Annotated in this window: 102 protein-coding genes, 7 tRNA genes and 1 other RNA gene (2 of these 110 cut by a window edge); 67 read left to right on the top strand and 43 right to left on the bottom strand. The window is 69.5% G+C overall.

The annotated features are described in order from the left end of the window. The 3 genes in view from BKA10_RS04390 to BKA10_RS04400 are tightly spaced (each overlapping or abutting the next) and all read left to right on the top strand, a layout consistent with a single transcriptional unit that may run on beyond the window. A protein-coding gene (locus tag BKA10_RS04390; RefSeq protein WP_183498770.1) for a hemolysin family protein crosses the window boundary here: on the top strand, positions 1-510 show its end. It extends 846 nt beyond the left edge of the window; 510 of the gene's 1,356 nt are visible here — the last part of the coding sequence; its start codon lies beyond the left edge, outside the window; the stop codon is at positions 508-510. After that, positions 507-1,400 (top strand): GTPase Era, encoded by an 894-nt coding sequence (gene era / locus BKA10_RS04395; RefSeq protein WP_183498771.1) that lies wholly within the window; start codon positions 507-509, stop codon positions 1,398-1,400. The genes BKA10_RS04390 and era overlap by 4 nt, the downstream gene beginning before the upstream one ends. Then, a complete protein-coding gene (locus BKA10_RS04400) occupies positions 1,400-2,335 on the top strand; it encodes a quinone oxidoreductase family protein (protein WP_183498772.1) in 936 nt (311 codons plus the stop codon). The genes era and BKA10_RS04400 overlap by 1 nt, the downstream gene beginning before the upstream one ends. A gap of 78 nt (positions 2,336-2,413) precedes the next feature. Here BKA10_RS04400 and BKA10_RS04405 read toward each other — a convergent pair whose 3' ends face one another. Further along, the gene (locus tag BKA10_RS04405) at positions 2,414-3,565 is read right to left on the bottom strand and encodes a carbohydrate-binding domain-containing protein (protein WP_183498773.1); all 1,152 of its coding nucleotides are present in this window, start codon (positions 3,563-3,565) and stop codon (positions 2,414-2,416) included. 108 nt (positions 3,566-3,673) lie between these two features. Continuing rightward, positions 3,674-4,318, bottom strand: coding sequence for a hypothetical protein (locus BKA10_RS04410; RefSeq protein ID WP_183498774.1), 645 nt, complete (start codon positions 4,316-4,318; stop codon positions 3,674-3,676). A 185-nt stretch (positions 4,319-4,503) separates the two neighbouring features. On the opposite strand from BKA10_RS04410, the gene leuA reads away from it, so the two are divergent. Further along, positions 4,504-6,270, top strand: a complete 1,767-nt coding sequence (gene leuA, locus BKA10_RS04415) for a 2-isopropylmalate synthase (protein ID WP_183498775.1) — start codon at positions 4,504-4,506, stop codon at positions 6,268-6,270. 138 nt (positions 6,271-6,408) lie between these two features. Here the strand turns inward: leuA and BKA10_RS04420 are convergent, their stop codons facing one another. Continuing rightward, entirely contained in the window at positions 6,409-7,095 is a 687-nt protein-coding gene (locus tag BKA10_RS04420) for a trimeric intracellular cation channel family protein (RefSeq protein WP_183498776.1), read from the bottom strand. A gap of 36 nt (positions 7,096-7,131) precedes the next feature. Between BKA10_RS04420 and recO the strand changes: the two genes are divergently transcribed. Genes recO through BKA10_RS04435 form a run of 3 tightly spaced genes read left to right on the top strand, consistent with a single transcriptional unit; the run spans position 7,132 to position 9,393 of the window. Continuing rightward, positions 7,132-7,860: a DNA repair protein RecO gene (gene recO / locus BKA10_RS04425; protein WP_183498777.1), complete on the top strand. Its 729-nt coding sequence runs from the start codon at positions 7,132-7,134 to the stop codon at positions 7,858-7,860. Beyond that, a complete protein-coding gene (locus tag BKA10_RS04430) occupies positions 7,857-8,660 on the top strand; it encodes an isoprenyl transferase (protein WP_183498778.1) in 804 nt (267 codons plus the stop codon). Before recO ends, BKA10_RS04430 begins: the two co-directional genes overlap by 4 nt. 40 nt (positions 8,661-8,700) lie before the next feature. Continuing rightward, positions 8,701-9,393, top strand: coding sequence for a DsbA family protein (locus tag BKA10_RS04435; protein ID WP_183498779.1), 693 nt, complete (start codon positions 8,701-8,703; stop codon positions 9,391-9,393). Here BKA10_RS04435 and BKA10_RS04440 read toward each other — a convergent pair. Next, positions 9,377-9,880, bottom strand: coding sequence for a glutathione peroxidase (locus BKA10_RS04440; RefSeq protein WP_183498780.1), 504 nt, complete (start codon positions 9,878-9,880; stop codon positions 9,377-9,379). The two genes, BKA10_RS04435 and BKA10_RS04440, sit on opposite strands and share 17 nt — an antisense overlap. Positions 9,881-9,944: 64 nt before the next feature. Between BKA10_RS04440 and dusB the strand changes: the two genes are divergently transcribed. The 5 genes from dusB to BKA10_RS04465 all read left to right on the top strand — a co-directional run bounded on the left by dusB (position 9,945) and on the right by BKA10_RS04465 (position 15,286). Beyond that, positions 9,945-11,102 (top strand): tRNA dihydrouridine synthase DusB, encoded by a 1,158-nt coding sequence (gene dusB, locus BKA10_RS04445; protein WP_183498781.1) that lies wholly within the window; start codon positions 9,945-9,947, stop codon positions 11,100-11,102. Continuing rightward, positions 11,092-12,465 (top strand): deoxyguanosinetriphosphate triphosphohydrolase, encoded by a 1,374-nt coding sequence (locus BKA10_RS04450; protein ID WP_183498782.1) that lies wholly within the window; start codon positions 11,092-11,094, stop codon positions 12,463-12,465. Before dusB ends, BKA10_RS04450 begins: the two co-directional genes overlap by 11 nt. Positions 12,466-12,484: 19 nt before the next feature. Beyond that, positions 12,485-14,326 carry a DNA primase gene (gene dnaG, locus BKA10_RS04455; protein ID WP_183498783.1) on the top strand — a complete coding sequence of 614 codons (1,842 nt, stop codon included), beginning with the start codon at positions 12,485-12,487 and terminating at the stop codon, positions 14,324-14,326. A gap of 64 nt (positions 14,327-14,390) precedes the next feature. After that, positions 14,391-15,152: an ATP-binding cassette domain-containing protein gene (locus BKA10_RS04460; protein ID WP_183498784.1), complete on the top strand. Its 762-nt coding sequence runs from the start codon at positions 14,391-14,393 to the stop codon at positions 15,150-15,152. Positions 15,153-15,213: 61 nt separating this feature from the next. Next, a tRNA-Asn gene (locus BKA10_RS04465) sits at positions 15,214-15,286 on the top strand. Positions 15,287-15,320: 34 nt separating this feature from the next. Here the strand turns inward: BKA10_RS04465 and BKA10_RS04470 are convergent. From BKA10_RS04470 to def, 6 genes are read right to left on the bottom strand one after another with little or no spacing between them, the layout of a single operon-like run. Further along, on the bottom strand, positions 15,321-15,875 hold the full coding sequence (locus BKA10_RS04470) for a hypothetical protein (protein WP_183498785.1): 555 nt from the start codon (positions 15,873-15,875) through the stop codon (positions 15,321-15,323). Next, the gene (locus BKA10_RS04475; protein WP_183498786.1) at positions 15,872-17,170 is read right to left on the bottom strand and encodes a DUF58 domain-containing protein; all 1,299 of its coding nucleotides are present in this window, start codon (positions 17,168-17,170) and stop codon (positions 15,872-15,874) included. The genes BKA10_RS04470 and BKA10_RS04475 overlap by 4 nt, the downstream gene beginning before the upstream one ends. After that, positions 17,170-18,141 carry an AAA family ATPase gene (locus tag BKA10_RS04480; protein ID WP_183498787.1) on the bottom strand — a complete coding sequence of 324 codons (972 nt, stop codon included), beginning with the start codon at positions 18,139-18,141 and terminating at the stop codon, positions 17,170-17,172. The genes BKA10_RS04475 and BKA10_RS04480 overlap by 1 nt, the downstream gene beginning before the upstream one ends. An 11-nt stretch (positions 18,142-18,152) precedes the next feature. Then, entirely contained in the window at positions 18,153-18,602 is a 450-nt protein-coding gene (locus BKA10_RS04485; protein WP_183498788.1) for a hypothetical protein, read from the bottom strand. Then, the gene (locus tag BKA10_RS04490) at positions 18,599-19,297 is read right to left on the bottom strand and encodes a DUF4129 domain-containing protein (protein ID WP_183498789.1); all 699 of its coding nucleotides are present in this window, start codon (positions 19,295-19,297) and stop codon (positions 18,599-18,601) included. Before BKA10_RS04490 ends, BKA10_RS04485 begins: the two co-directional genes overlap by 4 nt. A 4-nt stretch (positions 19,298-19,301) precedes the next feature. Next, positions 19,302-19,868: a peptide deformylase gene (gene def / locus BKA10_RS04495; protein ID WP_183498790.1), complete on the bottom strand. Its 567-nt coding sequence runs from the start codon at positions 19,866-19,868 to the stop codon at positions 19,302-19,304. Between the two features lie 42 nt (positions 19,869-19,910). On the opposite strand from def, the gene BKA10_RS04500 reads away from it, so the two are divergent. The 4 genes from BKA10_RS04500 to BKA10_RS04515 all read left to right on the top strand — a co-directional run bounded on the left by BKA10_RS04500 (position 19,911) and on the right by BKA10_RS04515 (position 22,727). After that, positions 19,911-21,005: a DMT family transporter gene (locus BKA10_RS04500; protein ID WP_248198966.1), complete on the top strand. Its 1,095-nt coding sequence runs from the start codon at positions 19,911-19,913 to the stop codon at positions 21,003-21,005. A 40-nt stretch (positions 21,006-21,045) separates the two neighbouring features. Further along, positions 21,046-21,119: transfer RNA gene (locus tag BKA10_RS04505), tRNA-Ile, on the top strand. Positions 21,120-21,227: 108 nt separating this feature from the next. Next, positions 21,228-22,121, top strand: a complete 894-nt coding sequence (locus tag BKA10_RS04510; RefSeq protein ID WP_183498791.1) for a M23 family metallopeptidase — start codon at positions 21,228-21,230, stop codon at positions 22,119-22,121. Positions 22,122-22,223: 102 nt separating this feature from the next. Continuing rightward, positions 22,224-22,727 (top strand): DUF3145 domain-containing protein, encoded by a 504-nt coding sequence (locus BKA10_RS04515; RefSeq protein ID WP_183498792.1) that lies wholly within the window; start codon positions 22,224-22,226, stop codon positions 22,725-22,727. A 205-nt stretch (positions 22,728-22,932) separates the two neighbouring features. On the opposite strand, the gene BKA10_RS04520 is transcribed toward BKA10_RS04515, so the two are convergent. The 7 genes from BKA10_RS04520 to BKA10_RS04550 all read right to left on the bottom strand — a co-directional run bounded on the left by BKA10_RS04520 (position 22,933) and on the right by BKA10_RS04550 (position 30,691). Further along, entirely contained in the window at positions 22,933-24,171 is a 1,239-nt protein-coding gene (locus tag BKA10_RS04520) for a beta-ketoacyl-[acyl-carrier-protein] synthase family protein (RefSeq protein WP_183498793.1), read from the bottom strand. 52 nt (positions 24,172-24,223) lie between these two features. Continuing rightward, positions 24,224-24,472 carry an acyl carrier protein gene (locus tag BKA10_RS04525; RefSeq protein ID WP_183498794.1) on the bottom strand — a complete coding sequence of 83 codons (249 nt, stop codon included), beginning with the start codon at positions 24,470-24,472 and terminating at the stop codon, positions 24,224-24,226. Between the two features lie 81 nt (positions 24,473-24,553). Continuing rightward, a complete protein-coding gene (locus BKA10_RS04530; protein WP_183498795.1) occupies positions 24,554-25,555 on the bottom strand; it encodes a beta-ketoacyl-ACP synthase 3 in 1,002 nt (333 codons plus the stop codon). Beyond that, a complete protein-coding gene (locus tag BKA10_RS04535; protein ID WP_183498796.1) occupies positions 25,552-26,472 on the bottom strand; it encodes an acyltransferase domain-containing protein in 921 nt (306 codons plus the stop codon). Before BKA10_RS04535 ends, BKA10_RS04530 begins: the two co-directional genes overlap by 4 nt. Positions 26,473-26,566: 94 nt before the next feature. Continuing rightward, positions 26,567-27,772: a PucR family transcriptional regulator gene (locus tag BKA10_RS04540; RefSeq protein ID WP_183498797.1), complete on the bottom strand. Its 1,206-nt coding sequence runs from the start codon at positions 27,770-27,772 to the stop codon at positions 26,567-26,569. Between the two features lie 8 nt (positions 27,773-27,780). After that, complete coding sequence (gene aceE / locus BKA10_RS04545; protein WP_183498798.1) at positions 27,781-30,510, bottom strand: pyruvate dehydrogenase (acetyl-transferring), homodimeric type; 2,730 nt, start codon at positions 30,508-30,510, stop codon at positions 27,781-27,783. Between the two features lie 108 nt (positions 30,511-30,618). Next, positions 30,619-30,691 (bottom strand) — tRNA-Val (locus tag BKA10_RS04550). A 44-nt stretch (positions 30,692-30,735) separates the two neighbouring features. Here BKA10_RS04550 and BKA10_RS04555 point away from each other — a divergent pair. Next, positions 30,736-31,467, top strand: coding sequence for a zinc ribbon domain-containing protein (locus tag BKA10_RS04555; protein ID WP_183498799.1), 732 nt, complete (start codon positions 30,736-30,738; stop codon positions 31,465-31,467). Positions 31,468-31,488: 21 nt separating this feature from the next. After that, complete coding sequence (locus BKA10_RS04560) at positions 31,489-33,222, top strand: bifunctional 3'-5' exonuclease/DNA polymerase (protein WP_248198963.1); 1,734 nt, start codon at positions 31,489-31,491, stop codon at positions 33,220-33,222. Here the strand turns inward: BKA10_RS04560 and BKA10_RS04565 are convergent. Together BKA10_RS04565 and BKA10_RS04570 are read right to left on the bottom strand one after the other, a co-directional pair. Beyond that, entirely contained in the window at positions 33,212-34,966 is a 1,755-nt protein-coding gene (locus BKA10_RS04565) for a DUF4012 domain-containing protein (protein ID WP_183498800.1), read from the bottom strand. The two genes, BKA10_RS04560 and BKA10_RS04565, sit on opposite strands and share 11 nt — an antisense overlap. A gap of 7 nt (positions 34,967-34,973) precedes the next feature. Further along, on the bottom strand, positions 34,974-35,642 hold the full coding sequence (locus BKA10_RS04570; protein ID WP_183498801.1) for an LPXTG cell wall anchor domain-containing protein: 669 nt from the start codon (positions 35,640-35,642) through the stop codon (positions 34,974-34,976). 157 nt (positions 35,643-35,799) lie between these two features. Here BKA10_RS04570 and rnpB point away from each other — a divergent pair. Next, positions 35,800-36,155, top strand: an RNA gene (rnpB, locus tag BKA10_RS04575) — RNase P RNA component class A. 38 nt (positions 36,156-36,193) lie between these two features. Here the strand turns inward: rnpB and ppgK are convergent. Next, on the bottom strand, positions 36,194-36,955 hold the full coding sequence (ppgK, locus tag BKA10_RS04580; protein WP_183498802.1) for a polyphosphate--glucose phosphotransferase: 762 nt from the start codon (positions 36,953-36,955) through the stop codon (positions 36,194-36,196). Between the two features lie 81 nt (positions 36,956-37,036). Here ppgK and BKA10_RS04585 point away from each other — a divergent pair, with 81 nt between their 5' ends. Genes BKA10_RS04585 through BKA10_RS04595 form a run of 3 tightly spaced genes read left to right on the top strand, consistent with a single transcriptional unit; the run spans position 37,037 to position 41,679 of the window. Continuing rightward, a complete protein-coding gene (locus BKA10_RS04585) occupies positions 37,037-37,291 on the top strand; it encodes an SPOR domain-containing protein (protein ID WP_183498803.1) in 255 nt (84 codons plus the stop codon). A 44-nt stretch (positions 37,292-37,335) separates the two neighbouring features. Continuing rightward, the gene (gene glnA / locus BKA10_RS04590; RefSeq protein WP_183498804.1) at positions 37,336-38,673 is read left to right on the top strand and encodes a type I glutamate--ammonia ligase; all 1,338 of its coding nucleotides are present in this window, start codon (positions 37,336-37,338) and stop codon (positions 38,671-38,673) included. Positions 38,674-38,679: 6 nt separating this feature from the next. Then, a complete protein-coding gene (locus tag BKA10_RS04595) occupies positions 38,680-41,679 on the top strand; it encodes a bifunctional [glutamine synthetase] adenylyltransferase/[glutamine synthetase]-adenylyl-L-tyrosine phosphorylase (protein ID WP_183498805.1) in 3,000 nt (999 codons plus the stop codon). A 58-nt stretch (positions 41,680-41,737) separates the two neighbouring features. Here the strand turns inward: BKA10_RS04595 and glnA (BKA10_RS04600) are convergent, their stop codons facing one another. Further along, complete coding sequence (gene glnA, locus BKA10_RS04600; RefSeq protein WP_183498806.1) at positions 41,738-43,162, bottom strand: type I glutamate--ammonia ligase; 1,425 nt, start codon at positions 43,160-43,162, stop codon at positions 41,738-41,740. Positions 43,163-43,288: 126 nt separating this feature from the next. On the opposite strand from glnA (BKA10_RS04600), the gene BKA10_RS04605 reads away from it, so the two are divergent. Next, positions 43,289-43,723: an RDD family protein gene (locus BKA10_RS04605; protein WP_183498807.1), complete on the top strand. Its 435-nt coding sequence runs from the start codon at positions 43,289-43,291 to the stop codon at positions 43,721-43,723. Positions 43,724-43,735: 12 nt separating this feature from the next. On the opposite strand, the gene BKA10_RS04610 is transcribed toward BKA10_RS04605, so the two are convergent. Next, a complete protein-coding gene (locus BKA10_RS04610) occupies positions 43,736-44,446 on the bottom strand; it encodes a DUF4191 domain-containing protein (RefSeq protein WP_183498808.1) in 711 nt (236 codons plus the stop codon). 117 nt (positions 44,447-44,563) lie between these two features. Here BKA10_RS04610 and BKA10_RS04615 point away from each other — a divergent pair, with 117 nt between their 5' ends. Continuing rightward, positions 44,564-45,919 (top strand): hypothetical protein, encoded by a 1,356-nt coding sequence (locus BKA10_RS04615; protein ID WP_183501266.1) that lies wholly within the window; start codon positions 44,564-44,566, stop codon positions 45,917-45,919. A gap of 1 nt (position 45,920) precedes the next feature. Here the strand turns inward: BKA10_RS04615 and sucB are convergent, their stop codons facing one another. Genes sucB through BKA10_RS04630 form a run of 3 tightly spaced genes read right to left on the bottom strand, consistent with a single transcriptional unit; the run spans position 45,921 to position 50,576 of the window. Then, complete coding sequence (sucB, locus tag BKA10_RS04620) at positions 45,921-47,687, bottom strand: 2-oxoglutarate dehydrogenase, E2 component, dihydrolipoamide succinyltransferase (protein WP_183498809.1); 1,767 nt, start codon at positions 47,685-47,687, stop codon at positions 45,921-45,923. Positions 47,688-47,742: 55 nt separating this feature from the next. Next, entirely contained in the window at positions 47,743-49,113 is a 1,371-nt protein-coding gene (gene lpdA, locus BKA10_RS04625) for a dihydrolipoyl dehydrogenase (RefSeq protein ID WP_183498810.1), read from the bottom strand. Further along, positions 49,110-50,576, bottom strand: a complete 1,467-nt coding sequence (locus tag BKA10_RS04630; protein WP_183498811.1) for a leucyl aminopeptidase — start codon at positions 50,574-50,576, stop codon at positions 49,110-49,112. The genes lpdA and BKA10_RS04630 overlap by 4 nt, the downstream gene beginning before the upstream one ends. A gap of 91 nt (positions 50,577-50,667) precedes the next feature. On the opposite strand from BKA10_RS04630, the gene BKA10_RS04635 reads away from it, so the two are divergent. The 5 genes from BKA10_RS04635 to BKA10_RS04655 all read left to right on the top strand — a co-directional run bounded on the left by BKA10_RS04635 (position 50,668) and on the right by BKA10_RS04655 (position 55,924). Next, positions 50,668-51,594 (top strand): proteasome assembly chaperone family protein, encoded by a 927-nt coding sequence (locus tag BKA10_RS04635; protein ID WP_183498812.1) that lies wholly within the window; start codon positions 50,668-50,670, stop codon positions 51,592-51,594. 239 nt (positions 51,595-51,833) lie between these two features. Then, positions 51,834-53,180 carry an RNA polymerase sigma factor gene (locus tag BKA10_RS04640; RefSeq protein WP_308221558.1) on the top strand — a complete coding sequence of 449 codons (1,347 nt, stop codon included), beginning with the start codon at positions 51,834-51,836 and terminating at the stop codon, positions 53,178-53,180. After that, a complete protein-coding gene (locus BKA10_RS04645) occupies positions 53,177-53,869 on the top strand; it encodes a coenzyme F420-0:L-glutamate ligase (RefSeq protein ID WP_183498814.1) in 693 nt (230 codons plus the stop codon). The genes BKA10_RS04640 and BKA10_RS04645 overlap by 4 nt, the downstream gene beginning before the upstream one ends. Before the next feature lie 11 nt (positions 53,870-53,880). Continuing rightward, positions 53,881-54,894 carry a sugar-transfer associated ATP-grasp domain-containing protein gene (locus tag BKA10_RS04650; RefSeq protein ID WP_248198960.1) on the top strand — a complete coding sequence of 338 codons (1,014 nt, stop codon included), beginning with the start codon at positions 53,881-53,883 and terminating at the stop codon, positions 54,892-54,894. 16 nt (positions 54,895-54,910) lie between these two features. After that, entirely contained in the window at positions 54,911-55,924 is a 1,014-nt protein-coding gene (locus BKA10_RS04655; protein ID WP_183498816.1) for a sugar-transfer associated ATP-grasp domain-containing protein, read from the top strand. A gap of 13 nt (positions 55,925-55,937) precedes the next feature. Here the strand turns inward: BKA10_RS04655 and BKA10_RS04660 are convergent, their stop codons facing one another. After that, positions 55,938-56,159, bottom strand: a complete 222-nt coding sequence (locus BKA10_RS04660) for a DUF7455 domain-containing protein (protein WP_183498817.1) — start codon at positions 56,157-56,159, stop codon at positions 55,938-55,940. A 216-nt stretch (positions 56,160-56,375) separates the two neighbouring features. On the opposite strand from BKA10_RS04660, the gene BKA10_RS04665 reads away from it, so the two are divergent. Next, entirely contained in the window at positions 56,376-58,460 is a 2,085-nt protein-coding gene (locus BKA10_RS04665; protein WP_183501059.1) for a DNA gyrase/topoisomerase IV subunit B, read from the top strand. Between the two features lie 272 nt (positions 58,461-58,732). Here BKA10_RS04665 and BKA10_RS04670 read toward each other — a convergent pair whose 3' ends face one another. Beyond that, positions 58,733-59,905: a sensor histidine kinase gene (locus BKA10_RS04670; protein WP_248198958.1), complete on the bottom strand. Its 1,173-nt coding sequence runs from the start codon at positions 59,903-59,905 to the stop codon at positions 58,733-58,735. A gap of 214 nt (positions 59,906-60,119) precedes the next feature. Here BKA10_RS04670 and BKA10_RS04675 point away from each other — a divergent pair, with 214 nt between their 5' ends. Beyond that, positions 60,120-60,782: a response regulator gene (locus BKA10_RS04675; RefSeq protein ID WP_183498819.1), complete on the top strand. Its 663-nt coding sequence runs from the start codon at positions 60,120-60,122 to the stop codon at positions 60,780-60,782. 51 nt (positions 60,783-60,833) lie between these two features. On the opposite strand, the gene BKA10_RS04680 is transcribed toward BKA10_RS04675, so the two are convergent. Continuing rightward, positions 60,834-63,284 carry a DNA gyrase/topoisomerase IV subunit A gene (locus tag BKA10_RS04680; protein WP_183498820.1) on the bottom strand — a complete coding sequence of 817 codons (2,451 nt, stop codon included), beginning with the start codon at positions 63,282-63,284 and terminating at the stop codon, positions 60,834-60,836. A 64-nt stretch (positions 63,285-63,348) separates the two neighbouring features. Between BKA10_RS04680 and BKA10_RS04685 the strand changes: the two genes are divergently transcribed. Beyond that, entirely contained in the window at positions 63,349-64,488 is a 1,140-nt protein-coding gene (locus BKA10_RS04685; RefSeq protein ID WP_183498821.1) for an alkaline phosphatase family protein, read from the top strand. A 61-nt stretch (positions 64,489-64,549) separates the two neighbouring features. Here BKA10_RS04685 and sepH read toward each other — a convergent pair whose 3' ends face one another. After that, positions 64,550-65,587 carry a septation protein SepH gene (gene sepH / locus BKA10_RS04690; protein WP_183498822.1) on the bottom strand — a complete coding sequence of 346 codons (1,038 nt, stop codon included), beginning with the start codon at positions 65,585-65,587 and terminating at the stop codon, positions 64,550-64,552. A gap of 217 nt (positions 65,588-65,804) precedes the next feature. Here sepH and BKA10_RS04695 point away from each other — a divergent pair, with 217 nt between their 5' ends. Beyond that, complete coding sequence (locus BKA10_RS04695) at positions 65,805-66,095, top strand: DUF4193 domain-containing protein (RefSeq protein ID WP_183498823.1); 291 nt, start codon at positions 65,805-65,807, stop codon at positions 66,093-66,095. A gap of 7 nt (positions 66,096-66,102) precedes the next feature. Here the strand turns inward: BKA10_RS04695 and BKA10_RS04700 are convergent, their stop codons facing one another. Then, positions 66,103-66,582, bottom strand: coding sequence for a DUF3093 domain-containing protein (locus tag BKA10_RS04700; protein ID WP_183498824.1), 480 nt, complete (start codon positions 66,580-66,582; stop codon positions 66,103-66,105). Positions 66,583-66,594: 12 nt separating this feature from the next. On the opposite strand from BKA10_RS04700, the gene dut reads away from it, so the two are divergent. From dut to pepN, 6 genes are all read left to right on the top strand, one after another. Continuing rightward, on the top strand, positions 66,595-67,044 hold the full coding sequence (gene dut, locus BKA10_RS04705; protein ID WP_183498825.1) for a dUTP diphosphatase: 450 nt from the start codon (positions 66,595-66,597) through the stop codon (positions 67,042-67,044). Beyond that, on the top strand, positions 67,041-67,628 hold the full coding sequence (locus BKA10_RS04710) for a DUF3710 domain-containing protein (protein ID WP_183498826.1): 588 nt from the start codon (positions 67,041-67,043) through the stop codon (positions 67,626-67,628). The genes dut and BKA10_RS04710 overlap by 4 nt, the downstream gene beginning before the upstream one ends. Further along, a complete protein-coding gene (locus tag BKA10_RS04715) occupies positions 67,625-68,413 on the top strand; it encodes a DUF3159 domain-containing protein (protein ID WP_183498827.1) in 789 nt (262 codons plus the stop codon). The genes BKA10_RS04710 and BKA10_RS04715 overlap by 4 nt, the downstream gene beginning before the upstream one ends. Before the next feature lie 133 nt (positions 68,414-68,546). After that, positions 68,547-71,381 (top strand): aconitate hydratase AcnA, encoded by a 2,835-nt coding sequence (gene acnA, locus BKA10_RS04720; protein ID WP_183498828.1) that lies wholly within the window; start codon positions 68,547-68,549, stop codon positions 71,379-71,381. 108 nt (positions 71,382-71,489) lie between these two features. Further along, complete coding sequence (gene dxs / locus BKA10_RS04725) at positions 71,490-73,463, top strand: 1-deoxy-D-xylulose-5-phosphate synthase (protein WP_183498829.1); 1,974 nt, start codon at positions 71,490-71,492, stop codon at positions 73,461-73,463. A gap of 21 nt (positions 73,464-73,484) precedes the next feature. Continuing rightward, entirely contained in the window at positions 73,485-76,007 is a 2,523-nt protein-coding gene (pepN, locus tag BKA10_RS04730; RefSeq protein ID WP_183498830.1) for an aminopeptidase N, read from the top strand. Here the strand turns inward: pepN and BKA10_RS04735 are convergent. From BKA10_RS04735 to BKA10_RS04760, 6 genes are all read right to left on the bottom strand, one after another. Next, positions 75,996-76,535 (bottom strand): hypothetical protein, encoded by a 540-nt coding sequence (locus BKA10_RS04735; protein WP_183498831.1) that lies wholly within the window; start codon positions 76,533-76,535, stop codon positions 75,996-75,998. The two genes, pepN and BKA10_RS04735, sit on opposite strands and share 12 nt — an antisense overlap. Next, positions 76,532-77,212 (bottom strand): TetR/AcrR family transcriptional regulator, encoded by a 681-nt coding sequence (locus BKA10_RS04740; protein ID WP_183498832.1) that lies wholly within the window; start codon positions 77,210-77,212, stop codon positions 76,532-76,534. Before BKA10_RS04740 ends, BKA10_RS04735 begins: the two co-directional genes overlap by 4 nt. Positions 77,213-77,399: 187 nt before the next feature. Continuing rightward, entirely contained in the window at positions 77,400-79,544 is a 2,145-nt protein-coding gene (locus BKA10_RS04745; protein ID WP_183498833.1) for a 3-hydroxyacyl-CoA dehydrogenase NAD-binding domain-containing protein, read from the bottom strand. A 7-nt stretch (positions 79,545-79,551) separates the two neighbouring features. After that, positions 79,552-80,757, bottom strand: coding sequence for a thiolase family protein (locus BKA10_RS04750; RefSeq protein ID WP_183498834.1), 1,206 nt, complete (start codon positions 80,755-80,757; stop codon positions 79,552-79,554). 73 nt (positions 80,758-80,830) lie between these two features. Then, positions 80,831-82,027 carry an HRDC domain-containing protein gene (locus BKA10_RS04755; RefSeq protein WP_183498835.1) on the bottom strand — a complete coding sequence of 399 codons (1,197 nt, stop codon included), beginning with the start codon at positions 82,025-82,027 and terminating at the stop codon, positions 80,831-80,833. Continuing rightward, positions 82,020-82,601: a DUF3000 domain-containing protein gene (locus tag BKA10_RS04760; RefSeq protein ID WP_183498836.1), complete on the bottom strand. Its 582-nt coding sequence runs from the start codon at positions 82,599-82,601 to the stop codon at positions 82,020-82,022. The genes BKA10_RS04755 and BKA10_RS04760 overlap by 8 nt, the downstream gene beginning before the upstream one ends. A 25-nt stretch (positions 82,602-82,626) precedes the next feature. On the opposite strand from BKA10_RS04760, the gene BKA10_RS04765 reads away from it, so the two are divergent. The 4 genes from BKA10_RS04765 to BKA10_RS04780 all read left to right on the top strand — a co-directional run bounded on the left by BKA10_RS04765 (position 82,627) and on the right by BKA10_RS04780 (position 86,925). Continuing rightward, a complete protein-coding gene (locus BKA10_RS04765) occupies positions 82,627-83,841 on the top strand; it encodes an alpha/beta hydrolase family protein (protein ID WP_183498837.1) in 1,215 nt (404 codons plus the stop codon). A 9-nt stretch (positions 83,842-83,850) separates the two neighbouring features. Beyond that, positions 83,851-84,879: a cell division protein ZapE gene (gene zapE, locus BKA10_RS04770; RefSeq protein WP_183498838.1), complete on the top strand. Its 1,029-nt coding sequence runs from the start codon at positions 83,851-83,853 to the stop codon at positions 84,877-84,879. A 193-nt stretch (positions 84,880-85,072) separates the two neighbouring features. Next, the gene (locus BKA10_RS04775) at positions 85,073-86,299 is read left to right on the top strand and encodes an ammonium transporter (protein WP_183498839.1); all 1,227 of its coding nucleotides are present in this window, start codon (positions 85,073-85,075) and stop codon (positions 86,297-86,299) included. 95 nt (positions 86,300-86,394) lie between these two features. Continuing rightward, positions 86,395-86,925 carry a type II toxin-antitoxin system PemK/MazF family toxin gene (locus BKA10_RS04780; protein ID WP_183498840.1) on the top strand — a complete coding sequence of 177 codons (531 nt, stop codon included), beginning with the start codon at positions 86,395-86,397 and terminating at the stop codon, positions 86,923-86,925. A 5-nt stretch (positions 86,926-86,930) separates the two neighbouring features. Here BKA10_RS04780 and BKA10_RS04785 read toward each other — a convergent pair. Beyond that, positions 86,931-87,006, bottom strand: a tRNA-Val gene (locus tag BKA10_RS04785). 150 nt (positions 87,007-87,156) lie between these two features. Between BKA10_RS04785 and BKA10_RS04790 the strand changes: the two genes are divergently transcribed. From BKA10_RS04790 to BKA10_RS04820, 7 genes are all read left to right on the top strand, one after another. After that, positions 87,157-87,229, top strand: a tRNA-Gly gene (locus tag BKA10_RS04790). A 56-nt stretch (positions 87,230-87,285) separates the two neighbouring features. Continuing rightward, positions 87,286-87,356 (top strand) — tRNA-Cys (locus BKA10_RS04795). 28 nt (positions 87,357-87,384) lie between these two features. Then, positions 87,385-87,456 (top strand) — tRNA-Val (locus BKA10_RS04800). Between the two features lie 145 nt (positions 87,457-87,601). Then, positions 87,602-87,772, top strand: a complete 171-nt coding sequence (locus BKA10_RS04805) for a hypothetical protein (RefSeq protein WP_183498841.1) — start codon at positions 87,602-87,604, stop codon at positions 87,770-87,772. Positions 87,773-87,784: 12 nt separating this feature from the next. Further along, positions 87,785-88,294 carry a glycine cleavage system transcriptional repressor gene (locus tag BKA10_RS04810; RefSeq protein WP_183498842.1) on the top strand — a complete coding sequence of 170 codons (510 nt, stop codon included), beginning with the start codon at positions 87,785-87,787 and terminating at the stop codon, positions 88,292-88,294. 186 nt (positions 88,295-88,480) lie between these two features. After that, the gene (gene thrS / locus BKA10_RS04815) at positions 88,481-90,490 is read left to right on the top strand and encodes a threonine--tRNA ligase (RefSeq protein WP_183498843.1); all 2,010 of its coding nucleotides are present in this window, start codon (positions 88,481-88,483) and stop codon (positions 90,488-90,490) included. Then, positions 90,487-91,041, top strand: coding sequence for an HIT domain-containing protein (locus tag BKA10_RS04820; RefSeq protein ID WP_183498844.1), 555 nt, complete (start codon positions 90,487-90,489; stop codon positions 91,039-91,041). The genes thrS and BKA10_RS04820 overlap by 4 nt, the downstream gene beginning before the upstream one ends. Positions 91,042-91,236: 195 nt before the next feature. Here the strand turns inward: BKA10_RS04820 and pdxY are convergent, their stop codons facing one another. Further along, positions 91,237-92,088, bottom strand: a complete 852-nt coding sequence (gene pdxY / locus BKA10_RS04825) for a pyridoxal kinase PdxY (RefSeq protein WP_183498845.1) — start codon at positions 92,086-92,088, stop codon at positions 91,237-91,239. A gap of 7 nt (positions 92,089-92,095) precedes the next feature. After that, positions 92,096-93,454 carry an aminotransferase class I/II-fold pyridoxal phosphate-dependent enzyme gene (locus BKA10_RS04830; protein WP_248198954.1) on the bottom strand — a complete coding sequence of 453 codons (1,359 nt, stop codon included), beginning with the start codon at positions 93,452-93,454 and terminating at the stop codon, positions 92,096-92,098. A gap of 127 nt (positions 93,455-93,581) precedes the next feature. Here BKA10_RS04830 and pdxS point away from each other — a divergent pair, with 127 nt between their 5' ends. Continuing rightward, positions 93,582-94,472 (top strand): pyridoxal 5'-phosphate synthase lyase subunit PdxS, encoded by an 891-nt coding sequence (gene pdxS, locus BKA10_RS04835; RefSeq protein WP_183498846.1) that lies wholly within the window; start codon positions 93,582-93,584, stop codon positions 94,470-94,472. Continuing rightward, positions 94,469-95,062 (top strand): pyridoxal 5'-phosphate synthase glutaminase subunit PdxT, encoded by a 594-nt coding sequence (gene pdxT / locus BKA10_RS04840; protein ID WP_372491414.1) that lies wholly within the window; start codon positions 94,469-94,471, stop codon positions 95,060-95,062. Before pdxS ends, pdxT begins: the two co-directional genes overlap by 4 nt. A gap of 9 nt (positions 95,063-95,071) precedes the next feature. Here pdxT and BKA10_RS04845 read toward each other — a convergent pair whose 3' ends face one another. Then, positions 95,072-96,454: a pyridoxal phosphate-dependent decarboxylase family protein gene (locus BKA10_RS04845; RefSeq protein WP_183498847.1), complete on the bottom strand. Its 1,383-nt coding sequence runs from the start codon at positions 96,452-96,454 to the stop codon at positions 95,072-95,074. Positions 96,455-96,563: 109 nt separating this feature from the next. Between BKA10_RS04845 and BKA10_RS04850 the strand changes: the two genes are divergently transcribed. From BKA10_RS04850 to BKA10_RS04885, 8 genes are all read left to right on the top strand, one after another. Further along, on the top strand, positions 96,564-97,322 hold the full coding sequence (locus tag BKA10_RS04850; RefSeq protein ID WP_183498848.1) for a YebC/PmpR family DNA-binding transcriptional regulator: 759 nt from the start codon (positions 96,564-96,566) through the stop codon (positions 97,320-97,322). Between the two features lie 49 nt (positions 97,323-97,371). Continuing rightward, positions 97,372-97,935 (top strand): crossover junction endodeoxyribonuclease RuvC, encoded by a 564-nt coding sequence (gene ruvC, locus BKA10_RS04855; RefSeq protein ID WP_183498849.1) that lies wholly within the window; start codon positions 97,372-97,374, stop codon positions 97,933-97,935. Positions 97,936-97,993: 58 nt separating this feature from the next. Beyond that, on the top strand, positions 97,994-98,626 hold the full coding sequence (gene ruvA / locus BKA10_RS04860) for a Holliday junction branch migration protein RuvA (RefSeq protein ID WP_183498850.1): 633 nt from the start codon (positions 97,994-97,996) through the stop codon (positions 98,624-98,626). A 13-nt stretch (positions 98,627-98,639) separates the two neighbouring features. Continuing rightward, positions 98,640-99,662: a Holliday junction branch migration DNA helicase RuvB gene (gene ruvB, locus BKA10_RS04865; RefSeq protein ID WP_183501062.1), complete on the top strand. Its 1,023-nt coding sequence runs from the start codon at positions 98,640-98,642 to the stop codon at positions 99,660-99,662. 79 nt (positions 99,663-99,741) lie between these two features. Next, entirely contained in the window at positions 99,742-100,185 is a 444-nt protein-coding gene (locus tag BKA10_RS04870; protein ID WP_183498851.1) for a preprotein translocase subunit YajC, read from the top strand. A gap of 41 nt (positions 100,186-100,226) precedes the next feature. Beyond that, positions 100,227-101,945 (top strand): protein translocase subunit SecD, encoded by a 1,719-nt coding sequence (gene secD / locus BKA10_RS04875; protein ID WP_183498852.1) that lies wholly within the window; start codon positions 100,227-100,229, stop codon positions 101,943-101,945. Further along, positions 101,945-102,934: a protein translocase subunit SecF gene (secF, locus tag BKA10_RS04880; RefSeq protein ID WP_183498853.1), complete on the top strand. Its 990-nt coding sequence runs from the start codon at positions 101,945-101,947 to the stop codon at positions 102,932-102,934. The genes secD and secF overlap by 1 nt, the downstream gene beginning before the upstream one ends. A gap of 60 nt (positions 102,935-102,994) precedes the next feature. Then, a complete protein-coding gene (locus BKA10_RS04885; protein ID WP_183498854.1) occupies positions 102,995-105,259 on the top strand; it encodes a RelA/SpoT family protein in 2,265 nt (754 codons plus the stop codon). On the opposite strand, the gene BKA10_RS04890 is transcribed toward BKA10_RS04885, so the two are convergent. From BKA10_RS04890 to BKA10_RS04900, 3 genes are all read right to left on the bottom strand, one after another. Beyond that, complete coding sequence (locus BKA10_RS04890) at positions 105,238-105,792, bottom strand: type IV toxin-antitoxin system AbiEi family antitoxin (RefSeq protein WP_183498855.1); 555 nt, start codon at positions 105,790-105,792, stop codon at positions 105,238-105,240. The two genes, BKA10_RS04885 and BKA10_RS04890, sit on opposite strands and share 22 nt — an antisense overlap. 96 nt (positions 105,793-105,888) lie before the next feature. Beyond that, a complete protein-coding gene (locus tag BKA10_RS04895) occupies positions 105,889-107,274 on the bottom strand; it encodes a DUF349 domain-containing protein (RefSeq protein ID WP_183501063.1) in 1,386 nt (461 codons plus the stop codon). 235 nt (positions 107,275-107,509) lie between these two features. Further along, positions 107,510-107,863: a dioxygenase gene (locus tag BKA10_RS04900; RefSeq protein ID WP_183498856.1), complete on the bottom strand. Its 354-nt coding sequence runs from the start codon at positions 107,861-107,863 to the stop codon at positions 107,510-107,512. Positions 107,864-107,969: 106 nt separating this feature from the next. Between BKA10_RS04900 and BKA10_RS04905 the strand changes: the two genes are divergently transcribed. The 7 genes from BKA10_RS04905 to BKA10_RS04935 form a co-directional block, all read left to right on the top strand. Then, entirely contained in the window at positions 107,970-109,283 is a 1,314-nt protein-coding gene (locus tag BKA10_RS04905) for an AAA family ATPase (protein ID WP_183498857.1), read from the top strand. Positions 109,284-109,460: 177 nt separating this feature from the next. Further along, positions 109,461-110,090 (top strand): 30S ribosomal protein S4, encoded by a 630-nt coding sequence (gene rpsD, locus BKA10_RS04910; RefSeq protein ID WP_183498858.1) that lies wholly within the window; start codon positions 109,461-109,463, stop codon positions 110,088-110,090. A 75-nt stretch (positions 110,091-110,165) separates the two neighbouring features. Further along, a complete protein-coding gene (locus BKA10_RS04915; RefSeq protein ID WP_241739910.1) occupies positions 110,166-110,516 on the top strand; it encodes an ATPase in 351 nt (116 codons plus the stop codon). 67 nt (positions 110,517-110,583) lie between these two features. Continuing rightward, positions 110,584-113,250, top strand: a complete 2,667-nt coding sequence (alaS, locus tag BKA10_RS04920) for an alanine--tRNA ligase (RefSeq protein WP_183498859.1) — start codon at positions 110,584-110,586, stop codon at positions 113,248-113,250. Then, the gene (ruvX, locus tag BKA10_RS04925; protein ID WP_183498860.1) at positions 113,247-113,720 is read left to right on the top strand and encodes a Holliday junction resolvase RuvX; all 474 of its coding nucleotides are present in this window, start codon (positions 113,247-113,249) and stop codon (positions 113,718-113,720) included. The genes alaS and ruvX overlap by 4 nt, the downstream gene beginning before the upstream one ends. Next, the gene (gene mltG / locus BKA10_RS04930) at positions 113,720-115,240 is read left to right on the top strand and encodes an endolytic transglycosylase MltG (RefSeq protein WP_183498861.1); all 1,521 of its coding nucleotides are present in this window, start codon (positions 113,720-113,722) and stop codon (positions 115,238-115,240) included. Before ruvX ends, mltG begins: the two co-directional genes overlap by 1 nt. A gap of 3 nt (positions 115,241-115,243) precedes the next feature. Beyond that, positions 115,244-115,343 carry the start of a shikimate dehydrogenase family protein gene (locus BKA10_RS04935; protein ID WP_183498862.1) on the top strand. It continues 734 nt past the right edge of the window, so 100 of the gene's 834 nt are visible here — the first part of the coding sequence; the start codon lies at positions 115,244-115,246; the stop codon falls past the right edge of the window.

Below are 115,343 nucleotides of genomic sequence, written 5' to 3' on the forward strand. Positions count from 1 at the left end.
AAGGCCGAGACCCTGCTGCAGCAGATGAAGCGGGATGCCGTGCATGTCTGCCTCGTCGTCGACGAGTACGGCGGAGTGGCGGGCCTGGTGACCCTCGAGGACCTCATCGAAGAGCTCGTGGGCGAGATCGCCGACGAATACGACCCGCGCTCCACCGAGGTCGTCGAGCTCGGCGAGGGACGCTACCGCGTGAGCGCCCGTCTGGGGCTCGACGAGGTCGGCGATCTGTACGGCATCGAACTCGAAGACGACGAGGTCGACTCGGTGGGCGGGCTGCTCGGCAAGCTGCTGGGCCGGGTCCCGCTTCCGGGCGCGACGGCCGAGTACGGCGGGCTCGTGCTCACCGGCGGCGCGTCGCGCGGCCGTGGCCGGGGTCTTGCGACCGTGTTCGTCGAGCAGAAGCCCGAGCTCGAGGCCTGGCGACGCGCGTCCGCCGCGCCGCGCACCGGAGAGATCCGGCTTCCGACCACAGGCGAGACACGCGTCCGCCGCAGAGGAGAGTCCGCATGACCGAGAACCGATCCGGGTTCGTCACCTTCGTGGGGCGTCCCAACGTCGGCAAGTCCACGCTGACCAACGCCCTCGTGGGCGAGAAGGTGGCCATCACCAGCGACAAGCCGCAGACGACCAGGCGCGCGATCCGCGGCATCCTGAACCGGCCCGCAGGGCAGCTGGTCATCGTGGACACCCCCGGCATCCACAAGCCCCGCACCCTCCTCGGTGAGCGCCTCAACAGCCTCGTCGAGCAGGTGCTGGGCGATGTCGATGCGATCGGGTTCCTCGTGCCGGCGACCGAGAAGGTCGGTCCCGGAGATCGCCGGATCGCCGCGTCGCTCGACGGCTACCGGCGGGCGAAGAAGGTCGCGATCGTGACGAAGACCGACATCGCCACGCGCGAGCAGATCACCGAGCGACTCATGGAGGTCGACAGCCTGCGTGAGGACTGGGATGCCGTCATTCCGCTGTCGGCGATCGCCGGCGAGCAGCTGGATGTCCTCACCGACGAGCTGCTGAGCCTGATGCCGACCGGGCCCGCGCTGTACCCCGACGACGTCGTCACCGATGAATCGCTCGAGGACCGCATCGCCGAGATCATCCGCGAAGCCGCGCTCGAAGGCGTGCGCGACGAGCTGCCGCACTCGATCGCCGTGACGATCGAGGACATCGCGCCGCGCGAGGACTCGGACCTCACCGACATCTACGCGAACATCGTCGTCGAGCGCGACAGCCAGAAGGCGATCATCATCGGCCACAAGGGTTCGCGGCTCAAGGACGTGGGGTCGCGGGCGCGGGCCGGCATCGAACCGCTCGTGGGGAGCAGGGTGTTCTTGTCGCTGCGCGTGCGCGTGGCGAAGGAATGGCAGCGCGACCCGAAGCAGCTCGGCCGGCTGGGGTTCTGATGGCGAAGCGGTGGATCGCGCGACAGGCCGGCGCTCCAGAGAGCTGGGACTTCGTCGACCACGACGTGCCCGAACCCGGGCCCGGTGAGGTGACGATCCGCGTGCGCGCGGCCGGCATGAACCCCGCCGACCACAAGCATGTCGCCGCGGACAGCGGTCAGACCTGGCCGGTTGCGATCGGATACGAGGTGTCCGGTGAGCTGTCGGCGATCGGCGCCGACACCCAGATCGGCTCGGGCTCTGCGGCCTTGGGCGATGAGGTGATCGCCTTCCGCGTGGTGGGCGGGTATGCGACCGAGCTGACGGTTCCGGCCTCGAAGGTGTTCGCGAAGCCGGCGACGCTCACGCACCCCGAGGCGGCGAACCTGCTGCTGGCGGCGACGACGGCGGCGGAGATGCTGGCGGTCACGAACGCGCAACCGGGCGAGACCCTGCTGCTGCACGGAGCATCGGGAGCGGTCGGGGTGAGCGTGCTCCAGCAGGCCGCGCTGCGCGGCATCCATGTCATCGGAACGGCGTCGCCGGGCCGGTTCGATGAGGTCCGCCGCTTCGGCGGGACGCCGGTGTCCTATGGCGATGGGCTGGCGCAGCGCGTGCGCGAAGCGGCCGGTGACGCCATGATCGCGGCCGCACTGGACGCCGTCGGCACCGATGAGGCCGTCGATGTATCGGTGGAGCTGGTGGCTGATCGCGCTCGCATCGTGACGATCGCGAACGCCCGTCGGGCGGAGAGCGACGGCATCCGTTGGATCCGCGGATCGCTGCCCGAGAGTGCGCGATTCCGCGATGGGATCCGCGCCGACCTGATCGCGCTCGCGCAGGAGCAGAAGCTCGTCGTGCCGATAGCGGGGACGTACCCGCTGGCCGAAGCACCCGAAGCACTGCGGCTGCTGGCCGCAGGCCATCCCGGCGGCAAGCTCGCGCTGATTCCCTGAGTCGGGTGCCGCGTGCCTCAGCGGACAGCGAAGCGGCCGGGTCATCACCTGCGGGGCGCCCGGCCGCTTCGTGTGGCGTCAGGGGCGACGTCCGCCGCCCATCATCTGGCCGGTCAGCTCGGTCACCGACTCGCCATTGACGGTGATCGTGGCGCCGGTGAGGCTGCCGGTGCCGTCGTAGTCGAAAGCCGACTGCGCCGTGATGTCGATGGTCCCGCCGGTGATCGTGAGGTCGCCGTTGCTGTCGATCGCATCGGTGTCGCCGGAACCCATCTCGATCGTGAGGCTTCCGCCGTTGATCGTGATGTTCATGCCCGACGTGACGATGGCCGACGCAGCGGCGTTGATGCCGTCATCGGACGCGCTGAGCGTGATGTCACCGTCGTCGATCACGATGACCGGCGCTTCGATGCCCTCGACGGAATCCGTGATCACGATCGTGCCGCCGGTGATCGACACCTGCTGCTCGGCCTTGATCGCGTCGTCGCCGGTGGTGATCGTGAGCTCGCCTCCCGAGATGACGAGCTGCCCCTCGCCGAGGTCGGTGTCGTTGGTCGACTTCACGCCGTCGCCGGCCGCGTCGACCGCGATCGTGCCGTCGCTGATGTTCAGCGAATCGGTGCCGCGGATGCCGTCGTCAACGCTGGTCACATCGATCGTGCCGTCGAGGATCCACACGTCATCCTTGCCGACGATGCCGTCGGCGAAGTTCGCCGTCACCGTCAGCGTGCCGGTGCCGGCGAGGTAGAGGTCGTCGGAGGAATAGATCGCACCGTCGATCTCCTCGTCGCTGCGGGTCGCGGCGTCCGAGACGGTGTTGACGGTGCCCTCTGCCAGTTCCACCACGGTGAGCTCGGCGTTGTCGACCTGGATCGCCGCGCCGGCGGTGCTTTCGATCGTGGCGCCGTCGAGGATGATCCGCACGTACCCGTCGGAGTCTACGGTCACCTGGCCGGTGGAGGAACCGGTGAGCACATAGGTACCGGCCTCCGTGATCTCGAGCCCTTCGTCGGTGAGCGTCACGTCCGTGCTCGGCAGCGTGCCCCAGTCCACATCGACGCCGGAGACGGTCGACTCCGTCACCGTGCTGGTGCTCGTGGTCGCCTCGCCGGTGTCCCCGGAGGAGCTGGTCGAGTCGGTCGCCGCATCATCCAGCGACGTGGCCGTGCAGCCGGCGAGCAGCAGGGCTGCGATCATCACTCCGCCGGCGACCTTGGTGTGGTGTCTCATGATCTTCCTTCCGCAGAGATCTGTTCGATGAGACTCAGTTCACTCCTTTGCTCTATGAGATTCCTATGCTGCCGCTTTGCCGTGACCGATGGTCTGCGGGCCTGCGCTTCAGGACGAGGCATCCACTTCGCGCAGCCAGGACTGGACGACGACGACCTCCTCGCCGAAGTCGGCATCCGCGGCGTCCTGCCACGTCCCGTCGTCCCACGTCACCTGCACCCACAGCCGGCCGTCCTGCGGCCACGAACTGACCAGCGCCGCGCCGAGCCGGTCGCCGGCCTCCTCCTGGATCTCGACCAGAGTCGCCTCGTCCGTGTCGCCGGGCACGCCGCCGGTGGGGTCTTCGGGCGCCATCGGATCGTACAGCGCCAGCAGGATCGGCGGCTGCGTGACGGTCAGCGCGTCACCGTCGTAGGTGCCCTGCACGGCATAGGAACCCCAGACGACGTCGTTCGATGACGTCGACCCTTCGACGCCTTCCCAGGTCCAGTCGACCAGCGCCACACCACCGCCGCACTGCGGGGGATGGGATTCCATCACCACCGCGCACAGCCGCACGCCACCAGAGTCCTCGAGCACCGTCCCCTGGCCGATGACGTCATTCTCAGGCAGTCCCGGATCGAGCGACCCGAGCGACTGGCCGCCGGGCGCATCCGCCGCAGATCCCGGTCCGGCGGGGGTCGCACACGCGGCCAGCAGGCCGCCGGCGAGACACAGCACGAGGAGGGACGAGCTTCGTCGCAGACGCTTCATATCCCCACAGTGTCGCTGGTCCGGCATCCGTCTCATGAGTCGTCGTGTTCGTAAAGCGGGTGTAGTCTTTCTGCATGCGCTTCAGCGGCCTGCTTCTTAGCTGCCGCGACGAGTCCTCGTTCTAGGGCCCTCCTCGTCGCGGAGCTTGGTGTTGGCCCGCCTCATCTGACGAGAGAACGCGAATCATGGACAACACTCAGAAGACCTCCGGCATGCCGATCCACAAGTATCGGCCCTACCACGAGCAGTTCCAGGTGGATCTGCCCGACCGCACCTGGCCCGGCAAGCGCATCACGCAGGCACCGCGCTGGTGCGCGGTCGACCTCCGCGACGGAAACCAGGCCCTCATCGACCCGATGAGCCCCGAGCGCAAGCGCGTCATGTTCGAGCTGCTGGTGAAGATGGGCTACAAGGAGATCGAGGTCGGCTTCCCGTCCGCGAGCCAGACCGACTTCGACTTCGTCCGGCAGCTCATCGAAGGGGACCTGATCCCCGACGACGTCACCATCCAGGTGCTGACGCAGTCGCGCGAGCATCTCATCGAGCGCACGTACGAGTCGATCGCCGGTGCCAAGCAGGCCATCGTCCACCTGTACAACTCGACCAGCATCCTGCAGCGGGACGTCGTCTTCCGCACCGACAAGCAGGGCATCATCGACATCGCGCTCGAGGGCGCCCGGCTGTGCCGCGAGTACGAGAAGCGCATCCCCGAGACGACGGTCTACTACGAGTACTCGCCCGAGTCCTACACCGGGACCGAGCTCGAGTTCGCGGTGGACATCTGCAACCAGGTGCTCGAGATCTTCGAACCCACCCCCGAGCGCAAGGTCATCATCAACCTGCCCGCCACGGTAGAGATGGCCACGCCGAACGTCTACGCCGACTCGATCGAGTGGATGAGCCGCCGCCTCGCGCACCGCGAGAACGTGATCCTGTCGCTGCACCCGCACAACGACCGCGGCACGGCGATCGCGGCGGCGGAGCTCGGCTACATGGCCGGCGCCGACCGCATCGAGGGCTGTCTGTTCGGCAACGGTGAGCGCACTGGAAACGTCGACATCGTGGCCCTGGGCATCAACCTGCTGACGCAGGGCATCGACCCGCAGATCGACTTCAGCGACATCGACCACGTCAAGCGCACGGCCGAGTACTGCAACCAGCTGCCGGTTCCCGAGCGCAGCCCCTGGGCCGGCGACCTCGTGTTCACCGCGTTCAGCGGTTCGCATCAGGACGCCATCAAGAAGGGATTCGAGGCGTTGGATGCCAGGGCCGCGGCCGCCGGCGTCACCGTCGACGAGGTGGAATGGGCCGTCCCCTACCTGCCGATCGATCCGAAGGATCTCGGGCGCTCGTACGAGGCGGTCATCCGCGTCAACTCGCAGTCCGGCAAGGGCGGGGTCGCCTACCTGCTCAAGACCGACCACGCCATCGACCTGCCGCGCAAGCTGCAGATCGAATTCTCCGGCGTCGTGCAGGCCAAGACCGATGCCGAAGGCGGTGAGGTGTCGAGCGACCAGATCTGGTCGATCTTCACCGACGAGTACCTCCCGGCATCCATCGACGATGCCAAGTGGGGGCGGTTCGAGCTGCTGTCGACCGCGACGCAGAGCCACATGACCGGTGATGTCGCCCTCGAGGTGACGCTCCGCGACGGCGACGCCACGGTCGATGCGACCGGGCACGGCAACGGGCCCGTCGCCGCGTTCCTCGAGGTGCTGCGCGCGCAGGGCTTCGACGTGACGGTCTACGACTACGTCGAGCACGCGCTCAGCGCCGGCGGCGACGCGCAGGCCGCCGCCTACGTCGAGCTGCAGGTCGACGGCGAGCGGCTGTGGGGCGTCGGCATCGACGGCGACATCTCGACGGCGAGCCTGAAGGCCATCGTCTCGGGCGTCAACCGCGCGATCCGCACCCGCCAGGCGGCACCGGCCCCCGAGCTCGCCGCCGTCTGACGCCCCGGGACCCCGCCCCTTCCGCGAGAGAACACTTCGGCGCCGAGAGAATGGGTGTCACCCGTACTCTCGTCCGCCCGTTGTTCTCTCGCTGTCGGGGGTGGTCGGGGGTGGTCGGGGGCGGGGCGGTCGGGGTGGTCAGGGTTTGATGATCGGGATCGCGGTGGTCTCGACCGCGACCTTGCGCCGATGAAGAGCTCGCTGCTCGGGCAGTGAGATGTCGAAGATCACGGCCAGAAGCCGGATGATCGTCGTCACCACGACGCACGCGATGGCTGCCGCCACAAGCGGTGCGCCCATCGCGTGCGTCGCAGCGAGCACCGCGCATCCGGCCGCAGCGGCGATCGCGTACAGCGATCCGACGTGCATGATCGCGACCGGCAGTCCCATCATCATGTCGCGCAGGATGCCGCCGCCCACAGCCGCGCACACTCCCACGAAGACGGCCGGAACCTCGGGCAGCCCGAGCGCCAGCGCCTTGGCGGTGCCGAACGCGCCGAACAGTCCGATGACCAGTGCGTCGAGCGCGACGATCACGGCGTTCAGCCGCTGGAAGAGGTTCGCCAGCAGCATGCCCACCAGCGCCGCGACCACCGCGGTGATCAGGTACCAGTTGCTCTGCATCGTCGCCAGTTCGACGTTCAGCATGAGATCGCGGATGAGGCCGCCGCCCATGCCCATCACGATCCCGATGATCGTCACGCCCAGCAGGTCGAGGCGGCGCTGCCCGAGGAAGCCGGACGCGAACAGGGCCCCCTGCACCCCGCCGAGACCGACGGCGACCAGGTCTGCCCACAGGGGGATCACGAAGAGCGGCTCTGTCACGCCTCCATTGTCGCCTCGCGAGGGGATAATCGAGTAGTGCCCACCTACCGCGACGAGGTCGTGGTCCTGCGCACCCACAAGCTGGGTGAAGCCGACCGCATCCTGACGCTGCTCAGCAGACGTCACGGCAAGGTCCGCGCCGTCGCGAAGGGCGTGCGGCGGACCTCCTCGCGTTTCGGGGCCAGGCTGGAGCCGTTCATGGTCGCCGACGTCCAGCTCTACGCGGGACGCTCGCTCGACATCGTGCAGCAGGCCGAGTCGCTCGGCTCGTACGGTGCCGGCATCGTCACGCACTACGACCGCTACACCGCCGCCCACGCCATGGTCGAGGCCGCCGACCGGCTGAACGAGGCCGAGGCCACGCCCCAGCAGTATCTGCTGCTGATCGGCGGTCTGCGGTCGCTGTCGCGCGGCGAGCACGCCTCGCGTTCCGTGCTGGACTCGTACCTGCTGCGCGCCATGTCGCTGTCGGGCTGGGCCCCGGGCCTGCACGACTGCGCGCGGTGCGGGCGACCCGGCCCGCACGAGTGGTTCGTGGCGCAGCTGGGCGGCACCGTCTGCGGTGAGTGCGCGCCCGCCGGCTCGGCGCGACTGCACCCCGACACCGGCGGACTGCTGCGCGCGCTGGTCGCAGGGGAGTGGGACGTCGTCGATTCGGCGACACCGGAGACCACCGGCGCGGCGTCGGGACTCGTCGCCGCGTACGCCCAATGGCATCTCGAGCGCGGCATCCGCTCGCTCTCGCACCTGGAGGGCGCCCGGTGACACCGAAGCCGTACACCCACCGTGACGCCGTGCCCTACCGGCCCCTGGACTGGACCGGCATCCATCCACCGGCCTTCCCCTCCGGCGGCGTGCCGAACCACATCGCGATCGTGATGGACGGCAACGGCCGCTGGGCGAACCGGCGCGGACTCACCCGCATCGAGGGGCACCGCGCGGGAGAAGAGGTGCTGCTCGATGTCGTCGCCGGCGCGATCCAGGCAGGCGTGAAGCACCTGAGCGTGTACGCGTTCTCGACCGAGAACTGGGCCCGCTCACCTGAGGAGGTCCGTTTCCTCATGGGCTACAACCGCGACGTGCTGCACCGCCGCCGCGATCAGCTCAACGAGTGGGGCGTCCGCGTGCGGTGGGCGGGACGCAAGCCGCGGCTGTGGGGATCGGTCATCAAAGAGCTGCAGCACGCCGAGCAGCTCACCGCCGGCAATGACGTGCTCACCCTCACGATGTGCGTCAACTACGGCGGCCGGGTCGAGCTCGTCGACGCCATGCGGCGCATCGGCGAGGATATCGCCGCGGGCCGGCTGAAGCCGAACGCCGTCACCGAGAAGACGATCCGGCGGAACCTCTACATTCCCGGCATGCCCGACGTCGACCTGTTCGTGCGCTCCAGCGGCGAGCAGCGCACGTCGAACTTCCTGCTCTGGGAGTCCGCCTACGCCGAGATGGTGTTCCTCGACACGCTCTGGCCCGACTTCTCGCGCACCGAGCTGTGGCACGCCATCGAGCTGTACCTCGACCGCGACCGCCGATTCGGCGGTGCCGTCGACACCCCGAAGGCGTGACACGGGAATACCGGCACGCGCACCCGCCGTTGCACCAGGTGTGACTGATCCCATCAAAATCGACGTGTGGAGCGACATCGCCTGCCCGTGGTGCTACATCGGCAAGCGCAACCTCGAGAACGGGCTGGCCGCGGCCGCCGGCGACGAGGACGCGCCCCAGGTCGAGGTGACCTTCCACTCCTACGAGCTCTCACCCGACACACCCGTCGACTTCGACGGCGACGAGGTCGACTTCCTCGCCGGGCACAAGGGCATGCCGCGGGCGAACGTCGAGCAGATGCTCGAGCGCGTCACCGGCGTCGCGAAGGACGCGGGTCTCGAATACCGCTTTGACCTGCTCAAGCACACCAACACGGTGAAGGCGCACGAGCTGCTGCACTTCGCGAAGGAGCAGGACGCACAGCACGCCATGGCCGAGCGGCTCATGTCGGCGTACTTCGTCGAGGGCCGCCATGTCGGCCGCATCGACGACCTCGTCGAGCTGGCGGCTGAGGCGGGACTGGATGCCGGTGCCGCGCGCGAGGCGCTCGAGTCGAGCCGCCATCTCGACGACGTGCGGGCCGATCAGGCCCAGGCGTCGCAGTACGGCATCCAGGGCGTGCCGTTCTTCGTCATCGACGGAAAGTACGGCGTGTCCGGCGCGCAGCCGCCCGAGGCGTTCACGCAGATCACCCGTCAGCTGTGGGCCGAGCGGCTCACCCCCGCAGACGAGGCGCTCACGCCGGCAGAGTAGCCTCGATCGCCGCGATCACCTCGGGCGCGTCGGGCTTGGTCTGCGGCCGGAAGCGGTGGACCTCGCCAGACGGGGTCACCAGGAACTTCTCGAAGTTCCACGCGACCGGCCCCTTGACGCCCTCGGCGTTCTTGGACTTCTTGAGCGCCTTGTACAGCGGTGCCGCGTGCGAGCCGTTCACACGAACCTTGTCCATGATGGGGAAGCTGACCCCGTAGGTCACGGAGCAGAACTCGAGGATCTCGTCCATCGATCCCGGCTCCTGCCCCATGAACTGGTTGCACGGGAACCCGATGACCTGCAGCCCCCGGTCGCCGTACGTCTTCTGCAGCTGCTCGAGCTGCTCGTACTGCGGCGTCAGTCCGCATTTGGATGCCACGTTGACCACCAGCACGACGCGATCGGCGTAGTCGCCGAGGCTCACCGGGGCACCGTCGGCGGTCTGGAACGTGATGTCGTGGAGTGTCGCGGTCTGGGTCTGGTCCATGTTGTCCACGATATGCCCGCCCGGTCACCGTGAGGCGCGCCGAGTCTGGGAGAATGGAAAGGATATGGCCACCACCCTCGCTCCCGCGCCGGCACTGCGCATCGGGCCGATCGCGCTCGATGCGCCGGTCGTTCTGGCGCCGATGGCCGGCATCACCAACACGGCGTTCCGCCGCCTGTGCCGCGAGTACGGGGCCGGGCTCTATGTCAGCGAGATGATCACCACACGCGCGCTCGTCGAGCGCAACGCCACGACGATGCGCCTGATCACCCACCACGAATCCGAGACGCCCCGGTCGATCCAGCTGTACGGCGTGGACCCTGCCACCACCGAGGCCGCGGTGCGGCTGCTCGTCGAAGAGGACCGCGCCGACCACATCGACCTCAACTTCGGCTGCCCGGTGCCCAAAGTCACCCGCAAGGGTGGGGGAGCGGCCCTGCCGTGGAAGCTCGGCCTGTTCCGCGAGATCGTCACCCGAGCCGCCCGCGCCGCCGGCGACATCCCTCTCACGGTGAAGATGCGCAAGGGCATCGACGCCGACCACCTGACCTACCTCGACGCCGGGCGCATCGCCGAAGACGCCGGGGTGGCCGCCGTCGCCCTGCACGCGCGCACAGCCGGCGAGTTCTACTCGGGCAACGCCGACTGGGATGCGATCGCCACTCTCAAACAGGCTGTCACGGGTGTCCCGGTGCTCGGCAACGGCGACATCTGGTCGGCCGACGATGCCGTGCGGATGATGGCGGAGACCGGCTGCGACGGTGTCGTCGTCGGTCGCGGGTGCCTCGGGCGTCCATGGCTGTTCGGAGATCTCGCGCGGGCCTTCGGCGGTCGCGCGTCCGCGCCGGTCGACGCGACGCTGGGCTTCGTGGCCCGGGCGTTCCGCCGTCACGCCGAACTGCTCGTCGAGTTCTTCGAGGACGAGGGGCGGGGATGCCGCGACATCCGCAAGCATGTCGCCTGGTACTTCAAGGGGTATCCGGTCGGCGGTGAGACGCGCGCGCAGCTGGCGACCGTGTCGACGCTGGCCGAGATCGACGACCTGCTCGCCACGCTCGACCTCGACGCCGCGTACCCCGGTGCCGCCGCCGAGGGGCAGCGCGGCCGGGCGGGCACGCCCAAGCGTCCGGCCCTGCCCGACGGCTGGCTGCTGTCGCGCGAACTCGGAGCCGCGGCATCCACCGCACTTGCCGAAGCGGAGCTCGACACCAGTGGCGGCTGATCTGGCCAGTGGCGTCGGCGCCCTGCCCGGGCGGCCCGCCGGCTACGACGACCGCGACGCCGAGCGCTTCCACCCCGAGCGGCACCGCTCGCAGCGGGACAGCTTCGCACGCGATCGCGCCCGGGTACTCCACTCCGCCGCGCTGCGCCGCCTCGCCTCGAAGACACAGGTGCTCAGCCCCGCCAGCGCCGCCGATTTCGCCCGCAACCGGCTCACCCACTCGCTCGAGGTGGCGCAGGTGGGCCGCGAGCTCGCGATCGCGCTCGAGCTGTCGCCCGACGTCGTCGACACCGCGTGCCTCAGCCATGACATCGGGCACCCGCCGTTCGGGCACAACGGCGAGCGGGCGCTCAACGAGTGGGCCGAGGACATCGGCGGGTTCGAGGGAAATGCGCAGTCGCTGCGCATCCTGTCACGCCTCGAGCCGAAGGTCACCGACGACGAGGGCACGGCCTTCGGCCTGAACCTGACCCGGGCGAGCCTGGATGCCGTGTGCAAGTACCCGTGGACCGTCGAACACGCCATACCCGACCCGGGGGGCCGGCAGAAGTTCGGGGTGTATCCCGAAGACGAAGCGGTGTTCCGGTGGATGCGCGAGGGCGCGCCCGGGCGGCGGCGGTGCATCGAGGCCGAGGTCATGGACCTGTCCGACGACATCGCCTACTCGGTGCACGACGTCGAGGACGCGATCCTCAACGGCTACCTCGATCCGCGGCGGCTCGCCGACCCACGCGAACGCGAGGCGCTGCTGACGGCGATCCAGACCTGGGTGGGGTACGGGTTCGAGCGCGACGAGCTCGAAGACGCCCTGTACCGCCTGGTGAGCCTGCCGGAATGGCTGACCGAGTTCGACGGGTCGCGCGCCGCCGTCGGTCGACTCAAGAACCTCACCTCCGACCTGATCGGCCGCTTCGCCCGCGCGGCGACGGCAGCCACGCGCGAGCACTACGATGTGCCGGTGCTCACCCGCTTCCACGGCCGGGTCATCATCCCGCGCAGCATCGAGGCCGAGATGGCGGTGCTCAAAGGCACGATCGGCGCGTTCGTCGTCTCGATCGACGGGCGCCGCGGTCTGTACAAGGAGCAGCGGCGAGTGCTGAAGCGCCTGGCATCCGCTCTCGCCGAGCGGCCCCAGAACCTCGACTCCCTGCACGCCGAGGACTTCGCCCGCGCCGAGACCGATGCCGCGCGCAAGCGCGCCGTCGTCGATCAGGTGTCGACCCTCACCGACCGCTTCGCGATCGAGTGGCACACGCGGCTGGTCGGACATGTCGACCTGCGCGAGCTCGGTCTATGGTCGACGCACGCCCGCGTGACCGCCTCGAACGACTTCGCGCTGCCCGAGCCGATCGAGGGCCTGTGATGCCGGCGGGGGAGCACTGATGGCGCGCATCCGGCAGGCGGACGTCGAAGAGGTCAAGGCGCGCACCAACCTCGCCGACATCATCGGTGAGCGCGTCGCCCTCAAAACGGCCGGCGTGGGCTCGTTCAAGGGGCTGTGCCCCTTCCACGACGAGCGCAGCCCCAGCTTCCACGTCCGGCCCCAGGTCGGCTTCTACCACTGCTTCGGCTGCGGCGAGTCCGGCGACGTCTACTCGTTCCTCCGCGCCATGGACCACCTGTCCTTCACTGAGGCCGTCGAACGGCTTGCAGGGCGCATCGGCTTCCAGCTCCACTACGAAGACGGGGCGGCAGCCCCCGAGACCGGTGGCCGCACCCGGCTCTATCAGGCCAACACCGCCGCGGCCGAGTGGTTCCGCTCGCAGCTGGCCACCCCCGAAGCCGACGCGGGGCGCCGGTTCCTGGGCGAACGCGGCTTCGACGCGGGGGCGGCCGCGCACTTCGGCATCGGCTACGCGCCCAAGGGCTGGAACGGACTGCGCGACGCGATGCGGGCTCAGGGCTTCACCGACGAGGAGCTGCTCACTGCGGGCCTCCTCTCGCAGGGTCAGCGCGGCGGATACGACCGGTTCCGCGGGCGCGTCGTCTGGCCCATCCGCGATATCACGGGGCAGACCATCGGCTTCGGTGCGCGCCGCCTGTTCGAGGACGATCAGGGGCCGAAGTACCTCAACACCCCCGAGACGCCGATCTACAAGAAGTCGCAGGTGCTCTACGGGCTCGACCTCGCGAAGAAGGCCATCTCGCGCGGTCATCAGGTGGTCGTCGTCGAGGGCTACACCGACGTCATGGCGTGCCATCTCGCCGGTGTGACCACCGCGATCGCCACCTGCGGCACCGCGTTCGGCGCCGACCACATCACCGTCCTCCGGCGTGTCATGGGCGATGACTCGGCCGCCGGCGAGGTGATCTTCACGTTCGATCCGGATGCCGCGGGGCAGAAGGCCGCACTGCGGGCGTTCGGCGATGAGAAGCGCTTCGCCGCACAGACCTACGTCGCGGTGGCCCCGGACGGCCTCGACCCCTGCGATCTGCGCCTGAACCGGGGGGATGCCGCGGTGCGGTCGCTCATCCAGACCAAGGCACCGATGTTCGAGTTCGTCATCGACCAGCGTCTGACCGGCTTCGACCTGGCAACCGTCGAGGGGCGCGTGGGCGCCCTCCGGGCCGCGGCGCCCATCGTCGCCGACATCCGCGACCCCGCATTACGGCCCGGCTACACCCGCGTGCTCGCGCGCAAGCTGGGCATGGACCTCGGCGAGGTCACGCCTGCGGTGACCCACGCCGCACGCGCGTCGCGTTCAGGCGCGCGCGACGCCGAGGCGGCGGCATCCACCGCCCCCGGCGAGACCACACGCGTGACGATCGCCTCGCTGCCGCGCACGGCAGGGGTGGCGATCGAACGGGACGCGCTGATGGGGGTGCTGCAGTACGGCCACCAGGTCGACGGCGACGACATCGACGCTGCGATGGCCCTGCCCATGAGCCACCCCGGCCTCGATGCGGTGCGCGGGGCGATCGCCGCGCAGGCCGACCGCACCCGCGTCGGATGGGCATCGGCCGCCGTCGAAGCTATCCGCGAGCCGTACCGTTCGCTGGGCGTCGAACTGCTCACGGCGGACTTTCCCGCGCTGACCGAGGCCGAAGCTCTCGCCTCGACGCGGTCGCTGTGCCGGCGCCTGCGCGTGCGTGCCGTGGACCGCGAGAAGAACGAGCTGCTGGGCGCGATCCAGCGCGTGCCCGCCGACTCCGAAGAGGGGCGCACCGTGCGCGTCGCGCTGCGCGAGCTCGACGCCCGGCGTCGCATCCTGACCGAGGACTGACGACGCCCGCAGCCAGCGGGTCGCCGAATGGCGCGTTCGGGGCGGACGAGGCAGGATGGACCCCATGCCTGACGCTCCCGACGTCGTCGTCCGCTGCGTGGATCTGTCCATCTCCCATGGCGGCCGCACGCCCCGCGTCGTGGACGGCGTCACCTTCACGCTGTACCGTGGCGGAGCGCTCGCGCTGATGGGTCCGACGGGGGCCGGCAAGTCCAGCCTCATCGCACTGCTGGCAGGCGCCGATCAGGACGTGCGCGTCGCGGGCGGCACCGCCGAGGTCGCGGGGATCCCCGTGCAGGGGCGCGGACGCGTCGGCCGTGCGCGCCGCTACGTCACCGGATACCTCGCGCAGCGCGCGGGCGCCGATCTTCCGGCGCGGATGACGGTTTCCGACGTCATCGGCGATCCGATCTCCAGTCGCGACCGCCGCGTCAACCAGCGCGCTCTCGCAGTGCGGGTGGCCGGCCTGCTCGACGAGCTCCAGCTGCCGCTCGGGGCGGCCCACAAGTATCCGTACGAGCTGAGCGCCGGCATGCGACAGCGCGTCGCCCTGGCCCGGGCGCTCGTGCTGCAGCCACGCCTGCTCGTCGCCGACGACGTCTATGCGAACCTCGATCCCGAGGTGCGCACGACCGTGCACGACGCCATCCAGAGGCGACGGCGCGATCAGGGCCTGGCCCTGCTGATGGCGACCAACGACGAAGACGCGGTAGGCGGTTTCGATGCCGATGTGCTCGTGATGCGCGACGGTCACACGGTGGCGTACGGGCACGGGATGAACGACCTGCTGTGGACGCCGGACGGCCGTGAGAAGACGGCCCCCTGATGTCACGAGCACCCTCCAGGCTTTGCTAACATAGTGTGGTTGCCTGCTCGCAGGTGACTGATCCTCGGTAGCTCAATTGGCAGAGCAGCCGGCTGTTAACCGGCAGGTTCTTGGTTCGAGTCCAAGCCGGGGAGCGAATGGCCTCGGGCTCCACCCCGAGGCCATTCTTCATCTCCGGGCGGACTGTCCCTCGCCGGGCGCGGGCCACAGCGCCACTGCCGCGCCGAGCACGACTCCCAGCACGAGCAGCATCGAGATGGCGGCGACTTCGGGCAGCACGAGGCCTCCGGCGAGCAGCGCCGGCGGCATGGCGACGATGACGCCGGCGAGTCCGATGAGCGCGGGCATGCCCATCGCGCGCCGTGCGCCCGCGCCCAGTCGTGCCCAGGGCCTCCCGGTCGTGAGCATCACGGCGCACAGGTGCCACCCGGCGAGGCCCAGGGCCACCGGCACCGCCTCGACCGGCTGCGGCGTGACCACCGCGGCCTCCATCACGACGGTGAGGCCGGCGATCAGCGGAGCCGATGTCCGCGGGAGGAGCACACCGAACGCCAGCGCGGTCCAGGCGAGCACCTGCATCAGCGGCCCGGCGCCGAGCCACGTGAGCCACAGCTGCACGGCGGCGCCGAGCACCAGCATCGCCCCGCGCACGAGCCATCGCTGCAGCGGGCGGCGGAGCGCGCGTGCGACAGCACGGGTGAGGAAGTCCTCGAGCGCGTTCATCGCACGGTCTCGGCGCGGCCGGACACGCGCGGACGCGCGTGGTTCGCCGCGAGCTCGGCGGCCAGCATCCCGATGCCCTCCACTCCGCGCCACGGGGTGACGGGCACACCACGCTCACGCAGCTTCTGGATGGGCTCTTCGCGTTCGAGTCGGCGCAGCGCCCATGCCTCGTCCCAGAACGAGATGTGGTCGGTGCGGAGCGAGCGACGACGGCGGGGAGGCAGCATGCCGAGGCTCGCAGGGAGCGTATCGATGACGATCACGCTCGCGCCGCGGTGGTGCAGTCGCCCGATCTCGTCGAACACATCGTCGGCCAGCAGCGGCGAGCACACGACCGCGAACGTCCCGGGGCGCAGTCGCCCCACGCGGCGGAGGTACAGGCCGCGCGGACGGTCGGCTCGCGCGTGCGCGAGCTGGGTGTCGAACACGGCGAACTGGCGGATGCCGGCGCGCGGCGGGATGTCGCCGATCATGCTGCCCAGATCGTGCACTCCCACGCGGTCACCGAGCCGGAGGTAGTGCTCCACGAGCGACGCCGCGGCGACCACGGTGGCATCGAGGCTGGATTCGGCCGGGCCGCGGTCGGGTGCGACCGTGACGTCGGCGAGCGTGTCCATGACCACCAGGACGTCGGTGTCACGATCGGCGGTGGTCGCATTCGTGTGCAGGATGCCGGTGCGCGAGGTCACGCGCCAGTTCACGCGGCTGAGGCGGTCACCGGGCTGGAAGCGCCGGATGTCGGCCAGCGAGCTGCCGTCGCCCGGACGGCGGCTCGCGTGCAGGCCGGCCAGTCCCGTCGGGTGCGGGACGACGTCGCCCCGCCCTGGGACGGCGGCCACGGGCGAGACGGTGACCGGCGGCAGCTCCTGCGTGGTGCGCGCCTGCCACAAGCCCGCATCGTCGGTGACGACGACGTGAGCGGGCGGCAGCTCGAGCCTGCCCCACCGTTGCGGACGGATCCGGACGGCGGCCCCATCGCGGTCGCACGCGGCACCCCATTGCGGGTCGAGATCGAAGCGCTGACCCGGCGCGAGTGACACGTCGACGATGCGATCGGGTCCTGCCGTCACGCGCAGCTCCACCGCCTCGCCGGTACGCACCCGCCGTGCAGTGAGCCCCACTTCGGGGCCGGGCTCGCCCCGCATCGGGCGGCGCAGCACTCCGTACACCGTCCAGCACACGAACGGCGCGGCGATGATCACCAGCGCAGGCTGGCGGGCCAGCAGCGCGAGCACGAGCGTGCCGGCGGCGAGCACCGAGGTGCGCGCCAGCGCGGTGGTGGGACGGTACCGCATCACACTCCCGCGGCATCCGGAAGGTACTCGACGGGCACCGGAATACGGCTGACGACACCCGCGATCACCTGATCGCCGGAGATGTTGCTCAGCCACAGCTCGGGCTTCACCGTGATGCGATGGGCCAGCGCAGGGACGGCGAGCGACTTGACATCGTCGGGGGTGACGAAGGCACGCCCGTCGATCAGCGCCATCGCCCGGGCACACGTGAGAAGCGCGAGCGAGCCGCGCGGCGAGGCGCCGACCAGCAGCGACGTCTCGTCGCGCGTCGCTGCGGTGATCGCGACCGCATAGCGCCCCACAGCCGGATGGACGTAGACCGACTCGGCCGCCTGCTGCACCGCGCGCACGCCCTCGGCGTCGAGCACGGCCGCCACCGCGATGTCGTCCGAGCGCCGCTCGATGCGCCGGGCGAGCACCTCCCATTCCTGCTTCTGATCGGGGTAGCCGAACGCGAGCCGCAGCAGGAAGCGGTCCAGCTGCGCCTCGGGCAGGGGGTAGGTGCCTTCCGTCTCGATCGGGTTCGCGGTGGCGACGACGTGAAACGGCTGCGGCAGCGGGTGGGTGCGCCCCTCGACGGTGACCTGATGCTCCTGCATCGCCTCGAGCAGGGCCGCCTGGGTCTTCGGCGGGGTGCGGTTGATTTCGTCCGCGAGCAGGAATCCGGCGAACAGGGGGCCGGGCCGGAAGGCGAACTCGCCCCGCGACTGGTCGTAGACGTAGCTGCCGGTGAGGTCGGCCGGCAGCTGGTCGGGCGTGAACTGGGCACGGCGGAACTCGAGTCCGAGCGCCTGCGCGAAGCTGCGTGCGGCCAGCGTCTTGCCCAGTCCGGGGAAGTCCTCGATCAGCACATGACCGCCGGCGACGATCGCGGCGAGGATCAGGCTGAGCTGCTGGCGTTTGCCGATGACGGCGCGTTCGACCTCGTCGAGCACGGATCGGCAGGCGGCGCCCGCCTCGGCGATGGACATGGGGGATGGGTTCACCGTTGCATCAGCTCCCGGATGATGGTGCGTCGCTGTCCTCGGGTAAGCGGACGCGGCTCGGATGCCAGGTATCTGGCGGTCGCGGGCGGCAACGGCCCGTCTGTGGCGTGGGCGATCTTCTCGATCGTCCGGTGGAGGGTGGTGACGCTGGTCCCTGTGCCCCGCTCCGCTCCGCGCAGCTGGGCTTCGAGGGTGCGGGTGCGGCGGTCGAGATCGAGCGACCAGAACGCCGGGGCGGGCTCTTGCGGTTCGTCCAGCGGCTCTTCCTGTCCCGAATCGAACACGTCGCGGAAGAACCAGACGGCGACAGCCGTCACGAGCCCCACGAGCACCCACACGTCCAACCGCAGGCCGAACCCGATCACCGTCAGCAGCACACCTGCGAGTGCCCCTGTGCCGAGGCCGATCGCAGCGGCGATCAGCAGGGGTCGGACCCCGCCTCTCACGACCGGCCCACCCGTCGGTGCACGGCGGAATCGAGCCGATCGAGGCACTCGCGCGCTTCGGCGACGGCGGCGCCCGGCAGCCGCTCACGTGAGAACAGCGCTGCGGCATACAGGCGCGAGAGCCGCCGGGCGGGGTCTGCCGGCAGGTCGAGCCGGCCCAGCATGTCCACGACGTACTCCGTGGCGGTGTCGGACTCGTTGCGGACGACTCCCGCGTCCGCCGCAATCGCCTCCAGAGCCTCCCAGCAGCGCACGACGACGCGATTGGGATCGTCGTCCACGCCGATCTGCTCACGCGCGGCGCGCAAGACCTCCTGGACGTCCTGCACGTCGATGAGCGGCTCTTCCACGACATCGTCGATCGGGTCGTGCGATTCCTGGGCCGCCAGGCGCCGCGCGACCCGGACGATGAGGGCCGCCACCAACAGTGCCACCGCGATGGCCGCCAGGGTCGCGAGGGTCTGCACGATGGGCAGCCCCGAGACGCTGTCGCCGCTGCCCTCGAACGTGGCCTCGGGCATCGGGCTGCCCTCGGGCAGCTCCGGGGTCGGAGCCCCCGTGGGCACCGGGGCGGGTGCGCTCGTCGGCAGTGACGTCACGAGCGCGGGCAGACTCATCGTGCTGCCGAAGGCGATGGCGACGATGACGACCCCGCCCACGAGGATGGCGGCGATCGTCTGCGTGCGCCCGCGCATCGTCCTACGCGTCGAGCGCGTCGACGCCCGGCATCCAGCTCTGTCCCGGACGCCCCCACCCGCGCTTGCGCGCGATCTTCTGCACCGTCTTCCAGTCGTCGTCATCGAGACGATCGATGTACAGGACGCCGTCGAGGTGGTCGAACTCATGCTGCATGATGCGAGCCCGCCATCCCGTGACGTGGACCTCGACCGGTGCGCCGTCCAGGTCGGTGCCGGTGACGCAGACCTCGTCCGATCGGCGCAGCGGGAACCGCTCGCCTGGGAACGAAAGGCAGCCTTCGGACTCCTCGTCCGGATCGGGCGCACCGGGCTCGACCGGCTTCAGCCACAGTTCGGGGTTGATGATGACGCCCCGCCAGGGCTCGCCCTCGTCGTCCTGGTAGGTATACGTGTAAATGCGCAGGCCGACGCCGACCTGGGGTGCGGCAAGGCCCACGCCCGGCGCCTCATCCATCGTGTCGAACATGTCGGCCACGAGCGTGCGGATCTCGTCGGTCACCTCATCGACGCGCGCAGCGACGGAGTGGAGGACGGGATCGCCCATGATGCGAATCGGGAGAACTGCCACGTCCTGAGCCTACCGATGGGGACGTGCCGTTAGTGTCATGGTGTGGATGCCGTTGCTCTGGCCCTGGACGACATCACCGATCAGGTGGTGGGAGTCTTCAAAGACCCCGCGATCCTCATCGGCATTCCGCTCGCGCTGCTCGGCGCCGTGTTCATGTCGTTCGGCGCGCAGTACCAGCACCGCGGCGTGCAGAAGGTCGAGCGCCTGAGCAAGGCGGCCGGCGGGCACGGCCTCACCGGCGGTCAGCTGGTCAGCCTGCTGAAACGCCCATCGTGGGTCATCGGCACGATCATGCTCGGGCTGGCCATCGTGTGCCAGCTTGCCGCGCTCTCGTTCGCCCCGCTGATCCTCGTGCAGCCGGTCGGGGCGATCTCGCTGGTCATCACGACGCTGCTCAACGCCCGGATCAGCGGTCATCAGCCGACGAAGCGGTCGATCACCGCCATCGCGCTGTGCGTGGGCGGAATCTTCATCTTCGTCACGATCGCTGCGCTGTACGCGACCGAGAGCGCGGTCTCCGATGCGCAGCTGATCACGGTGCTCATCATCCTCGCGGTGGTCACGATCGTGCTCACAGTGGTGTGGCTGTGGCTGCGCCATCGTATGAGCGCGCTGTTCTACATCGTGGCCGCCGGCATCATGTACGGGTTCGTGGCGACCCTGGCGAAAGTGGTCATCAGCCGCATCCAGCACGGCGACTTCGAGTGGCTGACCTTCGTCTGCCTGCTCGGGCTGGTGGCCGGCACCGGCGTGGGCGCCTACTTCGTGCAGACCGCCTATGCCTCGGGTCCACCCGACCTCGTGATCGCCGGGCTCACCGTCATAGACCCGATCGTCGCGATCACAATCGGCCTCGTCGTGCTGCAGGAGGCCGAGGGCGCACCGTGGGGGGCCTATGTAGGCTTCGGCATCGCCGGCGCCCTCGCGATCGTCGGGGTGTTCCAGCTGGCACGACATCACCCGCAGGTCCTCAGCGACAGCCAGGAGCTGCCGATTCCACGAGGCAGCGCCGGGGGAGGAACGGCCGGCGACGCCGCGCCGCGCACGGGTGCGATCCGCCTCACCGAGGCGGTGTCGAAGGTGTGGCCCGACCCTCCGGTCGACGATGACAAGCGCCTCGGTCCGCATCGTCGTTGACGGGCGCCGACGCCCGGCTCCGGTAGGCTCGTTCTCCTACGGGGCGGTGGCCAAGCTGGTCAAGGCAGCGGGCTCATAACCCGACGATCGTGGGTTCAAGTCCCACCCGCCCTACGCGTGGAACGGTCGCCCTCGGGCGGCCGTTTCTGATGTACCAACCACGCTCGTCGCGGCTCTCATATAGTGCGGGGCAACCCCGCGCGCCGAAGAGAGGACGCCACCATGAGCATCGGGATCCGCCTTCCTGTGAGCGACGCCAGGCAGCTGAGGTACGCGTGGCGGGCCACGAGCAGCCCGAACGGCCGGCACTCGGGGATCGACTACGGCTGGACCCAGGGTGACGTCGACAGGTCGCGGCGCAACCTGTGCGCCGGACACGGACGGGTGGAGTCGGTCACCGACGACGGCGGGTACAACCAGGGCTGGGGCAACCGGATCTGGGTGCAGCACACCGACCGCGCGGCGACCACGTACAACCACGGCAAGACCGGCACTGCCAGGATTCGCAGAGGTCAGATCGTCGAACCCGGCCAGCTGCTGTCGGTTCAGGGGGAGACGGGCAAGGCCGCCGGCATCCATCTGCACTTCGAGCTCTACATCGACGGGACGCGGGTGGACCCGCAGCCGTATCTGGACGGCAGGAGGCTGCCGGGCACTCCGGTCGTGCCCGCGGCCATGGCCGCAGCGACCACCGGCACGACCTACGCGCAGCGCACGGTGAAGAACGTGCCGCTGAACTACATCAACGGCCGCGCCACGCCGACCACGAGTGGGGCAGTGCGCCAGAAGCTGCGCGAAGGCGTCACCGGCAGCTTCGATGCGTTCGCCCACGGCCAGAGGATCACGCAGAACGGCGTCACGACGGACCTCTGGTTCCGCGGAGCCTTCAACCACAACTGGTTCTGGGCGGGCAACTTCACGAGCCACTCCTCGGCGGGGATGAAGAGCCTCGGCGCGACACGACGGTCACGATCGGCGCACGACCCCTTCGACGACGGCGAATCGGTCTGCGGAGCCGACCTCGAGTGGGGCCACCGGTACCGGATTGCGGACCGGGCGGGTCGGCACTGGCGAGTCCGGCAGCGGCCGACACGCCTGGTAATCACACGCTTGTGATTCCGCCCCGGCATCAGCGATAATGGGGCCACAACCGCATAGCCCGCCGCACTCCGGCACTCAGGTCGTAGGGGAAGACGCACCTGATGAAACGGAGAAGTCATGGCGACACCACAGGCGCGTGGAGTGATCTACATTCACTCCGCGCCACGCGCGTTGTGCCCCCACCTCGAGTGGGCGGTCGGCCGTGCCCTGGGACGCGCGGTCAATTTCGACTGGGCCGACCAGCCCGTCCTCTCGGGCAGCCGCCGTGCCGAGTTCTACTGGGAGGGTCCCGCAGGCACCGGCGCTGCCCTGGCGACCGCGATCCGCGGATGGGAGCACCTCCGATTCGAGGTCAGTGAAGATCCGTCCGGGCGCAGCGACGGTGGGCGCTGGATGCACACGCCCGGCCTCGGCATCCACTTCGCCCAGACGGACATGGCCGGCAACGTCGTGATCGGCGAGGACCGTATCCGCTATGCGATGGAGATCGCCGCCGGCGACATCATCGAGCTGCAGCGTGAACTCGATATCGCGCTGGGTGCAGCGTGGGACGAGGAACTCGAGCCGTTCCGGCACGCGAGCGACGATGCCCCTGTCGTATGGCTCCACAAAGTCGGCTGAGACGACGGCATCCGTCGCGACACTGATCGAGCACGAGGCACGACACAACTGAAGACGCAGGCGGGAGCGTGGCGCCAGTACGGGACTCGGTCGACGGGCTGTCCCGGGATCCAGGACCGCGTACCGCTCCCGCCTGATACGAAAAGTCGCCCCCGGATGGCTTCCCGAGGGCGACTTCTCTGTGTCGGCCAGATGCTGTCGCAGGTCAGACTGACGCGAACACCGCGACCGCGTTGTGCCCACCGAACCCGAACGAGTTGCTGATCGCGAGCTGGTCGCCGTCGCCGAGCGGTGTCGGCTCGCCCGACAGGCGGAACGGCACGGCGGGATCCTGCTCGGTGAGGTTGATCGTGGGGGGAGCGACCCGGTCGCGCAGCGCGAGGATCGTGAAGACCGCTTCGAGCGCGCCCGTGCCGCCGAGCAGGTGGCCGGTGGAGGCCTTGGTCGCCGATACCGGGATCTCATCCACCCGGTCGCCGAACACGGCCTTCAGCGCGACGTACTCGTTGGGGTCGCCGACCGGAGTCGAGGTGGCATGCGCGTTGATGTGCGTGACGTCGGCGGGCGACGCATCGGCCTGCTGCAGCGCCAGCTCGACGGCGCGGGCTGCGCCGGTGCCCTCGGGGTCATTGGCGGTGATGTGGTACGAGTCGGCGGTGACCCCGCCGCCCAGCACCGCACCGTAGATCTTCGCGCCGCGGGCCCTGGCGTGCTCCTCGGTCTCAAGGATCAGCACCGCGGCGCCCTCGCCCATGACGAAGCCGTCACGGTCGATGCTGCCGGGGCGCGACGCCGTCGCCGGGTCGTCGTTGCGCCGCGAGAGCGCCTGCATCGACGAGAACGACGCGATCGTGACCGGATGGATGACCGACTCGGTGCCGCCGGCGATCACGACGTCGGCGAGGCCCGCCTGCAGGTGCTCGACCGCGTTCACGATCGATTCGGTGCTCGACGCACACGCACTGGCGACCGTGCGCGCGAACGCGCGGGCGCCGAAGTGGAGCGACAGGTTGCCGGCCGCAGCGTTGGGCATCAGCATCGGCACGGTCATCGGCAGCACACGCCGCGGGCCCTTCTCACGCAGGGTGTCCCATGCGTCGAGCAGTGTCCACAGGCCCCCGATGCCGGTCGCGAAGTCCACGCCGAGTCGCTCGGGGTCCACGTCCGGCTCACCGGCATCCGCCCACGCCTCCTTCGCCGCGACCAGTGCGAACTGGGATGACGGGTCGAGGCGCTTGGCGACGGGCCGCTCGAGCACGGTGTCGGGGCGCACGAGTGCCTCGGCGGCGAAGGTGACGGGCAGGTTGTACTGCTCGACCCAGTCGTACTCGAGCGAACGGGCGCCGGACGCGCCGTCCAGCAGCGCCGACCAGCTTTCGGGCGCGGTCCCGCCGATGGGGGAGGACGCACCGATGCCGGTGACGACGATACGGGGCTTGGTCATGATCTCCTCGCGGTCTCGGGGTGGGGGCGCATGCCCCCACCACCGTTGAAGGTCACTCCTGGTTGGAGGTGATGAACGTCACTGCGTCGCCGACGGTCTTGAGGTTCTTGACCTCTTCGTCGGGGATGGTGACGCCGAACTTCTCCTCGGCGTTGACGACGATCGTCATCATCGAGATCGAGTCGATGTCGAGATCGTCGGTGAAGGACTTCTCGAGCGCGACCTCGTCGGCCGCGATACCGGTCTCGTCGGTGATGAGCTCGGCGAGCCCGGCGAGAACCTCGTCGTTGGTGAGTGCCATGGGATGTCTCCTTGTTCTGATGGCGGGTCTGGAGCGGGCCCGGCCGGGCCGCTGTTCAGTCTAGGTGCGCGCGTGGCGCGGTCAGGGCAGCACCACGACCTGTGCGCCGAACACGAGTCCGGCGCCGAAGCCGATCTGCAGGGCGAGTCCGCCGCTGATCTCGGGATGCTCTTCGAGCAGGCGGTGGGCGGCGAGGGGGATGGATGCCGCGGAGGTGTTGCCGGTGGTCTCGATGTCGCGGGCGATCACCACCGTGTCAGGCAGCTTCAGCTGCTTGGCGAGCTCGTCGATGATGCGCATGTTGGCCTGGTGGGGGACGAAGGCCGCGAGATCGCCGGGCTCGACGCCCGCGTCGTCGAGCGCCTGACGCGCGACCTTGGCCATCTCCCAGACGGCCCAGCGGAACACGGTCGGTCCCTCCTGACGCAGCGTCGGCCACGGGGCTGCACCATCGCGGAACTCGACGAGCGTGTGGTTCATGCCCACAGCGCCCGCCCTCGAGCCGTCCGAGCCCCACACGGTCGGGCCGATGCCCGGGGTGTCGCTGGGGCCGATCACGACGGCACCCGCGCCGTCGCCGAGCAGGAACGAGATGGAGCGGTCGGCCGGGTCGACGACGTCACTGAGCTTCTCGGTGCCGACGACGACCGCGTAGTGCGCCGCACCGGCGCGGATCAGCGCGTCCGCCTGCGCGACGCCGTACGCGAATCCGGCGCAGGCGGCGTTCACGTCGTACGCGGCAGCCGGGTTGGACCCGACGCGGTCGGCGACGATGGCCGCCACCGACGGGGTCTGCTTCGGGTTCGAGATCGTCGCCACGATGACCGCGTCGATCTTGTCGGCGGCCACGCCCGAGCGCTCGATCGCCTCGGCGACCGCGTCGGTGGCGAGGTCGATCGCGGAGGTCTCCGGCACCGCGCGCACGCGCGTGATGATGCCCGTGCGCTGCCGGATCCACTCGTCGCTCGAATCGATCGGCCCGATCAGGTCGTCGTTGGGCACCGCGTTCTCGCCGCGCGCCGCGCCGTAGGCGTAGATGCGGGTGTGCGCGGGTCCGGTGGACTGCTTGAGCGTGACGGTCACGCGTCGCCTCCTGTCAGCAGCGCGGTGGCCGCCCCGAGATCCTCGGGGGTCTTCACCGCGACGGTGGGCACGCCCCGCAGGGCGCGCTTGGCGAGCCCGACGAGCGTGCCGGCCGGGGTCAGTTCGATGATGCCGGTCACGGCGTGGTCGGCGAAAGAGGCCATGCACAGATCCCAGCGGACGGGGCTGGCCACCTGCGCGACCATGAGGTCGAGTGCGGTGCGGCCGTCGGTGACGGTGGTGCCGTCGCTGTTGGTCCAGAGCGTGAGATCGGGGGTGGATGCCGGTACCTCGGTCGCGGCGACGCGGAGAGTCGCGACGGCGGGGGCCATATACGTCGTGTGGAATGCACCGGCGACTTGCAGCGGGATCACCCGGGTGCCGCGCGGGGGCTCTGCCGCCAGCTCGGCGAGCGGCGCGAGCGCACCGGCGGCCACGATCTGGCCGCCGCCGTTGTAGTTGGCCGGGGTGAGCCCGAGTTCGCCGAGGCGGGCGACGACGACGTCCTGGTCGCCGCCGATCACGGCACTCATACCCGTCTGCTCGGCGGCTGCCGCCTCGGCCATCGCGCGACCGCGCAGCCCGACCAGGCGCAGTGCGTCGTCGTCGGAGATGACCCCTGCCGCCGCGAGGGCGGCGAGTTCGCCGACCGAGTGCCCGGCGACGCCGGCGGGGCGGGTGCCGGTGCCCGCGGTCAGCGCCTCCCAGGCCAGCAGGCTCGCCGCGACGATCAGCGGCTGCGCCACCCGGGTGTCGCGGATCTGGTCGGCGTCCCACTCGGTGCCGGCCGCCACGAGGTCGACGTCCGCGGCCTCGGAGAACTGCGCGAGGCGTTCTCGAGCGCCGTCACGCTCCAGCCAGGGCGTCAGGAAACCGGGGGTCTGCGAACCCTGTCCAGGGAAGACGGCAATGATCACCTTTCCATCCTGCCAAGAACGGGAAGGGGCCATCTGGCGACGACCTCACAAGAAACGCCGGATGCTTTGTGCGTGGCGCACAGGTTGCGTTGCATCAGGGACGCCGCACTCCCGCACCGCGGCGGCGCGTGACCTCGGTGCCGATCGATCCGAGGATGAGCGCCGTCTGCAGGATCAGCGCTTCGCGCGGACCCGTGGCATCCCATCCGATCACATCGGAGACCCGCTTGAGCCGGTAGCGGACCGTGTTCGGGTGCACGAACAGCTCTCGGGCCGTCGCCTCGAGCGAACGCCCGTTGTCGAGGTAGCTCCACAGCGTCGTGACCAGGTCGGTGGAGTGCGCGTGCAGCGGACGGTAGATGCGCTCGACGAGCGTGATCTTGGCCAGCGGGTCGCCGGCCAGCGCCCGCTCGGGCAGCAGGTCGTCGGCCTCGACCGGACGCGGGGCATTCCGCCAGGCCTTGGCCACCGCGAACCCCGCCAGGGCCGCGCGCGCACTCTGCCCGGCATCCACCAGCGCGGGAACGGTGGGACCGAGCACGAGGTGCCCCGACCCGAAGCCGGGCTCCAGGCGCCGGGCGATCTCGGGAAACGTGAGCTCCGCGGATTCGTCGCGCTGAGGGAGCTCGGCCCGGCCGATCACCAGGACGAGGCGCAGCCCCTGCACGCCGATCAGCACATCCACGCCGAGCTTGCGCGCCATCCGGCGCAGATGGTCCACATCGAACTGCGACGGCGTCGTGCCCACCAGGACCGCGACCTCACCGTGACCGTGCCAGCCCAGTGCCGCGATGCGGCTGGGCAGCTCTTCATCCGCCTCGCCGGTGAGGATCGAGTCGACGACGAGCGCCTCCAGCCTGGCGTCCCACAGGCCCCGCGCCTCGGCGGCACGGGCGTAGACGTCGGCCGCCGCGAACGCGACTTCGCGGGAGTACAGCAGGATGCTCTCGCGAAGATCCTCGCCTCGGCCGGCGATGCGCTCCTCCGTCACTTCGACCGTGACACGGACCAGCTGCAGGGTCTGGGTCAGGCTGACGCTGCGCAGCAGCTCACGAGGGGCTGCCGCGAAGATGTCGGCCGCGATCCACGGCGTCGAGTTCGGGTCGTCGTACCACTGGATGAATGAGGTGATCCCCGCCTGGGCGACCAGGCCCACCGCCGAGCGCCGCGCCGGCGGCATCTCCGCGTACCACGGCAGCGAGTCTTCGAGCCGCTGAATCGTGGCGGACGCCAGGTCGCCGGAGATCCGCCGCAGCCAGGCGAGGGTCTCCGCCTTCTCCTTGGGCGGGCGCGCCGGCATCGAACGGATCAGCTCTCGCCGCCGGCGTTGCCGCTGGTGCCGGCGGTCACATCGTGCAGACGGTACCGGTCGATCGCCTGGGCCGACAGCGCACGGTCCACCACGCCCTCATCGGCCAGCGACTGCAGCGCGCGGACCACCATCGACGGACCGTCGATCTTGAAGAACCGACGTGCCGCGGGGCGGGTGTCCGAGAAGCCGAAGCCGTCGGCGCCGAGCGTCGCGAAGCGGCGCGGCACCCACGGGCGGATCTGGTCCTGAACGGCGTGCATGAAGTCGCTGACCGCGATGACCGGGCCCTCGGTGCCGGCGAGCTTCTGCGTGAGGTACGCGGCGCGCTGCTCCTCCTGCGGGTGCAGGAAGTTGTGCTCGTCGGCGGCGAGGCCGTCACGGCGCAGCTCGGTCCAGCTGGTGACCGACCACACGTCCGCGATCACACCCCAGTCGTCCTTCAACAGCTGCTGCGCTTCGTACGCCCACGGCACGCCGACGCCGGATGCGAGCAGCTGGACGCGGGGCCCGTCGCCCTCGCCGACCGAGACGCGGTGGATGCCACGCACGATGCCCTCGACATCGACATCCTCGGGCTCGGCGGGCTGGACCATCGGCTCGTTGTACAGCGTCATGTAGTACATGACGTTGGGGTCGGGGTGGTTGCCGCCGTACATGCGGTCCAGGCCCGACCGCACGATGTGCGCGATCTCGTAACCGTACGCCGGGTCGTAGGACACGGTCGCCGGGTTGGTCGAGGCGAGCAGATGCGAGTGCCCGTCAGCGTGCTGAAGGCCCTCGCCGGTCAGCGTGGTGCGTCCGGCGGTGGCGCCCATGATGAAGCCGCGCGCCATCTGATCGCCGGCGGCCCACTGGGCGTCGCCGGTGCGCTGGAAGCCGAACATCGAGTAGAAGATGTACACCGGGATCAGCGGTTCGCCGTGCGTCGAGTACGTCGTGCCCGTTGCGGTGAATGCCGCCACGGCGCCGGCCTCGTTGATGCCGACGTGCATGATCTGCCCCTGCGGGCTCTCCTTGTACGCCAGCAGCAGGTCACGGTCGACCGACGTGTAGTTCTGGCCGTTCGGGTTGTAGATCTTCGCGGTCGGGAAGAACGCGTCGATGCCGAACGTGCGGGCCTCATCGGGGATGATCGGGACGATCCGGTTGCCGAAGCCCTTCGCGCGCAGCAGGTCCTTCAGCAGACGCACGAACGCCATCGTCGAGGCGATCTCCTGCGTGCCCGAGCCCTTCTTCGGCAGGGCGTAGACGCTGTCGTCGGGCAGCTCGATCGGCACATGGTGGGTGCGGCGCTCGGGCAGGAATCCGCCGAGGTTCCGCCGCCGCTCGAGCATGTACTGGATCGTCTCGTCCTCCATGCCGGGGTGGTAGTACGGCGGGAGGTACGGGTTCTCCTCGAGCTGGGCGTCCGTGATCGGGATGCGCATCGAGTCGCGGAACTGCTTGAGGTCCTCGAGGGTCATCTTCTTCATCTGGTGGGTCGCGTTGCGGCCCTCGAAGTGATGTCCGAGACCGTACCCCTTGATGGTCTTGGCCAGGATGACGGTCGGCTGACCCTTGTGCTCGACGGCCGAGCGGTAGGCGGCGTAGACCTTCTGGTAGTCGAGTCCGCCGCGGCGGAGCTTGCCCCAGATGTCGTCGTCAGACCAGTCCTTGACCATCGCGGCCGTGCGCTCGTCGCGACCGAAGAAGTGGTCGCGGATGAATTTGCCGTCCTCGGCGCGGTACGTCTGGAAGTCGCCGTCCGGCGTGGTGTTCATGAGCCGGACGAGAGCACCGTCGTCATCCTTGTCGAGCAGCTCGTCCCAGCCGCGCCCCCAGACCGTCTTGATGACGTTCCAGCCGGCGCCCCGGAAGTAGCTCTCGAGCTCTTGGATGATCTTGCCGTTGCCGCGCACCGGGCCGTCGAGGCGCTGAAGGTTGCAGTTGATGACGAAGGTGAGGTTGTCCAGCCCCTCGTTCGCGGCCACCTGCAGCTGACCGCGGCTCTCGATCTCGTCCATCTCGCCGTCGCCGAGGAACGCCCACACGTGCGAGTCGGACGCGTCCTTGATGCCGCGGTTGGTGAGGTACTTGTTGGTCATCGCCTGGTAGATGGCGTTGATCGGGCCCAGGCCCATCGATACCGTGGGGAACTGCCAGTAGTCCGGCATCAGGCGGGGGTGCGGGTAGGACGGCAGGCCGAGCGGGGCCGCCGACTTCTCCTGCCGGAATCCGTCGAGCTGGTCGGCCGACAGCCGTCCCTCGAGGAACGAGCGGGCGTAGATGCCGGGGGAGGCGTGACCCTGGATGAAGATCTGGTCGCCGCCACCGGGCGCGTCGAGCCCGCGGAAGAAGTGGTTGAAGCCGACTTCGTACAGCGAGGCCGACGAAGCGTAGGTGGAGATGTGGCCGCCCACCCCGATGCCGGGACGCTGGGCACGGTGGACCGTGAGCGCGGCGTTCCAGCGGATCCAGCGGCGGTAGCGACGCTCGAGCTCTTCGTCGCCGGGGAACTCCGGCTCGTTCTCGGTCGCGATCGTGTTGATGTAGTCGGTGGTCGGCACCTGGGGGACGTTGAGGTGCAGTTCGCGCGAGGCGTTGAGCAGGCTGAGCATGATCTCGCGTCCGCGGCCGGCGCCCTTGGCGTCGACGAGGCCGCGGAGTGACTCCTGCCACTCGGCAGTCTCGTCGGGGTCGCTGTCGAGCGGCCCCTGCGAATACGGATCCTGTTCGTTGACAGTCACGGGAGACCTTTCGTCGTCTGGCAGGTCATGCCAGGAATCGGGGATCAGGCGAGCGCGGCTTTGTACAGCACGGACAACGCACCATCTCTCAGCCTAGTCACATTTCGGTGGGCCCTGCCGGGATCGAACCGACGACATCCACGGTGTAAACGTGGCGCTCTACCAGCTGAGCTAAAGGCCCTGAGAACCCCCAGTCTACGGTCGCGTCCGGGGTAGGTTGGAAACGTGAAAGCCAGCCCCGCCGACCAACGCCGTCTTCTGGACCTCGCCGCCCTCGACACCGCGATCGCGCAGGCCGACGGCGCGCGCCGCAACCCGCCGGCTGCGGCCCGGGTCAAAGAGCTCCTCGCGCAGCGCCAGGAGTATTCGGTCGAGTTGACCCGCCTGCTCGGTGCCCGCGACGACATCGCCGCCGACCTGGCGCGCCTCGAGTCCGACGTCGCCGTGGTCGATGCCCGCAGCGCACGCGACGCCGAGCGCCTGGCATCCACGTCCAGCGCGAAGGACGCGCAGGGTCTCGAGCACGAGATCGCCTCGCTCGCGAAGCGCAAGAGCGACCTCGAAGACGCCGAGCTCGACCTGATGGAGAAGCTCGAGGGCGCCGACGCGGCGGTGGCCGCGCAGGAGGCGCTGATCGCCACCACCAACGACGAGGGTGCGCGGCTCAGCGCCGAGGGCAAGGCGGCGGTGGCCGACGCGACGGCGCGGCTCGAGCAGGCCACCCGCGACCGGGGCGCGATCGCCGAGTCGCTCCCGGCCGAACTCGTCGCCCGCTACGACGCGGTCGCAACGCGCAGTGCCGGTGCCGGACTCCTGCGCCGGCGGACGTGCGAGGGATGCAACATGGTCCTCTCGGGCACCGACCTGAACACGCTGCGCCAGCTCGCCGACGACGAGGTCGCCACCTGCCCCGAGTGCGGCTGCATCCTGGTACGCACCGAAGAGTCCGGGCTCTGACATGAGCACCGCGTTCACGCGGTGAGCACGACGGACGCCGCTGCGACCTGGAGCGTGGTGGGCCGAGGCACACGCGACGGCTCTGTGGTGGTCGTCGACCTGCATGCGGACGGGTCCGAGTCCGCGCGCCGGATCATCGACGCGAGCACCCTGACCGGCGAAGTGAACGCCGCCGGTGCCGCCCGGCGCTGGGTGTGGAGCGACACGAGCAGGTGGTACCCGGCACTCCTGCGGGCGGGGCTGCAGGTCTCGCGCTGCCACGATCTGCGGCTGTGCCATGCAATCCTGCGCGACAGCGCGCGGGCGGCGGATGCCGGTGACCTCCGCCGCCACGTCGAATGGGACGCCGCGGCGATCGAAGCCGCGCCGGCGGCCGCGCAGACCCTTTTCGACCTGGAATCCGGCGCCACCACCGCGGGCGCGCCCGACCACATCGAGGACGTGCTCGCGGAGTTCGCGCGGCAGCGCGACGCTCTGGGCGCCGCGCACGATCCGGGTCCGCTACGGCTGCTGCTGGCGGCGGAGTCGGCCGGTGCGCTGGTGGCCGCCGAACTGTACGACGCGGGCGTGCCGTGGGATGTGGGCGTGCACGACGGCATCCTCACCGAGATGCTGGGCGAGCGGCCCGGCGCCGGCCGTCTGCCGACGAAGATCGAGGGGCTCGCCGCCGAGGTCCGCGCGGCGCTGGGCGACCCCACCGCCAGCCTCGACTCGCAGCCGAAGCTGCTGCGCGCCCTGCACCGGGTGGGAGTTCTGGCGCAGTCCACCTCGCGGTGGGAGCTCGCCGAGCACGACCATCCCGCGATCGCTCCGCTGCTCGCGTACAAGAAGCTCATGCGGATGTACACCGCGAACGGGTGGGCATGGATGCAGGAGTGGGTCGGCGAGGGGCGCTTCCGCCCCGTGTACGTTCCGGGCGGCGTCGTCACCGGCCGCTGGGCCTCTTCGGGCGGCGGTGCACTCCAGCTGCCCCGCCAGCTGCGCCCGGCCGTGCGCGCAGACCCGGGATGGGTGCTCATCGTCGCCGACGTCGCCCAGCTCGAGCCGCGCATGCTCGCGGCGATGTCGGGCGACACCGCACTGGCCGACGCGGCACGCGGGACCGACCTCTACGCCGGCATCGTCAGCGAAGGGGTCGTGGGCACGCGGCAGGAGGCGAAGATCGCCGTGCTCGGCGCGATGTACGGCGCCACCACCGGTGACAGCGGCCGGCTCGTCCCGGCGCTGCGGCGCGCCTACCCGCGCGCGATGGGCCTCGTCGACCACGCCGCCCGCACCGGCGAGGACGGCGGCGTCGTCAGCACCTGGCTCGGGCGCACGAGCCCGCCGCCTTCGGTTGCCTGGCGTCAGATCCAAGACTTGGCCGGCACGGGCGATGCCGGCGAGCGGGATCAAGCCCGGGCCCGCCGCTCCGCCCGCGACAGAGGTCGGTTCACCCGCAACTTCATCGTGCAGGGGACGGCCGCCGAATGGGCGCTCGCGTGGCTCGCCGAGCTGCGACAGCAGCTGGCCCGGCTCGAGCCGATTCCCGAAGAGGATGCCGCTGACCGCTCCGGGCGGGTGTTCTCCCGCCGGGCGCACCTTGCGTTCTTCCTGCACGACGAGATCATCGTCCATGCTCCTGCCGCACAGGCAGAGGCCGCCGCGGCGGCAGTGCGCGACGCGGCCGCACGCGCCACCACCCTGCTGTTCGGCACCTTCCCGATCGACGTGCCGCTCGACCTGCAGATCACCGACGATGCGGCTAAGGGCTGACCTCCCGGCATCCCGGATCTGAGTCCACTGCGACCTGCGGGTCGTTGATCAGCGGCGTGTGGATCAGCGCGGGCTCCAGCAGACCGGGCCCGGCGGCGATGAAACGGAACTCGACGACGTTCACCTCGTCGGGCGACAGGTTGATGCGCACCAGGCTCGTCGGGCGTCCCGAGTCCTCCACGTCGACGGACAGTTCCCGCTCGCCGTCCTTGGTGACGCCGCCGAAGTATGTTCCCGGCGGGGCCACCACCGACACGCTGGTTCCGATGTCGCCGATGCCGGTGCCGAACGTCCCGTTCCCGGTGATGTCCATGGCCAGCGTGTCGGGATCGGGAGCGCTGCTGCTCATCGTGAGTCGCACGAGGATGTCGGCGCGACCGTCGGCACGACAGTGCGTGGCCGTCAGTTCCATGTCGATGTGCAGGAAGCTGTCCATCTTGCCGCCGGTCGCGTCGTTGAGGAACACCGCGAACGCGTCTTCTCCGGCAGCGGTGAGCCGACCGGAGGGACCGGCGAGGACAGTGCCGTCGATGGCCTCCTGCACGTCGGCGTCCGCACTCCACAGCGCGATCCGGCCCTCGGCGGCCGGGCCGGCGAGTGCCCGCGCCCACGTGAGCGGATCGGCTTCGATCGTGGTCAGCCGTTCGAACAGCGCAGTGCTTACCGACTGCAGGAAGGCTGTCTGAGTGTCGGCGTCCAGCTGAAGATAGGGATCCACGAGCACGCGCTGGACGAGGTCGTCCGCGGTCAGCTCGGTGCCGTCGGGCAGCGGGACGGCCCCTGTCACGGCCAGGAGACCCCGCAGAGCCAGGGGGTCAAGGGAGACCACGGCGTCCGGTGCGGCGCCGCCGCGACTCTGCCACCAGGCGCGTGCGAGCGCGGCGGTCTGCGCGAAGTCGACGGGCATGGAGGCGTTCTGCACGAACCGGCCGGCGATGTCGCCGTAGAGCATCGCGCTGGAGTCGGGCATGGGCACGATGGAGACGTCTCGCTCGGGGAACTGGGAAGAGTCCGCCTGCTCGACCAGTTCGAACCGTCCCTCGTGCGAACGCAGGAGGACGAATGACCCCGTGATGCCGCCGCCGGTGCGCAGTTCGGCCGGGTTCTGCAGCATCACCAGCACGGTGTTCCCCTCGTCGCCGGCTGCGGCGCCGACGAACGCCGCGAGTGCCGCGAGCGCGTCGACCGTGGGGGCGACGCCGGCCAGCGCTCCGCGCACCGTCTCGGTGCCCTCGCGGATCGGCGGCAGGAGCGACGACGTGTCCAGCGCCGCGACCGCATCGGCGGTGCGCTCAACGGCCGCACCCGCGCCATCGAGGGTGCGGCCGAGAGCGATCAGCGATGCGGGATCGACGGCGCCGCCGGCCACGACCGTGTCGACCAGGCCCAGGATCGGGTCGGCGACGTGATCGGCGAGAGTGGCCGCCTGCGCCGACAGCGTGCGGACGGCGTACAGATCGTCGCCGAACCATGGCATCGCCTCGGCGACCACCCACAGCGGGTCCGAGGTCGCCTGCGCCGCCGAACGCGCATGCGCGCTGACCGTCTGCACGGCGTCGGCCGCCGCCGGGAGGTCACGGGCCTCGATCGCCGCCACCAGATCGCGGCTGGTCGACTCCATCGCCATGAGCTGCGTGCCCGCCGTCACCACCCGCAGCGCCAGCCAGCCGAACGCGGCGATCACCGCGCACAGCAGCAGCGCCGCGGTCAGGACGAGGGGCCCGATCCGCAGGAAGCGGGCCACGATGCCCTCAGACGCGGTGACGCCGGCGCGAGACCACGACGACGACGCCGACGATCACCGCGGCTGCGGCGACGCCCGCGATCGGCAGGATCGCGGCGGTGCTGCCACCGGTCGCGGCCAGCGACGACACCTCGCCGGCGGGTGCTGCGCACCCGCTGGACTCGTCCGGGTAGGCCAGCGGCACCTCGAGCTCGGGATTCACGCGGAAGAATGCGCGGATGTCGCCCCGCGTCCATGCGAAGTTCCCGGCGGTCTCGAGCCATTCGCCGTCTTCGTAGACCCAGCCCGGCCAGCCGTCGCCGACGCCTGCGCCGTCGACCGATGCTCCCGGCCAGAGCACCGAACCGCTGATGCGGCCCGACACCAGTGAACCCAGCTGCAGCGACACCCGGTGCGCGCCGTCGGTGATCACGAGGGCGGCCTCGTTGCTCGTCGACTGCGCGTCGGGATCGGTGAGGGTCACCTCGAAGTTGATCCACGGTGCGGCCCGCAGGCACACCGCCTCGGCCCATGAGCCGGCCAGGCTGGGCTCTTCCGGTTTGTCCGGAACGTAGTCGGCACCGTCCGCGCTCACCGTGCGGGCGGCGGCGGTGACGTCCGCGGATGCCGCGGCCGGCGCCACGAGAATCAGCAGCGCGGCCACGGCGGCAGCCGCGCCTATCGATCGCATGTTCATCAGACCTCCCCAAAAGGTCGATAGCGGACATCGCCAGGCGATGCCCTGAATGAACGAGCACCCCAAATGCTCGTCTCCCCAATCTGGAGACTAGCCCATCGCCGCGACGGTCACAATGACCGGACTCAGCGCGTCGGACTAGAATCGTGCGGACGAATGGGTCGGCTGGACGGTCGCGTGGCGCGAGAGCGCACCGAGGAACGTCCGGGCTCCACAGGGCAGGGCGGTGGGTAACACCCACCCGGAGCAATCCGCGAGACAGTGCCACAGAGAGCAGACCGCCGGCTCAGGCCGGTAAGGGTGAAAGGGTGGTGTAAGAGACCACCGGGGTCGTGGTGACACGACCCGCACGGCAAACCTCGCCCGGAGCAAGGCCAGACAGGGGATGTTGACGCGGCTCGCCGAGTCCCCGGGTAGGCCGCTGGAGCGGCACGGCAACGTGTCGCCGAGAGAGATGACCGTCGAAGGGGCATCGCCCCGGAACAGAACCCGGCGTACAGGCCGGCCCATTCGTCGCCCGATCCGGCCCGGTGCGGGTCCGGTGCCGCGCGTCAGTGCACCGACAGTGCCGCGGCGCCGATGATCCCGGCGTTGTTCCGGTGCACGGCCGGGATGATCGGCGTGTCGAGGTCGAGCAGCGGCAGGAACTGATCGGCGTGTTTGGAGACGCCGCCGCCGACGATGAACAGGTCCGGGCTGAGCAGGAACTCGAGGTGGCGGTAGTACCACTGCAGCCGCTTTGCCCACACCGGGAAGCTGAGGTCTTCGCGCTCCATCGCCGAGTACGCCGTCCACGCTTCGGCGTCGCGCTTGTGACCGGCGCGCTGGAGGTGGCCGAGCTCGGAGTTCGGAATGAGCTCGCCGTCGTAGAGCAGCGCGGTGCCGATGCCGGTGCCCAGCGTCGTCAGCAGCACGAGACCGTCGACGTCGCGTGCGGCGCCGTAGCGCGCCTCGGCGACCCCGGCAACATCGGCATCGTTGGCGAAGTGGATCTCGCGTCCGAGTCCGTCTTCGAAGAACTTCTCCGCCTCGAAGCCGATCCACGTGTCGGCGACGTTCGCGGCCGACATCGTCCGGCCGTGCTTCACGATCGCCGGGAAGGCCACCCCGAGCGGGATGTCCGCATCGGTGACCCCCAGCGTGCCCAGGACCTCGCGGACGGCGCGCAGCACGTCATCGGGCTCCGCGCCTCGCGGCGTCGCGACCTTGACCCGATCGCTGAGCAGCTGCCCTGCGCCCAGGTCGACCAGCGCTCCCTTGATGCCGGTTCCGCCGATGTCCACCCCGACGGCGCGGGTCGCGTTCTTCGCCATGCTCCACACCCTACCCAGCGGACGCGGTCCGCTCGTTAGGATCGACACGAGGCCCCACCCTCGGGGCACGGGGAGGGCGCCATGAGCACCGCAGCCGACAAGTACTGGTACAACTTCGCCACCGGCGGGGTGGAGCAGGGTTTCGAGTCGCCGACGATCGATCGGGCCGGTCCATTCGACACTCCGGAGGAGGCCGCACGCGCCCCCGAACTGCTGCGCGAGCGTTCGCGCGCATGGGCCGAGGAAGAGGCGCGCGACGATGCTTGGGGCGCGTCGGGCGGCAACGCCGGCGACACCGAGTCGAAGGACGATCGGAGCGGCCCCTCCGGCCGATAGTCTGATCACGCACCAGCCCGTCAGCCGGCACCCGGAAGGAACCGATGGACAAGCAGCGAGACTTCGTACTCCGCACGATCGAGGAACGCGGCGTGAAGTTCGTCCGCCTCTGGTTCACCGACGTCATCGGCACGCTGAAGTCCGTCGCGATCGCGCCGGCCGAGGTGGAAGGCGCCTTCACCGAGGGCATCGGCTTCGACGGATCGGCGATCGAGGGCTTCACGCGCACCTACGAGTCCGATCTGCTCGCCCATCCCGATCCCACCACGTTCCAGACGCTTCCGTGGCGCGGTGAGATCGACCCCACGGCGCGCATGTTCTGCGACCTCACCACGCCCGACGGTCAGCCGGCCGTGGCCGACCCGCGGCACGTCCTCAAACGCGCGCTCGCAAAGGCCGCCGACGCCGGGTTCACGTTCTACACCCACCCCGAGATCGAGTTCTATCTGCTCAAGTCGAAGTCATTCGGCGCCGAGGGTCCGGTTCCGGTCGACTCGGCCGGGTACTTCGACAACGTACCCGGCGGGACGGCGCACGACTTCCGCCGCCGCTCGGTGCGCATGCTCGAGGATCTCGGCATCTCGGTGGAGTACAGCCACCACGAGGGCGGCCCCGGTCAGAACGAGATCGACCTGCGATACGCCGACGCGCTGGCCACCGCCGACAACATCATGACATTCCGCACGGTGATCAAAGAGGTCGCGATCGAGGAGGGCGTGTACGCCACGTTCATGCCCAAGCCCCTCGTCGGGCAGCCCGGCAGTGGCATGCACACGCACATGTCGCTGTTCGAAGGCGACGTCAACGCGTTCTACGAGGCAGGGGCGCAATACCAGCTGTCGCAGACGGGCCGCCAGTTCATCGCGGGCCTGCTGAAGCACGCGAACGAGATCGCCGCCATCACCAACCAGTTCGTGAACTCGTACAAGCGCCTCTGGGGCGGAGACGAGGCGCCCAGCTTCGTGACGTGGGGGCACAGCAACCGGTCGGCTCTGATCCGGGTGCCGATGTACAAGCCCCACAAGAGCCAGTCCTCGCGCGTGGAGTACCGCGCCCTCGACTCCGCTGCCAACCCGTACCTCGCCTACGCGCTCATGCTGTCGGCCGGACTCAAGGGCATCGAAGAGGGCTACGAGCTGCCGCCCGAGGCCGAGGACAACGTGTGGTCGCTCAGCCCCGCGGAGCGCCGGGCGCTCGGCTACGCACCGCTGCCGGCGAGTCTCGACCACGCCCTCGAGTACATGGAGTCCTCCGAGCTCGTCGCCGAGACGCTGGGGGAGCAGGTGTTCAACTACGTCCTGCTCAACAAGCGTCGCGAGTGGGACGAGTACCGCGCGCAGGTCACTCCCTACGAGCTGAAGAGCAATCTGGAGATGCTCTAGCCAGCCATGTCGTCCCGCGAGCGATCCTCCGCGCTCACCGCGCTCGCGCGCGCCGGTTTCAGCGAGCTGCAGTCTGCCGATGCGGCCCTGACCGAGCTCACCGACCTCATCGGACTGCCCCGGGATCTCGTCGCCGGAGAGGCGAGCCGCGCCGCGGATCCTGATGGCGCCGCAGCCGCGCTGGTGAGGATCGCCCGCCGTGATCCGGATGCCGTGGGGGCAGCACTGCACGCCGCTCCGCGTCCCCTCTGGCTCCTGCTCGGCGCCTCCGAAGGGTTCGCCGACTTCTACCTCCGCCATCCCGAAGAGCTCGCGGACCTGTCCGCACGCCAGGCGGCGCTCCCGTCGGCCGCGCAGCTGCGCGCCGAGCTGCTGGCCGCCGTCGGCGCCGACGACGAAGGGTTCGCCGCATCCGGTGACGAGTCCGCATGGGTCTCCCTCCGCGTACGGTACCGCCGCCTGCTCGCTCGCATCGCCGCGTTCGACCTGGGCGCCGGCAGCGCAACCGAGGTGCTGCCCGCCGTCGCCGCCGCCCTCGCGGATGCCGCCGGCGCGGCACTCGAGGCATCGCTGTCCGTCGCGCGCACGCGCATCTCGTCGGGGCGCGCCGGTCCCGGGCTGTTCCCCCACGAGCAGGTCGCGGCGACGCAGCTGGCCGTCATCGGGATGGGCAAAGCCGGCGCACGCGAGCTGAACTACGTCAGCGACGTCGACGTGATCTTCGTCGGGGGAGCGGACGACGAGTCCCTGGCATCCATCGGCGAAAGCCGTGTCATCGACATCGCCACCCGCCTCGCGGTGCAGACGATGCACGGGATCAGCGGGATCGAGATCGAACCGCCGCTGTGGGAGGTGGATGCAAATCTCCGCCCCGAAGGCAAGCAGGGCGCCCTGGTGCGCACCCTGGAATCGCATGTCTCCTACTACGACCGCTGGGCGCAGAGCTGGGAGTTCCAGGCCCTGCTGAAGGCTCGGCCGCTCGCGGGGGACCTCGACCTCGGCGCGGCGTATCTGGCCGCCGTGCAGCCGAAGGTGTGGACCAGCGCCGCGCGCGAGAACTTCGTCGACAGTGTGCAGCGGATGCGCGAGCGGGTCACCGACCATATTCCCCCGGGCGAGGTCGACTACCAGCTCAAGCTCGGGCCGGGCGGCATCCGCGACATCGAGTTCACGGTGCAGCTGCTGCAGCTCGTGCACGGGCTGTCCGATGCCGCGGTGCGCCGGCCCGGAACCCTCGAGGCGCTCGACGAGCTCGTCGCCGAGGGGTACATCGGGCGCGCCGATGCGGCCACGTTCGGCCAGGACTACCGCGTGCTGCGCGTGCTCGAGCACCGGCTGCAGCTGCGGGCGCTGCGTCGCACGCACCTGATGCCCGCCGACGACGACGGCAGGCGCGTGCTCGCGCGCGCGTCGGGGCTCGCGGAGTCGGGTGAGGCGGTGTGGAAGCTGTGGGAGTCGGTCAAGCGCGAAGTCCGCGACATCCACGTGCGACTGTTCTACCGGCCGCTGCTGTCGGCGGTGGCCGCGCTGCCCAGCGAGGAGCGCACGCTCGCCCCCGAGCACGCGCACGACCGGCTGGCCGCCATCGGCTTCCGCAACCCGGCGGGCGCCCTGCGCCACATCGGCGCGCTCACGAGCGGGATCAGCCGCAAGGTCACCATCCAGCGCCACCTGCTGCCGGTCATGATCCGCTGGTTCGCCGACGGCACCGACCCCGACGAGGGACTGCTCGCATTCCGGCGCATCAGCGAGCGGCTCGGCGACACCCCGTGGTTCCTGCGGGTGCTGCGCGATTCGTCCGGTGCCGCCGAACGGCTCACCCGGGTGCTGTCGAGCTCGCGCTACATCGGCGAGCTGATGGAGTGGATTCCCGAGTCGGTCGCCTGGCTCGACTCTCCCGAGTCGCTGCGTCCCCGGTCGGCCGCCGCGCTCGACGAGGAGGCCCGGGCGATCCAGACGCGGCACTCATCCATCGACTCGGCGATGCGCGCCGTGCGCGCGCTCCGCCGACGCGAACTGCTGCGTCTCGCCCTCGGCTGCGTGATCGGCACCGTGACGATCGACGATCTCGGGCCCGGCCTGACCGACATCAGCCAGGTGACGATCCAGGCGACTCTCCGCGCCGTGCAGCGCGAAGTGGTCCCCGACGATGCGCAGGACCTCGACTTCAGCGTCATCGCGATGGGCCGCTTCGGCGGCGCCGAGCTCGGCTTCGGATCGGATGCCGACGTCATGTACGTGTACGAGGCGAACGGCCTCGATCCGCAGCGCGCGCAAGAGCTCTCGCTGCGACTGGTCGCGGGTCTGCGCACGCACTCCGAAGACCACCGCGTGCCGTTCGACCTCGACCCCGACCTCCGGCCCGAGGGACGCAACGGCCCACTGGTCCGATCGCTCGAGTCGTACGAGGCGTACTACCGCCGCTGGTCGCTCTCGTGGGAAGCGCAGGCGCTCCTGCGCGCCCGGGGCGTGGCGGGCAGCGTCACCCTGATCCAGCGGTTCACCTCGCTTGCCGACGGCCTGCGCTATCCGGCCGCGGTGAAGCAACTGGATCTCCGCGAGATCCGGCGGATCAAGGCCCGGGTCGAGAACGAACGGCTGCCCCAGGGTCAGGATCCGAGCCGCCACCTCAAGCTGGGTCCGGGCGGCCTCAGCGACGTCGAGTGGCTCGTGCAGCTGCTGCAGCTCGAGCACGGTCATGCGGTGGCAGGCCTGCGCACCACGTCCACGCTGGGAGCGCTCGAGGCCGCGCGTGAGGCGGGACTGGTTCCGGATGCCGCGGCCGAGCGTCTCACCGACGCGTGGCGTCTGGCATCCCGCCTGCGATCGGCGAACACCCTGCTGTCGGGTCAGACGAGCGACGTCCTGCCCACCGACCGGACGAAGCTCGACGGCATCGGCCGGCTGCTCGAGTACCCGCCGCGCTCCGCCTCCCTCGTGGAGGAGGACTGGCTGCGGACCGCCCGTCGTGCCCGCCGCGTGTTCGAGCAGCACTTCTACGGCTGAGCACAGACCCGCAGCGGCCCCGCCTCAGTGAGACGGGGCCGCTGCGGGTGCCGAGCGTTCAGACCCCGAAGTACAGCTCGTACTCGAACGGGTGCGGGCGTGCCGCGAGCGGGGTGATCTCGTTCTCGATCTTGTACTCGATCCAGGTCTCGATCAGCTCGGGCGTGAACACGCCACCGGCCAGCAGGAACTCGTGGTCTGCGCGCAGCGCCTCGAGCGAGTCGAGCAGCGAGTTGGGCACCTGCGGGATGTTCTTGGCCTCCTCGGGCGGCAGCTCGTAGAGGTCCTTGTCGATCGGCTCGTGCGGCTCGATGCGGTTCTTGATGCCGTCCAGGCCCGCCATCAGCTGCGCGGCGAAGGCCAGATACGGGTTGCCCGAGGCGTCGGGGGCGCGGAACTCGATGCGCTTGGCCTTCGGGTTCGAGCCGGTGATCGGGATGCGGATGGCCGCCGAGCGGTTGCCTGCCGAGTACACCAGGTTGACCGGCGCCTCGTAGCCCTTCACCAGACGGTGGTAGCTGTTGAGCGTGGGGTTGGTGAAGGCGAGCACGGCCGGCGCGTGCGCCAGCAGACCGCCGATGTACCAGCGCGCGATGTCGGACAGCCCGCCGTAGCCCTTCTCGTCGTAGAAGAGCGGCTTGCCGTCCAGCCACAGCGACTGGTGGGTGTGCATGCCCGAGCCGTTGTCGCCGAACAGCGGCTTGGGCATGAAGGTCGCGACCTTGCCCCACTCCTCGGCGGTGTTCTTGACGATGTACTTGAACTTCAGGATGTCGTCGGCGGAGTGCACCATGGTGTCGAAGCGGTAGTTGATCTCCTGCTGGCCGCCGGTGCCGACTTCGTGGTGGGCGCGCTCGAGGTGCAGTCCCGACTCGATCAGGCGCAGGCTGATGTCGTCGCGCAGGTCGGCCGTCTTGTCGACCGGGGCGACCGGGAAGTAGCCGCCCTTGAACGGCGTCTTGTTGCCGAGGTTTCCGCCCTCTTCCTCACGGCCGGTGTTCCACGCGCCTTCTTCGGAGTCCACGCGGTAGAAGCTCGAGTTGGCCGTCACCTCGTAGCGGACGTCGTCGAAGATGTAGAACTCGGCCTCGGGGGCGAAGAATGCCGTGTCGGCGATACCGGTCGAGGCGAGGTACTTCTCGGCCTTCTTGGCGACCTGGCGGGGGTCCTTCGGGTAGATCTCGCCGTTGCGCGGGTTGTAGATGTCGAAGAGCATGATGAGCGTCTTCGCCTGGCGGAACGGGTCCAGGTACGCCGTGGTGACGTCGGGGATGAGCTGCATGTCGGACTCGTGGATGTTCGCGAAGCCGCGGATCGACGAACCGTCGAAGAGCTGTCCGACGGTGAAGAACTCCTCATCGACGGTCGAGGCCGGAATGTTGAAGTGCTGCTGCACACCGGGAAGGTCCGTGAACCGGATGTCGAGGAACTTGACGTCCTCGTCCTGGATGAATTTCAGCACCTCGGATGAGTCTTTGAACATGGAGTCTCCAGATCGGGTGAATCGCGCATCTTCGGATCGCGCGTGCTTCGAATCTATCGGCATCCAATTGCCCGGCAGTATCTCCCATGTTTCGGGGAGGTTTCGTGGACGCCGTAGGCTGGAGGGGTGCCAGATCCCACGACCGAGAACACCTATCCCGGCGAACGACTCGGCCGTCCGGCCACCGGATCGGGCAGTGTCGCGCGCTTCGGGCGCCGCATCGTCGCACTCATCATCGACTACACCGCCGCCGGCGTCATCGCCACCGCGTTCTTCGGCTACGACCAGTTCGCGCTGCCTGCCGAGGCCGGTCTCAGCATGTTCTCGCCGCTGGTGGTCTTCGCGATCCTGCAGGTGCTGTTCATCCCCACGATCGGCGGCAGCCCGGGTCATCGCATCGTCGGCCTCCGCCTCGTCCTGCTCGGCGGAGGATGGGCGGGGCTGTGGCGGCCGATCGTGCGGACACTGCTGCTGCTGGTGGTGATCCCGGCTCTGATCTGGGATGCCGATCAGCGGGGCCTCCACGACAAAGCCGCCGGCACGATCCTCATCCGCGCCTGAGGCCCGGAGAGGTCAGCGCGGGCGCGGTGCGCGCGCCTTCATGGGGTCGATGCCCTTGGGGATCGGCAGCGACGTCACCGACTGCGACACCGAGTCGACGCGCTTGACGACGGCGGCGAGCGTGCCGCGGTCGAGCTTCTTCGGCAGTGCCTTGATGGTCGAGGCGAGCTTGCCGATGGGCACCTCGTCATCGCCGTGACCGACGTAGATGACCTCGACAGGAACACCCGCCGCGACGCGCTGCACTTTGAGGCGCTCGTCGTTCACGAGACGCGTCATGCGCCCGCGCGAGCCCTCGGCGACGATCACGACGCCGCCGCGGCCGATCGCGCGGTAGACGGCATCCTGCGTTTTGGGGTTGATGCCCACGGGCATGTCCGAGGCGACCCACTTGCGGCCCAGCGAGGTCGACAGCACGTGGCCGGACGCCCCCGGCATCCCGTCGATCTTCTTGTACATCGCGCGGGTTGAGAGGCGCGTGAGGGTGATCATCGCGCCGAGCAGGCCGAACATGAGGCCCGTGACTGCCCAGAGGATGACGCTCCAGATGGCGATCGGCGGGATCAGGAAGCCGATGAGGACACCGAGTCCGGCGCCGAGCACGAGGATCCCGATCAGCACCCACGGCAGCCACGGGTACTGGTCCTTCGTGAAGGTGAACAGGGAGCGGAGTTGCGAGAAGAAGCCGGGACGCTTCTCGGGCGCGGAACTGCGGGATGCCATGGCCCCCAGCCTACCTTCGCCGCACACCGTCTCCTCCACAGTTTCGCTGTCGGCGGGACTGTCCACACAAGCGCCGGCCCCGGCCCGCGGGCGACGCACACGTCGCAGACTCGGGGGATGGCACAGTCATCGTGGGTCGACCCGCTCGCCGCCCCCTCCGCGCTGCGGACGGTGGGCCTCGGCGACTACCCCTATCCGGGCACGGTGCGCGCCGGGGTTCCCCCTCGTGTGTGGGTCGATGCGCGCGAACTCGCGGGCACTCCGGTCTGGCATGCGGGCCCCGACGGCCACGTGCTCGCTCCCGTCGACGTCGCCCGCACCGAAGCCGGCCACGCACTGCTGATGCCACTGTGCCCCGATCGCCTCGTCGAGCGCCTGGAACGCTCCACCCCGCTCCGCGAGGGCGAGGCGGTGAACATCGCGGTGAGCCTCGTCCGCGGGGCAGCCGAGGCTGCGGCCTTCGACCGGGCGGGCGGCTCGTGGTGGATCACCGACGACGGCAGACCTGTGCTGGCCATCGGCGGCACATCGTCGTGGAGCGACGAGACGCGCGCGCTCCTGCACATGCTGGCGAGCGACCAGTCGCCGTCCGTCGCGACGGCGATCGAGGACGCGGCGGCGGTCGTGGCAGACGCTCCCGAGGCGGCGCGGCGCTGGACGGTCTGCGAAGATGCGCTGCTGGCCGCCGCCGCCCCGGAGCCGCTCGCGCCGCGCCGGTCGCCGGTGCCGGCCCGCCGGGCCGTCGTCGCACGGGTGCCGGAGGAGGCCGCGCCGGACGAGCCGGCCGGAGCGGTCGCAGCGCTGGTCGACCGCATCGCCCACGCCTTCGACGGCGACCTCGCGCAACGGGTGCGCGCGGCGGTCTCAGGCGTCATCCACCGGGGAGCCGACGCGGAGGGACAGTCGCTTGCCCCGGCCGCGCCGAAGCCCCGCGTCGCGGCGCCGGGGGAGTCGCGGCAGGGCGTCTCGTCCCCACCGAATACGGCAGCACGATCCCGGCGCACACCGTGGCTCGTCGCCGCCGGAGTGGCCGCCGTGATCGTCGGCGGAGGCGTGCTGTGGCCCGAGGACGAGCCGACGTCGGCGCAGCAGACGGTGCCCACTCCCGCGGGGAGCGTGACCGCCGCCGACGGGGGCGCGTCGCCCGCAGCGACCGCGACACCTGACGCAGACGTCACGCCCGAGAGTGTGCCGGACGCGGCTGCCGGACTGCTCGACCGCCTCGCGCAGTGCGTCGCAGCGGGGGAGGACTGCGCCGACGTCCGAGAGGACATCTCGCGGCCGGTGCCGACGGGCGTGGCGACCCGGGTCGACGTGGACCGGGAGCTCTCGATGCTCGACGAATACGGCGGAGTGGCCGTCCTGCGCGCCGAGGGCGTGAACGACGACGTCCCGGCACAGATCGTGGTGATCGTCCGGGACGGCGAAGGGTGGCTGGTCCGCGACATCTACGACATCGCGGACCAGCCGTGACTCAGATGCCGAGGTCGCCCTCGAACTCCGCGGCCTCGAGGCGCGCCTTCATGGCGCCGAGGAAGCGGGCGGCGTCGGCACCGTCGACGATGCGGTGGTCGTAGGACAGCGCCAGGTAGACGTAGGAACGGACCGCGATCGCGTCCTTTCCGTCGACCGAGACGATGCCGGGACGCTTGACGACCGTGCCCGTGCCGAGGATCGCGGTCTGCGGCAGGAACACGACGGGCGTGTCGAACAGCGCGCCGCGCGAACCGGTGTTGGTCAGCGTGAACGTGCCACCGGCCAGCTCGTCGGGCTTGAGCTTGTTGTCCCGCGTGCGTGCCGCGAGATCGGCGATCTCGTGGGCGATCTGCGCGAGGTTCTTGTCGGCGGCGTCACGCAGCACGGGCGTGAGCAGGCCCCGCTCGGTGTCGACCGCGATCGAGAGGTTCTCGCTGGCGGGGTAGACGATGTCGGTGCCGTCGACCGTGGAGTTGATGACGGGGTACGCCTGCAGCGCCTCGGCTGCGGCCAGCGCGAAGAACGGCAGGAACGACAGCTTGTCGCCCGTCTTCTCGAGGAAGACGCCCTTCGTCTTGTCGCGGAACGCGGCGACCTTCGTGACGTCGACCTCCACGACCGTCGTCAGCTGCGCGGTCTGCTGCATCGAGGCGACGGCGCGCTCGGCGAGGACCTTGCGCAGACGCGACATCGGCTGGGTCGTGCCGCGCAGCGGCGACACCTCGAGCTTCGGGGTGGCCGGTGCCGCCGCGGGCGCAGCCGCGGCGGGAGCCTTCGCCTGCTCGGCCGCCTTCAGGACGTCCTCCTTGCGGATGCGGCCGCCGACGCCGGTGCCGGTGACCGACGCCAGGTCGACTCCCTGCTGCTGCGCCAGGCGTCGCACGAGCGGTGTGACGTAGGTGACGCTGTCGTCTTCGGAGAGCGAAGGCATCGTCGGCGCGGGAGGCGTCGCCGGCGCAGCGGCTGCCGGAGCAGCCGGTGCGGGAGCAGCCGGTGCGGCAGCAGCCGGCGCGGGAGCAGCGGGTGCGGGAGCAGCGGCAGCCGGAGCGTCCGGTGCCGGGGCAGCCGGCGCAGGCGCTTCGGGCGCGGGAGCGGGCGCCTCGGCGGGCGCGGCGGCACCGGAGCCGATGCGCGCGAGCACGGCGCCGACCTCGACGGTCTCGTCCTCGGCGACGACGATCTCCTGGAGCGTCCCGGAGAACGGCGAGGGGATCTCGGTGTCGACCTTGTCGGTCGAGATCTCCAGCAGCGGCTCGTCGGTCTCGACGCTGTCGCCGACCTGCTTCAGCCAGCGCGTGACGGTGCCCTCGGTCACGCTCTCGCCGAGCTCGGGGAGCACGACGTCCTTCGCGTCTCCGGCCGGCGCGGCCGCCGGAGCAGCCTCTGCAGCGGGCTCGGGAGCGGCCGGCGCCTGAGCTGCCTGATCGGCAGGCTCAGCAGGCGCCGCAGGGTCGGGCTCGGCCGGGGCGGCCTGCTCCGCGGCGGCGGGCTGCTCGGCGGCGGGGGCGTCTGATGCCGGTGCGCTCGAGCCGTCGCCGATCTCGGCCAGGACGGCGCCGACCTCCACGGTCTCGTCCTCCTGCACCAGGATCGCCTCGAGCACGCCGCTCACGGGTGAGGGGATCTCGGTGTCGACCTTGTCGGTCGAGATCTCCAGCAGTCCCTCGTCGGCCTGGACGGTGTCACCGACCTTCTTGAGCCAGCGGGTGACCGTACCCTCGGTGACGCTCTCGCCGAGCGCGGGGAGGACCACGGATGTGCTCATGGGTGTGTCTCCTTCAGAATGTCGATGTCGTATCTAGCTTAGTGACCCGCCGCACTCAGAGTGCGTGGAGCGGCTTGCCCGCAAGCGCGAGGAATGCCTCGCCCAGGGCTTCGCTCTGCGTGGGATGGGCGTGGATGAACGGCGCAAGGTCGTCCGGGTGCGCTTCCCACCCGACCGCGAGCTGGCCTTCGGTGATCAGCTCGCCGACCCGATCACCCACGAGATGGACGCCGAGGATCGGTCCGTCCTGCTGGCGCACGACCTTCACGATGCCGGCGGTGCCGATGATCTCGCTCTTGCCGTTGCCGGCGAGGTTGTACTCATACGCGACGACGGCCTCACCGTGGACCTCGCGCGCCTGCGCCTCGGTCAGCCCCACCGAGGCGACTTCGGGGCTCGAGTACGTCACTCGCGGGATGGTGCTCTCCGGCACCGCGACCGGCGACAGCCCGGCGAGCTGCTCGGCGACGAAGATGCCCTGCGCGAACCCGCGGTGGGCGAGCTGCAGGCCCGGCACGATGTCGCCGACGGCCCAGACATGGTCTGCGGTGGTCCGCAGCCGCTCGTCCACGGTCACGAAGCCCCGGTCGAGGGTGACACCCGCTTCTTCGAAGCCGAGACCAGTGGATGCCGGACCACGGCCGACCGCCACGAGCAGGTAGTCGGCGTCGAGGCTCGTGCCGTCCTCCAGCGAGACGGCGACCCCGGCATCCGTCTGCGTCACAGCAGCGAAGCGGGCGCCGAGGCGCGCCGCGATGCCGCGCTTGCGGAAGGCACGCTCGAGCGCCTTGCTGACGGCGATGTCCTCGTTCGGCACGAGGTGGTCCAGTGCCTCCACGATCGTCACCTCGGCGCCGAACGAGCGCCACACGCTCGCGAACTCCACGCCGATGACCCCGCCGCCGAGGATGATGACGTGCTCGGGGATCACGTCCAGCGCGAGCGCGCCCTCGCTGGTGAGAACGCGTCCGCCGATCTGGAGACCCGGCAGCGTGCGACTGTACGAACCGGTGGCCAGAATCACGTCGGTGCCCCGGTAGAGGTCGTCGCCGACGGCGACCGCGCGGCCGGCGGTGAGCCGGCCCTCACCGGCGACCACCTCGATGCCGCGCGCGGCGATGAGCCCCTGCAGGCCCTTGTGCTTCTTGGCGACGATGCCGTCGCGATACGCCGTGACGCCGGCCGGATCGATGCCGCTCAGGGTGGCGGTGACCCCGACGCTCGCCGCGGTGCGGACATGGTCGGCCACCTCTGCGGCGTGCAGCAGCGCCTTGGTGGGGATGCAGCCGCGGTGCAGGCACGTGCCACCCAGCTTGTCCTTCTCGATGAGGATCACGCTCTTGCCCAGTTCGGCGGCACGCAGTGCGGCCGCGTAGCCGCCGCTGCCACCCCCCAGGACCACGACGTCGGCGGTGTGCTCGGTCACGCGACTCCTCCTACGAATTCGATGAGCGATCGGACGGTGGCTGCGGTGGGGCCCTTGTCAGTCGCCCCGTAGCCCGCTCCCTTCAGCATGCCCGTCCCGGCGATGTCGAGATGGACCCACGGGATCCGTGTCGCGTCATCGTCGCCGGCTGGTCCGACGAAGCGCTGCAGGAAGAGGCCGGCGAACAGCGAGCCGCCGGCCGGGTCCCCGATCTTCGCGTTCTGCATGTCGGCGATGGGCGAGTCGAGCTCTTCCGCCATATGAGCGGGCAGGGGCAGCTGCCAGGCGAGCTCGCCCGCACGCTCGGCCGCCTCGAGGTATGCGGCGACCGCGCCGTCGTCGCCCATCACGCCGGTATGCCGCGTGCCCAATGCCACCGTGATCGCCCCGGTCAGGGTCGCCACGTCGACGAGCACATCCGGGCGGGTGCGGCTGGCCGCAGCCAGCCCATCGGCCAGCACGAGCCGGCCCTCGGCATCGGTGTTGAGGACTTCCACGGTGGTCCCGTCGAACATCCGCAGCACATCGCCCGGCCGGGTGGCGCGCCCCGACGGCATGTTGTCGGCCACGCACAGCCACGCACTGACATGGACGGGCAGTTCCAGGGCGGCGGCGGCGCGCACGACGGCCAGCACCGTGGCCGCGCCGGCCATGTCGTACTTCATGCCGACCATCGACGCCGGTGGCTTGAGCGACAGTCCGCCCGTGTCGAAGGTGATGCCCTTGCCCACGAGGGCGACGTGCCGGGCGGCGCCGGCGGGTGCATAGTCGAGGCGGATCAGCCTCGGCGGACGGTCCGATCCCTGGCCGACGCCGAGGATGCCCCCGAAGCCCTGCTCGGCCAGCGCCGCCTCGTCGAGGACGTCGACCTCGATGGGCAGATCGGCGACCGATTCGGTCGCCCGGTCGGCGAAGTCGGCGGGCCCCAGCCACTCGGCGGGGGTGTTCACGAGGTCCTTGACGAGCGCGACGGCATCGCCGACAGCCGTCACTGCGGCAACATCCGCGTCGGTCACGTCGATCCCTGCGTGGATGACCACCGCGGTGGCGCGCTGCGCCCCGGCATCCTTCTTGTATCCGGAGAATCGGTATCCGCCCAGAACCGCGCCTTCGGCGGCGGCGCGCCAGAGCTCGGCGGGTGCCGCGGGGGCGGCGACGGCGAGTGTCTCGAAGCCGGTGGTCGCACGCAATGCCGTGCCGACCGCGTCGCGCACGGCTGCGGCATCCGCGTCCGCACCGGTGCCGACCACGATGAGCGGCTTGTCGGTCGCCTCCGGGGCGAAGACGCGCACCGGGCTGCCGGGGGCACCGGTGAACCCGATGGCCTGCAGCGATGCCGCAAGTCCGGGCCAGTCAGTCAGGAACGACGCCTCGGCGTCGACCGGGGGCAGTGCGAGCACCAGCGCGTCGGCTTCGGCATCGAGGAGGGGTACGGAGGAGAACGAGAGCACGGGAAACGGCATGCTGACCATCCTAGTTTTGGCGTCTCGCCGTGTTCGCTGTCAGCGCGACGTCGCAGCGCCCCGGGTCCGCGGCGACTCGTACAGTGGATCTATGCCTTTGTCCGGTCCCCTGTACGAACGTGTCGCCTCGGCACCGCCGGTCCCGCCCGGGCTCCCGCTCGTCGTCATGCTGACCGGCTTCACGGATGCCGGTGGCGCCGTGTCCCGGGCGATCGAATACTTCCGCGACGACCTCGCACCGGCGCCTGTCGTATCGTTCTCCGCCGACGTCCTGCTGGACTACCGCGCGCGTCGACCGATCGTCACCTTCGACGGCGACCGGCTCACCGATTACCGTCCGCCGCGGTTGGAGCTGTCCCTGGCCCATGACACCCTCGGGCACCCGTTCGTGCTCCTGGCGGGATACGAGCCGGACTTCGCCTGGGAGGCGTTCACCGAGACGGTGGTGGGCCTCGCCGAAGGACTCGCCGTCTCGACGGTCACCTGGGTGCATGCCATTCCCATGCCGGTGCCGCACACCCGCCCGCTGGGCACGACCGTCAGCGGGACGCGGGCCGAGCTGACCGCGGCGCACTCCGTGTGGAAGCCCCACACGCAGGTGCCGGCGACGGTCGGGCACCTGCTCGAGCACCGTTTCGCCGAGGCGGGGGCCGAGGTCGCCGGCTTCGTGCTGCTCGTGCCGCACTATCTGGGCGACACCGAGTTCCCCGCCGCCGCCATCGCCGTGCTCGACAGCCTGACGGTCGCCACCGGCCTCGTGTTCTCGAGCGAGGAGCTCCGCGACGAGAACAAGGAGTATCTCGACAAGGTCACCGACCAGGTGGCCAACAGCGCCGAGCTGACCACGATGCTGCACACCCTGGAAGAGCGGTACGACTCGTACATGGCGGGTTCGAACCTGGGCCAGCCGATCATCCACACCGGAGACCTCCCCAGCGCCGATGAGCTCGCCGCCGAGCTCGAGCGCTTCCTTGCCTCCAGGCCGCCCGGCGACGACGACCGCCGCACTCGTCAGTGACCTCACTCCCGTGCCGCGGGGAATGCTCCCGCGCCACCGGGCGTTGTGCATCTCAGAACGTCTCGCACCTGACGCGTGGCGCCCGCGTGTGCGCGGGGACCGCGTACGAGGTGTGAGACAATAGAGAATCTGACCCGTTGTCGTCGTCGGCGAGCCGCCCCGCGGCACCGCCGCTGGACTTGACAAGGGTCATACTAATGTCCGAAAACCCGGCGGAGTCCGCCGGTGAAAGGCAAGACGTGACGTCAGCTACGAAGACCACGCGCACCCGCACGGGTGACGACGCCGACGAGACGACGACCGCCAAGAAGGCCGGTACGAAGACCACCGCCGCGAAGGCGGCCGAGACCGCTCCGGCAGCGAAGGCTCCGGCGAAGAAGGCCCCGGCCAAGAAGGCCCCCGCGAAGAAGGCCGCTCCGGCCAAGGCTGCCCCTGCCAAGGCGCGCAAGAAAGCCGACTCCGACGAAGAGGCCGAAGACGACGTAGACATCGAGGCAGCCGGCGGCGAGACGAGCGCGGCCACCGCGTCGAAGGCGTCGGCCGAAGACGAGGACGACGACGAGGACGCCCCGGCGAAGCCGGCCTTCTCCGAGCCGCTGCCCACGGGCGCGATCGTCATCTCCTCGTCCGACGAGGACGATGTGCCGGTCTACTCCACCCAGATCACGGGTGCCACGGCCGACCCGGTCAAGGACTACCTGAAGCAGATCGGCAAGGTGCCGCTGCTGAACGCGGCCGAAGAAGTCGAGCTCGCGATGCGCATCGAGGCGGGCCTGTTCGCCGAAGAGAAGCTGTCGCACATGTCGGCGGCCGAGAAGTCGAAGCAGCTGGGCCTCGACCTGCAGTGGGTCGCCCGCGACGGTCAGCGCGCCAAGAGCCACCTCCTCGGCGCCAACCTGCGCCTGGTGGTCTCGCTCGCCAAGCGCTACACCGGCCGCGGTATGCAGTTCCTCGATCTCATCCAGGAGGGAAACCTGGGCCTGATCCGTGCCGTCGAGAAGTTCGACTACACGAAGGGCTTCAAGTTCTCGACCTACGCCACGTGGTGGATCCGCCAGGCCATCACCCGCGCCATGGCCGACCAGGCACGCACGATCCGCATCCCCGTCCACATGGTCGAGGTCATCAACAAGCTCGCCCGCGTGCAGCGGCAGATGCTGCAGGATCTGGGCCGCGAGCCCACGCCCGAAGAGCTCAGCCGCGAGCTGGACATGACTCCCGAGAAGGTCGTCGAGGTCCAGAAGTACGGTCGCGAGCCGATTTCGCTGCACACGCCCCTCGGCGAGGACGGCGACAGCGAGTTCGGCGACCTCATCGAAGACACCGAGGCGGTCGTGCCGGCCGATGCTGTGGGCTTCACGATGCTGCAGCGTCAGCTGGAGTCGCTCCTGGACTCACTGTCCGAGCGCGAGGCGGGCGTGATCCGCATGCGGTTCGGCCTCGGCGACGGCCAGCCCAAGACGCTCGACCAGATCGGCGACACCTTCGGCGTGACCCGCGAGCGCATCCGCCAGATCGAGTCCAAGACGATGGCGAAGCTGCGACACCCGTCGCGTTCGCAGTCGCTGCGGGACTATCTCGAATGACCCTGGAGGCCAACGAGGGCAAGGCGCTCGAGGTCACCGTCGACGGCATCGCGTACGCGCGCATCCCCATCCGGACGCGCGTCGTGATGCCCGGCGACGACCTCGATCCGTTGATCGCCGAGTGCACGGCCGGCCTGGTGCAGCCCGGCGACCTGCTGTTCGTCACCGAGAAGATCGTGGCGATCACGCAGGGGCGCTCGTACCGGCTCGATGAGATCCAGCCGCGCAAGCTCGCGCTGTTCCTGTCGAAGTACGTGACACGCACCCCATACGGCATCGGCCTGGGCATGCCCGAGACGATGGAGATGGCGCTGCGGGAGTGCGGCACCCCGCGGATCCTGTTCGCCGCCGCCGTGAGCGCGGTCACGAAGCTGTTCGGACGGCGCGGCGACTTCTACCGCATCGCCGGCGACAAGGCACGTGCGATCGACGGTCCCACCAGCGGCACGATCCCGCCGTACAACCAGGCAGTGGTGCTCGGGCCGACCGATCCCGACGGCGTCGCCCGCCGGCTGAAGTCCCTGGTCGGCAGCGACGTGGCGGTCGTGGACATCAACGACATCGGCGGCAACGTCCTCGGCTCGACTCTCGACAAGGCCGGCGAAGCCCGGCTCGTGCGCATCCTCGGCGACAATCCGCTCGGCCAGGGCCATCAGTCCACGCCACTCGGCATCATCCGCAAGGCCTGATCGTGGGCGCAGTGAACAGGCTGTATCGCCGCGCGCGCTTCTTCGTGCGCCGCGTCACCTCCTTCGACCGTGAGCGCGTCATGCAGTTCGCGCGCCAGTCCGCAGCGCTGTCCAAGGCGCCGGTGTGGTGGGTCGCGGCGGACATGGCCTGGTGTGCGGTGCGCTACGAGACCACATTCGAGAACTACTCCGAGTGGGACTTCCGCATCCTGAAGCGCCGCGAGCGCCAGACGTACATGACCGACCCCAAGTCGTTCCACCTGTCACGTCGCCTCAACGACGACTCGCAGCGCGCGATCTTCGACGACAAGCTCGAGTTCGCACAGCGCTTCGGCGATGAGCTGGGGCGCGAGTGGCTCGACGTGGCGAAGGCGGATGCCGGGGAACTCGAGTCATTCGTCCGCCGCCACGACCGGGTGATCACGAAGAACCCCGGCGGCGTCGGCGGCAACGGCATCACGATGCGGGACGCGGCCGAGATCACCGATGCGGCCGCGCTGCGAGGCGAGCTGATCGCGTCGGGGGAGACGCTCATCGAGGAAGTGCTCGTCCAGCATCCCGAGATGGCGCGGCTGTACCCCGGCAGCGTCAACTCACTGCGGATGGTGACCTACCTCGACCCCGACGGCGAGGTCCACCTGCTGGCGGCGGTGCTCAAGATCGGCAACGGCGGCGTCATCGACAACTTCAGCAACGGCGGCATGTACACGATGCTCGACGAAGCCGGCCGCGCGCTGCACGCTGCCAGCGACGAAGCGGGCCACCCGTTCCGCACCCACCCGGTCACCGGTGTCGAGATCACCGGCTATCAGGTGCCCCTGTACGCCGAGATCCTCGAGCTCATCGACCGGCTCGCCCGCCGTGTGCCCGACCTGCCCTACATCGGCTGGGATATCGCGATCACGCCCGAGCGTCCCGTCGTCATCGAGGGCAACCACAACACGGGCGTGTTCCAGTCCAAGCCGTCGGTCTCCGGCATCCGGACGGGTCTGCTGCCGCGCTACCGTGCGGCGATGCGCTTCTGACGAGAGGATCGATTCCATGGGCCAGGCACGCGTACGCCTCGGGTACCTGCTGAACCGGGCGCGCAACATCCGCCCCGGCAACCTCGTCGAGTTCGCCAAGCAGACGCAGAGGGTGTCCAAGGCACCGCTGCCTGTCATCATCGCCGACATGCTGTGGTGCTCGGTGAAGTACGACATGGGCTTTCGCGACTACGCCGTATGGGACATCCGGCTGCTGAACGCGAAGGAGCGTGCGACGTGGATGACCCACCCGAAGTCGTACCGCGTGACCAAGATGTACAACACCGCCGAGGGCCGTGCGAAGCTCGAGGACAAGCGGCGGTTCGCGCGAGAGTACGCCGATCTGCTCGGGCGTGAATCGATCGATCTGCGCGACGTGGACGACGCCGAGCTGGCGGCATTCCTCGAGCGGCACCCGAAGGTGCTGGCCAAGCCCAACGACGGGCAGGGCGGAGGTGGCATCGACCTGCATGAGACGGGACCGGACACCGATGCCGCAGCCTTCCGCGCCGAGGTCACCGCGCACGGCCAGTCGATGATCGACGAGTTCATCGTGCAGCATCCCGAGATGTCGGCACTGTACCCCGACAGCGTCAACACGGTGCGGCTCATCACCTTCCTCGACCCGCAGGGCGCTGTCCATCTGCTGGCCGCGGTGCTGCGCATCGGCAACGGTGCCGTGATCGACAACTTCGCCTCGGGCGGGATGTTCACGATGCTCGACGAGGACGGAGTGGCGCTCTACCCGGGCGTCGACAAGAACAGCAATGTCTACCGCGAGCACCCGGTCACCGGGACGCCGATCGTCGGGTTCTCGGTGCCGATGTACGACGAGGTCGTGGAGCTCGCGTTCGCGCTCGCGAAGCGGACTCCGGAAGCGCCCTACGTCGGGTGGGATCTGGCGATCACGCCGAACGGGCCCGTCGTCATCGAGGGCAATCACAACTCGAGCGTGTTCCAGCCCAAGCCCACTGCGTCAGGGGTGCGGACCGGACTGCTGTCGGTCTACAAGGACGCGATCGGGTTCTGACCCGGCGGTTCGCTCAGACCGACTCGAGCAGGCGGGCGGTCTCGTCGTGCCAGCTGGTGGCGATGCTGCGCAGCTTCTGTTCGTACTTGCGGCCGTGGTGCGCGCAGAACAGCAGCTCGCTGCCGTTGACCTCTGCCGCGATGTAGGCCTGCGCTCCGCAGGCGTCGCAACGGTCGGCCGCCGTCAGGCGGTGCTCAAGGACGGCGGCGGGCTCGGTGGTGGTCGAAGTGCTCATGCTCGGTGCCTCCCTGGTACGTCTCGAACGGTTCGTCCGGAACCGCTCTTCCTGATCCTTGCGGTCATGAAATACAACCACGGGAACGTGAGAACAATCCCGAATGCCGGGGCATTTCGCTGTGCGCGTACCCGCGCCCCGGCATCCATCGCCTGAGGCAGGCGTGCCCGCGTGTGTCCTCCGCCGACCCGCGCGCTGCCGCGGATACGCTTGGAGATTGTGACAGCCGAGTACTCCGCCCATCATCTCCAGGTCCTCGAAGGGCTCGAGGCCGTGCGCAAGCGCCCCGGCATGTACATCGGCTCGACCGATGCCCGGGGCCTCATGCACTGCCTCTGGGAGATCATCGACAACGCCGTCGATGAGGCGCTCGGCGGGCACGGTGATCGCATCGAAGTTCTGCTGCACTCCGACGGCAGCGTCGAAGTGCGCGATCACGCCCGTGGTATTCCGGTCGACGTCGAGCCGCGCACCGGGCTCACCGGCGTCGAGGTCGTGTTCACCAAGCTCCACGCCGGCGGCAAGTTCGGCGGCGGCTCCTATGCGGCATCCGGTGGTCTGCACGGCGTCGGCGCCTCGGTGGTCAACGCGCTCTCCGAGCGTCTCGACGTCGAGGTCGACCGCGACGGCAAGACGTATGCGATGTCGTTCCACCGCGGCGAGCCGGGACTGTTCGACGGTCCGTCACCGGATGCCGCGTTCACGCCGTTCGAGAAGTCGTCCGAGCTGCGGGTCGCGGGCAAGGTCCGCAAGGGCGTCACCGGCAGCCGCATCCGATACTGGGCCGACCGGCAGATCTTCACGAAGGACGCGGGCTTCAACCTCGACGAACTGGTCCAGCGGGCGCGGCAGACCGCGTTCCTGGTTCCCGGACTGGAGATCGTCATCGTCGACGAGCGCGCCGGCACGGGCGATGACCGCGTCGAGACCAGCTACCGCTACGACGGCGGCATCTCAGAGTTCGCCGAGTTCCTCGCACCGGACGCCTCGGTCACCGATGTGTGGCGCCTCACCGGAACCGGGACCTTCACCGAGACTGTGCCGGTGCTGCAGGCGACCGGCGCGATGGTGCCCACCGAAGTGCAGCGCGAATGCGAGGTCGACGTCGCGGTGCGATGGGGGACCGGCTACGAGACCGTCTCGCGCTCATTCGCGAATATCATCGCGACGCCCAAGGGCGGCACTCACCAGCAGGGTTTCGAAGCCGGCCTCATGAAGGTCGTGCGCGATCAAGTGCAGCAGAACGCCCGCCGCCTGAAGGTCGGCGCGAGCGAGAAGCTCGAGAAGGACGACATCCTCGCCGGTCTGTCGTCCGTGCTCACCGTGCGGCTGCCCGAGCCGCAGTTCGAGGGGCAGACCAAGGAGGTCCTCGGCACTCCCGCGGTCCGTCAGATCGTCCAGAACGTGGTGACCCGCGAATTGTCCGCCCGGTTCGCCTCGTCCAAGCGCGACGACAAGTCCCAGACGGCGCAGCTGCTGGACAAGGTCGTGTCCGAGATGAAGGCGCGCATCTCCGCGCGCACCCACAAGGAGACGCAGCGCCGCAAGACCGCCCTGGAGTCGTCGTCGCTGCCGGTGAAGCTCGCCGACTGCCGCACGCAGGACGTGTCGCAGTCCGAGCTGTTCATCGTCGAGGGCGACTCGGCCCTGGGCACCGCGAAGCATGCCCGCAACAGCGAATACCAGGCGCTGCTGCCCATCCGCGGCAAGATCCTCAACGTCCAGAAGGCGTCGATCAGCGACATGCTGTCCAACGCCGAGTGCGCGGCGATCATCCAGACCGTCGGCGCCGGCTCGGGCCGCACGTTCGATCTGGACGGCGCCCGCTACGGCAAGATCATCCTGATGAGCGACGCCGACGTCGACGGAGCGCACATCCGCACCCTGCTGCTGACGCTGTTCTTCCGCTACATGCGACCGCTCATCGAGGACGGTCGCGTCTATGCCGCCGTCCCGCCGCTGCATCGCGTCGTCGTCATGAATCCCGGGTCCAAGCCCAACGAGACCATCTACACCTACAGCGAGCAGGAGCTGCACGCCCTCCTGGCAAAGCTGCAGAAGTCGGGCAAGCGCTGGCAGGAGCCGGTGCAGCGGTACAAGGGCCTGGGTGAGATGGATGCCGATCAGCTCGCGACCACGACGATGGACCGCAACGGGCGCACCCTGCGGCGGGTGCACGTGCGCGATGCAGAAGCCGCAGCGCACATGTTCGAACTGCTGATGGGCAGCGAGGTGGCTCCGCGCCGCGACTTCATCGTGTCCTCGAGCGACCGCATAGGCCGCGAGGCCATCGACGCCTGACAGCCACCGACCCGCAGCACCGCGGGGCCCGGGATCGAACTGGGGACTCGATCCCGGGCAACGCCGCGGCGGCGCGCACGGCAGGCTCCGGTCGACGATCACGTGCCAGTGCGACGTGGTCGTCCCCGATAGCACCCGAACCTGCGTGGCGTGTGCCCATAGGCACCAGTTGGGGGCTGGTCCTTCGGCTCACTCTCAGCGTAGGCAGGCCTCCGACGGTCTGCCGTGGACGTTCGGCTAGCTCGCTTGCGACTTTCGTCTACATCCCGCGGTCAGTCCGACAGGGGCAGGGAGGCGGTGACGACCCAGCCTTCGGCCGCTCGCTCGGCTGTGAAGGTGCCGCCGAAGAGCCGGAAGCGCTCCTGCAGGCGGACGATACCGTATCCGGACGCAGGAAGTCCCGCGGTCTGCGCCGGCGGTGAGTCATCGGCGAACTCGAGATGCGCCCAGCCACGCTCGACTGTCAGGGCGATGCGCACGTGACGTGCGCCGGTGGCGTGCTTGAGGACGTTGGTGGAGCTCTCCCGGATCACGCGGATCAGCGCCAGCAGGGACGTGTTCGGCAACCGGAGCCGGTCGGGGAGAGAGACAGCGGTGTGAATGCCCGCAGCATCGAGCTCCTTGACCACAGCGCCGATCGTCGACTCGAGAGATTCGGGGGCCGGGACGCGCTCGGGCGACGGACTCTCTTCCCCCCGGACCATGCCCAGCACCCTGCGGATGTCGGTCAGTGCCTGCACCGCCGCTTCGCGGATCGCCGTCTGGGACTGCAGACGCGTGCGCGTGTCGTCGGTGCGCTCGAGGACCGCCGCGTGCAGTGCGACGATGGTGATCTCGTGGGCGACGATGTCGTGCAGTTCGTCGGCGATGAGCTCGCGCTCATGCCGAAGCTGTTCGGCGATCTCCCGCTCGTTCTCCTCGATCCGAGCAGACAGTCTCCGCCATCGGCTGTGCTGCTGACGGATCGTGACGCCGATCAGCAGACTGACCGCACCCAGAACGCCGACGATCACCGCACCGGCCGGTTCCAGCACTCCTGCCGGCTGCACGACCTCGATGATGACCCAGGTGAGCGTGACGGCGGCATAGACCGCCGTGAGGGCCGCACTGCAGGTAGCCGCCACGACGCCGAGCAAGAGCGCTGCGCCGATGACGTAATCACCCGCGACACCCGACACGGCAGCGATGCACGCAATGCCCATCAGCGCGACGGTGGCCACGGGTGGCCGCCACGCGAAGAGTGCGGTGACGATGATGATCCCCGTGCCCACGATCGCGCGAAGCAGAGGGGTCTCCGAAGTGCTCGTGGCACGCAACAGCGAATCGACGATGAGCACGACGGCCACGAGGCCCAGCAGCACTCGGCGGGTGCCGACACGGAGTGGATGATGAGCCCAGAAGGGTGCGCGGAACGGATCGAGCAGCGTAGCGCGTGGGGGTGTCACCACCTGATTATGTCGCGCCCGCGCCTCAGCGGAAAATGCCGATCATCTTGCCAAAAACGTAGAAGATACTCATTCGATTCACCTCCTGCAACCTCTCGAATCGATTCTTCAAACTGATGTCGTTCGCGACGACCGACGGATGGCTAGAACGATTGCGACTTTCGTCGGAACTGCGTGGCCGACGCAGACGCGCAGGCGTTCGTATGATGGGTCTGTGACGGAAGCGATTCGCGTGATTGTCGTCGACGACGAGTCGCTGGTCCGGGCGGCACTGCGGGTGTTCTTCGAGTCCGCGGAGGGGTTCGACGTCGTCGGTGAAGCCCAGAACGGCGCCGAGGCCATCTCGCTGGCTCGCGCGGTCCGGCCGGATGTCGTGCTCATGGACGTGCAGATGCCGACGATGGACGGCATCGAAGCCACGCGCCGGCTGACGCGGGAGTTCCCCGGGATCAAGATCGTCGCGCTCACCACGTTCTCGACCGAACGGGTGATCGTTCCCATGCTCAGCGCGGGGGCTTCGGGCTTCCTCGTCAAAGACACCTCACCCGACCGGATCCTCGATGCCGCACGCCTCGCCCACGACGGTGGGTACGTGCTGTCGCCACGCGTCGCACAGGCGCTCGTGACCTCCATTCAGGACCACGAGCTTCCCGCACCGCGTGAACTGGGTCGGGATGAGGGCCTCACCGAGCGTGAGATGGAGGTGGTCGTGCTGCTCGCCCAGGGGATGTCGAATGCGGAGATCGCTTCGGCGATGTTCGTCTCGGAGGCGACGGTCAAGTCGCATCTCGGGCGGATCACGACCAAGTGGGGCGTGCGAGACCGCATCCAGGTGCTGATCCGCGCCGCGCAGCTGCACCTCGTGACGATCGCGTAGGACACCCCCCGGCACCGCCCCGGCACCGCTGATCAGCCCGGGGCCCGCTCCTCAGGAGACCGGCACGCCCACCGCGCCGACCACGGCATCCAGCGGCTGGCCTGAGGCGTCGCGCTTCGCCCCGGCATCCGGCAGCGCCCGGGCCGCTCCGTCGGACGCGACCGCGCGCGGCTGGTCGCCCACCCAGGCCAGCGTGAGCGTGTCTTCGCCCTTCAGGAAGCGCTGGGCGCGCACGCCACCGGTTGCCCGGCCCTTGGCGGGGAACTCGGTGAACGCCGAGACCTTGCCCGATCCGGCATCCGTCCCCGTCAGAGCGGTGGTCGAACCGGCGATCGTGACGACCACGGTGTCTTCGGTGGCGGTCAGCGCGGTGAAGGTGACCACCCGCTCACCGTCCGCGATGCGAATGCCGGCCATGCCACCGGCCGCGCGACCCTGCGCACGCACGGCATCGGCGCCGAACCGCAGCAACTGGGCGTCGCTGGTGACGAACACGAGCTCGCTGGCATCGGGTGCCACGGCGGCGCCCACCACGCTGTCACCGGGCTTCAGCGAGATGATCTCGACGTTGGTCTTGCCGGCGGGCAGCTCGGTCGCGGCGACGCGCTTGACCACACCCTGCGCGGTGCCCAGGGCCACCGGCGGGGCCTCGGTCAGCGGCACGATCGCGACGACGTGCTCCGAGCCCGACAGCCCCAGATAGTGATCGGCCTTCGTGCCGGCGGCGGGTGTCACCGAGTTCGCGGGGACCGAGGGCAGATCGACGGGGGAGAAGCGCACGAGGCGACCGGTGCTGGTGACGGCTCCGAGGTCGCCGCGGGTGGTCGCATCGACCGCCGAGCGGATCGCGTCGTGACGCGAGCGCCGCGTCGGAGTGACGACGAGCCCGTCCTCGCCGAGCGCCGCGCGGACCATGCGGCCGGTCGCGGTGAGGAACACGCGGCACGGCTCATCGGCGATCTGAAGTTCGACCGCCGATGCGGCGGCGCGGCCACGGGGCGTCACCGGTCCGCCGTTGAGCAGCAGCGTCCGCCGAGGGGTGCCGAAGGTCGCAGCCGCGGCATCCAGCTCTTTGGCGACCTGCGCGCGAAGCAGCGTATCGCTGGCCAGCAGCTCTTCCAGCTCGGCGATCTCGGCCTTGAGCTGATCGCGCTCGGTCTCGAGCTCGATGCGCGAGAACCTGGTGAGCCGCCGCAGACGCAGCTCGAGGATGTACTCGGACTGCGGCTGGGAGAGGTCGAAGACGTCCATCAGACGCTGACGCGCCTGCTCGGAATCGTCCGAGCCGCGGATGACCTGGATGACCTCGTCGATGTCGAGGATCGCGATGAGCAGGCCCTCGACCAGGTGCAGTCGCTCCTGCCGCTTGCCCAGCCGGAAGCGGCTGCGCCGGGTGACGACCTGCAGACGATGGTCGATGTAGACCCGCAGCAGCTCCTTGAGCCCGAGCGTCTGCGGCTGGCCGTCGACCAGTGCGACGTTGTTGATGCCGAACGAGTCCTCGAGCGGCGTCAGGCGGTACAGATGATCGAGGACCGCTTTCGGATCGAATCCGGTCTTGATGCCGATGACGAGGCGCAGCCCGTTGTTGCGGTCGGTGAGGTCGGTGACATCCGAGATCCCGGTGAGCTTCTTCGAGCCGACGGCGTCCTTGATCTTCTCGATCACGCGCTCCGCACCCACCATGTAGGGCAGCTCGGTGACGATGATGCCGGTGCGGCGTGGAGCGATCTGCTCGATCGAGACCTTCGCGCGGGTGCGGAAGCTGCCGCGCCCGTTGGCGTAGGCGTCTTTGATGCCGTCGAGTCCGACGATGATGCCGCCCCCGGGCAGGTCCGGCCCGGGAACGAACTCCATCAGCTCTTCGAGCGTCGCCTCGGGGTGCTCGAGCAGGTGGACGGCCGCCGACACCACCTCGATGAGGTTGTGCGGCGCCATGTTCGTCGCCATGCCCACCGCGATGCCGGTCGCGCCGTTGACGAGCAGGTTGGGAAACGCGGCCGGCAGCACCGAGGGCTGCTGGAACTGGCCGTCGTAGTTGGGGATGAAGTCGACGACGTCCTCGTCGAGGTTCTCCGCCAGGGCGAGGGCGGCGGGTGCGAGCCGGGCCTCGGTGTACCGGGCGGCGGCGGGACCGTCGTCGAGCGAACCGAAGTTGCCGTGCCCGTCGACCAGCGGCACGCGCAGCGCGAAGGGCTGCGCGAGCCGGACGAGTGCGTCGTAGATCGCCGAGTCACCGTGCGGGTGCAGCTTTCCCATGACCTCGCCGACGACACGCGCGCTCTTGACGTGACCGCGATCGGGGCGCAGGCCCATCTCGGCCATCTGGTACACGATGCGCCGCTGCACCGGCTTGAGGCCGTCGCGCGCGTCGGGCAGCGCCCGCGAGTAGATCACCGAATACGCGTACTCCAGGAACGAGTCCTGCATCTCGGACGAGAGGTCGACATCCTCGATGCGGGCGTGGTCTGCGGGCGCGGAGTCGTTGCGCGAAGCTGCCATGGATCTGCGGGGTCCTCCGGGTGATGGGAAAGGGCCGTCTGCGCCGTGTGCGAGACTGGCCCCGATGCCTCTCAGCCTACCCGCGGACCCGCCCTCGGCCCGGAGCCTCACCGGTGTTCTGCCGCAGATCCTCGCCGCGATCGACGGCCACGGCGACTGGTTCCCGACCGTGCGTTCGGCGATCGTCGTGATGGTCGACGGCCTGGGTCGGGGCAACCTCACCGCACGGTCGGGCCATGCCCGGTTCCTGAACTCGCGGATGGGGAAGAGGGATGCCGCGCGCTCGGTCTTCCCCGCCACGACCGCGACCGCGCTGGCGAGCCTGTTCACCGGAGTCGCTGCGGGAAGCCACGGGATCGTGGGCTACCGCGCGCGCGTTCCCGGCACCGACAGCGCACCCAACCAGCTCAAGGGCTGGGAGACCGACGGGCTCGACCCCATGACATGGCAGCGCGCGCAGCCGCTGTTCGAACGCGAGGCCGCGCGGGGACGACCGTGCATCGTCGTGTCGAAGGCGCGCTACACGTCCACGGGGTTCACCCGGGCGTTGCAGCGGGGAGCGACCTTCCTCCCGGGTGACAGCATCGCCGACCGGGTGCAGCGCGCGACGGAGGCAGCGACACGCCACGACGGCGCGATCGTCTATCTCTACGTCCCCGAGCTCGACACGATCGGGCATGCGGCCGGGTGGGAGAGTGCCGCGTGGACTGCCGGCCTCGAGCAGGTCGACGATGCCGTCCGCCGGCTCGAGGCGGCGGTGCCGGACGATGTCGGCGTCGTCGTGACCGCCGATCACGGCATGGTCGACGTGCCGGCGCACCGTCATGTCCTGCTCTCGGAGGGTGACGAGCTGGTCGACGGGATCCGCATCGTGGCGGGCGAGCCTCGCATGCTGCACCTGTACGCCGAGGACGGCGCGGCCGGTGCTGCCCTGGCGCGGTGGCAGGAGGCCGAGTCAGGCCGCTCGTGGGTGCTGTCGCGCGAGGAGGCGATCGCCGCCGGGCTGTTCGGCTCCGCTGTTTCGCCGGACGTGGCACCGCGCATCGGCGACATCCTCGTCGCAGCGCGGTCGGGCATCGCGTACTACGACGATCGTCTCAGTGACAAGAAGGCACAGAAGATGATCGGGCAGCACGGGTCGCTGACCGATCAGGAGCGGATCGTCCCGCTCATCCGGCTGGGCGCATTCGCCACCACGCACTGAGAGCGGCCGGGGTCGAGGGTCGCCGAACGATGGATGCCGGGGGATCGGCCCCCGTCGCGGTTCAGCCGTCTTCGGTGCGCGCGCCGAAGACGATTTCATCCCACGATGGCATCGAGGTCCGGCCCTTGCGCCGCCCGGCATCCGACGTCGGGGAATCGTCGTCGCGCGGGTCCGCTGCAGGATGGGACTCGGGCTCGGGCACGAGGTCGTCGTAGCCCGGCTCGAGCGCATCGAACAGGGCGACCGGAGCCTGGGCGTCGGGATCGGCGTGCTCATCGGCGGGCATCGGCTCACGCTGCCCGCGGCGACGCCGCAGAGCCTCGAGCAGGTCTGCCGTCTCGGCCGAGGTCACGCCCTGCTCGGGCGCCCGCTTCATCGCCGCTTCCTGCACGGCGACCGAGCTGGACGGACGCGTGTCGGGGGACTCGAGGTCGGCCTCGGGCTCGGGGACACGGCGTGGTCCGAACGCGGCGCTGTCGAAGCGGGACGTGTCCTTCACACCCGAGGTGTCAAGAGCGCGCAGGCGCGGGATGAGCCCCTCGGGCAAAGAGCCCTGGCGCGACAGCTGCACGGCGTCGGCATTGTGCGGCGAGAGGGTCGAACGGCGCGGGTCGAAGCCCCAGCGCGCGTCGTGGTCGACCTCGTTCGCCGTGAACTCGAGCTTCACGATCCAGCCGGACTCTTCTCGCCAGCTGCTCCAGCGTTCGCCGGTCGCACCCGCCTCGCCGAGCTTCGCACGCACGGCGTTGCCGAACGTCGGCTGAGCGTCGGGGTCGAGTTCGCCGCCCATCAGCACGGGCACGGCCAGGGCCTGCCCCACGATGTGCTCACGCTCTGCCAGCACCGGACCCTCGAAGCGGGCCACGTCGTCGACGCGGACGCCCAGCAGCTCGGCCACCTCTTCGGTGGTCATGCCGGCGCGGATGTGCGACTGGATCTCGCGGGGGTTGGGGCGCGCCGAACGCGGCTCGGCGTCACGCTGCAGACGACGCAGTTGCGTGCGCAGCGCTTCGTCGGCCGGCAGCGTATACCTGTCCCCGGACTCCGTGGCGAGGACGAGGACGCCCTCTTCGGTTCCGATGACTTTGAGCTGTTCCATGCGAAACACCCTCCCGATCCTGCGTGTGCGCCCATGCTGTCACAGCACTTCCCGCCGAAAGGGAATATCGTGGGCGCGCCGCGAGTTTCACGGCATGCAGCGCCCGAAGCTGCGATGGACGCCTCCGGCATTTGCGAAAAGCAGGCCGGTCGTGCAAACTATCGCCGCCCCATCGGGTCCCACACGCAGCCCCTTCTGGAAGTAGAGACGTTCGAGCATGGCCACGGATTACGACGCCCCCCGCAAGACCGAGGACGACAGCGAGTCGATCGAGGCTCTCAAGGAGCGGGTCCCCGACAAGCTGTCCGGCTCCGTCGACTCCGAGGACGCCGACAACCCCTCGGGCTTCGAGCTGCCGGGCGCGGACCTGTCGGATCTCGAGCTCGACGTCGTCGTGCTGCCCCCGCAAGAGGACGAGTTCACGTGCATGGAGTGCTTCCTCGTGAAGCACCGCACCCAGATCGACCACGAGGTCGCGGGCGGCTACATCTGCACCGAGTGCTCCTGAGCGCAGGTCAGCGCGCGCGCTGAGCCCGCGCGATCAGCGCGACGACCCGGTCGGGTGTCCGCGAGGAGAAGACCCACTCCGTGACCGGGTCATCGGAGTCGGACACCGCGACGCGCACGACGCCGTCGATACCGCCGCGCAGCAGGTGCCATGCCGACCGTGACAGGCCCGGTCCCCGCGCCTCGCGCGCCGCATCACCGGTGAGGGCGACGGCATCGCCGAGGTCGGCGACGTCGATGCGGGCGCGACCGACCCGCAGCGTTCCGCCCGAGAGGGAGACGACCGGCGAGGCGGCGATCAGCCCGAAGACGATCAGCGCACCCGCTGTGATGCCGGCGGCCAGTGCGATCGCGGCATCCACCGGAACGAAGACGAGTGCGACCATCGGGGCGGCGACGGCCGCGCTGACGATGAGCCACAGCGACGGGCTGAGGCGTTCACGGTAGCCGGATACCGTGGAGCGAGTGCCGGCAGCGTAGTTGTGCATTAGCCTCGTGGGGTGATTCAAACCGTGGACGTTCCCATTATCGCGGAGCACGTGCCCGTCTACGCCCACCCCGGTGATGCCGGCGCCGATCTGGTCGCCGCCGAGGCGGCCCGCCTCGAACCCGGTCAGCGCGCCCTCATCGGCACCGGCGTACGGATCGCCCTGCCCGACGGCCACGTCGCCTTCGTCGTGCCCCGCAGCGGCCTCGCCACCAAGCACGGCATCACGATCGTGAACAGTCCCGGCACTGTGGACGCCGGCTATCGCGGCGAGATCAAGGTGACGCTGCTGAACACCGACTCCGAGGCCGCATTCGACATCGCCCCCGGCGACCGGATCGCGCAGCTGATCGTCATGCCGGTGCCCCGTGCGAACTTCATCCCCGTCGAGGAGCTGCCCGGCTCCGTCCGCGGCGAAGGCGGCTTCGGCTCCACCGGCTACCAGGCAGGAGGTGCCTCATGAGCGAGGACACCACGAACAAGACCGCTCCTGCGGATCGCGCGACATCCGGCCCCTTCGACGAGTCCGAGGCGAACCCGGTCCGGCCCTACATCGACCTGGGCGGCATCAAGATCCTGCCTCGTGAGGGGCTCAACCTGCGACTCGAGGTCGAGGAGCAGACCAAGCGCATCGTCGCCGTGGGTCTCGATTACGCCGGTTCGACCCTCCAAGTCCAGCCCTTCGCCGCGCCCCGCTCGACGGGTCTGTGGGAGGAGACACGCGAGCAGATCCGCGCGCAGGTCCGCCAGCAGGGCGGCCGTGTCGAGGAGCGGGAGGGCCCGCTCGGGCCCGAGCTTCTCGCCGAGGTGCCCGTCACCGCAGGTGCCGACAGCACGGCCGGCAAGCGACTGGCCCGATTCGTCGGCGTCGACGGGCCACGCTGGTTCCTCCGCGGTGTGATCGGCGGCGCGGCCACCAGCGACGTGGCCGCCGCGGATCAGATCGAAGACCTCTTCCGCTCGATCGTCGTCGTGCGCGGCGGCACCCCGATGCCCCCGCGCGACCTGATCCCGCTGAAGATGCCCGCTTCCCCCGGATCGGCATGACGGGCGAACCCGACCGACCCCCGGCATCCGACCCCTCCTCCGCCGGCTCACCGGCCGCGGGGGAGACCGACGCACCCGCGACCGCCGAGCCGTCGCCGGCCGCGTCCGAGCTGATCAGCCAGGCGCTCGGCCAGGCGGCCCTCAAGGCTGGGCTCGATCCCCGCACCGAAGCGTCGACGGGTCACGTCGTGTGGCGGGCCATGGGCGGCTGGCGCGGCGTGTTCGAATCGGTGCTGCCCAGCCTGACGTTCCTGGTGCTGTTCACCGCCACCTCCGATCTCGTGCTCTCGCTGCTCATCTCGGTGGGAGCCGCGGCGGTGTTCACGATCGTCCGCCTGATCCAGCGTTCCACGCTCGCCGCCGCGCTGGGCGGGCTCATCGCCACCGGTGCGGCCGCAGCCCTCGCGCTGTGGACCGGTCGCGGCGAGGACAACTTCGTCCCCGGCCTCATCACGAACGCGCTCTACGGCACGGCCTTCCTGGTCTCCGCGCTCATCGGGTGGTCGATCATCGGGCTGATCGCCGGCTTCCTCATGAATGAGGGCACGGCGTGGCGCGCCGATCGCCGCAAACGCCGGGTGTTCTTCTGGCTCGCGGTCGCCTGGGCGGGGCTGTTCTACCTGCGCCTCGCCGTGCAGCTGCCGTTCTACTTCGCCGGGGATGTCACCACCCTCGCGACGCTCAAGCTGGCGATGGGGCTGCCGCTGTTCGCCCCGCTCGTCGCGGTCACCTGGCTCGCCGCCCGCGCGCTCTACCAGAAGCCCGCGACGACGCCCGCTGCGTGATAGATTTATCTTGATATCAAGATAAATTCTGTCCCCGCCGAGTAAGGCTTGCCTCACTGGTACTGGGCGCTCCAGGCGGGGAAGATGGACGGGCAGGCCGTTGCGCCTGCGCCGCCGACGAAGGAGAGCAGACGTGTCCACTGTTGACAGCTTCGGAGCCAAGAGCACCCTGACAGTCGGCGAGACCGACTACGAGATCTTCCGCCTGAACACCGTCCCCGGCTACGAGAAGCTGCCCTTCAGCCTGAAGGTGCTCCTCGAGAACCTGCTACGCACCGAGGACGGCGCGAACGTCACCAAGGCGCAGATCGAGGCCCTCGGCGGCTGGGACCCGGACGCCGAGCCCGACACCGAGATCCAGTTCACTCCCACCCGCGTCGTGATGCAGGACTTCACCGGCGTCCCCTGCATCGTCGACCTGGCCACCATGCGCGAGGCCGTGACCGCACTGGGCGGCGACCCCAGCAAGATCAACCCGCTCTCGCCCGCCGAGATGGTCATCGACCACTCGGTCATCGCCGACCTGTTCGGCACCGAGAACGCCCTCGAGCGCAATGTCGAGATCGAGTACGAGCGCAACGGCGAGCGGTACCAGTTCCTGCGGTGGGGCCAGACCGCGTTCGACGACTTCAAAGTCGTCCCGCCGGGCACCGGCATCGTCCACCAGGTGAACATCGAGCACCTCGCCAAGGTCGTCTACGACCGCACCGTGAACGGCGTCCTCCGCGCCTACCCCGACACCTGCGTCGGCACCGACTCGCACACCACGATGGTCAACGGCCTGGGCGTGCTCGGCTGGGGCGTGGGTGGCATCGAGGCCGAGGCCGCGATGCTCGGCCAGCCCGTGTCGATGCTCATCCCGCGTGTCGTCGGCTTCAAGCTGACCGGCGAGATCCCCGCCGGTGTGACCGCGACCGACGTGGTGCTCACGATCACCGACATGCTGCGCAAGCACGGGGTCGTCGGCAAGTTCGTCGAGTTCTACGGCGCCGGCGTCGGCTCGGTGCCGCTGGCCAACCGCGCCACGATCGGCAACATGAGCCCCGAGTTCGGCTCGACCGCCGCGATGTTCCCTGTTGACGTCGTCACGCTGGAGTACCTGCGCCTCACCGGCCGCGACGAGCACGCCGTCGCCCTCGTCGAGGCGTACGCGAAGGAGCAGTCGCTCTGGCACGACCCGGCGATCGAGCCGAGCTTCAGCGAGTACCTGGAGCTCGACCTCGGAACCGTCGTCCCCTCGATCGCCGGCCCCAAGCGTCCGCAGGACCGCATCCTGCTCTCCGAGGCCAAGACGCAGTTCGAGCAGGACATCCTCAACTATGCGTCGGCCTCGACCTCGACCGACATCGTCGACCTCGAGTCGAAGCATTCGTTCCCCGCCTCCGACCCCGGGTCGGTCCCCGGCGACGAAGAGCCCGAGACGCGCGAGGTGCACATCAACTCGGGTGCCCCCGCCGCGGCATCCAAGCCCATCAGGATCACGCCGCCCACCGGTTCGCCGTACATCCTCGACAACGGCGCGGTCACCCTCGCCGCGATCACCTCGTGCACCAACACCTCCAACCCGTCGGTCATGATCGCTGCCGGCCTGCTCGCCCGCAAGGCGCGCGAGAAGGGCCTGAAGCAGAAGCCGTGGGTCAAGACCACGCTCGGCCCCGGCTCGAAGGTCGTCACCGACTACTACGAGAAGTCCGGCCTCGACAAGGACCTCGAAGGTCTCGGCTTCTTCACCGTCGGCTACGGCTGCACGATCTGTATCGGCAACTCGGGACCGCTCATCGAAGAAGTCTCCGCGGCGGTCAACGACCACGACCTCGCCGTGACGGCGGTGCTCTCGGGCAACCGCAACTTCGAGGGCCGGATCAGCCCCGACGTCAAGATGAACTACCTCGCCTCGCCGCCCCTGGTGGTCGCGTACGCGCTGGCGGGCTCGATGCACTTCGACTTCGAGACCGACGCGCTCGGCACGGACACCGACGGCAACGACGTGTTCCTGAAGGACATCTGGCCGGCGCCGGACGAGGTCCAGGAGATCATCGACTCGTCGATCTCGCGCGAGCAGTTCATCAAGCAGTACGCCACCGTCTTCGACGGCGACGAGCGCTGGACGAGCCTGCCGACCCCCACCGGCCCGATCTTCGAATGGGACGAGAACTCGACCTACGTGCGCAAGGCGCCGTACTTCGACGGCATGTCCATGGAGCTGACCCCGGTCGCCGACATCTCGGGTGCCCGCGTCATGGCGACGCTCGGCGACTCGGTGACCACCGACCACATCAGCCCCGCCGGAAACATCAAGGCGGGTACCCCTGCCGCGCAGTATCTGACGGAGCACGGCGTCGCGCAGAAGGACTTCAACTCCTACGGCTCGCGCCGCGGCAACCACGAGATCATGATCCGCGGCACGTTCGCGAACATCCGCCTGAAGAACGAACTGGTCGCGGCGGTCAACGACGGCCAGATCATCGAAGGCGGCTTCACCCGCGACTTCACCCAGCCCGGCGGTCCGCAGTCGTACATCTACGACGCCTGCGAGAACTACCAGGCGCAGGGCACGCCCCTCGTCGTCTTCGGCGGCAAGGAGTACGGCTCGGGGTCGTCGCGGGACTGGGCGGCCAAGGGCACGAGCCTGCTGGGCGTGAAGGCGGTCATCACCGAGAGCTTCGAGCGCATCCACCGCTCGAACCTGATCGGCATGGGTGTCGTCCCGCTGCAGTTCCCGGCCGGCGAGAGCTGGCACTCGCTCGGCCTGGACGGCACCGAGATCGTCTCGATCACCGGTCTCGAGCAGCTCAACGAGGGCGTCACGCCGAAGACCGTCAAGGTCACCGCCGCCCCCAGCGAGTTCTCCGCCGAAGGCAAGCAGACGGTCGAGTTCGACGCGGTCGTGCGCATCGACACCCCCGGTGAGGCGGACTACTACCGCAACGGCGGCATCCTGCAGTACGTGCTGCGCTCGCTCGTCTGAGCGACGCGTGTCGAGGGGCCCGGGACCGCGCGGTTCCGGGCCCTTCGCCGTCGGTCGCGGCGAGCGTCGCGACAGGCCTCTTCCAGCCCCACCCCGTAGACTTCAGGGATGAGTCTGCTCGAGAACATCCACGGTCCCCGCGACCTCGATGGACTCTCCGGACCCCAGCTGACACAGCTCGCGAACGAGATCCGCGCGTTCCTCATCGAGAACGTCGCACGCACCGGCGGGCACCTCGGACCGAACCTCGGCGTGGTCGAGCTGACGATCGCCCTGCATCGTGTGTTCGATTCGCCGAACGACCCGTTCGTATTCGACACCGGGCATCAGTCCTACGTGCACAAGCTGCTCACCGGGCGGCAGGACTTCTCACAGCTGCGCTCGCGCGGAGGGCTGGCCGGATACCCTCAGCGGTCCGAGAGCCCGCACGACGTCGTCGAATCCTCGCACGCATCGAGCTCGCTGAGCTGGGCCGACGGCATCTCCCGCGCCCTGACCCGCACCGGCCGCAAGGACCGGCATGTCGTGGCCGTCGTCGGCGACGGCGCGCTGACGGGCGGCATGACGTGGGAGGCGCTCAATAACATCTCCGACGACAACGACCGCAACCTCGTCATCGTCGTCAACGACAACGGCCGCTCCTATGCGCCCACCATCGGCGGCATGGCCCGGTACCTGAACCGCGTGCGCACGACCGAGGGCTACGAGAATCTGCGACGCGGGTCGGACTCGTTCTTCCGCAGGTTCGGCGCCCCCGGCCGGGCGCTGTACCGCGGCGTCCGCGGCGGCACGCACGGGTTCCTCTCGCGCTTCGCCAACAACGTGGCGCTGTACTCGAACCTCGACATCAAGTACCTGGGTCCGATCGACGGCCATGACCTCAACGCCCTGCAGGAGACGCTGACGCTCGCGAAGTCGTACGGTGCGCCGGTGATCGTGCACGTCATCACCGAGAAGGGCCATGAGTACGAGCCGGCTCGCAACGACGAGGCCGACCAGTTCCACGCCGTCGGCAAGATCGACCCCGCGACGGGCCTGCCTCTGTCGTCGTCGGATGCCACGAGCTGGACGGACGTGTTCGCTCAGAGCCTGCTGGCCGCGGGGGAGCGCCGCGACGACATCGTGGCGATCACTGCGGCGATGCTGCGCCCCACCGGCCTGCAGCCGTTCGCGCAGCGCTACCCCGACCGAGTCCACGACGTCGGCATCGCCGAACAGCACGCGGTGGCCTCGGCGGCCGGGCTCGCCTTCGGCGGGCTGCACCCCGTCGTCGCCATCTATGCGACCTTCATGAACCGCGCGTTCGACCAGGTGCTCATGGACGTGGCGCTGCACCGCGCCGGAGTCACCTTCGTACTCGACCGCGCCGGGGTCACCGGTCCGGACGGTCCGAGCCACCATGGACTGTGGGACCTGGCGATGCTGCAGGCCGTCCCCGGCATCCGCATCGCCGTTCCCCGCGACGAGACACGTCTGCGCGAAGAGTTCGACGAAGCCGTCGCCGTCGACGACGCTCCCACGGTCATCCGGTTCCCGAAGGGCACGGTGTCGCCCGATCTGCCGGCCATCGAGCGGCGCACCGACGGCGTCGACGTCCTGTTCCGCGACGGCGGCGAGGACGTTCTTCTCGTCGGCATCGGCCCGATGTCGCACCTGGCCGTCGAGGTCGCCGAACGCCTGCGCGCGCAGGGGATCGGCGCCACGGTGGTCGACCCGCGCTGGGCCGTGCCGGTGCAACCGTCGATCGTCGAGCTGGCCGCCACCCACCGCCTGGTCATCACGATCGAAGACGGCATCCGCGTCGGCGGGATCGGCACCCGCGTGCGCCAGGTGCTGCGCGAGGCGGGGGTGGACACGGCAGTCGATGAGCTCGGCCTGCCGGACGAGTTCATCGACCACGCGACCCGCGAGGAGATCTTCGCGGACGCGGGTCTGACGGCGGCCAAGATCACCCACGATGTCGTCGCGCAGGTGCTGGGCACCCGCATCCCGGTCGCGCGTCAGCACGCCGACACGGGGGCCATCTGGTTGCCCGAGCCCTCACCGGAGCCCTCACAGCCCGCGCACGACGAGCGGTCCTGAGCGACGTGACAGCATGGAGGGATGGCATCTCCATCGCTCGCCCGCTCCGCCAACCTCGGCCGTGAAGAAACCGCCGCGCGTGCCGTCGGCATCCACCTCGACACGATCGAGGTCCACCTCGATCTGCGCGACGCCCGACGCCTCGACGACATCACGTTCCCCACGGTCACGACGCTGACATTCGACGCCGACGTCGATGCGACCTGGATCGACTTCATCGGGGCATCCGTCGACGAGGTCACCGTCAACGGCGCCGTGCGCGAGGTGCGCTGGGACGGTGCCCGGATCCAGCTCGATGCCCTGGCCGCGCACAACGTCGTCACCGTCCGCGCGCGCGGCGTGTACAGCCGGTCGGGCGAGGGGCTGCACCGGTTCGTCGACCCGGTCGACGGCGAGGTGTACCTGTATACGCAGTACGAACCCGCGGACAGCCGGCGGGTATACGCCTGCTTCGAGCAGCCCGATCTCAAGGCGAGGTGGCGCTTCCACGTGAGCGTTCCCGACGGCTGGACGGTGCTCTCGGGCGGCGCGGAGATCGCCCGCGAGGCGGTGGATGCCGGCATCCACGTCTCGTTCGCCGAAACCCTGCCGCTGTCCAGCTACATCACGGCCGTCGCCGCCGGGCCCTACCACCGCGTGGACGAGGAGTGGACGCACGAGGGGCAGCAGGTGGCGCTGGGCGTCCTGTGCCGCGCGTCGCTGGCGCCGCACCTCGACCACGAGGAGATCTTCGATGTCACCCGGCGCGGGCTGACGTTCTTCTCCGAGGCGTTCGACTACCCGTATCCGTGGGGCAAATACGACCAGATCTTCGTGCCCGAGTACAACCTGGGGGCCATGGAGAACCCGGGGCTGGTCACCTTCACCGAGGCGTACATCTTCCGCGGGGCCTCCACCGCAGCCCAGCACGAGGGGCGCGCGAACACGATCCTGCACGAGATGGCGCACATGTGGTTCGGCGACCTCGCCACGATGCGCTGGTGGGACGACCTGTGGCTGAAGGAGTCGTTCGCCGACTTCATGGGCGCCCACGCCGCCGTGGCCGCCGGCGGGTTTCCCGACGCGTGGGTCACGTTCGCGAGCCGGCGCAAGGGCTGGGCGTACGAGCAGGACCAGCTGCCGACCACCCACCCGATCGTCGCCGACATCGTCGACCTCGAGGCGGCGAAGCTGAACTTCGACGGCATCACCTACGCCAAAGGCGCGTCGGTGCTCAAGCAGTTGGTGGCGTTCGTGGGGGAGGAGGCGTTCTTCCGCGGCGCGCAGCGCTACTTCGCGGCCCACGCGTTCGGCAGCACGACGCTGCCCGACCTGCTGACCGCCCTGGAGGCCGCCTCCGGGCGCGACCTCGGCGCGTGGACCGCCGCCTGGCTGCAAACCTCCGGAGTCTCGCAGATCGGCGTCGAACGCGGCGACGGACTGGAGATCGTGCAGACCGATCCGCGCCCGCACCGGCTCAGCGTCGGCTTCTATTCCCACGAGGATGACCGCCTGGTCCCTCGCGCGACCGTCGACCTCGATATCGTCGACGAGCGCACCGTCATAGACGCTCCCGTACTCCCTGACGCCGACCTCATCGTCCCCAACGTCGACGACCGCACCTACGCGAAGGTGCGGCTGAACGAGAGGTCGACGGATGCCGTGGCGCGCAGCCTGTCGACGCTCGACGACGCGCTGGTGCGGTCGGTCGTCTGGGCGGCGCTGTGGAACGCAGTGCGCGACGGGGCCCTGCCCACCGCCCGGTATCTGGAGATCGTGGCCCGTCATGCCCCGGCGGAGGCGAACGCGGCGCTGCTCGCCGACGCGGTCTCGCACGCCGGTTACGCGATCGCCCACTACGCTGCGCGGGCCGATCGTGACGGGCTGGCGGCCGTGTGGCTCGAGGCGGCGTGGCAGGCCCTGCACGCGGCCGAGCCGGGCAGCGACGCGCAGCTCGCGTGGGCGCGCGCGGTCGGCGGCGCCGCGGCCGTCTGCGACGATCGGGCCGGCGACCTGCGCGACCTGTTGTCCGGCGCGGCACCGGCACCGGCCGGCCTGAGTCTCGACCCGGAGCTGCGCTGGAGCTGGCTCACCGCGCTGGCGACCACCGGCCACACCACCGTGGCCGACGCAGCCGCCGAGCTGGCCGCCGATCCCTCCTCGAAGGGACGCACCTCGCACCGCACTGTGCTGGCGGCTCGGCCCGATGCGCAGGTGCGCGCCGACGCCTGGCGCTCTGCCTGGGACGACCAGACCCTCACCAACGACGAACTCGACGCGACGATCGCCGGCATCCGAGCCGGGGGTCGACGCGATCTGGTCGCCACGCTCGACGCCGACTACTACGCCCGGATCGGCGACGTATGGTCGCAGCGCAGCATCGAGATCGCCCGCCGGCTGGTACGGGGCCTGTTCCCGGCATCCGACACCCTCGACGATGCGGACGCGTGGCTCGCGGCCAATGCCCACGCTCCGGCGTCCCTGCGACGCATCGTCATCGAGCAGCGCGACGGGCTCGCCCGCGATCTGCGCGTGCGGGCGGTCCAGCCTGGCTCAGTGCGCTGAGCGGCCGCGCTCCCCGCACGCAGGGTCGACAAGTGCGTCTTCAGCCGCGGCGTCTGCGTCGCGGCGAATCGACGGTGCGCGCGGCCTGAGCACGGCACGCGCACCACGCCGCCACCCCAACACCATGGCGAAGGCGGAAGCGGCGACGTTGACGACCCACAGGGGACTGCCGAAGAAGGAATCGATCTCCAGTCGCCCGGTGGCGACAACAAGGTACGTGGCGGTCGTGATCACGCCGACCACCACACCGAGCGCAGCGAATGCGGCGACGTGCACCGCCACTCGCGCCCTGCGGCGCAGCGCCCGCCCGAGCAGCCACGCCGGAAATGCGAAGACCGCCACCGCCGCAGCCGACCAGGGCACGGCGAACATCGCGGCCACCGCTGCGCCCATAGGGAAGAAGATGATCCCGTACACGCTGATGTCCAGCAGCAGGAACCACAACCACGCCGACAGCGCACCGCGCAGGAACTCGGTTTGGGTGAACGCCATCGGCTCCGCGGCCGTGCGCGGCAACGGCTCGCTCACGACCGCACCTCGCCGATGAGGTCGAGCATCTCGCGCAGCGGGCGGCGCACGAGCGGGAGTCGCACCAGCGGCAGAGCGAGCCGCAGCAGCCCGAGACCGCGCTCCAGCAGCCGACTGGTGCGCTCCTGCCCGGGCGACCTGTCGTACGCCCAGTACAGCGCCAGCAGCAGGTGGCCCAGGAACAGCACGGCGGGCAGCCGATCGGCGATGTCGGCAGGCAGGGAGTGCTTCGCCCCCGACACCGCCCGTGCGAACAGCGCCTCGGTGATGTCACGGGCCGGGGCCGACTCCGCCGAGAGCGGGTTCACGTCGGACTTCGGTGACATCGCCGCGGCGACGAACTCGCCCGCGTGGGGGTGATACGGCGTCAGCTCGTCCAACCCGGTGCGATAGATGACGGTGAGCCGGTCGATCAGATCGTCGACCCCGTCAAGCGCCGGCACAGCCGCGGCCCGGTGACGCTCCTGCACGTCGACGTACAGCTCCTGGACGAGGCGGTTCTTGGACGCGAAGTGGTAATTCGTCACTCCGACCGACACGCCGGCCTCGGCCGCGATCTGGCGGACGGTCGTCGCGTCGTATCCCCGTTCGCGAAACGAGCGCAGGGCAATAGCCCGCAGGCGCGCACGCGTCCGGTCGCTCTTGGTGCCGGCATCCGCCGCTTCAGAACTGAACATGTTCAGACCATACCAGAAACTGAACGCGTTCAGTGCGGCTGGGCTACGACCGCCAACACGTAGGGATGCAGAAGGACAACCGCCACGTGGATGCCGGGGTGAGGCGCCGCGAGGAGGAACAAAGCCGCCCCGGCACGGACGGGCGAGCGTCTCGTGCCGGGGCGGCGGTCGATCAGGCGTCGGCGGGTCAGCCGCCGATGCCGCGGATCGGCGGTGTGTGGAAGGTGCTGCCGAAGACCCGTTCGGATGCGCCCTCACGGTCGAGGTACGGTGAGGCGCCGCCGTCGATGAACGGCCAGCCCGCGCCGAGGATCAGGCACAGGTCGATGTCCTCGACCTCGGGAACCACGCCCTCGTCGAGCATGATCCTGATCTCCTGGGCGAGCCCGTCCTGCACGCGACGCAGGATCTGGTCGGCGGATGCCGGAGTGGTGCCGGCGTGGCCCTTGATGACCTTCTCGGCGGCCTTGGTGAAGCCGGTGACCCGACCGCCCTTGTCCTTCTCGACGACCTCCGGAAGCTCCGCGAGAGCGTGGAAGTTCTCGTTCGCGTAGAACCGGTCGGGGAACGCCCCTGCCATGGTGTCCTGCACGTGCGCGGCGACCTTCCAGCCGACGAGGTCGATGAGCTGGAACGGGCCCATCGGCAGGCCGAGCGGTCCGAACGCCTTCTCGACATCGGCGACCGGCGTGCCCTCGTAGACGGCGCGCGCGGCCTCGCCCATGACCTTGGCGAGCAGCCGGTTGACCACGAAGCCGGGCGCGTCGGCTGTGAGGACGGCGTTCTTTCCCAGGCCGCGCGCGACGACGAACGCGGTCGACAGCGCGGACTCGGCGGTCTGCGGGGTCTTCACGATCTCGATCAGCGGCATGACGGCCACCGGGTTGAAGAAGTGGAAGCCGACCAGCCGCTCGGGGTGGGCCAGCTTCGCGCCGATCTCCTCCACGGACAGCGACGAGGTGTTCGTCGCGAGAATCGCATCCTCGGCGATGAACTGCTCGATCTCGCCGAACACCTGCTGCTTGACGCCGACCTCTTCGAAGACGGCCTCGATGACGAAGTCGCAGTCCGCAAACAGGCTCTTGTCGGTCGTGCCGGTCACCAGCGAACGCAGCTTGTTCGCGCTGTCGCCGTCAAGCCGGCCCTTGGCCTGGAGCTTGCCGATCTCGTCGTGGATGTACGCGACGCCCTTGTCGACGCGCGCCTGGTCGAGGTCGGTGATCAGCACGGGCACCTGCAGGCGACGCACGAACAGCAGCGCGAACTGGCTGGCCATGAGGCCGGCACCGATGATGCCGACCTTGGATACCTTCTTCGCGAGCGTCTTGTCGGGCGCGCCGACCGGACGCTTCGCGCGCTTCTGCACGAGATCGAACGCGTACATCGATGCCGCGAACTGATCTCCGGTCACGAGCTCCGCCAGGGCCTCGTCCTCGCGGGCGAATCCTTCGGCCTTCGTGCCGCTCTTGGCCCGCTCGAGCAGGTCGAGAGCCACATACGGGGACTTCGGAACAGTGCCGATCTTCGACTCGAGCATGCCGCGGGCCATCTTGATGGCGATGGGCCACTTGGTCAGCCGCTCGATCTTGCCGGGCTCGTTCTTGCGCTCGACCTTGATCCTGCCGGCCAGTACACCGTCGGCCCAGCGCAGCGAGTCTTCGAGATAGTTCGACGCGGGGAAGATGGCATCCACGATCCCCAGATCGAAAGCCTGCTGGGGCTTGAGGGTCCGGTTCTGCTTGAGCGGGTTCGAGATCACGACCTCGAGGGCGTTCTCGATACCGATGAGGTTCGGCAGCAGGTAGGCGCCGCCCCAGCCGGGGATGATCCCCAGGAACACCTCGGGCAGCGCGATGGCGGCCGCCGACGCGTCGACGGTGCGGTAGCTCGAGTTGAGTCCGATCTCCAGCCCGCCGCCGAGCGCGAGCCCGTTGATGAACGTGAAGGAGGGGACTCCCAGGTCACCCAGCGTGCCGAACACCTTGTGGCCGAGTTGCGCGACCAGCCGTGCCTGGTCCTTCGAGCCGACCTTCGAGATGTCGGACAGATCGGCGCCGGCGGCCAGGATGTACTGCTTGCCGGTGACGGCCACCGCGTCGATCTCGCCGGCGGCGGCACGCGCCTTCAGCGCGTCGAGGATCTCGCCGAGCTCGGCGAGGGTCGCCGGACCGAGCGTGTTGGGCCGGGTGTGGTCGCGCCCGTTGTCGAGGGTGATCAGCGCGATCGTCTTACCGGAGGCGAGCGTCACGTCACGCACGGCAGAGTGCGTGATCACCTCGTCGTCGGTGGCCGCGAGGATCGGGGAGAAGTCGATTTCGTCGTAGTCGGTCATTGCCGCATCACTTCCGCTTCTTGCCGTCGTAGTGGGGGTTCTCCCAGATGACCGAGCCGCCCTGGCCGAGGCCGACGCACATGGCGGTCAGTCCGTACCGGACGTCGGGGCGCTCGGCGAACTGGGCCGCGAGCTGGATCATGAGCCGCACACCGGATGCCGCGAGGGGGTGGCCGAGGGCGATGGCACCGCCCCACTGGTTCACGCGGGGGTCGTCGTCGGCGATGCCGAAGTGGTCCAGCAGCGAGATGACCTGGATCGCGAAGGCCTCGTTGAGCTCGAACAGACCGATGTCGCCGATGGACAGGCCTGCCTTCCGCAGCGCCTTCTCCGTAGACGGAATCGGCCCGATGCCCATGATCTCGGGCTGGACGCCCGCGAAGGCGAACGACACGAGCTTCATCTTGGGTGCAAGGCCCAGTTCCTTGACCGCGCCGCCGCCTGCCAGCAGCGACATGGTCGCGCCGTCGGTGAGCGGCGACGAGGTGCCCGCGGTGACGCGACCGTGCGGACGGAAGGGCGTCTTGAGCGCCGCGAGGTCTTCCATCGTGGTCTGCGGGCGGCGACCCTCGTCTTCGGTGGCCAGGCCCCAGGCGCCGTCGGCGTCCTTGACCGCGACAGGGGTCAGATCGGGCTGGAACTTGCCGTGCTCGTAGGCCGCCTGCGCTTTCTGCTGGCTCAGCATGCCGAACCGGTCCGAACGCTCCTTGGTCAGGTGCGGGAAGCGGTCGAAGATGCGCTCGGCGGTGACGCCCATGTTGAGCGCAGCCGGGTCGACCATCTTCTCGGCGACGAACCGCGGGTTCGGGTCGGCGTTGCCGCCGATGGGGTGGTGGCCCATGTGCTCGACGCCGCCGGCGAGGGCGACGTCGTACATGCCGACGCCGATCGACCCCGCCATCGTGGTCACGCTGGTCATCGCACCGGCGCACATGCGGTCGATGGCGAAGCCCGGCACGGTCTGGGGGAGTCCTGCCAGGATCGCGACCGAGCGACCGAGGGTGAGGCCCTGGTCGCCGGTCTGACTGGTCGCGGCGATGGCCACGTCGTCGATACGATCCGCCGGAACGTCCGGGTTGCGCTCCATGAGTCCGATGGTCGCCTTGACGGCGAGATCATCGGCGCGGGTGTTCCAGTATTGGCCTTTTTCGCCGGCGCGCCCGAACGGCGTGCGCATTCCATCGACGAAGAAGACGTCCGAGAGCTCGGCCACTCTGCCTCCAAATGTTTGGGATCGAGTCCAGCATATGGTGACACTCAGTGTCGCGTAATCGGTTGGATCGATCCTACGAAGCGTCGCTCGCAGCGTCCTCGGCCGCGTGCAGGGAATCCACAAAGGCTAGCGCGATCACCTGTGCGGTGCGCTCAATCTGCCAGGGGCGGGCTCCGAGCGCCGCGAGCATGGTTCCGATGGACTCGGCGTCCACCGACTGCGGCGGCTTCCACGCCGCACGGCGCAGGGTGTCGGGGGTGAGCAGGTTCTCCACGGGCATGTGCAGCTCGTCCGCGACGGCCTCGATGCGCGGCCGCACGGTCTTCAGTCGCGCGTCGGCCTCGGGGTTACGGTCCACCCAGGCGCGCGGGGGTGGCAGCGTATCGCTGGGCACCCGTTCGGCGGGGAGGTCGGTTGCGGCACGGCCGGCCTCGATCGCCGCCCACCAGCGGTCCAGCTGCGAGCGACTCGCGCGCCCGTTGAACTCCTTGACCCGCGCCAGTTCCTGCTTGCTCGCGGGGTCGGCCCGCACCGCGGCGACGAGCGACCGGTCGGGGACGAGCCGGCCGGGCGCGATGTCCTGGTCGCGGGCATACTCTTCACGCGCGGTCCACAGCGCCCGCGCGATGGCCAGCGAACGCCGCCCGCGCACTGTGTGCAGCCCGCTCAGGCGGCGCCACGGCTCCTCGCGCGGCGGCCGGGCCGGACGGGTGCGCACGGCTTCGAACTCCTGCACGGCGATGTCGACCTTGTCCTGCTCGAACAGCTCGGACTCGAGGGCGTCACGTACATCGATCAGGTGCAGCACGTCGAGAGCGGCGTACTCCAGCCACGACTCCGGCAAGGGCCGGGTCGACCAGTCCGCGGCCGAGTGGGCCTTGGCGAGCGTGATGCCGAGAGTGTCTTCGACGACGGCGCCCAGGCCGACCTTGTCGTGGCCGAGCAGACGCGCCGCCAGCTCGGTGTCGAAGATCTCCGGCGGCTGGAGGTTCTCCTCGTGCAGCGAGGGAAGGTCCTGGCTGGCGGCATGCAGCACCCATTCGACGCCACCGATCGCCTTCTGGAGCGATGCCATGTCGCCGATGGCGGGCGGATCGAACAGGAACACCCCGGCGTCACGCCGGTACACCTGGATGAGATAGGCGCGCTGCGTGTAGCGGAAGCCGGAAGCGCGCTCGACGTCGACGGCGGCGGGACCGGTGCCGCCGGCCAGGACCTGCGCGGCGTCGTGGAACTGCGCCCGGTCGGCGATGACGGGATATTCAGGCACGAGACCCCTTACGTGATCCGAAGACGGCGATGCCTTCCGACCCGGGAGGAAGCCCGGCAAGCATGCACACCAATTCTGCCCAGGCCTGGATATGCCCGGCGAGGTCGCCGGCGGGCGACCAGGAGGCGCGCAGCTCGATCTGCGCGCCGTCGCCCTCAGCGGCCAGTGTGCCGAACCCCTTCGAGAGCGTCTTGGTCGCTGTGCCGGAGGCGGAGTGGAACTGCGCGCCGCGGGTCTTCAGCGCATCGACCAGCCACGACCACGCCACGTCGGCCAGGAGAGGATCGGTGCCGATCTCGGGCTCGAGCGGCGCCTGGGCGAAGCAGACGATGCGCCACGGCCCGCCCCACGCGTCCGGCGCGGTCGCATCGTGCAGCAGCACGAACCGGCCGGTGCCGTACTCCGAGTCCACACCCTCGGCCTCGGGGCGGACGTCGCCGGCGAAGGCGATCGAGTCCGGCGCGAGCGATGCCGGCGCGGGAATCTCACGCACGGTGAGATCCTGCCGGAACGACAGCGCGCGCAGAGCGTCGGAGATGGCCGCGAAGGCGGCCGGGGGACCGGGGTCATCCACGTCGACAGACTAGAGTGAGTGCACCATGTTGGGACTCAGGCGCGCCGGGCCGGTGGGGGCCGCCCCCGCGCTGATCTCGGGCCTGCGCGCGGTGCTGATGATCCTGGCATCCGCCCTCGTCGCCGTCCTCGGACTGACCAGTTTCATGGCGGTCAAGATGGCCCGCCGGGTGGTCACTCCGGGCGGGCGGGTCCCCGACACGCGCATCCTCGACGTCGACACCGCCGCGCAGACCATCACGCTCAGCCGCACGCCCGATACGGTGCTGCCGGGCCGGTACGGCCTGTTCACCGTCGGCACCTCGGCGTATCTGAAGCTCGGCTCGGTGTTGTCCGAAGACGCGTCGGGCGTCAAGCGAAAACTGCTCACTCATGTCGCGACCGACGCGCATCTGGCTCCCGAGGCGGCGTTCAGCGGCTGGTACTTCGATTCTCCGGACGACCTGCGACTGCCCTACACGACCGAGCTGGTGGGAGCGTCGGTCGGCCCCTGCCCGGCATGGCTGTTCCCTGCCGACGACGAACAGGCCGGCACGTGGGTCATCCAGATCCACGGCCGTGGCACGACGCGCGCCGAGTGCCTGCGCGCGGTGCCGGTATTCCACGCCGCCGGCATCACCTCCCTGGTCGTCTCGTACCGCAACGACGGCGAGGCCCCGCGCTCACGCTCGGGCACGTACGCACTGGGTGCCACCGAGTGGCACGACGTCGAGCCCGCGCTCGCGTTCGCCCGCCGCCGCGGCGCGCGCCGGATCATCCTCATGGGCTGGTCGATGGGCGGCGCGATCGCGCTGCAGCTCGCACTGCACTCTGGCCACCGTGACCTTCTGGCCGGGGTCGTCCTGGAGTCCCCGGTCGTCGACTGGCGCCGCGTGCTCGATCATCAGGCCCGCCTGCTCGGCCTGCCGTCCCGGCTCGCCGACCTCACCGTGGGCACGCTCCAGAGGGAGTGGTCGGCAGGGCTCAGCGGCGCCGATGCGGCGATTCCCTTCGACCAGCTCGACATCGTGGCCCGTGCGGCCGAGCTGCGGCATCCGATCCTCATCCTGCACAGCGACGACGACGGGTTCGTGCCGTCCTCCGCCTCGCACGACCTCGCCCAGGCGCGGCCCGATCTGGTCGAGCTGCACGTGTTCGACGTCGCGCGCCACACCAAGCTCTGGAACTACGACCAGCAGCGCTGGACGCAGGCCATCACCGCGTGGCTGGAGAGGACCGAGCTGACCGCACCCGCGGTTTAGGGTTGAGTGGTGAGCAGCGCACCCGTCGGCATCGTGCATCTGACCGATCGCGGTCCCCAGGTCTCGGGTGCCGAGATGGTCGCGGCGCTCGTCCCGCCACCCCAGTTCGACGGGGCCACGTTCGACACCTACCGCACCGACGCGCACTTTCCGTCGCAGCAGGAGGCGAAGGATCTGCTGATCGCCTTCAGCGGCGGGGGAGCGCCCGCAGCGCGCGGGGGGCTGTTCCGCCGCGCGAAGAAGGTGCCCGCCCTCAAGCCGGGCGTGTACCTCGACGGCGGGTTCGGTGTCGGCAAGACGCACCTGCTCGCTTCGATCTACCATGCCGTGCCCGCGCGACGGAAGTACTTCGGCTCCTTCATCGAGTACACCGCGCTGGTCGGAGCGATCGGCTATCAGAAGACAGTCGAACTGTTCCGCGGAGCGGACCTGCTGTGCATCGACGAGTTCGAGCTCGACGATCCGGGCGACACGATGGTGATGACGCGTCTGATCGGCGAGCTCGTCCCCACCGGCACGCGGCTGGCGGCCACCTCGAACACCCCGCCCAACGCGCTCGGTGAGGGCCGGTTCGCCGCGCAGGACTTCCTCCGCGAGATCCACGCCATGGCCGCGAGCTTCCAGACCATCCGGATCGACGGCACCGATTACCGGCAGCGCGCGGTGGACGGCCACGCGGTCGTGGTCGCCGACGGGGAGTATGAGAGGGCGGTGGCGGATGCCGCGGCATCCGCGCTCGCCTCCGACGACACGTTCGGGGGGCTGATCGCCCACCTCGCACAGGTCCACCCGTCGCGGTACATCCGCCTCATCGAGCACGTCGCCCTGATCGGCCTGCGCGACGTCGCACCGCTGGACGACCAGTCCGCGGCGCTGCGCTTCGTCGCCTTCGTCGACCGCGCCTACGACGCGCAGATCCCGATCCGCGCGACGGGCGCAGCCCTGGACAGCGTGTTCACCGACGAGATGCTTGCCGGGGGATACCGCAAGAAGTACCTCCGCGCCATCTCGCGCCTGGTGGCCCTCACGCACTCCTGACAGCAGCTCTCCAGCCTGTCTTCGGTGCCCCGAAACGTGATGTTCACGTGACGGACTGTGCTGTAACGAGTGCGAAACACGACCTGCACGCCGCTCGAAACCGCGCGCCGCAAAACTGATCGCACCCGACCGGCACGCCCGACCGCACACTGCGACTCGATGCGGCAGGCACTTTCACTCAGGAGAGGTAGCGATGGAACTCACTCCGTCAAGTATCTGGATCGTCACCAGCGCGGCACTCGTGCTGCTGATGACCCCCGGACTGGCGTTCTTCTACGGCGGTCTGGTCAAGGCCAAGAGCGTCGTGAGCATGATGATGCTCAGCTTCGGATCGATCGCACTGATCGGTGTGCTGTGGATCCTCTACGGCTACATGATGTATACCGGCGCGGGTGGCGACGGCGGCTACTTCGAGGGCGCCGCAGGCCTGATCCCCGGTTTCGTCGGCAACCCGTTCGCCGGCTTCGGTCTGACCGCCGCAGGCATCGACCTCATCGATGTGGCGTTCGGCTCGACCTTCGCCATCATCACCACCGCGCTCATCTCGGGCGCCATCGCCGACCGCGCCAAGTTCGGCTCGTGGCTGATCTTCGCGGGCGTCTGGGCCACGCTCGTCTACTTCCCGGTCGCGGGATGGGTCTGGGGCGGCGGCTGGATCCAGTCGTGGACGATCAACGGCTACTCGGTCATCGACCTCGCCGGCGGCACGGCGGTGCACATCAACGCCGGTGCGGCAGCCCTGGCCCTCGCGATCGTCCTGGGCAAGCGGGTCGGATTCCAGAAGGGCATCCAGAAGCCCCACAACGTGCCGTTCGTCGTTCTGGGCGCATCGATCCTGTGGTTCGGCTGGTTCGGCTTCAACACCGGCCTCTCGGGCGACCAGGGCGCGCTGGGCCTCAGCTTCCTGAACACGATCGGCGCGCCGGCTGCGGCCATGCTCGCGTGGCTGCTCATCGAGAAGATCAAGGACGGCAAGCCGACCTCGGTGGGCGCCGCCTCGGGTGCCGTCGCGGGTCTGGTCGCCATCACCCCGTCGGCGGGCAACCTGACCCCCGGGTGGGCGATCGTGCTCGGCCTGATCGCCGGCGCCGTCTCGGCCCTGGCCATCGAGCTGAAGTGGAAGCTCGGCTATGACGACTCGCTCGACGTGGTCGGCATCCACCTCGTCTCGGGCTTCATCGGCACGATCTTCCTGGGCTTCGTCGCCACCGACACCGGTCTGCTGTTCACCGGCGACTTCTCGCAGCTGATCCTGCAGACCGGCAGCGCGGCCGCCGTGGCGGTGTACTCCTTCGTCATCGCCCTGGTCATCGGTCTGGTGATCGAGAAGACGATCGGATTCCGGATCAAGAACGAGGACGAGCTGGCCGGCATCGACACCGTCGTGCACGGCGAGTCGGGCTACGTCCTGGCCGACTGACCGAAACACTCCCGAGAGGGCGTCGCGTTCGCGCGGCGCCCTCTCGCCATGCCCGGAGACTTCGGCACTGCCGGTCGCCACCATAGGGTGGGGGCGTGAGCACCGGCACCCGGATTCTGAACGCGATCACCGGCCTTCTGCGGCCACGGCGCCGCACCGCGGCATCCACCCCCGCATCCGGCCTCCCCGATGTGTCGCCGGGCGGCATCGGCCCGTTCGCGACTGTGCAGATCGCGCCGCCGCCCAAGGCGCAGCTGCGCATCACCTACGCGCCCGACCAGGACGGCGATCCCGACGCCGGGGAGATCGTCTGGACGTGGGTACCGTACGAAGAGAACGACGGCCGCGGCAAGGACCGTCCCGTCCTCGTGATCGGCCGCCAGGACGCGCAGCACGTCTACGCCGTCCGGCTGACGAGCAAGCCGCACAGCGGCGACCAAGACTATCTGGCGATCGGATCGGGCCCGTGGGACTCGCGGGGGCGACCGTCCTGGGTCGACATCGAGCAGATCTATCTCGTGCACCACGACGGCATGCGCCGCGAGGCGTCGGCGCTCGACCTGGATCAGTTCGTGCGCATCGCGAATGCGCTGCATCGTCGCTATGGGTGGGATGCCGGGAACTGAGGGGATGGTGGGCGATACCAGACTCGAACTGATGACCTCTTCCGTGTGAAGGAAGCGCGCTACCAACTGCGCCAATCGCCCAAAGCCCTGTTGGGGCCGAGACACGATGTTACCGGATGCCAGGGCTTCAGAACGAATCACGCGACCATGACACGCGCGGACGTGGGCCGGTTTTGCAGTCGGGAATTAGTGGGCTAAAGTCATTCAAGCGCCCGGAGTGATCCGGGAAACGCGGATGTAGCGCAGTTGGTAGCGCACAACCTTGCCAAGGTTGGGGTCGCGAGTTCGAGTCTCGTCATCCGCTCGAGTGCAAGGGTTCCTCTCTGGAGGGCCCTTGGCACGTGGGGTCAATCCACACGCGGTGGCGTGGCCGAGCGGCTAGGCACCGGCCTGCAAAGCCGTTTACACGGGTTCGAATCCCGTCGCCACCTCTCCGGCACAACTGAACAGCCCGAACGGGCGCGATTGGCGCAGCGGTAGCGCGCTTCCCTGACACGGAAGAGGTCACTGGTTCGATCCCAGTATCGCGCACAGACTAAAACCCCCGGCTCACCGGGGGTTTTTGTGTTTCCGAGCCGACTGCGCGTGCACCATCGTGCGCGCTCGGGCGTCAGTCACGACGAGCCGGCTCGTCGACGGCTACGATCGGAAGCAGCTCAGACTTCAGGAGGTCCCGATGTTCGTCGTGTACATGATCTTGTTCCTTGCCGGGTTCTACCTGTTCGGCCTCGCGTTCACGGTCACCTCGATGCAGGGACTCGTGTTCGTGCTCGGCCTGCTGCTCGTCTCGGCTGCCCTCGCGCTGTGCCTGCACCTGCCGGCCGCCAAGGAACGCCACCACGGATAGCACGAGACCGCCATGGCCCACCTCGTCCTGACCGTCGTCGGTGACGACCGCGCCGGCCTCGTCAGCGCCCTCGCCGACACGGTGACCGCGCACGGGGGCAACTGGGAGCGCAGCGAGCTGGCAGAGCTCGCCGGCGTCTTCGCCGGCATCGTCCTGGTCTCGGTGCCCGACGAGCACCTGACCGGCCTTGCCGATGCACTCGACGGCATGGCGGGGCTGCTGCGCGTGACGGCCCATCCGGGCGCACAGCCGCAGGCACCGGCATCCACTCAAGACCTCACCGTCACGGTCCTCGGCAACGATCGCCCCGGCATCGTCCGCGATGTCACATCGGCGATCGCGGCGAACTCCCTCAGCATCGACAGCTTCCGCAGCCGGACGCTCGAGGCGCCGATGGCGGGCGGGACACTGTTCGAGGCGACTGCGGAGGTGCGTATTCACTCCGATGCGGATGCCGGTGTGCTCACCGCCGCACTGGAGCGCCTTGCCGGTGAGATCCAGGTCGATCTGACGATCGGGTGATGTCCTCCACCCGCACGCCGGCTCCGGCGCACCGATAGACTCGAGCCATGGAACCGGGCCGGCACACCGCAGTCGCGACAGTCGTCGCGGTCACCGGCACGCGAACGCTTCAGGCCTGAGCGGGCGGGGCGCTGTGTGCGCTCGAAGCTGAACCCTGAGATTCCGAGCCACCACTGGAGAAGTTCCTTGACTGACGTCTCATTCCCGTCGGACGTGTCGTACCCCGCCGACGGCTTCGCCCTGTTCCCCGATCGTTCCGTGATCGCCCTGCGCGTGAACGGCGAGCTCAAAGACCTCGCGACCGTCGTCGCCGAGACGGATGCCGTCGAGCCGGTCACCGTCGGCAGCGAAGACGGACTCGCGATCCTGCGGCACTCGACCGCGCACGTGCTCGCCCAGGCCGTGCAGCGCATCCGCCCGCAGGCGAACCTCGGCATCGGCCCGCCGATCGTCGACGGCTTCTACTACGACTTCGGCGTCGACGACCCGTTCACCCCCGAAGATCTCAAGGCCATCAAGAAGGAGATGGAGCGCATCGTCCGCGAGGGCCAGCGCTTCGTCCGCCGCGTGGTCACCGACGACGAGGCACGTGCAGAACTCGCCGACGAGCCGTTCAAGCTCGAGCTCATCGGGCTCAAGGGCGGCACGAAGGAGGCCGCAGAGGGCGCCTCGGTCGAAGTGGGCGCCGGCGAGCTCACCATCTACGACAACGTCACCCGCGACGGCGAGACCGCGTGGAAGGACCTCTGCCGCGGACCGCACGTGCCCTCGACCCGTCTCGTGGGCAACGGCTGGGACCTGACCCGCATCGCCGGCGCATACTGGCGCGGCAGCGAGAAGAATCCGCAGCTGCAGCGCATCTACGGCACCGCTTGGGCGACCAAGGACGAGCTGCGCGCCTACCAGCACCGGCTCGAGGAGGCTGCCAAGCGAGACCACCGCAAGCTCGGCAAGGAACTCGACCTGTTCTCGTTCCCGGAGGAGATCGGTTCGGGGCTTTCGGTCTGGCATCCGCACGGCGGCATCGTCCGCGGCGAGATGGAGCAGCACGCGCGGCGGCGCCATATCGAGGGCGGGTACACCTACGTGTATACCCCGCACATTTCGAAGGAGGACCTGTTCCTCACCTCGAATCACCTCGTCACCTACCGCGAGGGCATGTTCCCGCCGATCGTGATGGATGAGGAGCGCGACGCCGACGGCAATGTCACCAAGCAAGGCCAGGACTACTACCTGAAGCCCATGAACTGCCCGATGCACATCCTGATCTACAAGGAGCGCGCCCGAAGCTACCGCGACCTGCCGATGCGCCTCGCCGAGAACGGCACGGTGTACCGCAACGAGCTGTCCGGCGCGCTCCACGGGCTGACCCGCGTGCGCGGCTTCACCCAGGACGACTCGCACCTGTTCGTCACCGAGGACCAGCTCGAGACAGAGGTGACCCGGGTGCTCGAGTTCGTCATCTCGATGCTGCGCGATTTCGGGCTGGACGACTTCGAGCTCGAGCTGTCGATGCGCGACGACGAGAAGGAGAAGTGGATCGGCTCGGAGGAGTTCTGGGAGTACTCGACCGATGCGCTGCGCAACGTCGCGGTGGCCAGTGGCCTCAAGCTCACCGAGGTGCCGGGCGAGGCGGCGTTCTACGGCCCGAAGATCGACCTGAAGACCCGGGATGCCATCGGTCGCACCTGGCAGCTGTCCACTGTCCAGGTGGATCCGAACCTGCCCGAGCGCTTCGGCCTGGAGTACACCGGTCCCGACGGCGAGAAGCACCGCCCCATCATGATCCACCGGGCGCTGTTCGGCTCGATCGAGCGGTTCTTCGCAATTCTGCTCGAGCACTACGCCGGCGCATTCCCGGTCTGGCTGTCGCCGGTGCAGGTGGTGGGAATTCCGGTGGCCGAGCAGTTCGGGCCGTACCTCGACGAGATCGTGGAACGGTTGCGGGCCGCGGGTGTGCGTGCCGAGGTCGACCACTCCGACGACCGCATGCAGAAGAAGATCCGCACCCACACCACGCAGAAGGTGCCGATCCAGCTGATCGCGGGGGAGCAGGACCGCTCCGCCGGCACCGTGTCGTTCCGCTTCCGCGACGGATCGCAGACCAACGGCATTCCCGTCGACGACGCGATCGACCGCATCGTCGCAGCGATCGCGGCGAAGACCCTCGTCGACACCGCCGAGGACCTCGCGTGACGGACGGGCCCGGCCTGGAAGAGGCCGCGACGCTCGCGGGCGTGCCGGACGAATTCCAGCGTCTGTGGACGCCGCACCGCATGGCGTACATCCAGGCCGGGCCCGAGCCGCTGCGTGACGAATGCCCGTTCTGTGCGGCACCGGGGCGCGGCGACGAGGACGGTCTGATCGTCGCGCGCGGCACGACCGCATATGTGCTGCTGAACCTGTTCCCGTACAACTCGGGGCATCTGCTGGTATGCCCGTATCGTCACATCGCGACGTACGACCAGGCGACAGCCGAGGAGGTCGCCGAGATCGGCGCGCTCACACAGGCCGCGATGCGCGTGCTGCGCACGGTGTCGCGCTGCGACGGCTTCAACCTGGGCATGAACCAGGGCGCGGTCGCCGGCGCGGGCGTCGATGGGCACCTGCACCAGCACGTCGTGCCACGGTGGGCGACCGACGCGAACTTCTTCCCGATCATCGCCAAGACCAAGGCCCTGCCGCAGCTGCTCGGCGAGGTACGGGATGCCGTGGCCGCGGCCTGGCCGCACCCGGCGACCGGCTGAACCGCATCACCTTCGCCGCGGGCGGCGATTCTCCGCAGATCTCGGGTGGACGCAGCGATCGCATGTGAGGGCCGCCTGGCTTCGGGGTGATGATCCTCGGCTCCTGCCGCACGGTCACCTCCTCGTCGACCAGCAGCAGCCCGGCACCGAGACGCGGGTCGCGAAGACCCCGCCGACCGTCGAACGTGGGTGCGCTCAGCGCACCCGGGTGACCTCGAACTGCAGGCGGGGATGGGCGTAGGACTCTTGCGATTCGACGAGCCGCAGTTCACGGTCGCCCGACTCGTACGTGTTCTGCAGCAGGTCGAAGACGCTCGAGGTGGTCTTCGCGAGGGCGGACGCCGCGTCGCCGCTGCCGCGATAGTGCGCAGTGAACAGTGCCGCGGTGACGTCGCCCGAGCCGTTGGCCTTGAACGCGATGTGCGGGGTCTGCACGATCCAGGCGCCGTCGTCGTTCACGGCGAGCATCTCGATCGTGCCCTCGGGGCGGTCGGGCCGCTCGACGCTGGTGACCAGCACCGTGCGCGGGCCCATCTCGCGCGCGAGGTCGACCGCTGCCAGCGTCGACTCGAGGTCGTCCGGCTCGGTCTCGGTGAGGAAGCCCAGCTCGAACTGGTTCGGGGTGATGATGTCGGCGGCCGGCACCACCCGGTCGCGGAGCAGGATCGGGATGGCCGGCGCGACGAAGCAGCCGGACTTGGCGTTGCCCATCACCGGGTCGCATGAGTACACGGCATCCGGATTCGCGGCCTTCACCCGGGCGACGGCGTCGAGGATGACATCGGCGATGCCCTCGCCGCCCTGGTAGCCCGACAGCACGACGTCGATGTCGCCGAACGCACCGCGCTCCTCGATGCCGGTGATGACGTCGCGGACGTCGTCGGGCGAGATGAGCGGGCCTCGCCAGGCGCCGTAGCCGGTGTGGTTCGAGAAGTTCACCGTGTAGACCGGGAGCACCTCCACGCCGATCCGCTGGAGCGGGAAGACGGCGGCGGAGTTGCCCACGTGTCCGAAGGCGACGGCGGACTGGATGGAGAGGATCTTCACCGGTCGATCATCCCACTTTCGATTCAGCCCCCACGCGGGCAGCGTGGACGGCGGCGGCCAGGTCGTCCGCCAGTTGGTCGGCGGCGGTGTCGTCGAGGTCGTGCACGGTGAGCCGCAGGTGGCGTGCGGCATCGTCATCGGCCAGCTGGAACTCGGCGCCCGTGCGGGCGAGCCAGCCGCGTCGCATGAGCTGCTCGGTCACATCGCGCGCCGGCGCGGGCAGAGTGAGCCAGAGATTGAGACCGTCGCCGACCCTGCAGTCGATGCCGCGCGCGGCGAGCCGCCCCGCGAATGCCGCGTTGCGCGCGGCGTAGTGTGCGGCCGCGCCGGAGATCTGCGCGGTCACCCGCACGTCGGTCAGCTGCGCGAGCGCCAGTCGTTGCAGCAGGTGACTGACCCAGGTGGTGCCCGGGCTCAATCGCTGTGCGAGCCGGTCGGCCGTCTCCGGGTCGCTGGCGGTGACCGCGAGGCACATGTCGGGTCCGAGGAACTTCGAGACCGAGCGCACCAGCGCCCATCGGCGGTGTCCGGGCCCGATCAGCGAGTGGTAGGGCCGAGTCGACAGCATCGAGAAGTGGTCGTCCTCGATCACGAGCACGTAGGGGTGGTCCGCCAGGACGGCACGCAGCGCAGCGGCACGTGCGGCGCTCAGGCTCGCGCCGGTGGGGTTCTGCGCCCGCGGCGTGCACACGACGGCGCGCACACCCGCGTCCAGCGCCGCGTCGAGCCCTGCCACCGTCATCCCCTCGGCATCGACCGGCACGGGCACCGGGCGATAGCCGCCCAGGCGCACGGTGTTCAGGCTCGCCAGGAAGCACGGATCTTCGAGGGCGACGGCGTCGTCGCGGGTCAGCGCCTGCGAGAGCAGCCGGTCGACGGCGTCGGCCGCGCCGCTGGTGATGGTCAGCTCACGGTCCAGTGCCGGGTCGATCGCCTCACCGAGCCACTCGTGCGCCCAGAGCTCGAGATCGGGGTCGATGACCGGCTCGCCGTACAGCACCGGTCGCCCCGCCAGGCTCGTGAGCGCATCGGCGATGTCCGGGATGCGCTCGGGGTCGGGGTTGCCTGTGCCGATGTCGCGCAGCACGGTCCCCGCCGCAAACCCCTCCTGCGCCACCGGAGCACGATCGGCGACGCGGGTCCCGCCGCGTCCGCGGGTGACGACCACTCCCGCCTGCGTCAGCTGGCGGTAGGCGGCGTTGACGGTGTTGCGGTTGACGCCCAGCTGCTCGGCGAGCGCCCGCACCGACGGCAGCGCCTCACCGGCGCGCAGGTCTCCCTGCTCGACGCGCTCACGCACGCTCTCGGCGATCTGGCTCGCCGTGCCGCCGCTGATCCGCACCTGTACCCGCACACTCCTCGTCACGTCCGTTCACCTGCCACGAGTGTATGTGCTGGTGCGTGCTATCTTTTGGCCTAGGCCAATGGATGCCGGTGCCCCGGCATCCATTCATCATCGAATCGGCGCCCGCCCGCGCCGGAAGGAGACCGCTGTGTCCACTGCCACCACCGGTTCGTCGCGCGTCAAGCGGGGCCTGGCCGAGATGCTCAAGGGCGGCGTCATCATGGACGTCGTCACCGCCGAGCAGGCCAAGATCGCCGAGGACGCCGGGGCCGTCGCCGTCATGGCGCTGGAGCGCGTGCCCGCCGACATCCGCGCGCAGGGCGGGGTCTCGCGCATGAGTGACCCCGACATGATCGACTCGATCATCGCAGCCGTCTCCATCCCGGTGATGGCCAAGGCCCGCATCGGCCACTTCGTCGAGGCGCAGGTGCTGCAGGAGCTCGGCGTCGACTACATCGACGAGTCCGAGGTGCTGTCGCCGGCCGACTACGTCAACCACATCGACAAGTGGAACTTCACCGTCCCGTTCGTGTGCGGGGCGACGAACCTGGGCGAGGCGCTGCGGCGCATCAACGAGGGCGCCGCGATGATCCGTTCGAAGGGCGAGGCCGGCACCGGCGACGTGTCCGAGGCGACCAAGCACATCCGCAAGATCACGGGCGAGATCAATGCGCTCCGCTCGATGACCAAGGACGAGCTGTACGTCGCGGCGAAGGAGCTACAGGCGCCGTACGAGCTGGTGGCCGAGGTCGCCGAGACCGGATCGCTGCCCGTCGTGCTGTTCGTCGCCGGGGGCGTGGCCACCCCGGCCGACGCGGCCATGATGATGCAGCTCGGCGCCGACGGCGTATTCGTGGGCTCGGGCATCTTCAAGTCCGGCAACCCCGCCGAGCGCGCCGCCGCGATCGTGAAGGCGACCACGTTCCACGACGACGCGAAGGTCATCGCCGAGGTCTCCCGCGGGCTCGGCGAGGCGATGGTCGGCATCAACGTCGCCGACCTGCCCGCGCCGCACCGCCTCGCCGAGCGCGGCTGGTGACATCGAGTCCGCGCGTCGGCGTCCTGTCCCTGCAGGGCGACGTCCGCGAGCACGTGCGCGTGCTCACCGTGCTCGGCGCGGACGTCTCACTGATCCGGCGGCCCGGCGAACTGGCATCCATCGACGGACTCGTGCTCCCCGGCGGCGAATCCAGCGTGATCGACAAGCTCGCGCGGGCGTTCGGCATGCAGCAGCCGGTGCGTGCGGCGATCGCCGGTGGGATGCCGGTGTACGGCACGTGCGCGGGCATGATCCTGCTCGCCGACGACATCACCGACGGCATCGCGGGGCAGGAGACCTTCGGCGGACTCGACGTCACCGTGCGGCGCAATGCGTTCGGCAGTCAGGTCGACTCGTTCGAGACCGACCTGGACGTCCCCGCACTGGGCGCACCGCCGGTGCACGCGGCGTTCATCCGCGCGCCCCTCGTCGAGGCGGTCGGCGAAGGGGTCGACGTGCTCGCATCGCTGGACGACGGGCGGGTGGTCGCCGTCCAGCAGGGCGGGCTGCTGGCGACCGCGTTCCACCCCGAGGTGACGGGGGAGCACCGCTTCCACGCGCTCTTCCTCGATCTCGTGCGCGGTAGGTAGCGCCACCGCTCACGCGCGCGGGTCGAGCTCCTCCACCAGGCGCGCGATGGCCGCGACGGTGCGGTCGATGTCGTCGTCGGTGGTCGCCCACGACGACATCGAACAGCGCAGCGTCGCGTGCCCCGCCCACTCGGCGCCGGTGAGCGCCGCCGTGCCGTCGACGAGGATCGCGGCGCCGAGGGCGCGAGTCGCGGCGCCCGACTCGAGGCGGAACATCACCTGCGTGTAGTCGACGTCGTTGACGAGGTGGATGCCGGGGATCTCACGCAGGCCCGCTTCAAGGCGCTGCGCGCCGGCGTGGAGCCGATCGACGAGGCCCTCGACCCCGCGGCGTCCGAGACTTCGCAGCGCCGCCCAGGCGGGCACGCCCCGGGCGCGCCGGGAGAGTTCGGGCGTGACGTCCCAGGGATCCAGGCCGGCGTAGACGAGGTAGTCCCCGCCGGTGCGGAACATGGCGATGGAGTCCGCCGGGTCGCGGACGATCGCCATCCCGCAGTCGTACGGCACGTTCAGCGTCTCGTGGGCATCGGTGGTCCACGAATCGGCGTCGGCGGCGCCCTCGGTGAGGTGCCGCAGGCGCGACGACGCGGCCGCCCACAGTCCGAACGCGCCGTCGACGTGCACCCAGGCACCGTGCTGCCGGGCGAGGGGTATGAGGTCGGTGAACGGGTCGAACGCCCCGGTGTGCACCTCGCCCGCCTGCAGGCACACGATCGTCGGCGTGCCGGCGCCGCCGGCGAGCGTCGCCTCGAGGGCCGCGGGGAGCATGCGGCCCTGGTCGTCGGTGTCGACGACCACGAGCTCATCGGAGCCGATGCCGCAGAACCGCGCGGCGCGATCGACCGACGCGTGCCGGTGCGCGCCCACCACCAGCCGCACCGGCGGGGCACCGCGCAGTCCCTGACGCGTGAGGTCCCAGCCCGCGCGGCGCAGGACGGCGTGCTGTGCCGTGGCCAGGCACACGAAGTTCGACACCTGCGCGCCGGTGACGAACCCGACCGATGCCTCGGTGGGCAGTCCCATGAGCTCGCAGATCCATCGCCCCGCGATGCGCTCGAGTGCCACCGTCGCGGTCGTCATCGTGCTCGACCCGGAGTTCTGGTCCCAGGTCGACACGAGCCAGTCGGCGGCGAGGGCCGCGGGCAGGGTTCCGCCGATGACGAATCCGAAGAACCGGCCGCCGGGGATGGCGACGAGGCCCGGATCAGCCCGCGTGGCGAGCTGGGTGACCACCGCTGCGGCATCCTCGCCCTCGTCGGCGAGCGGCCCGTCGAAGACGGCCAGCATGTCGTCCAGCGTGGCGTGCGGCCACACGGGCCGGTCGTTCAGCGACTGCAGGAAGCCGGCGGCGGCGCGATGCGCGGCATCCAGCGCCCGTTCTCTCTCGCTCATACGTTGAGTGTTGCGCCGCAGGGACTGCGACACAACGGGGCGGCCTTCGCTCGTCGGCGCCGGCGCGTGTCGCGGGTAGACTGATCCACGGTTTCTCGAGAGGAGCACCGTGAGCGGTCATTCCAAGTGGGCGACGACGAAGCACAAGAAGGCGATCATCGATTCGCGGCGTGCCAAGTCGTTCGCCAAGCTGATCAAGAACATCGAAGTCGCGGCCAAGATCGGCGGGGCCGACATCTCCGGCAACCCGACCCTCTACGACGCCATCCAGAAGGCCAAGAAGACCTCGGTCCCCAACGACAACATCGACCGCGCCGTCAAGCGCGGCGCGGGCATCGGCGGCGAAGCCGTCGAGTACACCTCGATCATGTACGAGGGCTACGGTCCGAACGGCGTGGCGCTCATGATCGAGTGCCTCACCGACAACAAGAACCGCGCTGCCGCAGAGGTGCGCACCGCGCTCAGCCGCAACGGCGGCAACCTCGCCGACCCGGGCAGCGTCGCCTACAACTTCACCCGCAAGGGCGTCATCGTCGTCACCGGCGAGGGCACCACCGAAGACGACGTCATGCTGGCCGTTCTCGAGGCGGGCGCGGAGAACGTCGAGCCGCACCCGGACGGCTTCGAGGTGATCACCGAGGCGCACGACCTGGTGACCGTGCGCACCGCGCTGCAGGATGCCGGGATCGACTACGAATCGGCAGACGTCGAGTTCGTCCCGAACCTCAAGGTCGAGATCGACGCCGACGCGGCGCGCAAGATCTTCCGGCTGATCGACGCGCTCGAAGACAGCGACGACGTGCAGAACGTCTTCAGCAACTTCGATCTCAGCGCCGAGGTGCAGGCCGAGCTCGAGCAGGACGACTGACGGGCGTTTCGCGCGCCGACGGCGGCCGTTCCGCGCGTAGCGTGGGGGAGTGGCATCCCGTCTTCGCGTTCTCGGCATCGACCCCGGCCTGACCCGCTGCGGCATCGGTGTCGTGGATGTCGCGCGAGACCGGTCCGCCACGCTCGTGCACGTCGGCGTCGTGCGCTCGTCGCATGAGCTGCCCATCGAGCAGCGACTCGCCCTGATCGCCGCCGGCATCCGCGAGGTCCTCGCCGCGCACCGGCCCGACGCGGTCGCGGTGGAGCGCGTGTTCGCGCAGCAGAACCGTCACACCGTGATGGGTACCGCGCAGGCCAGCGGCATCGCACTGCTGCTCGCCGCCGAGCATGGCGTCCCGGCCGCCACTCACACACCGTCCGAGGTGAAGGCCGCGGTCACCGGCTACGGGGCGGCCGACAAGCTGCAGGTGCAGACGATGGTGGCGCGGGTGCTGCGGCTGGATGCGCTCCCGCAGCCGGCCGATGCCGCGGACGCGCTCGCCTTGGCGCTCTGCCACGCCTGGCGGCGCGGGACGGGCGTCGCCGGCGGCACCGCCGCCCTGACGCCGGCGCAGCAGGCCTGGGCCGACGCCGAGCGGATGGCGCGGCGCTGACACGGCGCTGATGCGTGTCGGTCGAACAAACGTCCGAAGTGCCACGTAGGCTCGCAGCATGATCTCCTCGCTGCGCGGTCGCGTCCTCCACCTCGATGCGGACAGCATCATCGTCGACGTCGGCGGCGTGGGCTTCGCAGTGGCCGTCACGCCGCAGGTGTCGCGCGAGTTCCACATCGGCGACGAGGTCGTGCTGCACACGATGCTGATCGTCCGCGAGGACGCACTCTCGCTGTACGGGTTCCGGGAGCGCGACGAGCTCACCGTCTTCACGCAGCTGCTGAGCGTGTCGGGGGTCGGTCCGAAGTCCGCGTTGGGTGTCATGGCGTCGCTCACCGTCGGGCAGATCGCAGAGGCGGTCACGGCGGAGGATGATGCGCCGTTCCGCCGCGTCTCGGGAATCGGACCGAAGACGGCCAAGCTCATCGTCGTCCAGCTCGCCGGCAAGCTGGCGTCGCTGCCGGCCTCGTCCGGCGCGACCGGCGGCAACTCACCGGTGGCGGGCCAGGTGGTCTCGGCGCTGACCGCGCTCGGCTGGAACGAACGGGTGGCGGTCGAGGCGGTGACCGCGGTGAGCGCGGATGCGTCGGCGACCGAGCTGTCGACTGTGCCGGCCCTCCTGAAGCTCGCACTCGGCCACCTCGGACCCGCGCGCAAGGATCAGGCGAACCGGGAGCAGACCGGTGTCTGAGCCCATCGACCACATGATCGATCCGGCGCTGCCCGAGGACGATACCGAACTCGCGGTCGAGGGCGCCCTGCGTCCGGGGTCGCTCGCCGAGTTCATCGGCCAGCACAAGGTTCGCGGTCAGCTGCAACTGCTGCTCGACGCCGCGCGCATCCAGCAGCGGCCCCCCGACCACATCCTGCTGTCGGGCCCTCCCGGGCTCGGCAAGACGACGCTCGCAATGATCGTCGCCCATGAGAGCGACCGGCCCCTGCGACTGTCGAGCGGTCCCGCCATCCAGCACGCCGGCGACCTCGCCGCACTGCTGAGCAGCCTCGTTCCCGGAGAAGTCCTCTTCATCGACGAGATCCACCGCATGGCGCGCTCCGCCGAAGAAATGCTGTACCTCGCGATGGAGGACTTCCGCATCGACATCATGGTCGGCAAAGGCGCCGGGGCCACGAGCATCCCGCTCGACCTGGCCCCGTTCACCCTCGTGGGGGCGACGACCCGCTCCGGGCTGCTGCCGAATCCGCTGCGCGACCGGTTCGGCTTCACCGCCCACCTGGAGTACTACGAGCCCCACGAGCTGGAGAAGGTGATCGAGCGCTCGGCGTCGATGCTGAATGTGTCGGTTCCCCCCGCGGCGAGGGCCGAGATCTCGCGACGCTCGCGGGGGACCCCGCGTATCGCGAACCGCCTGCTGCGCCGCGTGCGCGACTTCGTGATCGTCCACGGCGGCACCGCGGGTGCCGCCTCCGAGGGTGATGTCGCCGCCGCGCTCGAGCTGTACGACGTCGACTCGATCGGCCTCGACCGCCTCGACCGCGCGGTGCTGGACGCGCTGATCCGGCGCTTCCGCGGGGGACCGGTCGGGCTCAACACGCTCGCGGTGACCGTCGGCGAGGAGGGCGAGACCATCGAATCCGTGGTCGAGCCGTACCTCGTGCGCATCGGACTCATGGGACGGACGCCCCGCGGGCGCATCGCCACGCCCGAGGCGTACGCGCACCTGCGCATCGCGCACCCGGAGGGTGCGCTGAGATTCGATGACCTATAATCGCTGAAGGCTTTCGCCCACATCTCCCGACGCAGCGCTGCACGCGCCGCACACCACCGTGAAAGGTGCCCCCGCCTCCATGTTTTTCGCAACGACGCAGCAGACCACTGAGCAGGCCGGCGGCTTCGCCGGATTCTTCGCGCAGTACGGGCTCATGCTCATGCTGCTGGTCCTCATCGTCTTCATGTTCTGGAGCTCGCGCCGGCGCCAGAAGAAGGTGAAGGCCGAACAGGAGTCAAAGGCCCGCCAGCTCCTCCCCGGTGTGAAGGTGCTCCTGCAGGGCGGTCTGTACGGCACGCTGGTCGAGTACGACGCCGAAGACCTCTCCAAGTCCGCACGCGTGGAGCTCGCCCCCGGCGTCGAGATCGAGGTGCACAGCCAGTCGATCCTCCGTGTCGTGGAGCCCGAAGACACCACCGTGCCGATGGACGACGCCCCGGCAATCGATGACGCCATCGCCGACGAGCCTGCTGCTGCGGCCGACACCACGACCCCCGACGCGGACGACAAGCCCCAGGCCTGATCCACCACCGCGTCGCGGTGCTCGAAGAAAGCTGACCCTCCGTGGCCACACCCACCCCCGTTCGCCATGCCTGGCGTGCCCTGACCGGCCTGCTCGCGCTGACCGTGGTGCTGTTCGGCATCAATGCGCTGGGCGTCTATGTGTTCCAGGAGAGCTCGTGGACACCCGAGCTCGCGCTCGACCTGCAGGGTGGCACGCAGATCGTCCTCGAGGCGCAGACGCCCGACGGTGCCGCTCCATCGAGCGAGCAGATGGAACAGGCCGCCGCGATCATCCGTCAGCGTGTCGACGCGTCCGGTGTCGGCGAGGCCGACATCGCCACGCAGGCCGGCAACCAGATCGTCGTGCAGATCCCGGGTGAGGCCGACGAAGAGACGCGCAACCGCATCGAGGCGTCGGCTCAGCTCCAACTGCGCGCGGTGATCTTCACCTCGGCCGCTGCAACCTCGTACGTCGGCGAGGACGGCAACGAGACGCCGTACCCGACGCCCGATCCGACGCTCAACGCGACCCCGACGGCCGCCCCCACGGACGGCAGCGACCCCAACTGGGTGACCGACGCGCTCTACGCCGAGTTCCTTGCGTACGACTGCAGCGACCCGGCCAACGATCCGGCATCAGAACCCGCCGATCAGCCGCTGATCGCGTGTGACGACACCAACACCCAGAAGTACATCCTGGGCCCGGTCGAGCTCGACGGCTCGTCGATCACCGATGCGTCGTTCGGCGTCAACAGTCAGAACGGCCAGGTGGCGGTCAACATCGTCTTCGACGCCGAGGGCACCCAGACGTTCGGCGAGATCAGCCAGCGCCTGTACGGAAAGGACGCTCCGCAGAACCAGTTCGCGTTCGTCCTCGACGGCGTCATCCTGTCGGCTCCGTCCATGAACGCGGTGATTCTCGACGGCAAACCGCAGATCACCGGAAACTTCACTCAGGAGACGGCGAAGGTTCTCGCCGACCAGCTCAAGTACGGCGCGCTGCCGCTCAGCTTCGAGGTGCAGAGCAGCAACACGATCTCGGCGACCCTCGGCTCGCAACAGCTGCAGATCGGCCTGATCGCCGGTCTCATCGGCCTGGCCCTGGTCGCGCTGTACTCGCTGATCGTGTACCGCGCGCTGGGCTTCGTGATCATCGCCTCGCTGGTCGTGATGGGTGTGCTCACCTACATCACGCTGTGCATCCTGGCCTGGCGCATGGGCTTCCGCCTGTCGCTGGCCGGCGTCGCGGGGCTGATCGTGACCATCGGGTTCACGGCCGACTCGTTCATCGTGTACTTCGAGCGAATACGAGATGAGCTGCGCGACGGCAAGTCCATCACCAGCGCGGTCGAAGACGGCTGGGGTCGCGCGAAGCGGACGATCTACATCTCCAAGTCGATCAACATCCTGGCCGCGGTCGTGCTGTACATCCTGGCCGACGCCACGGTGAAGGGCTTCGCGTTCACGCTGGGGCTGACGACCGTGATCGACATCCTGATCTTCATCCTGTTCACCCACCCGGTGCTGCAGCTGCTCGCGCGGACCCGGTTCTTCGGGGGCGGGCACCCGCTGTCGGGCCTCGATCCCGACGCGCTCGGCGCCGTCTACCGCGGCCGTGCGCAGTTCCGCGCGCCGGTCGCCGCGACAGCAGCGAAGGGCTCGGCCGCTCGCCGCGCAGGCCGCTCGCGCGGCGAGGCGGAACGGCGTCAGACCATCGCCGAGCGCAAGCTCGCCGAGCAGAGTTCGAATAGCCGCTCGACCACGGAGGGAGACGACTGATGGGCGCCATGAGTGATTTCGGCAACAACCTCTACACCGGCAAGACGTCCTTCCCGTTCGTCGGGCGACGCAAGCTCTGGTTCCTCATCGCCGCGATCCTGGTGATCGGCTCGGCGCTGGTTCCGCTGTTCCGTCCGATCGAGTTCTCCATCGAGTTCACCGGCGGCTCGCAGTTCACCGTGAACGACGTCGCGAACCCCGACCAGGCGGCCGCCACCGAGGCCGTGCAGTCGGTCGTGCCAGGAGCCACGACGAAGGTCACCACCATCGGCGAGGACGCCGTGCGCGTGCAGACCGACCAGATGTCCAACGCCGAGACGCGCGATGTGACCGCCGCTCTGGCCGAGACCTTCGACGTGCCGCTCGACCAGGTCAGCGCCTCGTTCATCGGCCCGAGCTGGGGCCAGGACGTCACCCGTCAGTCGCTGTGGGGCCTGGCGATCTTCCTCGCGCTGACCTTCATGATCCTCGCGATCTACTTCCGCACGTGGAAGATGTCCGTCGCGGCGATCATCGGCCTGCTCGATGTGCTCATCATCACGATCGGCGTCTATGCGCTGTGCGGGTTCGAGATCTCACCGGCGGCGGTGATCGGGTTCCTGACGATCCTGTCGTATTCGCTCTATGACACGACGGTCGTATTCGACAAGATCCGTGAGAACACGCACGAGGACGGCGAGCAGTCCGGCCGGACCTTCGGCGAGTCGGTGAACCTGGCGGTCAACCAGACGCTGGTGCGCTCGATCAACACGACGGTGGTCGCGGCTCTGCCGACGGGCGCCATCCTGTTCATCGGCGCGCTGTGGCTCGGTGCGCAGACGCTGACCGACATCTCGCTGTCGATCTTCGTCGGAACGATCGTCGCCGCGTACTCGACACTGTTCGTGGCCGCGCCGCTGTTCTCGTTCATGCGGGAGGGCGAGCCCGACATGAAGGCTCGCGACGCGCGCGTGCTGGCGTCGCGCGAGCGCGCCGCCGTCACGGCCTGACGAGGCCGCCACCGCCTGCGGGCGTAGGATTGAGAAGTTCTGCAGAGCGGAGGTGACCGGATGGCCGAGACGGCTCCTGCGTCGACCCCGCCCGCCCAGAGTTCGTCACTGCGCCGTCTCGTCCCGCGCATCTTCTCGCGCGCTCCGTCACGCGACGGCATCGAGCAGCTGACGCGCACTGTGCGCACGCACCACCCGAAGGGCGACACCGCGCTGATCGAGCGCGCATACACCGTGGCGGCGCGCGCCCATGCGTCGCAGAAGCGTCAGAGCGGTGAGCCCTACATCACCCACCCTCTCGCGGTGGCGCAGATCCTCGCCGAGCTCGGACTCGGACCGCGTGCGATCGCCGCGGCGCTGCTGCACGACACGGTCGAAGACACCGACTACGGCCTCGATCAGCTCACCGACGAGTTCGGCGACGAAGTCGCGATGCTCGTCGACGGCGTCACCAAGCTCGACAAGGTCAAGTACGGCGACGCCGCCCAGGCCGAGACCGTGCGCAAGATGATCGTGGCCATGTCCAAGGACATCCGCGTGCTGCTGATCAAGCTCGCCGACCGGCTGCACAACGCGCGCACGTGGGGCTTCGTGCCGCCCGAGAAGGCGTCGAAGAAGGCGACCGAGACCCTCGAGATATACGCGCCCCTGGCCAACCGCCTCGGCATCCAGGCGATCAAGAACGAGCTCGAGGATCTCTCTTTCGCGGTCCTGCACCCCAAGCTCTACGCGGAGATCGACAGCCTCGTCAAGCAGCGCACGCCGCAGCGCGAGCAGTACGTGCAGTCGGTCATCGAGGCGGTGGAGTCGGACCTGCGCGAACTCCGCCTCCGCGGTCGGGTGATGGGTCGACCCAAGCAGCTGTACTCCGTGTACCAGAAGATGGTGGTGCGCGGCCGCGAGTTCGACGACATCTACGACCTCATCGGCATCCGCGTCCTCGTGGGCACGGTGCGCGACTGCTACGCGGTCCTGGGCGCCATCCATGCCCGATGGACACCGCTGCCGGGCCGGTTCAAGGACTACATCGCCACGCCGAAGTTCAACCTCTACCAGTCGCTGCACACGACCGTGATCGGCCCCGGCGGTCGCACCGTCGAGATCCAGATCCGCACGAACGAGATGCACCAGCAGGCCGAGTACGGCGTCGCGGCGCATTGGAAGTACAAGGAGGGCGTCAACGGCGGCAAGGGCGACGCCAAGAGCGCTGACACCGACATGGCGTGGCTGGCGCACATCTCGGACTGGCAGGCCGAGACGGCCGACCCGGGGGAGTTCCTCGACTCGCTGCGTTTCGAGATCGGCGCCAAAGAGGTCTACGTCTTCACCCCGAAGGGCCGGGTCATCGGGCTGCCTGCCGGCGCCACACCCGTCGACTTCGCCTACGCCGTGCACACCGAGGTCGGCCATCGCACCATGGGCGCCAAGGTCAACGGACGGCTCGTGCCGCTCGAGTCCGGACTGCACTCCGGCGATGTGGTGGAAGTGTTCACCTCGAAGAACCCCGACGCCGGCCCGAGCCAGGACTGGCTCAGCTTCGTCAAGAGCACGCGGGCGCGCAGCAAGATCCGCGGCTGGTTCACGAAGGAGCGTCGCGAAGAGGCGGTCGAGCAGGGCAAGGATGCCATCGCGCGCGCCATGCGCCGGCAGAACCTCCCGCTGCAGCGCCTGATGAACCAGGATTCGTTCACCGAGGTGGCCCACCAACTGCGGTATGAGGATGTCACCGCCCTGTACGCAGCCGTAGGCGAAGGCCACGTGTCGACCCAGTCGGTGATCGAGAAGGTCAGCGCCCTCGTCGCCGCGCATGAGGACACCTCCACCGGTGCGATCACGCTGCCGCCGCTCGGGCGTCAGCGTGCCCCTCGGGCCGGCGACTCGGGCGTGCTCGTCCGCGGCGCCGACGACATCCTCGTCAAGCTCGCGAAGTGCTGCACGCCGGTGCCCGGCGACGAGATCGTCGGGTTCGTCACCCGGGGCAGCGGCGTCTCGGTGCACCGCGCGGACTGCACGAACGTGCGGTCGCTCAAGTCCGACCCGGAACGCATGATCGACGTGACCTGGGCGCCGACTTCGAAGAGCATCTTCCTGGTGCAGATCCAGGTCGAGGCGCTCGATCGGTCGGGGCTGCTCAGCGACGTCACCCGTGTGCTCAGCGAGCACCACGTGAACATCCTGTCGGCGAGCGTGTCCACCTCGAATGACCGTCTGGCGATCAGCCGGTTCGTCTTCGAGATGGGCGACACGGTGCACCTCGACCGCGTCCTCAACGCCGTCCGCCGCATCGACGCCGTCTATGACGTCTACCGCGTCACCACTTCCTGACGCTCGCGCAGATAGGCCAGCGCGGGACGCTTGTAGTGGACGGGCCGCGCCCGCTCCAGCCATGCGATGGCGGCCGGGATCAGCTCGGGCCGCCACGCGCACATCGCTTCGACGGTGTCGGGTGCGGCCGCAGCATGCCCGACGACCTCGCGCACGAGGTCGACGAGGGTGCGCACCGGGGTCGCCGTGGCCAGCCCGGAGATGCGCGTGCTGTCGCCGGGCGGCAGGCGCTGATCGCGATAGTGCACGCGGCTGCCCACGACGTAGGGAATGCGGTGCGCGGTCACCCGCTGCACGAAGTGCGGCGTCGGGGGATCGGCGATCGCCCCGTGCACCCACGCCGCGGACTCGTGCGTGACGGCCAGGGAGTCGCGGACGAACGTGCGCAGCGAGGCCGCGCGCAGCTCGCGGGTCTCCACCGCGTCGGCCGGCATGAACCCTTCACCGATCTCGACGAGGTCGCCGTCGAGTCGTGCGGCGGTCAGCTCAGCGGTTGACAGGCGATCGCCGGCGAAGTACAGGAACGGCCACATGGTGGCAGTGTGCCGTACGGGCGTGCGGCACCGGCATCCATCAGCCGAAATGTGGACAGATCACGGCTGTCGCCCTGCCTGGGGAGGAGGCCCCGATCAGCCGCCGAGCGCCTTGAGCCAGCCGCGTCGTGCCTCGAGCGCGTCCTTCGCCTTCGCGATCTTCGCCTTGTCCTTGGACTTCTCGGCTTCGGCCAGTTCGTCCTCGAGCTTTGTGATCGCGTCGTGCAGCTGAGAGGTCATGTCGTTCTGCCGAGCCTTGGTCTCGGGGTTGTTCGACTTCCACTCCGACTCCTCGCGCGTCTTGACGGCCTGCTCGATCTTGCGCAACTGGTCGTCGAGGCCACGTTCGGTGTCCCGCGGGAATACGCGGCCGATGTCGTCCCAGCGGCGCTGGATGCCGGTGAGGAGCGTGCGCGCCTTGGTGGTGTCCCTCTCCTTCGAGATGCCCGCGGCTTCGGTCAGCAGGGCCTGCTTGGCCTCGATCTTCTCCTTGGAGGCTTCGACCTCGGCGGTCTCGCGGTCGGCGCGGGCGCCGTAGAGCGCGTCGCCGGCGGCCTTGAACCGCGCCCAGAGGGCATCGTCGGCCTTCTTGCCGGCCCGGCCGGTGGTCTTCCACTGGTCGAGCAGGTCACGGTAGGTGCCGATGCCGTCCTCGCCGCGGGGGGCGAGTGCTTCGGCGCGCTCGATGAGGCGGGTCTTCGCATCGCGGGCGCCCTTGTGCTGCTCGTCGAGGCTCGAGTAGAACTCGCGACGGTGCTTGTCGATGATCGAGCGCGCATCGCGGAATCGCTTCCACAGCTGCTGGCCGACCGACTTGGGCAGGCGTGGGCCCGTGCTCTGGTGGCTCTGCCACTGCTCGAACAGCGAGGTGACTTCGGCGGTGGTCTGCTTCCACTGGATCGACTTCGGGTCACGGGCCGCGATCGCCTCGATGCGCTCCACCACCTGGGTGCGCTCGGCGATCGCCGCTTCGACGGCCTCACGCTGGGCCTGGGCCTCTTCGGCAGTCGCCTCGGTGAGCTGCTCTTCGAGGGCGGTCAGGCGGCCTTCGAGCGCGGCGAGATCGCCGACGGCCATCGCACCGGTGACACGCTCGCGCACGGCCCCCGCCGTGGATCGGAGATCGGATGCCGCTGCGCCGCCGCGACGATGGCGCGCTTCGAGCAGGGTCACCTCGCCGGCCAGGTCGGCGTACTTCCGCTCGAAGTAGGCGAGTGCTTCGGCGGGGGTCCCATCCGGGTACTGCCCGACGACGCGCCACTGGTCACCCTCGCGCACCGAGACCGTGCCGTCGTCGTCGACGCGACCCCAGGGCTCGCCGTCACTCGCGGCTGCGGGAGCCGCTGCGGCGCCGGGGACCGGCGCGGGCCTGGGCGACGGCGTCGGCATGGGGCGCGGCATCGGCCGCGGCACAGCGGCCGGGGTGGGCGCGGGAACGGCAGGGATCTCGGGTGCGGCTTCCGCGGCAACCTCGGGCAGCATCTCGGGCTCGGCAGCCGGGGATGTCACCTCGGCATCCGGATCCGGCGTCACCTCGGCATCCGTGTCCACTGCTGCGTCAGCGGCCGTGCCGGGGGTCGGGTCGGAGACCTGCTCGGGAGCGTCCTCGGGGACGGTCTCAACGGGTTCGGGAGTGGTGTCAGAAGTCACGGATTGCACCTCGTCGCGGCGCACGCCGCATGGGGGTTCGGTCGGCTCACAGCCTAGTACGGACCGTTCAGGGCGTAGGTGTGGGCGTCGGGCTGGTCGTGTCGGTGGGATCGGGTGTCGGGCCCGCTGTGTCGGTCGGCTCCGGCGTCGCCGAGTCGGTGGGCTCCGGGGTCGCGGTCTCGGTCGGTGCCGGCGTCTGGGTCGACGTCGGTGCCGGCTCGGGTGTGCCGGGCCCCACATTGAAGTAGGCCCACTGGCCGCCCATGATCGCCAGGATGAGGATGCCGCCGCCGACACCCGCGATCACGTTGTCGCGCGTGCGCCGCTTCACTGTGCCCTCGTGGAACTCCTGGCGCGCCCGGTAGAGCCTCGCCCGTTCGCTCGCCGCGCGCGCGTCCTTCTTGCCTGCACCCGTCGCCACGGGACCTCCTTCGATTCCCGGTACTCCGGGGCGTGAATGAGCCTACGGCGCGGGCGGGGTGGTGGCCAAACGGACCGGGGTCGGCGGGTGCGTCTAGCCTGGACGGGTGACCGAATCCGCCGCGCTCTTCCGAGGGCAGACCCCGCTGGCGGTGCGCATGCGTCCGGTCTCGCTCGACGAGGTCGCCGGGCAGTCCCATCTGCTCAGGCCCGGGTCTCCCCTGATCGGGCTGGCGAATCCGGATGCCGGGGGCAGGACTGCGGTGTCGGTCATCCTCTGGGGCCCGCCGGGAACCGGCAAGACCACACTCGCCCAGGCGATCGCCCGCACCTCTGGTCGCCGCTTCGTCGAACTGTCCGCGGTGACGGCGGGGGTCAAGGACGTGCGCGAGGTCATGCAGGACGCCATGACGCAGCGCGACATGTACGACGTGTCCACGATCCTGTTCCTCGACGAGATCCACCGCTTCACCAAGGCGCAGCAGGACGCCCTGCTGCCGGGCGTCGAGAACGGCTGGGTGATCCTGATCGCCGCGACCACCGAGAACCCCTCGTTCTCGGTCATCGCTCCGCTGCTGTCACGGTCGCTGCTGCTCACTCTGCAGCCGCTCACCGATGACGACCTCGGGCTGCTCATCGACCGCGCGGTCACTGACCCGCGGGGCCTGGCCGGGGCCATCGAACTCGCGCCCGAAGCGCGTGCCGCGCTGATCCAGCTGGCATCCGGAGACGCACGTCGTGCGCTCACCTCGCTCGAGGCGGCGGCGGCCATGCCCGACGAGGACTCCGCCGTGATCACCGCCGAGCACGTCGCCCAGGCCGTCGATCGCGCTCTGCTGCGATACGACCGGCAGGGCGACGAGCACTACGACGTCATCAGCGCGTTCATCAAGTCGATCCGCGGATCCGATGTGGATGCCGCGATGCACTACCTCGCGCGCATGATCGAGGCGGGGGAGGACCCGCGCTTCATCGCACGGCGCCTGGTCATCTCAGCCGCGGAGGACATCGGCCTGGCCGATCCGCAGGCGCTCCAGATGGCGGTGGCCGCTGCTGACGCCGTCGCCTTCATCGGGATGCCGGAGGGCCGCATCCCCCTTGCCGAGGCGACCGCCTACCTGGCGACGACGGCGAAGTCGAATGCGGCCTACATGGCGATCAATCAGGCCGTCGCCGACGTGCGCGCCGGAGGCTTCGGACGGGTGCCGACCCACCTGCGCGACGCGCACTATCCGGGCGCGAAGCGTCTCGGCCACGGCAAGGGCTACGTCTATCCGCACGATCTCGACGTCGGCGTCGCCACGCAGCAGTACCTGCCCGACGAACTGCGCGGGAAGCGCTATTACCAGCCCACGGGACGCGGCCTCGAGCGCGACATCTCGGCGCGCGTCGAGAAGATCCGCAAGATCCTGGGCGACTGACGGGCACTGCGCCCGCGGTCTGTTAGGCTGGAGCGGCTCGAAACACCGTTTTCGGGCATCCCCTCTCTTCTTCACCTACCTTCTGGCATGCCCCGGCGTGCATCCCGGAAGGGCGAGGACAGGCGATACGTCCGTGAGTCGTGAAAGACACGTCCACGTCACCGGAAGGAACACTTCGTGGCATCGAAGTCCCAGGACCGCCGCAAGGTCCGCCTGTCCCGCGCGCTCGGCATCGCGCTGACCCCCAAGGCAGCCAAGTACCTCGAGAAGCGCCCCTATGCTCCCGGCGAGCACGGCCGCACCAAGCGCAAGCAGGACAGCGACTACGCCGTCCGGCTGCGTGAGAAGCAGCGTCTGCGTGAGCAGTACGGCATCCGCGAGAAGCAGCTGCGCATCCAGTTCAACGAGGCCCGCCGCAAGGACGGCCTGACCGGTGAGAACCTGGTCGAGCAGCTCGAGCAGCGCCTCGACGCCCTCGTCGTGCGCGCCGGCTTCGCCCGGACCACGGCACAGGCCCGCCAGCTCGTCGTGCACCGTCACATCCTCGTCGACGGCCAGCTCGTCGACCGTCCGTCGTTCCGCGTGAAGCCGGGCCAGCTCATCCACGTCAAGGAGAAGAGCGAGGGTCTCGAGCCGTTCCAGGTCGCAGCCGCCGGCGGTCACGCCGAGGTTCTGCCCCCGGTCCCGGGTTACCTCGAGGTCGACCTCGACAAGCTGCAGGCACGCCTCGTGCGTCGCCCGAAGCGCGCTGAGGTTCCCGTGACCTGTGAAGTCCAGCTCGTCGTCGAGTACTACGCCGCGCGCTGAGCCACACGCACAACGTCCGAGGGGCGCCGGGGGAGACCCCGGCGCCCCTCGTCGTTTGCACCTAACATGGAACCCATGAAGAAGGCGCTCTGGTTCATGTTCGGCATCGCCGGCGGGTTCGTCGCCGCGCACCTGATGAACAAGGACCCCCGCGGGCACGAGGTGCTCGCCGAGGTGGATGCGCGCATCACCGAGTTCACCGATCGCATCGGCGAGGCATACCGCACGCAGGAAGCCCGCATCGAGGGCCTCGCCGCCGACGTCAAGGATGTTGCCGGCGATGCGCTCGGCAAGGCCGCCGGCGCGGCATCGGGTGCGCTCGACCAGGCCGCCGACACCGCGTCCGACGTGCTCGACAACGCCGCCGATGCGGCATCGGACGCCGCCGATGCGGCCAAGGATGCCGCTGCCAAGCTCACCGACTGACCCCTGCGCCGACCGTTCCGCCCCCGCGGGGCGCTGACATCGCGCACGCATGCCTGAGGACCCACCCATGAAGACCGCTGAGATCGCCCGGCGCTATCTGTCCTACTTCGAGAAGAACGGTCACACCATCGTGCCGTCCGCGTCGCTCGTCAGCGACGATCCCGCGCTGCTGTTCACCGTCGCCGGCATGGTGCCGTTCATCCCGTACCTGCGCGGCGACGTCCCCGCTCCGTACGTGCGCGTGGCCGACAGCCAGAAGTGCCTCCGGACGAACGACATCGAAGAGGTCGGCAAGACGCCCCGCCACGGCACCTTCTTCCAGATGCTCGGCAACTGGTCGTTCGGCGACTACTTCAAAGAGGGCGCGATCGCCTACGCCTGGGAGCTGCTGACCTCCTCCGAGGAAGACGGCGGGCTCGGCTTCGATCCGAAGGACCTGTGGGTCACCGTGTACGAGGAGGACGACGAGGCCCACGACCTGTGGCTGCGACTGACGACGCTTCCCGAAGAGCGCATCCAGCGGCTCGGCAAGGACACCAACTACTGGAGCACCGGGCTTCCCGGCCCGGCCGGCCCCTGCTCGGAGATCTTCTTCGACCGCGGCCCCGCGTACGGGATCGACGGCGGCCCGGCCACCGACGACGACCGTTACGTCGAGATCTGGAATCTCGTCTTCATGGAGTACGAGATCACCGATGTGACGTCGAAGACCGACTTCACCATCGTCGGTGAGCTGCCGGCCAAGAACATCGACACCGGCTTGGGCCTGGAGCGCATCGCGTTCATCAAGCAAGGCGTCGACAACATGTACGAGACCGATCAGGTCCGTCCCGTTCTCGACAGGGCCGTCGCGCTGTCGGGCAAGGCCTACGGAGCCGACCACACCGACGACGTGCGCTTCCGCGTGATCGCCGACCATGTGCGCTCGTCGCTCATGCTGCTCGCCGATGGCGTGACGCCCTCGAACGAGGGTCGCGGCTACATCCTCCGCCGGCTCATGCGCCGCGCCGTGCGCGCCATGCGCCTGCTGGGTGTGGACGGCCCCACCTTCCCCGAGCTGTTCACCGCGTCGCGCGACGCCATGAAGGAGGCGTACCCCGAGGTCGCCGACGACTGGCAGCGCATCTCGCAGTACGCGATCGCCGAAGAAGAGACGTTCCTGCGCACCCTGGCATCCGGTTCCACGATCCTCGATCTCGCGCTCGATGAGACGAAGCGGTCGGGCGGCACGGCCCTCGCCGGAGCCGAGGCCTTCCTGCTGCACGACACCTACGGGTTCCCGATCGATCTGACGCTCGAGGTCGCCGAAGAGGCCGGTCTGTCGGTCGACCGAGACGCCTTCGACACGCTGATGAAGGAACAGCGCGAACGTGCGAAGGCCGATGCCCGCTCGCGCAAGCGTGCGATCGCCGATGTCAGCGTCTACCGCGCCCTGCGCGCCCAGGGCGAGACGGTCTTCACCGGCTACACCGACCTGGAGACCGAGTCGAGCGTGCTCGGGCTGCTCGTGGACGGCCAGTCCGTCACGCGCGCCGGCCAGGGCCAGATCGCCGAGGTCATCCTGGCCGAGACGTCGCTGTACGCCGAGTCGGGCGGCCAGGTCGCCGACAAGGGCATCATCGTCGGGCCCGGCTTCGAGCTCGACGTGCTCGACGTGCAGCGCCCCGTCGCCGGACTCGTGAGCCACACGGTCGAGGTCCGCAGCGGCGAGGTCGGCGTGGGGCAGCCCGCGACGAGCGTGGTGGATGCCGTGAACCGGCGCGCCGCACGCCAGGCGCACTCGGCGACCCACCTCGTCCATGCGGCCCTGCGCGACACGCTCGGCAGGTCGGCGACGCAGGCCGGGTCGCTCAACCGCGCCGGCTACCTGCGCTTCGACTTCACCTGGGGCCAGGGCCTCAGCGAGGCGACGCGGACCGAGATCGAAGAGATCGCCAACAACGCGGTCCGCGACAACCTCGAGGTCACCACGCGCACGATGTCGCTGACCGAGGCGAAGGAACTGGGCGCGATGGCGCTGTTCGGCGAGAAGTACGGGGACACGGTGCGGATGGTCGACATCGGCGGGCCGTGGTCACGTGAGCTGTGCGCCGGGACCCATGTGTCCAGCTCCGCCGAGGTCGGGCTGATCAACCTCGTCGGCGAATCGTCCGTCGGCGCGTCGAACCGGCGCGTGGAGGCGCTCGTCGGACTCGACGCGTTCCGTGAGCTCGCCGCCGAGCGTGCGATCGTGTCGCAGCTCACCTCGAGCCTGAAGACCCCGCGCGACCAGCTGCCAGCGCGCATCGCCGAGCTCGCCGCGAACCTCAAGGCGGCCGAGAAGAAGATCGCGCAGTTCGAGGCGAAGGCCCTCGGCGACAGGCTGCCCGCCCTCGCCGAGACCGCACAGCGCGTCGGCGCGATGCGGGTGGTGGCGCAGTCGCTGGGAACAGCGGCATCCGCCGACGACATCCGCACGCTCGCCCTGCAGCTGCGCGACCGCCTCGGCGCGGACGCCGCGGTCGTGGCCCTCGCCGCGGACGTCAACGGACGGCCCGTGGTCATCATCGCGACGAACGAAGCCGCCCGCGCGGCCGGGGCCAAGGCCGGAGCACTCGTGAAGACGGCGGCATCCATCCTCGGCGGTGGCGGCGGCGGCCGCGACGACGTCGCGCAGGGAGGGGGCACCGACGTGTCCGCACTGCCGGCTGCCCTGTCCGCGATCGCCGGCGCGCTGGAGGGCGCGGCCGCGTGACCGGGTTCCGCCGCGGTGTGCGCCTGGGCGTCGACGTGGGCACGGCCCGCGTCGGGGTCGCCCGATGCGATCGCGACGGGCTGCTGGCGGTGCCGGTGGAGACCGTGCCGCGCACCGGCGAGGCCGTCGCCCGGATCGTGTCGGTGGCCGCGGAGTACGAGGCGATGGAACTGCTCGTCGGCCTGCCGGTCAGCCTGGCGGGCAACGAGACGGCCTCTACCGCCGATGCGCGCGCGTTCGGCGAGGAGCTCGCCACGGCATCGGGACTGCCCGTTCGCCTGGTCGACGAGAGGCTGAGCACGGTCTCGGCGCACGCGGCGCTGAGAGAGTCTGGGAGATCTCAGCGTTCGTCTCGTAAGATTGTCGACCAAGTCGCGGCGGTCGTCCTCCTGCAGCAGGCGATCGACGTCGAGAAGAGCACCGGTAACCCGACCGGCACGCTCGTCAACACCTTCCCGGAGCCCGTCTGATGCCCAGCACGCCGCCGAACGACGATCAGTTCGCGGACCTGTTCAGCACCCTGCCGAACCCCTCCGAGCGGTCGGCACGCACGTCGACGCGGACCGGTCCCACCCCGACAGCAGAGTCCCGCGCACCGCTGAGCCGGCGCGAGGCCCGCGCTGCCGCCGCCCGGGAAGCCGCCGGGCGGCAGGACCCCCCGACACAGAACGACGCCCCGGCACCGCACGCCGCACGGCCGGCGGCCCCGGACCGGCCCGAACCGCACGCGCCGGTCGCGGCGCCGCGCGTGTCGGCAGCCGACTACCCGGTCGTCACCGCCGCCATGGCGGCACGGACCTCCGACGACCAGCCGTCGGAGGCGCCCGAATCCGGGCACACGATCGACGCACTGTTCACCGACGACCCCCACCATCCGCACGACACGCACCATGACCGCGACCGTCGCAAGAGCCGCATCGCCGCCTGGTCGATCTTCGCGATGGTCCTCGCGATCCTCGGCGGGCTGGTGTTCGGCGGATTCTGGGTGTGGAACACGTACGAAGAGCCGATCCGCGAGCTGTTCGGGTGGACCGAGCCGAAGGACTACGAGCCGGGGCTTGCCGAGGGTGAGGCGACCGTCACGATCGTCGACGGCGACACCGGCGCCGACATCTCCGCGACGCTGTACGAGGCGGGCGTGACCAAGACGTCCGGGGTCTTCTACGACTACCTGATCGCCACCGGACAGAACCCCGACTTCCAGCCCGGTGTCTTCGCGCTGCAGCAGACGATGACCGCCGCCGCCGCGCTCGAGATGCTGATGGACCCCGCCAGCAAGCTCGAGAACACCGCCCAGCTGCGCGAGGGGCTCACCGTCGCGCAGACCCTGCCGCTGCTGGCGGACGGCATCGGCCTTCCGATCGAAGAGTTCGAGGCCGCCGTGCAGGACCCGTCCGCATACGGCGTGGACGCCGACAGCCTCGAAGGGTGGCTGTTCCCCGCGACCTACACGTTCAACCCGGACGCCACCGTCCAGCAGGTCATCCAGACCCTCGTCGACCGCACCGTGGAGTCGCTCGACAACGCCGGAGTCCCGGCCGATCGGCGGCACGAGATCCTCACCATCGCGTCGATCATCGAACGCGAGGCCCGATTCGAAGACGACTTCTTCAAGGTCTCGCGCGTGATCCAGAACCGCCTCGATCCGAGCAACACCGAGACGAACGGTCTGCTGCAGATGGATTCGACGGCCCAGTACGGCGCGAACGAGGACGACGGCACCGTCAGTTCCGACGCCGACACGCTCGAAGACGACAACCCGTGGAACACCTACATCCACCCCGGCCTTCCGATCGGTCCGATCGCCAACCCCGGCGACCTCGCGATCACGGCGGCGATGGAGCCGGCCGAGGGTCCGTGGATGTACTTCGTCACGGTGAACCCGTCATCGGGCGAGACCGAGTTCGCCGAGACACACGCGGAGCACGAGCAGCTGGTCGAGAAGTGGCGCCAGTGGTGCAGCGACAACCCCGACAACGGCGACTGCTGATCGATGGCGGCGACGTCACTCGAGGTGTGGGGCGACCCGATCGCGCACAGCCTGTCACCCGCGCTGCACACCGCCGCGTACCGGCACCTCGGCTGGGACTGGA

Source organism: Microbacterium invictum, from assembly GCF_014197265.1.
Classification (GTDB): Bacteria; Actinomycetota; Actinomycetes; order Actinomycetales; family Microbacteriaceae; genus Microbacterium; species Microbacterium invictum.

Excerpts from the sequence above, each read along its gene's own strand:
- era (WP_183498771.1), top strand. The coding sequence starts at position 507 with ATGACCGAGAACCGATCCGGGTTCGTCACCTTCGTGGGGCGTCCCAAC.
- BKA10_RS04400 (WP_183498772.1), top strand. The coding sequence starts at position 1,400 with ATGGCGAAGCGGTGGATCGCGCGACAGGCCGGCGCTCCAGAGAGCTGG.
- BKA10_RS04405 (WP_183498773.1), bottom strand. The coding sequence starts at position 3,565 with ATGAGACACCACACCAAGGTCGCCGGCGGAGTGATGATCGCAGCCCTG.
- BKA10_RS04410 (WP_183498774.1), bottom strand. The coding sequence starts at position 4,318 with ATGAAGCGTCTGCGACGAAGCTCGTCCCTCCTCGTGCTGTGTCTCGCC.
- leuA (WP_183498775.1), top strand. The coding sequence starts at position 4,504 with ATGGACAACACTCAGAAGACCTCCGGCATGCCGATCCACAAGTATCGG.
- BKA10_RS04440 (WP_183498780.1), bottom strand. The coding sequence starts at position 9,880 with ATGGACCAGACCCAGACCGCGACACTCCACGACATCACGTTCCAGACC.
- dusB (WP_183498781.1), top strand. The coding sequence starts at position 9,945 with ATGGCCACCACCCTCGCTCCCGCGCCGGCACTGCGCATCGGGCCGATC.
- dnaG (WP_183498783.1), top strand. The coding sequence starts at position 12,485 with ATGGCGCGCATCCGGCAGGCGGACGTCGAAGAGGTCAAGGCGCGCACC.
- BKA10_RS04460 (WP_183498784.1), top strand. The coding sequence starts at position 14,391 with ATGCCTGACGCTCCCGACGTCGTCGTCCGCTGCGTGGATCTGTCCATC.
- BKA10_RS04470 (WP_183498785.1), bottom strand. The coding sequence starts at position 15,875 with ATGAACGCGCTCGAGGACTTCCTCACCCGTGCTGTCGCACGCGCGCTC.
- BKA10_RS04475 (WP_183498786.1), bottom strand. The coding sequence starts at position 17,170 with ATGCGGTACCGTCCCACCACCGCGCTGGCGCGCACCTCGGTGCTCGCC.
- BKA10_RS04480 (WP_183498787.1), bottom strand. The coding sequence starts at position 18,141 with ATGTCCATCGCCGAGGCGGGCGCCGCCTGCCGATCCGTGCTCGACGAG.
- BKA10_RS04490 (WP_183498789.1), bottom strand. The coding sequence starts at position 19,297 with ATGCGCGGGCGCACGCAGACGATCGCCGCCATCCTCGTGGGCGGGGTC.
- BKA10_RS04510 (WP_183498791.1), top strand. The coding sequence starts at position 21,228 with ATGAGCATCGGGATCCGCCTTCCTGTGAGCGACGCCAGGCAGCTGAGG.
- BKA10_RS04515 (WP_183498792.1), top strand. The coding sequence starts at position 22,224 with ATGGCGACACCACAGGCGCGTGGAGTGATCTACATTCACTCCGCGCCA.
- BKA10_RS04520 (WP_183498793.1), bottom strand. The coding sequence starts at position 24,171 with ATGACCAAGCCCCGTATCGTCGTCACCGGCATCGGTGCGTCCTCCCCC.
- BKA10_RS04525 (WP_183498794.1), bottom strand. The coding sequence starts at position 24,472 with ATGGCACTCACCAACGACGAGGTTCTCGCCGGGCTCGCCGAGCTCATC.
- BKA10_RS04540 (WP_183498797.1), bottom strand. The coding sequence starts at position 27,772 with ATGCCGGCGCGCCCGCCCAAGGAGAAGGCGGAGACCCTCGCCTGGCTG.
- BKA10_RS04570 (WP_183498801.1), bottom strand. The coding sequence starts at position 35,642 with ATGAACATGCGATCGATAGGCGCGGCTGCCGCCGTGGCCGCGCTGCTG.
- ppgK (WP_183498802.1), bottom strand. The coding sequence starts at position 36,955 with ATGGCGAAGAACGCGACCCGCGCCGTCGGGGTGGACATCGGCGGAACC.
- BKA10_RS04585 (WP_183498803.1), top strand. The coding sequence starts at position 37,037 with ATGAGCACCGCAGCCGACAAGTACTGGTACAACTTCGCCACCGGCGGG.
- glnA (WP_183498804.1), top strand. The coding sequence starts at position 37,336 with ATGGACAAGCAGCGAGACTTCGTACTCCGCACGATCGAGGAACGCGGC.
- BKA10_RS04595 (WP_183498805.1), top strand. The coding sequence starts at position 38,680 with ATGTCGTCCCGCGAGCGATCCTCCGCGCTCACCGCGCTCGCGCGCGCC.
- glnA (WP_183498806.1), bottom strand. The coding sequence starts at position 43,162 with ATGTTCAAAGACTCATCCGAGGTGCTGAAATTCATCCAGGACGAGGAC.
- BKA10_RS04610 (WP_183498808.1), bottom strand. The coding sequence starts at position 44,446 with ATGGCATCCCGCAGTTCCGCGCCCGAGAAGCGTCCCGGCTTCTTCTCG.
- BKA10_RS04615 (WP_183501266.1), top strand. The coding sequence starts at position 44,564 with ATGGCACAGTCATCGTGGGTCGACCCGCTCGCCGCCCCCTCCGCGCTG.
- sucB (WP_183498809.1), bottom strand. The coding sequence starts at position 47,687 with ATGAGCACATCCGTGGTCCTCCCCGCGCTCGGCGAGAGCGTCACCGAG.
- BKA10_RS04630 (WP_183498811.1), bottom strand. The coding sequence starts at position 50,576 with ATGCCGTTTCCCGTGCTCTCGTTCTCCTCCGTACCCCTCCTCGATGCC.
- BKA10_RS04635 (WP_183498812.1), top strand. The coding sequence starts at position 50,668 with ATGCCTTTGTCCGGTCCCCTGTACGAACGTGTCGCCTCGGCACCGCCG.
- BKA10_RS04645 (WP_183498814.1), top strand. The coding sequence starts at position 53,177 with ATGACCCTGGAGGCCAACGAGGGCAAGGCGCTCGAGGTCACCGTCGAC.
- BKA10_RS04655 (WP_183498816.1), top strand. The coding sequence starts at position 54,911 with ATGGGCCAGGCACGCGTACGCCTCGGGTACCTGCTGAACCGGGCGCGC.
- BKA10_RS04660 (WP_183498817.1), bottom strand. The coding sequence starts at position 56,159 with ATGAGCACTTCGACCACCACCGAGCCCGCCGCCGTCCTTGAGCACCGC.
- BKA10_RS04680 (WP_183498820.1), bottom strand. The coding sequence starts at position 63,284 with ATGGCAGCTTCGCGCAACGACTCCGCGCCCGCAGACCACGCCCGCATC.
- BKA10_RS04685 (WP_183498821.1), top strand. The coding sequence starts at position 63,349 with ATGCCTCTCAGCCTACCCGCGGACCCGCCCTCGGCCCGGAGCCTCACC.
- sepH (WP_183498822.1), bottom strand. The coding sequence starts at position 65,587 with ATGGAACAGCTCAAAGTCATCGGAACCGAAGAGGGCGTCCTCGTCCTC.
- BKA10_RS04695 (WP_183498823.1), top strand. The coding sequence starts at position 65,805 with ATGGCCACGGATTACGACGCCCCCCGCAAGACCGAGGACGACAGCGAG.
- BKA10_RS04700 (WP_183498824.1), bottom strand. The coding sequence starts at position 66,582 with ATGCACAACTACGCTGCCGGCACTCGCTCCACGGTATCCGGCTACCGT.
- BKA10_RS04710 (WP_183498826.1), top strand. The coding sequence starts at position 67,041 with ATGAGCGAGGACACCACGAACAAGACCGCTCCTGCGGATCGCGCGACA.
- BKA10_RS04715 (WP_183498827.1), top strand. The coding sequence starts at position 67,625 with ATGACGGGCGAACCCGACCGACCCCCGGCATCCGACCCCTCCTCCGCC.
- dxs (WP_183498829.1), top strand. The coding sequence starts at position 71,490 with ATGAGTCTGCTCGAGAACATCCACGGTCCCCGCGACCTCGATGGACTC.
- pepN (WP_183498830.1), top strand. The coding sequence starts at position 73,485 with ATGGCATCTCCATCGCTCGCCCGCTCCGCCAACCTCGGCCGTGAAGAA.
- BKA10_RS04740 (WP_183498832.1), bottom strand. The coding sequence starts at position 77,212 with ATGTTCAGTTCTGAAGCGGCGGATGCCGGCACCAAGAGCGACCGGACG.
- BKA10_RS04745 (WP_183498833.1), bottom strand. The coding sequence starts at position 79,544 with ATGACCGACTACGACGAAATCGACTTCTCCCCGATCCTCGCGGCCACC.
- BKA10_RS04765 (WP_183498837.1), top strand. The coding sequence starts at position 82,627 with ATGTTGGGACTCAGGCGCGCCGGGCCGGTGGGGGCCGCCCCCGCGCTG.
- BKA10_RS04775 (WP_183498839.1), top strand. The coding sequence starts at position 85,073 with ATGGAACTCACTCCGTCAAGTATCTGGATCGTCACCAGCGCGGCACTC.
- BKA10_RS04805 (WP_183498841.1), top strand. The coding sequence starts at position 87,602 with ATGTTCGTCGTGTACATGATCTTGTTCCTTGCCGGGTTCTACCTGTTC.
- BKA10_RS04810 (WP_183498842.1), top strand. The coding sequence starts at position 87,785 with ATGGCCCACCTCGTCCTGACCGTCGTCGGTGACGACCGCGCCGGCCTC.
- BKA10_RS04845 (WP_183498847.1), bottom strand. The coding sequence starts at position 96,454 with ATGAGCGAGAGAGAACGGGCGCTGGATGCCGCGCATCGCGCCGCCGCC.
- ruvA (WP_183498850.1), top strand. The coding sequence starts at position 97,994 with ATGATCTCCTCGCTGCGCGGTCGCGTCCTCCACCTCGATGCGGACAGC.
- ruvB (WP_183501062.1), top strand. The coding sequence starts at position 98,640 with ATGATCGATCCGGCGCTGCCCGAGGACGATACCGAACTCGCGGTCGAG.
- BKA10_RS04870 (WP_183498851.1), top strand. The coding sequence starts at position 99,742 with ATGTTTTTCGCAACGACGCAGCAGACCACTGAGCAGGCCGGCGGCTTC.
- secF (WP_183498853.1), top strand. The coding sequence starts at position 101,945 with ATGGGCGCCATGAGTGATTTCGGCAACAACCTCTACACCGGCAAGACG.
- BKA10_RS04885 (WP_183498854.1), top strand. The coding sequence starts at position 102,995 with ATGGCCGAGACGGCTCCTGCGTCGACCCCGCCCGCCCAGAGTTCGTCA.
- BKA10_RS04890 (WP_183498855.1), bottom strand. The coding sequence starts at position 105,792 with ATGTGGCCGTTCCTGTACTTCGCCGGCGATCGCCTGTCAACCGCTGAG.
- BKA10_RS04895 (WP_183501063.1), bottom strand. The coding sequence starts at position 107,274 with ATGCTGCCCGAGGTTGCCGCGGAAGCCGCACCCGAGATCCCTGCCGTT.
- BKA10_RS04915 (WP_241739910.1), top strand. The coding sequence starts at position 110,166 with ATGAAGAAGGCGCTCTGGTTCATGTTCGGCATCGCCGGCGGGTTCGTC.
- alaS (WP_183498859.1), top strand. The coding sequence starts at position 110,584 with ATGAAGACCGCTGAGATCGCCCGGCGCTATCTGTCCTACTTCGAGAAG.
- mltG (WP_183498861.1), top strand. The coding sequence starts at position 113,720 with ATGCCCAGCACGCCGCCGAACGACGATCAGTTCGCGGACCTGTTCAGC.